Origin of the sequence: Rhodococcus sp. PAE-6 (assembly GCF_025290685.1) — a bacterium.
GTDB classification, from domain to species: Bacteria; Actinomycetota; Actinomycetes; order Mycobacteriales; family Mycobacteriaceae; genus Rhodococcus; species Rhodococcus pyridinivorans.
In genome coordinates, this window is the sequence record NZ_JAOCLZ010000002.1 from 227,664 (window position 1) to 343,006 (window position 115,343).

Genomic DNA, 115,343 nt, shown 5'->3' on the forward strand with positions numbered 1-115,343 from the left:
CGCCGACCGGCAGCGCGGTCTGGTGGCTCTCGGCAAGGAGGTCGGCGCGAGTTGGGGTGACGCGGTCACCGCGCTCGTCGCCGCCTACCTGCGCGGAGTTACCGGCCGCGAGGACCTCACGCTCGGTTTCCCCGTCATGAACCGGCTCGGCAGCGCCGCACTGCGGGTGCCGATCACCGCGGTCAATGTCGTTCCGCTGCGCCTGAATCCGACCGCATCGGCCACGCTCGTCGAGCTCGTCGCGCAGGTGCGCGACGGAGTGGCGCTGTGCCGCAACCACTATCGTTACCGCACCGAGGACATACAGCGCGACCTGCGACTACCGACCGGATCCCGCGGCGTCATCGGCCCGTCGGTCAACGTCAAACCGTTCGGCGACTCGCTCCGGTTCGGCGACATGCGTGCGGCCGTGCACTCGGTCGCCCGAGGACCCCTGCAGGACTTCATGGTCACCGTGCGGCCCCTCGACGGCAGTGCCGGACTCGAAGTGTTCGTCGACGTCGACGCCGACGTCTACAGCGAGGCGGATCTGACGATCCACACCGAGCGGCTGGAGATGCTGTTCGGTTCGGTGGCCGAGCGGGATCTGCACACCCCGCTCGCGCAGGTGTCCGTCCTGACCGCCGACGAGCGACGGACGATCCTCGACGACTGGAGCCGCAGCCCGGACATCCCGTTCGACCCCGGCCTGACCCTCGTCGACCTGCTGCGGGAGAGGATCGAGGCGGCCCCCGACGCACCGGCCGCGGCGGACGCCCATGTGACGCTCACCTACGCACAGTTCGGCGCGCGGGTGCACCGCCTGGCCCGCCACCTCGTCTCGAGCTTCGATCTCGACCGGCCGCACGCGCGGGTGGCCCTCGCGCTGCCCCGCACCGTCGACGCGCTGATCGCGATCCACGCCGTCCTCGAGACCGGCGCCGCCTACGTCCCGCTCGACGTCGATCAGCCCCTCGAACGCCTCGCTCACATCCTCGGCTCCACCGACCCCGTCTGCATCCTCACCACCCGCACGACCGACGACCGGGTCGCCGAGGTGACGGGGGTGCCGAAGCGCGTCGTGCTCGAGGATCTCGACCTCGACGCCGTGTCCGACGCTCCGCTCGACGACTCGGAGCGCGGCCCGCTGACACCCGACTCGATCGCCTACGTGATCCATACGTCCGGCTCCACCGGCAGACCGAAGGGCGTCGTCGTACCCCACCGTGGGCTGGTCAACCTGTTCCACAGCCACCGCGCCCAGGTGTTCACCCGTGCCGCCCGCGAGGCCGGCCGCGAATCCGTCCGCCTCGGACTGGCCTGGTCGCTCGCATTCGACGCGTCGTGGCAGCCGTTGCTGTGGATGCTCGCCGGGCACACCGTCGACATCGTCGACGAGGCGACTCAGCGCGACCCGGCGGCACTCGCACGCCGCGCCCTCGACGAGGGATGGGATTTCGTCGAGTTCTCACCGAGCCGGCTCGAGCAGTTCGTCGACGACGGCCTGTTCCCGGACGGCACCGTGCCCACCCTCGGTTTCGGCGGCGACGCCGTCTCCGAGCGGTTGTGGAGCCGCCTGCGCGAACGCCGGGGTGCGGCCTTCAACTTCTACGGCCCCACCGAGTGCAGCGTAGACGTCCTCGTCGCGGAGGTCGCCGACGCCGAGACACCGGTCGTCGGCCGGCCCGTCGCCAACCTGCGCGTCCACGTCCTCGACGCGGGACTCGCACCCGTGCCGGCCGGAACCGAGGGCGAGCTGTACGTGGCCGGGCCGGGTGTGGTCCGGGGATATCTCGACGCGCCTGCACTCACCGCGAGCAGATTCGTCGCGAATCCGTACTCGGCGGACGCCTCCGGTCCGTACGCCCGCCTGTACCGCACCGGCGATCTCGTCCAGTGGACCGAGGACGGCCGCCTCGCCTACCGCGGCCGGGTCGACAACCAGGTCAAGGTCCGAGGATTCCGCATCGAACTCGGCGAGGTCGACACCGCTCTGCTGCGCATCCCCGGTGTCTCCCGCGCCGCGACCGTGGTGCGCACCGATCCCTCCGATATCGCGCAGCTCGTCGGTTATCTCGTCGGACAAGACGTGCCCGAACCGGTCGAGGCCCGCCGTCTCGTCGCCGAGTTCCTGCCCGGGTACATGGTTCCCGCGGCCCTCGTCGTCCTCGACGAGATGCCGTTGACCTCCAACGGCAAGCTCGACCGCAGGGCGCTGCCCGAACCGGACTTCTCGTCGATGGTCTCGTCCCGCGTCGCGGAGACCGAGACCGAACGGGCACTGTGCCGCATCTACGCCGACATCCTGGGCCTCGACACGGTGGGCGCCGACGACGACTTCTTCGCCCTCGGCGGGCACTCGCTCAGCGCCGCGAAGCTGCTCGCCCGCATCCGCGACGAGCTCGGTGTGGAGCTGCCGATCCGGACGGTCTTCGACCATCCGCAGGTCGTCGCGCTCGCCGCGCGCTGCGGAGATCGACCGACCACCCCTCCGGCAAGGCCGGCACCCGTCCCGCGCGGTGGGACCGATCTTGCCCCCCTGTCCCTCGCACCACTGTCGTATGCCCAGCAGCGCCTGTGGTTCATGTACCGCATGGAAGGGCCCAGCCCCACCTACAACGTCCCCATCACGGTGGACCTGCACGGACCCGTCGAGCCGGATGCATTGCGGCAGGCGGTCTCCGACGTCCTCACACGCCATGAGAGCCTGCGCACCGTCCTCGTCGAACGTGACGGCGTGGGGATGCAGCACGTGCGCGGAGCAGAAGAGGTTGCCGAGATCGCAGTTCCCTTCGCGGTCGAGGCCGTCGACCGCGACGCGCTCACCGGACGCCTGCATTCAGAAGCCCGGCACGCGTTCGATCTCGAACGCGAGATCCCGTTGCGGATCCGGTTGTTCACGATCGCGCCGGACGAGCACGTGATGCTCGTGCTCGCCCACCACATCGCGAGCGACGAACTGTCCACGCCGCTGCTGCTGCGCGATCTCGGCAACTTCTACTCCGCGCACGTACGTGGCGACTCCCACGATCCTGCACCGCTGCCCGTGCAGTACGCCGACTACGCGATCTGGCAACGGGAACTCCTCGGCGACCAGGACGACGAGGACTCGCTCGCCGCACGACAACTCGCGTTCTGGCGCAAGGAGCTCGACGGTCTCCCGGCCGAACTCGACCTCCCCGTCGACCGCCCGCGCCCGACCGTGGCCTCCTACGCGGGTGGCGGTGTCGAGCACCGGATCCCCGCCGACCGCGCAGCGACGATCCGGGAGGCCGCGCGCACGACCGGCACCACGATATTCATGATGGTGCACGCGGCGGTGGCGGTCGCACTGTCGCACAGCGGCGCGGGCGAGGACATCCCGCTCGGATCGCCCACCGCGGGACGGCCCGCACCCGAACTCGAGGACCTCGTCGGCTTCTTCGTCAACATGGTGGTGCTGCGCACCGACCTCTCGGGCGACCCCACGGTGCGGGAGCTGCTCGCCCGGATCAAGGACACCGACGTCGCGGCGTACTCGCACCAGGACGTCCCGTTCGACCGCGTCGTGGAGACCCTCAACCCCGAGCGCAGCGCCGCCCGGCACCCCCTGTTCCAGGTGATGGTGCAGTATCAGAGCCCGCCCGCCATCACGGGATTCGACGAGCTGACGCCGACACCCTCGTTCGTCTCGAACGACACCGCGATGTTCGACCTCACCTTCGATGTCATCGAGGAATCCGGCGGCGGTCTGTGCGTGCGCGTCGAGTACGCCCGCGACCTGTTCGACGAGTCGTCCGCCGAGGCCTTCGCCGCGCGGGTCGAGCGGGCGTTCGCCGCGATATGTGCCGATCCGGACGCGAGGCTCTCGCAGCTCGATCTGCTCACCGGCTCCGAGCGCGAGGTGCTGCGTGCCGGTGATGCCACCGCGCTCCCGGACCCGTCCGGCCCGCACCGTGGCAGCGCCGACGGCTCGGCGACCCGCAGCCTGCCCGCACTGTTCGCCCGCACCGTGGAGCGCTACGGCGACGAGACCGCGCTGGTCACCCCGTCGAGTCGCCTGACCTTCCGCGATCTCGACGCGTGGTCCGACCGGATCGCCCGTCACCTCGTCGCCGACGGGATCGGCCCCGACAACGTCGTGGGACTGAGTCTTCCGCGGGAATCCGTGCTGGTCGCAGCGATCCTCGGCGTGTGGAAGTCGGGAGCGGCCTATCTGGTGCTCGACCCGGAACAGCCGGCGGAGCGGAACGAGTACATGCTCCGCGACGCCGGTGTGGGTGTCGTGCTCGATGCCGACGCGGTCGATTCGATCACCGATCACCGCCCGGATGTGCACCTGCCGGTCGTGCACCCGGACACCACCGCCTATCTCGTCTACACCTCCGGATCCACCGGCACCCCGAAGGGTGTGGTGGTACCGCACCGCGGTGTCGTGAACCTGTGGGAGACGGTGCGCACCCGTACCGTCGGCGATCCCGCGACGCGCCGACGCACCGTGCTGCTGAGCTACACCTTCGCGTTCGACTCGTCCGTCGAGCCTCTCCTCGCGATGCTGGGCGGCCACACCGTGCACGTGCTCGCCGAGGACCTCATGGCCGATGCCGAGGGCATCGTCCGGTACGTCCGGGACCACCGCATCGACGCGCTCGACTGCGGTCCGGTGCTCGCCGGGCGCCTGCTCGCCGAAGGGCTCCTCGACCCCGCCGCGCCGCACCGTCCCGAGTCCATGGTGCTCGGCGGCGAGGCCGTCCCGGGTGACCTGTGGTCGCAGCTCGCCGCGGAAACCGATGTGCGCGTGAGCAACATGTACGGTCCGACGGAATGCACCGTCGACGCGACCGGCGTCGCGCTCACCCCGGGAAGCACCCCGAACATCGGAACCCCGATCCACGGCGGCCGGGCGTACGTCCTCGACGCGCACCTGCGGCAGGTGCCCCCGGGCGTGCCCGGCGAACTGTACGTCGGCGGCCCGCACGTCACCCGCGGCTATCTCGGCCGGAGCGCGCAGACCGCGGGACGGTTCGTGGCCGACCCCTTCGGCACCGACGGCGAGCGCCTGTACCGCACCGGCGATCTGGTGCGCTGGAGGATCTCCCGGACCGACGGCCCGGTGCTCGACTACCTCGGCCGGACCGACGACCAGGTGAAGATCCGCGGCTTCCGCATCGAACTCGGTGAGATCGAGACCGTGCTCGGCGGCCATCCCGCGGTGAGTGCCGCGGCGGTCGTGGTCCGCGAGGACGAACCGGGTCGAAAGCGGCTCGTCGCCTACGCGGCCGGAACGACGGACCCCGACACCCTCCGGATGTACGTCGCCGACCGGCTGCCCGACCACATGGTCCCCGCCGTCACGGTCGTGCTCGACGAGCTCCCGGTCACCCGCAACGGAAAGATCGACCGCAGAGCACTTCCCGAGCCGGTCTTCACGCCGGCCACCGAGAGTCGCCTGCCGGCGGACGAACTCGAACAACGCCTGTGCGAGCTGACGGCGTCGGTGCTCGGACTCGATGCCGTGGGCCCCGACGACGACTTCTTCGCTCTCGGTGGCGATTCGATCGTGTCCATCCAGCTGGTGTCCGCGGCGCGCGCCGCCGGGATCCGGTTCACCGCGCGGCACGTCTTCGAACACCGCGGCCCGGCGGGACTCGCCCGCGTCGCGGAGATCGAGGACGGGCCCGGGACGGTCGACGTCGAGGCGGCACTCGGGGACGTCCCGGCGACTCCGATCGTCCACGACATGCTCGACCGTGGTGGACCGTACGCCCGCTACGCGCAGTCGCGGCTGCTCCTCGCGCCCGCAGGGCTGACGCTCGACCGGCTGACCGACGGCGTCCAGGCCCTGCTCGACACGCACGACGCGTTGCGGGCCGTCTTCGATCCGCAGGCACGGGTGCTCGACGTCCGCGCGGTCGGTTCCGTCGACGCCGCCGATGTCGTGACCCGCGTGGACGTCTCGGACTCGGTCGACCTGCAGGAGGCGATCGTCGCCGCGACCGGGATCGCCTATGCCGAACTCGATCCCGCCGCCGGCGCGCTCGTGCGCGTGATCTTCTTCGACGCCGGTCCCGACGCGCCGGGACGGGTGTTCGTCGCGGTGCACCACCTCGTCGTCGACGGTGTGTCGTGGCGCATCCTGGTGCCCGATCTCGCCGGTGCGGTCGACGGTGTCGCCCCGGTGCGCGCAGGCACGTCGCTGCGCCGCTGGGCGCGGGGACTGCTCGACGGAGTGCCGGCGCGCAGATCCGAACTGTCGTTGTGGCGGCGGATCCTCGCCCCGGCGGGACGCGTGCGTCTGGCGTCCGGTGATCCGGATCCCACGCGGCACACCATGGCAGAAACCGCGAGGGTGCAGGTCGAGGTTCCCTCCGAGCTCACCGACGCGCTGCTCACCACCGTTCCCGAGCGGTTCCACGCCGGTGTCGAGGACGTCCTGCTCACGGCATTGGCGTTGGCCTCCGCGCGGGTGTGCGGCGAAGGGGCGGTCGCGGTCGACCTCGAAGGGCACGGCCGTGAGGAACAGGCCGTTCCGGGGGCGGATCTGTCGCGCACGGTGGGGTGGTTCACCACGCTCTATCCGGTGCGCCTGGACGTCGCGGGACTCGATGTCGCCGACGCGTATGCCGGCGGAGCGAGCGCGGGTGACGCTCTGAAACGCGTGAAGGAACAGCTGCGGGAGATCCCCGACAGTGGAATCGGATTCGGGATGCTGCGGCATCTCGACCCAGTGGGCGGCCCGGAACTCGCGAGCGTCGGCGCTGTGGACATCGGATTCAACTACCTCGGCCGGTTCACGCTGGGCGAGACCGAAGGGCAGGCGTGGGCCGGTGCTCCGGAGGGTTCGGCGCTCGGTGGGGCCACCGAAGCCGACATGCCCGTGGCGCACGCCGTCGAGATCGGTGTGCTCACCGACGATTCCGGTGCCGAGCCGGTGCTGCGCGGGATGTTCGGGTACAGTCCCGATCTCGTTCCTGCGGAGAGAGTGTCGGCGTTGGCCGACGAGTGGATCGCGGCGCTGCGTGCGCTCGCCGGGCACGCGTCGGACGAGGACGCGGGCGGGTTCACACCGTCCGACCTCACGCTCGACGACCTCGACCAGTCGGAGATCGACGATTTCGCGCTCGAATTCGGCTGAGGACGGAGCGCTTGGCGGGGCGGTCTCTTTCGGTTAGCCTAACCAATCATGACCGGGGCAACACGCCCCGGCGGGAGACTCTGGGAGAACAACGATGCGCGTTCTGGAACGCAAGCGCGCGCGGGGCGCCGCGGCGCTCGGCGCGGCAGCCCTGCTGGCCGTCGGACTTGTGGGATGTTCGAGCGACGGCGACAGCAGCAGCGCGGAGAGCGGCACCGACTCCGCCGCGACGCGCACCTTCGAAGCGCAGAACGGCAGCATCGAGATCCCGGCCGACCCCCAGCGGATCGTGTCCTGCGGCTACGCAACCCTCCCGCTCATCCAGGCCGGCGCGAACCTCGCCGCCGTATGCGAGTGGAGCCGCGAGCTCGACAACATGGACGAGGAGACCCTGGCCGCCTACGAGGCGCTGCCGAAGGTCGCTCCCGACGGCGCCGTCTCGGAACTCAACTACGAGGCAGTCACCGCCGCAGATCCCGACCTCATCATCATGGGCGTCCCGGCCCGCGTGCAGGAGCAGGTCGACGTGGCCAAGCTCGAGGCGCTCGCCCCGGTGGTCTTCGTCGGACTCACGGTCCCGGGCGAGTGGCGCGAACTCGGTGAGCAGTACGCCGATGCCGCGAACGTCAGCGACTCCTACGGGGAGTTCAAGGAGGAGTACGAGGCTCGCGCTGCCGAGATCGCCGACAAGTACGCCGACTCGCTCGGGGGCCTGAAGTTCGCCGGCGTCTGCGGTGTGTGCGGTACCGAGCCCGGTGAGTTCTCCCGCGAATACGCCTCGTCGTACACCACCAACCTGTTCGACGACCTCGGACTCGACTTCTACGGGGAGCCGACCGATCCCGAGGGAGTTCACGCCGAGTACCTGTCGGTCGAGCAACTGCCCGAGAACCTCGGCGAGGCCGACGTGATCGTCTACGGTGTCGAGGCCGACGGTTCGTTGCCGCCCGAGCTGGAGGAACTGTTCGCCTCCCCGCTGTGGCAGGATCTTCCCGCCGTGAAGGCCGGCAACCTCGTCGCCGTCAAGCACTCCAGTGCAGCGACCTACGAAACCGCTCTGCTGGCACTCGATTCCATCGATGCCGAGTTGGCGAAACTTCCGGCCAACCAGAACCAGGAGTAGTCGCTGTTGCGGGCCCGCCCCGCACCACCGACCGAACGGCCCCCGACGTCCCGGCGCGGGGGCCGTTCGCCGTCCGTGCCCGAAATGACCGTCCATACCGAAAGCGACAGATGACCCCTTCCACTGCGCTCGAAGACATCGTTCCGCTCTCGCCGCTGCAACAGGGCCTGCTCTACCTGAGTACCGTTGCGGCGCCGACCGGCTCGACATCCGACGACACGGCTGCGGCCGATCCCGACGCCTACACGGTGCAATCGGTGGTGCGACTCTCGGGGGCGGTCGACGAGGAGCGGATGGCGGCCTCCGCGCAGGCGCTGCTCGACCGTCATCCGGCGCTGCGCACGTGCTTCCGTCCCCGTAAGGACGGCCGTACGGCGGGTCTCGTCGTGTCGGGTGTGGAGAATCCCTGGCGCAGCGAGGATCTGTCCGGTCTCGAACGCGCCGAGGCGGAACGTCGGCTCCTGAGGATCGTCGAGGACGACCTGTACGACTGGTTCGACCTGACGCAACCGCCGCTCGTTCGCTGGACCTTCGTGCGGTTCGGCGCCGACGAGGTGCGCCTGCTGCTCACCGCCCACCACATCGTCGTCGACGGCTGGTCGTCCCCGATCCTCGTGCGCGAGCTGCTCGAGATCTACGCCGCCGGGGGATCGGCGTCGGGCCTGCCGTCCGTGCGCCCCTACCGCGACTATCTCGCGTGGCTCGGGCGCCAGGACCACGAGGCCGCCCGGTCGCTGTGGCGGGAGGCGCTCGACGGTGTGAGCGAGCCGTCGCTCGTGGCACCGCCGGGAGCGACCCGCTCGTCGGAACGCTGCGGCGAACTCGAGGTTCCGGTCCCCGACGGGCTCGGCGCGAAGCTCGCGGAGCTCACCCGCGCGAGCGGCGTCACGCTCAACACGGTGCTGCAGACCGCGTGGGCGATGCTCCTGTCCGGTCTGCTCGGCCGCGACGACATCGTCTTCGGCGCGACGGTCTCGGGCCGCCCTCCGGAACTCGTCGGCGTGGAATCGATGATCGGGCTGTTCATCAACACCGTTCCGGTGCGGGTGCGGCTCGATCCCGCCGCGACCGTCACCGAACTGTTGCGACGCGTACAGCTCGAGCAGTCGCGCACCGTCGATCACCAGTACCTGGGCCTGTCCGAGGTGCAGCGCGCCGTCGGGATCGGTGAACTGTTCGACACCCTCACCGTCTTCGAGAGTTATCCCGTCGACCGCGACGCCCTCGAGCGAGCGCAACGCGCCGGGGGAGTGACGATCACCGGCGTCGACGGACGCGACGCCACCAACTATCCGCTGGTCCTCACGGCCGGCATGTCCGATCGGCTCGTCGTCAAGCTCGACCACCGCCCGTCGCTGATCGACGCGGACGAGGCCGCCGCCCTGGGCGCCCGCCTCGTCGCGATCCTCGAGGCCCTGTGTGCCCGGCCCGATGCGCCTGTCGCCGACCTCGACGTCCTGCCGTCCTCGGAACGGGAACGTGTACTGGGCACCTGGTCCACCGCACCCGCCGCACCGTCGAGCGGCACCGTCGCCGACCTGCTCGCGCACCGGTTCACCACCGGCACCGACCGACCCGCAGTGGTGTGCGGTGAGCAGGAATCGTCGTTCGGTGAACTAGGCACGGCCTCGGCGCGACTGGCGAGGCTGCTCGTCGACCGCGGCGTGCGACCCGACGACCGGGTCGGTCTCGCGCTTTCCCGGACCGGCGCCATGGTCGACGCGATCGTTGCCGTCCTCACCGCCGGAGGCGCCTATCTGCCGCTCGACCCGTCCTATCCCGCCGACCGGTTGAAGCACATGATCACCGATGCCGCACCGCGTCTGGTGATCACCACCGACGCTGTGCGCGCGGGTCTCGGTGAGGTGCTCGACGGGGTCGACGTGCTGGTCCTCGACGACCCGGATGTCGAGTCCACACTGTCGGCGCTGTCGTCGGCTCCGCTCACGGACGCGGACCGGCGCGCTCCGCTCCGCCCGGATCATCTGGCCTACGTCGTCTACACCTCCGGCTCCACGGGTCTGCCGAAGGGCGTGGCCGTCACGCACGCCAATCTCGCCGACCTGCACGCCGCACAGGCCGCCGGGCCCATGCACGCCGCCGGTCGTGCGCCGCGCGACGGGCAGTGGCACGTCCTGCTCACCTACCCGTTCGCCTTCGACTCGGCGGTCGCCGCGCTCACCTGGCTCTTCGAAGGCCATGTGCTGCATGTGCTTCCCGACGACAACCGTGCCGACGTCGACCGCATCGTCGACTACGTGCGCACTCACGGCATCGACTACGTCGACACCGTGCCCGTGCTCATGAACCGCCTGCTCGACGCCGGTCTCCTCGAACCGGGTGGGCACGTTCCCGCGATCGTCACCGTGGGCGGCGAAGCGGTGAGCACCGCGCTGTGGCAGCGACTCACCGCGAGCGACGTGGTGGCGACGAACTGCTACGGACCCACCGAATGCACCGTCGATGCGACTTCCGCGCACATCGCGGGGGACACCGTGACGATCGGCGGTCCCACTCCCGGGACGAGCGTGCGGGTCCTGGACCACTGGCTGCGTCCCGTGCCCATCGGAGTGGCCGGTGAACTGTACGTCTCCGGAAACGGTGTCACCCGCGGATATCTCGGCCGCCACGACCTGACCGCAGCACGCTTCGTCGCCGATCCCTACGGGGTCGCGGGTGCCCGCATGTACCGCACGGGTGATGTCGTGCGCTGGACGGACGACGGCACACTCGGATACGTCGGCCGCGACGACGACCAGGTCAAGATCCGCGGATTCCGAGTGGAACCCGGCGAGATCGAGACCGCGCTCACCGCGCATCCGGCCGTGCGGAACGCCGTGGTGGTCGCACACACCGACCACCGGGGGACCACCCGCCTCGTCGGGTACATCGTCGGCGACGGACCCGACACCGCTGAGGTGCGGGCCGCGCTCGCCGACCGGTTGCCCGACTACATGGTCCCGGCGGTGCTCGTCGCTCTTCCCGTCCTTCCGATCACGGCCAACGGCAAGGTCGACCGGACGGCGTTGCCCGAACCGGACTTCTCGTCCCTGGCGGGTGCCGGCGAACCGCGCACCGAGACCGAGCGGACGCTGTGCGCCACCGTCGCCGACGTCCTCGGCCTCGACCGCGTGGGTGTCCACGACGACTTCTTCACCCTCGGGGGCGATTCGATCGTCTCCATCCAACTCGTGTCGCGTCTACGCGCGGCCGGCCTGCGCGTGACCGCCCGTCAGGTCTTCGAACTGCGCACCGCAGCCGCACTCGCCGCAGCGTGCGAGGCACCCGCCGAGGAACCCCGGCGAGCCCGGACGGCGGCGACCGGCCCGGTGCCCGTCACGCCGATCGTGCACGAATCCCTCGCGTCCGGATCGTTCGACTTGCTGCGCCGATTCACCCAGTCCCGGACGCTCGTCGCCCCCGTCGGCCTGCGGGAGACGGATCTGGTCACGGGTGTGCGGGCACTGCTCGCGGCCCACCCCATGCTGCGCTCGCGGTTCACCGTCGGCGACTCGGGACCGTCGGGGCGTACTCGTCGCGGTGCGACATGGATCGTGCCCGAGGACATCCCGGAGGCCGCGACGCTCGTCCGGCGAGTGGATCACTCGACCACGGAACAAATTTCGTGGAACGACCTCATCGCTGAAGCGTCGGCGGAGGCTGTCGACGCACTCGACCCCGAAGCCGGGGTGATGCTCCGCGTGGTTTTCCTCGACCCGGGACCGCAGCAGGCCGGACGGATCGTCGTGGTCGCGCACCACCTCGTCGTCGACGGCGTGTCGTGGCGGATCCTGGTGCCCGACCTCGCCGGTGCCGTCTCCGCGGCCACCCGCGGGGAGACGCCAGCGCCGGAGGACACCGGGACGTCCTTCCGGGAGTGGGCGGAATCGCTCGTCGAAGCGGCCTCGTCCGAGCGGATCACCGGATCGTGGCCGCTCTGGGAATCCGCCCTCGCCGCCGAGAGTTCGCCCGCGGTGGGAAGCCGCGCCCTGGACCCGCAGCGCGACATCGTGTCGACCTCGGCGTCCGTCGAGATCGACGTACCGGTCGACGTCACCGAACGCATCCTCACCGCGGTGCCGTCCGCCCTCGGTATCGGCACCGGCGATGTGCTGCTCGCGGCCCTCGCACTCGCCGTCACCGACGTCTGCGGCGGATCCGCCCTGCGAGTGCATCTCGAGGGTCACGGACGCGAGGAACAGATCGTGCCTGGTGCAGACCTGTCGCGTACCGTCGGATGGTTCACCTCCCTGTACCCCGTGACGGTCGAACTCGGCGGAGACCGTGCACTCGACGGCGGTGCTCCGCTCCGGGCCGTCGCCCACGCGACCGAATCGCTGAAACGCATTCCCGACAACGGAATCTCCTTCGGTCTCCTGCGTTTCCTCGGTGACGACCGCGACCGCTTCGATGGCTACCGGACCCCGGAGGTGATGTTCAACTACCTCGGCCGGATGACCCTCGGCGATACCGCCGACTCCGCGTGGTCGGCCGCACCCGAGGCGGCCGCGCTCGGTGGTTCCGTCGATCCGGCCATGCCCCTCGACCACGTCCTCGACGTCAACGCGATCACGGAGGACGGACCGGACGGACCCGCTCTCTCGGCGGTGTTCACCTACGCCACCGGTGCTCTCGACGCCGATCGGGCCCGCCGGATCGGGCAGCGCTGGCTCGCGGCACTGCACCTTCTCACCGACACGGTCTCCGGCGGTGCCGTGGGCGTCCCCGTGCCGTCGGTGCTCACGGCGTCCGGGTTGTCCGTCGACGAGGTGCTCGCACTGCACGCCGAAAATCCGGACGGCATCGAGGACGTCGTGCCGCTGACACCCCTGCAGCGCGGCATGTACTTCCTGGCCGGACTGGACGAGCCGTCGGGATCGGGCAGTGTCGCCGAGGGTGTCGATGTCTACACGATGCAGACCGACCTCGCCCTCGACGGCCGCGTCGACGCCGGCACGATGCAGCGCTCGGTGCGTGCACTCGTCGACCGGCACGCCGTTCTGCGCACCGGCTATCGACTCGGCGCAGCGGGCGAACCGATCGGCGTCGTCCGTCGTGCCGCCGAGCCGCACTGGGAGGTCGTCGATCTCGGGACCGTCGAGCCCGGCGAACTCGACACGCGGGTGGCGGAACTGCTCGCCGCCGACCGCACCCGCAGATTCGATCTCGCGGCCGCACCCCTGGTGCGCTTCACGCTGGTGGTCGCGGGACCGACGCGTGCGCGACTGCTGTTCACGATGCACCACCTCGTCTCCGACGGTTGGTCCACCCCGCTGCTCGTGCAGGAACTCCTGCAGATCTACGCCGCCGGGGGTTCCGCCGCCGGACTCGCGCCGGTCGTGTCGTTCTCCGACTACCTCGACTGGCTCGGCGAACAGGACGTCGCGGCCGGTGTCGAAGTGTGGCGCGAGTTGCTCGACGGCGTGGACGAACCCACCCTCGTCACACCGTCCGGTACGGCGCTGCGACCGCAGTTTCCCGCCGAACTGACGGTCGCCGTGCCCGACGGGCTGTCGCGGCGGCTCGTCGAAGCGAGCCGCGCACAGGGCGTCACGGTCAACGGACTCGTGCAGACCGCCTGGGGCCTTCTCGTCGGGTCGCTCACCGGCAGAACCGATGTCGTCTTCGGTGCGATCGTCTCCGGGCGCGTCCCCGACGTGCCGGGCGTGGAATCGATGATCGGCCTGTTCATCAACACCGTCCCGGTACGCGTCCGCACGCAGGCGGGGGAGTCGATCACCGATCTCGTCACTCGCACGCACGGCACCCAGAACCGCGTGATGGACCACCAGTACGTCGGTCTCGCCGACATCCAACGTGCCGTCGGGATCGGCGAACTGTTCGATACCCTCCTCGTCTTCGAGAACTACCCCGTCGACCGCGACGCCCTCGGCGCGGCGCAACGGGACGGCGGCGTGCGGGTCGGATCGGTCGGGGGTTCGGACGCCACGAACTTCCCGCTCGTGCTGGTCGCGGGACTGGAGGACGAACTGCACCTCGGCCTCGAGTACCGGACCGATCTGTTCACCGAGGACGACGCCACCGCACTGGGGGAGCGCCTCGTCCGCATCCTCGACCAGCTCGTCGCCGAGAACCCCGGCACCGTGGCGCAACTCGATGTGCTCACGACCGCCGAGCGGGCCGGTCTGCGCAGCGACCGGTCGACGACCCCCGCGGCCCCGTCGAGCGGAGCGGCGACCGTCGCCGATCTCCTGGCGCGGCAGATCGCCCGCACCCCGCACGCACCTGCGGTGGTTGCCGACGGCACGACACTGTCGTTCGCGGAACTGGGCGGGCGCTCCGCGCGACTCGCGCGGCTCCTCGTCGACGCCGGAGTCGGACCGGAGACGGTCGTGGGACTCGCGCTGCCGCGGTCCGAGCACATGGTCGTCGCGATCGCGGCGGCGATCTCGTCGGGTGGCGTGTACGTGCCGATGGACCCGTCCTATCCGCAGGATCGACTGGCGCACATGGTGTCCGACTCTCGACCACAGGTGATCGTCACGGTCGCCTCGGTTCTCGACGGTATCGTCCCCATCGCAGGCGACACGAGGATCGTGGTGCTCGACGACCCCGACCTGCAACTCGGCGAATTCTCCACCGCCCCACTGACGGATGCCGACCGCCGCGGTGCGCTGCGCCCGCACAACGGCGTGTACGTCATCTACACCTCCGGTTCGACCGGACTGCCGAAGGGTGTCGCGGTCACGCACGCGAACCTGCTCAACCTGTTCGAGAGCCACCGCGCGGATCTCTACGTCCCGACCGTAGCGGCGTCCGGACGCGATTCCGTCGGCGTCGGGCACGCGTGGTCGTTCGGTTTCGACGCCTCGTGGCAGCCGACCCTGTGGCTGCTCGACGGACACACGGTGCACGTCTTCGACGAGGACACCATGCGTGATCCCGAACGGATGGTCGCATACACGCTCGAGCACGAACTCGACTTCCTCGAGGTCACCCCGTCCTTCCTCGACCGCATGCTCGCTGCCGGACTGTACGAGAGCGGACACCGCCCCGCCTCCGTCGGATTCGGTGGCGAGGCAGTCAATCCGGCGTCGTGGCAGCGACTGCGGGAGCTGACCGACGGGCGCGCCTTCAACCTCTACGGACCGACCGAATGCACCGTGGACTCTCTCATCGGGGCCGTCACCGACGCCGACACACCGTGCCTCGGCCGGGCCGTGCACGGCGCCGGCGCGTACGTCCTCGACGCGATGCTCCGGCCCGTCCCGATGGGTGTGGTCGGCGAACTGTACGTCTCCGGTGCCGGTGTCGCCCGCGGATATCTCGGCCGACCCGACCTCACGACGGTGCGGTTCGTGCCGAATCCTTTCGCCGACGACGGCACCCGTATGTACCGCACCGGCGACCTCGTCCGGCGGGTGCGTGGTGCCGATGGCCGGCCCGTGCTCGAATTCCTCGGCCGCGGCGACGATCAGGTCAAGATCCGCGGCTTCCGGGTCGAACTCGGTGAGGTGGAGGCCGCGCTGACCGCGGTGCGCGGGGTGCGGGACGCGGTCGTGGACGCGCACACCGACAGTCGCGGCGTGACACGCCTGGTCGGCTACGTGACCCCCGACGGCGACGTCGATCCGGCGGTGGTCCGTGCCGCGGTCGCCGAGCGCCTGCCCGACTACATGGTGCCCGCCGTGGTGCTGGTGCTCGACACCTTCCCCGTCACCGCCAACGGCAAGGTGGACCGCAAGGCCCTGCCCGAACCGGACTTCTCGTCGCTGGTCGGGGCGCGTGCGCCGCGCACCGGCACCGAGCGGGTCCTCGCCGATCTCGTCGCGGATGTGCTCGGGCTCGACCGGGTGGGGATCGACGACGACTTCTTCTCGCTCGGTGGCGATTCGATCGTCTCGATCCAGCTCGTGTCGAAGGTCCGGGCCGCCGGGCTGTGGATCACCACCCGCCAGGTGATCGAACTGCGCACCGTGGAAGCGCTCGCGGCCGCCGTGGACGACGACACGGGAGACACCCACCCTGTTGCCGTCGGCGAGGCGACGGGGGAGGTGACCGTCACGCCGATCGTGTGGGACACCCTCGAGCAGTGGACGGGCCTGTCCCGGTTCTCACAGGCACGCCTGCTCGTCGCGCCGGTCGGACTCACGCTCGGCGTTCTGCGGACCGCGGTCGAGGCGCTCGTGGCCGCCCACCCGATGCTGCGTTCGACCTTCCGCATCGACGACGAGGGACGGCCGTCGTGGACGGTCCCCGAGACCGTTCCCGACCTCACCGCAGCCGTGCGGCGCGTCGACGCCACGGGCCGGGACTGGGACGAGTTGTTCGACGAGGAGCGTGAGAACGCGTACGCCGCACTCGATCCCGAGAACGGGACGATGGTGCAGATCGTGTGGTTCGACTTCGGGCCGCAGCAGGCCGGACGCGTCCTGATCGTCGTGAACCACCTCGTGGTGGACGGCGTGTCGTGGCGGATCCTCGTCCCCGACCTCGCCGACGCCGTCGAACAGGCCGAACGCGGGGAGACGGTGACCCTGTCGTCGAGCGGCACATCCTTCCGGGTGTGGGCGGACGAACTCGCGAAGGCGGCACGCTCGGAGCGGATCACCGCGTCGTGGTCGGCCTGGCAGCGTGCCGTCGACGCCGACGAACCGATGCTCGGTTCGCGCCCGCTCGACCCGGCACGCGACACCGTCCTCTCGACCCGGTCGACCCGCGTGCAACTGCCCGTCGACGTCACCGAGCGGGTCCTGGCCGCGAACGTCGTCGACGACATCCTGCTCTCGGCCCTCGCCGTCGCGGTGGCGTCGGTCCGGGGTGGCGACCAGGTCCGCATCGACCTCGAGGGACACGGCCGGGAGGAGCAGGTGGTCCCCGGTGCCGACCTGTCGCGCACGGTCGGCTGGTTCACGTCGATGTATCCGGTGACGGTGGATCTGGCGGAGGTCGACGTGGCGTCCGCGTCCCGGGACACCGACGCCGCGGGCGCGGTGCTGCGTGCGGTGGCCCGCGCGTCGCGGGAACGACCCGACAACGGCATCGGCTTCGGCCTGCTGCGTCGACTGAACCCGGACTTCGGCGACCGCTTCGCCCGGTACGTGCCGCCGGCCGTCGTCTTCAACTACCTCGGTCGGCTCACGCTCGGCGAGGCGTCGGGCAGCCCGTGGTCGGGTGCACCGGGCGCCGCTGCGATCGGGGGTTCGGTGGATCCGGACATGCCGCTCGACCACGTCCTGCAGGTGGACGCGATCACCGAGGACACCCCGGACGGCGCGGTTCTGGAATGCGAGTTCGCCGCCGCAGCGGACGTGATCGACGCGGACACGCTCGCCGAGATCGCGCGGATCTGGCAGGAGACGGTGCAGGTCGTCGTCGCCGCGAAAGAACTCACCGGCACCGCTTACCAGGGCACAGCGCCTGCACACATCGAAACAAGGAGAACACCATGCTCGATCGCACTACCGTCCTCGCCGACACCGCCCGGATCCTGGACATCGACGTCGACGAACTCGACCCCTCGGTGAGCCTCGTCGACCAGGGACTCGACTCCGTCCGGCTGATGGCCCTCGTGGAACAGTGGCGTAGCGCCGGCGTCGAGGTCGACTTCGTGGACCTCGCCTCCGCCCCCGACCTCGAGCAGTGGATCGCGCTGCTCACCCGCGGATGAGCGGGTGATCGTGGCCGTCTTCGAGAAGCTCCTCATCGACCTCGACCCGCTGCGGACCAGCCGCGAGTTCCGGTACCTGTTCACCGCACGCGTCGTGTCGCTGTTCGGTCTCGGTTTCCTCATCGTGGCCGTGCCCGTGCAGGTGTACCAGCTCACCGGCTCGACGGCGCAGGTCGCCGCCGTCTCCGCGGTGATCGGTGTGACCACCTTCGGGGCCACCTTCGCGGGCGGGGTGCTCGCCGATCGGTACGACCGGCGGAACGTCATCGCCCTCGCCCGCGGCACCGCGGGCGTCGCCTTCGCGCTGCTGGCGATCAACGCGTTCCTGCCCGAACCGCAGATGTGGGCGATCTACGTGCTCGCCGTCGTCGACGGCATCGCGGGCGGGATCTCGTCGACCGCGCTCATGGCGGTCACCCCCAGCCTGATCCCGCGCGACAAGCTCGCCGCGGCCGGCGCGCTCATGGCGCTGACCGCCGACCTCGGATCCATGATCGGCCCGGCGCTCGGCGGTGTCGTCATCGCCGCCGGTGGTGTGGGTGTGGCCTACGCGCTCGCGGCGTTCACCACGGCGATCACCACCTTCTGCATCACCCGCCTGCCGTCGCTGCCGCCGACGCACGTGGCGGAGGAATCACCGCTGAAGTCGGTGGTGTCGGGTTTCCGGTACGCGGCACACAACCGCGTGGTGGGGCAGGTGCTGATCGTCGGATTCCTCGCGATGCTGCTGTCCGGCTGGGCCGTGCTGATCCCGGAGTTCGCCGACGAGGTGCTCGGCGTCGGACCGTCGGTGGTCGGCCTGCTCTACACCGCACCCGCCGTCGGAGCCGTGGTCGGCTCGCTGACCAGCGGCTGGACCGGCTCGATCCGCCGGTACGGGCTGGTGGTGTACCTGCTCATGGCGGTCTCCGCCGCCGGTCTGGTGGGTGCCGGCGCGACCGGCGTCCTCGCCGTCGTGCTGCTCGGTCTGGCCGCGCACGGTTTCGGCGACTCGCTCGCGGACGTCGTGCGGTACGCGACCGTCCAGCGCAACACCTCCGACGAGTACCGCGGACGGATCGCGGCCGTGTGGGGCGCGCAGGTGACGGCCGGTACCTCCGTCGGCGCGGTCGCGGCGGGCGTCGTGGCCTCGCTGGTGCCGATCTCGATGGCCCTGACCATCTACGGCGTGGCCGGTGTGGTGATCATCGCGATCATGTTCGTTGCGACCCCGACGCTACGGCGGTTCGAGGACACGGGCGATCTCGAAGCTGTGGGCTGACCTGCGGGTCGACGAGCGGGGCCGGGGTGATCCCCGGCCCCGCCTTCGCGTCGATCAGCGCTTTCGCGTCATACCCGTCCGTCGCGCGCCCAGGCCTCCACGGCCGAATACCCTTCGCTGACGCCCTGGGTGTAAGCGACGAGCGCGCCGTACAACCGGGATCCCTCGGTGGCGAGCTCGATGGTGCCCACCCAGTCGGCAGCGCGTGCCATGACGTGCGCGCAGATGTCCTGCCGGTCGCGTGTCGCGGACGACACGATCCGGAACGCCTCGTCGGCGATCCGGAAGGTCTCGGCGACACCGCGCCAGAAAAACTCCGCGTCCATGGCAGAGCGCAGCGACTCGTAATCCGTCGTGTCCTGCATCGCCGTAGCGTGTGCCAGTCGCTGCAGAGCATGCTCCGCAGCTCCGACGGGGAAGTACGTCACGTCGTCGATGGTGTCCTTGCCGCCGCTTGTCGTTCTCACCGCAGAGATGGTGCCCGATCTCGAGCGAATACGAAACAGCTCGTAGGTAACGGTATAGGCACGCGGCGTGTCGCCTACCCGGCCGCCGCCGGACGGTTCGGGATCAGGCACACGCACGACACCAGCAGGACGGCGCAGACCAGAACGGCGACGAACACCGGCGCCACCGAGTCCGCCAACTGCGCCGCACCGGGAGTTCCGGTGACGGTCTCGTCCGCCGCTGCGCCCCCGAGGGCTGCATTGGCCAGCGCACCGAACACCGCCACGCCCACCGCGCTGCCGATCGCACGTGCGAAGGCGTTCGCGCCCGTGACGACGCCCCGCTCGGACCAGTCGACGCTGGACTGCGCCGCGATCAGCGCGGGACTGGCGATCAACCCCATCCCGAGTCCCACGAGCACGCAGCAGAGCGCCACCTCCCCGGGAGCCGAATCCACCCCGACCTGCGTCAACAGCGCCGCGCCGCACAACAGCGGCACCGCACCCACCAGACCGGTGTTGCGAAAACCGATCCGCAGATAGAGCCGGCCCGACTGCGCCGCCGCGATCGGCCAGCCGATCGTCATCGTCGCCAGCGTGAAGCCCGCGACGAGCGCCGTGGTCCCCAGCGCGCCCTGCACGAACGACGGAACGTACGAGGTCAGGCCCAGCACGACCGCGCCCACCAGGCACGACACCGCGCTGGTGGTGACCAGCACACGTCGCGTGAACAGCCGGATCGGCAGAATCGGCTCGGCGGCGCGGGACTCGATCCACACGAACACCGCGATCAGGGCTGCACCGGCGGCGAAGATGCCGATCCCGGTCGCCGACGTCCACGCCCATGACTGCCCGCCCTCGAGCAGGCCGAGGATCAGCAGGGCGGCGCCTACCGCGAGTGTCGCCGCGCCGGCCCAGTCCACGCGCGGTCGCGGTCCCGACGGCGTGTCCTCGCGGAAGTTGCGGACGAGCACCCACGCCGCGAGGGCACACAACGGCAGGTTGATCCAGAAGATCCACCGCCACGACAGGAAGTCTGCGAAGACACCGCCCACGGCCGGGCCGATCACCGCCGACATGCCCCACACACTGGCGAGATAGCCCTGCGCCTTGGCGCGCTCGGCGACCGTGTAGATGTCCCCGGCGATCGTCTGTGCCATCGGCAGCACCGCACCGGCGCCGAGTCCCTGCACCGCGCGGAACGCGATCAGCGCCGGCATGCTCCACGCCACCGCGCACAGCACCGAACCCGCCGCGAACACCCCGATCCCGAACAACAACAGCGGAGTGCGGCCGAAGACGTCGGAGAGTTTGCCGTAGACCGGGACGAGCACCGCCTGCGTGAGCAGATAGGCGGAGAACAACCACGGGAACTGCGTGAAGCCGCCCAGGTCCGCGACGATCGTCGGGATCGCGGTCGCCAGGATGGTGCTCTCGAGCGCCACGAGGGAGGTGGCGAGCATCAGAGCGATGAGGATCGGGCCCCGCTCGGACCCGAACCCGACGTCCACTCGCGACGATGCGGCCATGCCACTCCTGTTCCCACTCATACGTTCGTTGTTCCACCCGGCGGTGAACGAGTGGGATATCCGCCACGGGGTGCGGTACGCCCACTCGATGAGCACTAGGGTGTCAGCGTGCGTCCTTCACTCGAGTCCTACCAACACCTCGCCGGCGGCAAGGTGCGTGATCTGTACGTGATCGACGACGAGCACCTGCTCCTCGTCGCCAGTGACCGGATCTCGGCCTACGATCACGTGCTCGAGACCCCGATCCCCGACAAGGGACGGGTCCTCACTGCGATGAGCGTGTTCTTCTTCAAGCTGCTCGACGCCACCAACAACCACCTCGCGGGAGAACCCGACGACGAGCGTATCCCCGAGGAGGTCCTCGGCCGCGCACTCGTGGTCAAGCGCCTCGAGATGGTGCCCGTCGAGTGCGTCGCCCGAGGCTTCCTCACTGGCTCCGGCCTGCTCGACTACCAAGCCACGGGCTCCGTCTGCGGTGTCACCCTGCCCCAGGGGCTCGTCGAGGCCAGCAGACTGCCCGAACCGATCTTCACCCCGGCCAGCAAGGCTGCGCTCGGCGACCACGACGAGAACATCTCCTTCGACGACGTCGTCGAGAAGGTCGGTCTGAACCTGGCGATGAAGCTGCGTCAGGACACGCTCGATATCTACGACCGCGCCGCCATGTACGCGTCCGACCGCGGCATCCTGCTCGCCGACACCAAGTTGGAGTTCGGTCTCGACAAGGCCGGCAATCTGGTGCTCGCCGACGAGGTCCTCACCCCGGATTCGTCCCGCTACTGGGACGCGAACGAGTACGAGGAGGGCAAGGTTCAGCCCAGCTTCGACAAGCAGATCGTCCGGAACTGGCTCACCGGACCCGAATCGGGCTGGGACCGCGCCTCCGACACCCCGCCCCCGCCGCTGCCGCAGCACGTCGTCGACAAGACGCGAGCTCGCTACATCGAGGCGTACGAACGTATTTCGGGACTGTCCTTCGACGATTGGATCGGCTGACCGCATATGACCTCCTCGAAGATCACTCCGCCGGTCGCGAAGAAGGTGCCGCTCGAGCGCACCCATCACGGGCACACCTTCGTCGACGACTACGAATGGCTGCGCGACAAGAACGACCCCGAGGTCGTCGCGTACCTGGAAGCGGAGAACTCGTACACCGAGGCGCAGACGGAACATCTCGCTCCGCTGCGTGAGGCGATCTTCGAGGAGATCAGGTCGCGCACCCAGGAGACCGACATGTCGGTCCCCACCCGGATGGGTGACTGGTGGTACTACGCCCGCACCGTCGAGGGCAAGCAGTACGCGATCCAGTGCCGGTGCCCGATCGCCGACGCCGACGACTGGACACCGCCCGACGTCACGCCTGGTGTGGAACTCCCCGGCGAGCAGGTGCTCCTCGACGGCAACGTCGAGTCGGAAGGGCACGAGTTCTTCTCGCTCGGGGCGTTCTCGATCAGCCACGACGGCACGCTGCTCGCGTACTCGACCGACGTCGTGGGCGACGAGCGCTACACCCTGCGCATCAAGGACCTCACCACCGGTGAGATGCGGGCGGACGAGATCCCCGGCACCGCACCGGGAGCGACGTGGGCGCTCGACCACAGCCACGTCTTCTACCAGACGGTCGACGAGTCGTGGCGACCCGACACCGTCTGGCGGCACAAGCTCGGCACCTCCGTCGACGAGGACGTGAAGGTCTTCCACGAACCCGACGAGCGGTACTGGGTGTCGATCGGTTCGACCCGCAGCGAGAAGTACCTCATGATCTGGGTCGGCTCGAAGATCACCACCGAGGGATGGGTGCTCGAATCCGAGAACCCCACAGGCGAATTCCGTGTGATCCTGCCGCGCCGCGAAGGTGTCGAGTACGGTGCCGAGCACGCCGTGATCGCCGGTGAGGACCGCTTCCTGATCCTGCACAACGACGTCGACCCCGAGACGGGGAAGAAGGCCGAGAACTTCGTCCTCGCCGAGGCTCCCGTCGACGACCCGTCCGCGCTGCGCACCCTGATCGAGCACCGGCACGACGTGCGCCTCGAGGACGTCGACGCGTTCGAGGGACACCTCGTGCTCGGCTACCGCCGCGAAGCCCTCACCCGACTCGCGGTGTGGCCGTTGACCGACGAGGGTTACGGCAAGCTCACCGAACTCGAGTTCGACGAGGAACTCTTCGCCGTCGGACCGGGCGCGAACCCCGAATGGACCCAGCCCACACTGCGTCTGGGCTACACGTCGTTCATCACCCCGAGCCGGGTCTACGACTACACCGTGAGCACCGGTGAGCTGAAGCTGCTCAAGTCGCAGCCGGTGCTCGGCGAGTTCGACCCGACGCTCTACGAGCAGCGCCGCGAGTGGGCGCCCGCCGAGGACGGCACGAAGATCCCGCTGTCGATCGTCGCGCGCAAGGGCACCCCCGAGAACGCGCCCACGCTGCTGTACGGCTACGGCTCGTACGAAGCGAGCATCGACCCGGCCTTCTCCGTCGCACGCCTGTCGCTGCTCGACCGGGGCATGGTCTTCGCGGTCGCGCACGTGCGCGGCGGCGGCGAGATGGGCCGGCACTGGTACGAGAACGGCAAGTCGCTGACGAAGAAGAACACCTTCACCGACTTCGTGGCGTGCGCGCGGCACCTGATCGACGCCGGCGTCACGAGCCCGGAGAAGCTGGTCGCCGACGGCGGCAGTGCCGGTGGCCTGCTCATGGGTGCGGTCGCGAACATCGCACCCGAGCTGTTCGCGGGCATCCTCGCGAACGTCCCGTTCGTCGACCCGCTCACGTCGATCCTCGATCCGTCCTTGCCGCTCACGGTGATCGAATGGGACGAGTGGGGCAACCCGCTCGAGAACCCGGAGGTGTACGAGTACATGCGCTCGTACAGCCCCTACGAGAACGTCGAGGCCAAGGATTACCCGGCGATCCTCGCGATCACCAGCATCAACGACACGCGCGTGCTCTACGTCGAACCCGCCAAGTGGGTCGCCAAGCTGCGCGCGACGAAGACCGGCGATGCGCCGTTGCTGCTCAAGACGGAGATGAGCGCGGGACACGGCGGTGTGTCGGGCCGGTACGAGAAGTGGCGCGAGGTCGCGTTCGAGTTCGCGTGGGTGCTCGAGACGTCGGGCGCCTGCCGCGCGGAGACCTCTGCGGGCTGAGCTCGGTATCCGCTCGCGTTCTCGCTATTCGCCGCAGCAATTGCCGACGCGAATGACGAACTGTGTAGCCGATAGCAGACCGCTCACCTGCGCAGTTCGTACCGGACCTGAGGCCGGCCGGCGCGGCCGTACTCGGTGATGCGGGTCGCGGCTCCGTCGTCGGCGAGCCGTTCGAGGTAACGCCACGCCGTCACGCGTGAGACCCCCACGGCCGATCCGACTTCCGCAGCGGTTCGCGGCCCGTCGGCGTGATGAAGGAAATCGGTGATCTTCGACAGCGTGTCGGGGGAGATGCCCTTGGGTGTGGACGGACGGGAACTGCTCGTGCGCAGAGCCGACATGGCGCGATCGATATCGTGCTGGCCCGCCGCGGTCTCGGCGTCGCGCAACGCCGAGCGGTAGGCCACGTACTGTTCGAGCTTGTCCTGCAGTGCCGCGAAGGTGAACGGCTTGAGCAGATACAGCACCACACCCCGCGCGACCGCCGTCCGCACGACCTCCAGATCGCGGTTCGACGTGACGGCGATGATGTCGGGACTCGGACGACCGGCGCTCAGGCGTGCAGCCACTTCGAGGCCGCTCGTGTCGGGGAGCCCGATGTCGAGCAGCACCAGATCCACCGGTGTGCCCACCCGCGCAGCCGACGCGACCGCCCGCACGGCGTCGCTACCCGTGTGCGCAACACCTACCACCTCGAATCCGTCCACCCTCCCGACGTATTCGCGGTGGGCCTCGGCGATGAGCGGTTCGTCCTCGACGACGAGCACCCGGATCACGACCGGCTCTCCAAGGGGATCACGGCGACGATCATCGAACCCAGCGACGGTTCGGTGCGCAGAGTTCCCCCGTGACGCGCCACGACCTGGGCGACGAGTGCGAGTCCGAGGCCGCGCTGCTCGGACTTGGTGGAGTAGCCGCGCTGCATGGCCTGGGCCAGCACCTCCGGCGACATCCCCGGCCCGCTGTCGGCGACCTCGACGATCATCGATGAATCCTCCTGGCGCACGGTCACCTCCACCCACGGATCGTCCGACGCATGGGAGGCGTCGATGGCATTGTCGATGAGATTCCCGACGAGAGTGACGATATCGCGCGCCGGGATCGGAACCGGACCGAGTTCCGTGTCGTCGGTGACGGTCAGTTCCACCCCTCGTTCGGCGGCCTCGTCGATCTTGCCGAGCAGCAGTGCCGACAGCGCCGGTTCGTGGACGGCGCCGGTCAGCCTGTCGATCAGGTGCTGGGACACCGCCAGTTCCTGGGTCGCGAAGGCGACCGCCTCCTCCGGCCGGCCGAGTTCGACCATCGTGATGATGGTGTGCAGGCGGTTCGCCGACTCGTGTGCCTGCGCCCGCAGCGACTCGGCGAACCCGCGGACCGAGTCGAGTTCGCCCAGGACACCGCGTAGTTCGGTGTGGTCGCGGAGAGTGACGACGGTGCCGATGCGTCGCCGGTTCCACAGCACCGCATCGCTGTTCACCACCAGGACCCGGTCGCGGGTCAGGTGCACCTCGTCGCGTGCCTCGTCCGCGACGGCGAGTTCGCGCACCGTCGCGGGCAGAGCGTCGAGCTCCACCGCGCCGACGGGTTCCAACCCGAGCAGCCGGCGGGCCTCGTCATTGACGATGTCGACGCGAGGGGAACCGTCGGCGGTGCCGAACACCAGCAGCCCCTCACCGATCGAGTGCAGGACGGCGTCGTGGTGTTCGTACATGCGCCGCAGCTGGTCGGGATCGAGCCCGAGGGTCTGACGGCGCAGGCGCCGCGCGATCAGGTATCCGCCCGCCGCGGTGACCACGAGCCCGGCCGCCACCAGGCCGACGATGCCCGGAAGGCTCCGCACGAAGTTCTCGGCGATCCTCTCCCGTGTCACCCCGACCGACACGAATCCGACGAGCGTGCCGTCGTCGTAGACCGGCGCGATGGTGCGGATCGACGATCCGAGGCTGCCCGTGTACGTCTCGGTGAACGGCGTGCCCGAACGGGCCTCATCGGTGTGGCCCGTGTACGGCAACCCGATCTGCTCCGGCACCGGATGTGTCACGCGGATGCCCTCGGGGTCCACGACGACGACGAAGTCCACCCCTGTCGCCTCGCGGATCTGCTCGGCGCGGGGCTGGAGCGCTGCGGTCGGATCGGGGGAGAGCAACCCGTCCGCGACCTCCGGGAAGAGCGCGGCTGTCACTGCGATATCCGTCACGGTGCGGCGCGTGGCCTCGTCGGCGTCGCGGCGTTCGTCGACGACGATGAGCGCACCCGCCACGATCGCTATCACCGTGAACACCACCAGCTGGAGGATGAGCAGCTGGCCCGCCACGCTCATCGGCGGTCTCGCCTGGCGACGGTTCACCGTTCACCTCCCGTGAACACTATGTACACAAACTTCTCCCGCGGCGACCCGGCCACCACCATGTCCTTATGTGGACGTGATGCCGGTCACCACCCGGGCGCGGAGCGGCCCCTACCAGGGTCCCGTAGTACCCGACCGAACCACGGTCGATTCCCGAGTCCTCGCCGGTGCGTCACCGCATCCCGTTATCCGTGAACATCGCGCGACGAGCCCGCGCATGATCGAAGGGCACTCCATGAGCACCACAACCGTGCGGGGCGAGAAACGCCGCGACCGTACCCACTGGCTGTACATCGGCGTCATCATCGCCGTCGTCGCCGGTATCGCCGTCGGATGGCTGGCCCCCGAGACGGGCAAGTCGCTCGGTGTCCTCGGCACCATGTTCGTCGACCTGATCAAGATGATGATCAGCCCGGTGATCTTCTGCACCATCGTGCTCGGCATCGGGTCGGTCCGGGCAGCGGCGAGCGTCGGCCGGATCGGTGGACTCGCGCTGATCTACTTCGTGGGCATGTCGACCGTGGCCCTCGCGATCGGCCTGGGTGTGGGCAACCTGCTCGACCCGGGTTCGGGGCTCACCCTCGATCCGGCCAACGCCGGCTCGGGTGCCGAACTCGCCGAGAAGGCGCATGCCGCCGGCGGCACCGTCGACTTCATCGCGTCGATCATCCCCACCTCCCTGTTGTCCGCACTGACCGAGGGCAGCGTCCTGCAGACCCTGTTCGTGGCGCTGCTCGTCGGCTTCGCCATCCAGGGCATCGGCAAGTCGGGTGAACCGATCCTGCGGGGCATCGGCCACCTGCAGAAGCTGGTCTTCCGCATCCTGACGATGATCCTGTGGCTCGCCCCGATCGGTGCCTTCGGTGCCATCGCCAACGTCGTCGGCCAGACCGGTCTGAGCGCGGTCCTGCAGCTCGGTGTTCTGATGATCGCCTTCTACCTCACGTGCGTCGTGTTCGTCTTCGGTGTTCTCGGATCGTTGCTGCGAGCGGTCTCCGGTGTCTCGGTGTTCAAGCTCGCGAAGTACCTCGCCCGCGAGTACCTCCTCATCTTTGCGACGTCGTCGTCGGAGTCCGCGCTGCCGCGTCTGATCGCCAAGATGGAGCACCTCGGTGTCCAGCGCACCACCGTCGGCGTGGTCGTGCCCACCGGTTACTCGTTCAACCTGGACGGCACCGCGATCTACCTGACGATGGCCGCCCTGTTCGTGTCCGACGCGATGGGCAGTCCCCTGAACATGGGTGAGCAGATCTCGCTCCTGCTGTTCATGATCGTCGCCTCGAAGGGTGCGGCCGGGGTCACCGGTGCCGGTCTGGCGACGCTGGCCGGCGGTCTGCAGAGCCACCGCCCCGACCTGCTCGACGGTGTCGGCCTGATCGTCGGTGTCGACCGGTTCATGTCCGAGGCGCGTGCCGTCACCAACTTCTCCGGCAACGCCATCGCGACCCTGCTCATCGGCACGTGGACCAAGTCGGTGGACCGTGACCGCGTCGACGAGGTGCTCAGCGGACGGTTGCCGTTCGACGAGAGCATGATGATCGACGATCACGAGCCCGCTCCCGAGCGCGAACCGGCGAAGCTGGAGAAGGTGTCCGTCTGATCCGGCATCCGCTACGACAATGGCTGTCCGCTACGGAAATTTTCCGTAGCGGACAGCTATTTCTGTAGCGACTACGCGCCGGCGGCGTTATCACGACATCCGCCGGCTCGAGGACCTCGACGAGGAGAAGGTCCGGAAGTGGGTGAGACAGGCCGCCGCGCTGCCGGGGGAGAAGATGTAGCACGCCGATGTTCGGGGGAGTGATCGGGCACACGATAGTTTGGATGCATGACCACGCCTCTCCAGGACATCCCGATCAACACCCTCTCGGGTGAACCCACGAATCTCGGCTCGTACGAGGGCCACGCGGTACTCGTCGTGAACGTCGCGTCCAAGTGCGGCCTGACCCCGCAGTACACGGCACTCGAGAAGCTCGCGCAGGAATACCGCGACCGCGGACTGTTCGTCGTGGGCGTGCCGTGCAATCAGTTCATGGGTCAGGAGCCCGGAACGCCGGAGGAGATCCAGGAGTTCTGCTCCGCCACCTACGGCGTGACCTTCCCGCTGCTCGAGAAGATCGAGGTCAACGGCGAGAACCGGCATCCGCTCTACGCCGAGCTCACCAAGCACCCGGATGCCTCCGGCGAGGCCGGCGACATCCAGTGGAACTTCGAGAAGTTCCTCATCGCTCCCGACGGCACGGTCGCCGCGCGCTTCCGTCCCCGCACGGAACCGGATGCGCCCGAGATCCTCGACGCCCTCGAAGAGATCCTGCCGGCCTGACATGTTCGGCACAGAAGCGCGGGACGCGCTGTACGACATCATCCGCATGCGTCGCGACGTCCGTGCAGAATTCAGCGGGGAACGGCTCGACGAGGACACGCTGATGCGCATCCTGCGGGCCGCCCATCACGCACCCAGTGTCGGCAACACCCAGCCCTGGGACTTCGTCGTCGTACAGGACGAACAGCGGCTGAAGGAGTTCGCCGAGCACGTCGCCGGTTGCCGGCAGGCGTTCGCCGACTCGCTCCCCGAGGACCGGAAGAGCACCTTCGACCCCATCAAGATCGAAGGCATCGTCGAATCGGGGACCGGCGTCGTCGTCACCTACGACCCCGAACGCGGCGGCAAGCACATCCTCGGCCGTCACACCATCGACGAATCCGGCCTGTTCTCGGCCGTGCTGGCGATCCAGAACCTGTGGCTCGCCGCGACCGCCGAGGGTCTCGGCGTGGGATGGGTGTCGTTCTACGAGGAGGACTTCCTCGCCGACTTCGTCGGAGTGAGCGCACCCGTGCGTCCCATCGCGTGGCTGTGTGTCGGCCCGGTCACGCGGCTCCAGGAGATACCCGACCTCGAACGGTTCGGCTGGCGCAAGGGGCGCCGGCTCGAGGAGGCCGTGCACCGCGACAGGTTCGCGGCGCCGGGTGACCGGGAAGCCTGATCCGACGGGTGGCGACCGGTTCGTGAGTGCGCGAGCCGGCCGCCACCCGCTGTTTCACAGATCGGTCGCCACCTGCCTGTTTTCAGAGTTCGGTCGCGACCTTCCAGGCACTGTGGATGGCGCCCTCGATGTAGTCGACCCGACCCGCGTCCCCGACGACGCGGACATCGATGTCCGAGCCGGCCAGTTCGTCGGCGAGCGGTGCTGCCGCCGACACATCGGACGCGACCACGACCATGCGGGCGCGTACCGATTTCGTCTCGCCATCCACGGTGAACTCCACCGTCTTCGGGGTGATGCGCTGAACCGTCGCACCACGATGCACCTCGAGGCCGACCTCGCGCGCGTGCTTGACGGCGGTCCACCGGCGCGGCATCGCCATCGGCACCCCGAGCTGCTTCCCCTCGGCGAGCAGCGTCACCCGGCTTCCCCGCTCGGCCATGAACTCCGCGAGTTCGAGCCCGACGAGCGACCCGCCGATCACGACGACGTCCTTCGCCATCGGCAGGAAACGCAGGAACCGCCGGCTCAGATCACGGATCCTCCGAGGGCTCGTGGTGATACCGGCGAGCCTGCCCACCCGGCCCATCACCCGCAGCACCGGGGACTGATCGGAGACGTCGCCCGCACCCGTCATGAGCGCACGCATGCTGTCGCCGGTGTGCACGTGCGGCAAGTCCCCGCCCGGCACGGTGGGACGTTCCCGCACGGCGCCCGTCGCGACGACCACCACGTCCGGCTCCAGGGCGCGGATCGATGCGGAGGTGGCCTCGGCGCCGAGCCGCACGTCGATGCCGAGGCGGGTGACCTCGGCCGTCAGCCATTTCAGCAGCCGCTCGTTGTCGGGGGTGGTGAGGGTCGAGAACCACAGGGTCCCGCCCAGCCGGTCGGTCTTGTCCAGGACGGTGACGCGGTGCCCGCGCTCGGTGGCGACCCGCGCAGTCTCGAGGCCGCCCGGCCCGGCACCCACCACGACGACGTGCTTCGGCGCCGCAGTGCGGACGAACGGCACGAGTGTCTCGTTGCCCAGCGCCGGATTGACCGCACAGATGGGCGTGGCATCCCAGAAGTTCTCCTGCACACACACATAGCAGTTGATGCACGGGCGGATCTGCTCGCTGCGGCCCTGCTTGAGCTTGGCGACGAGCGCGGGATCGGCCAGCAACTGACGTCCCATCGCGACGAAGTCGGTGACGCCCTCGGCGATCATTCGCTCGCCGACCTCCGGCAGCATGCGGCCGACGGTGATGACGGGGATCGACACCGCACGCTTGATGACCGCCGCGTTGTGGGTGTAGTAGCCGACCTTGTCCGGCAACGGGCCGTCGGTGAAATTCGCGAACGCGTTCAGCGCGGTGCCAGTGACGTGGAGGGCATCTGCACCGGCCTGCTCGAACAGCACTGCGGCAGCAGCGGATTCCTCGACGGTCAGGCCGTCCGTCTCACCGTATTCCTGCCCTGCCAGCCGCACGATGACGGCGAGGCGGTCGCCGACCTCGGCCTTGACCGCGCGGATCACCTCGCAGGTCAGCCGGGCCCGGTTCTCCAGCGACCCGCCGTATCCGTCGGTGCGCTGGTTCGTGTAGCGGCTGAGGAAGGCGCCGAGCACGTAGTTGTGGGCGGCGTGGATCTCGACGGCGTCCGCTCCGGCGGCGGCGACCCGGCCCGCGGCCTCGGCGAACATCCGGATCAACCATTCGATGTCGCTCTCGGAGGCCTCGTTGTAGGTGGCCTGCGCGCCACCCTGGATCGATGCCATGCGCTGCAGTTCCGCGGGCGTGCAGTCGGCCATGGCGCTCATGTCGCTCGGCGGCTTCGGGATGCTCGGCACGAGCTGCGTCCGGCCCTGCAGGGTGTCGATACGGGCGACCTTGCCGTGGTGCACCATCTGCACGCACAGTTTGCTGCCGGCCTCGTGGACGGCGTCGGTCAGTGCGCGGAGGCCGGGGATGAACCGGTCCTCGGACAGGCCGGGTTCCTTCGTGCTGGTGCATCCCGCCGGATAGGCGACCGCGCAGCATCCGGTGACGATCAGCCCGGTGCCTCCGGCCGCGCGGGCGACGAAATGATCGATGTCGCCCTGCTCGATCTCCCCGTCCTCGCAGAGGTTCATGTCCATGGCGGGCATCACCACGCGGTTGTCCAGGGTGATCGGCCCGATGGTGCCGGGGGAGAGAAGGCGCGTATAGGTCTGGTTCGGGACTGCCACGCCCGGACGGTATGCCCGGCTCCGTGTGGCCGTCGACACTGTCCCGATGAACGGGATGCGGATCGCCGGCCCGAGTCTTCATCCGGACTTCCCGGTCGGGCAGGACGCCGTTCACCCGAGTGCAGCAGGCTCGGGGGCATGAGCGGACGGATGATCGTGTCGGTGTCGGGGATCCGGGACGTCACGCGCGACCTCGTGGACGCCTTCGCCCGTGAGACGGACGCGCGTGGGGTGCCGTTGTCGCTGTTCGTCGCACCCCGCCTGAAAGACCACTACCGCCTCGTGCGGGATCCGGCGACGCAGGAGTGGCTGCTCGAGCGACGCGAGGGCGGCGACGCGATCGTGCTGCACGGTTACGACCAGGCGGCGACGAAGCGACGTCGCGCCGAGTTCGCGACGCTGCCCGAGCACGAAGCACGGTTGCGCCTGCTCGCCGCCGACCGTGTGCTCGAGGAGACCGGACTGCGCACCCGGCTGTTCGCACCACCGCGATGGCGCGCGTCGCCGGGCGCAGTGACAGCACTTCCGCAGGTCGGTTTCCGGATGATGGCGGACAACGCGGGGATCCACGATCTGGTGGCGGGCACCGTGACGAAGACGCGGCTGTACGCGCTCGGTGACGGTGCGGGGTCGGACGTGTGGCGCTGCCGCGCGATGGTGATGGGCGCGTCGCGGACGGCGCGGCGCGGGGAGCTGCTGCGTCTGGCGATCGCCGCTCCCCGGCTCGCCGAGTCCGGACCCCGGCAGGCGATCCTCGACGCCGTCGACCTCGCGCTGCACCACGGTGCCGAACCGACCGTCCACGCCTGGCGGCCGCGTCCGTCGAACAGCCGCGTGGCGTGATCCCGCCTGGCCCGCCGGTGCTCCCGGTCGCCGCATCCGCTCGGTAATGTTGGCGGCCATGGATGCTGACGTGATCGTGGTGGGGGCGGGACTCGCGGGGCTCGTGGCGGTCGGTGAACTGATCGACGCCGGTCGCAACGTTCTGCTGGTCGATCAGGAGAACTCGAACAACATTGGTGGGCAGGCCTTCTGGTCGTTCGGTGGGTTGTTCTTCGTCGACAGTCCCGAACAGCGACGACTCGGGATCAAGGATTCCTACGAACTCGCCTTGCAGGACTGGATGGGGACCGCCGGCTTCGACCGCGAGATCGAGGACCGCTGGCCGCGGCGCTGGGCCCAGGCCTATGTCGAGTTCGCCGCGGGGGAGAAGCACGCCTGGCTCAAGCAGCGCGGGCTGAAGATCTTCCCGATGGTCAACTGGGCCGAACGCGGCGGATACGACGCTGCAGGGCACGGCAACTCGGTCCCGCGATTCCACATCACCTGGGGTACCGGTCCGGGCCTCGTCGAGATCTTCGAGCGCAAGCTCCGCGAAGGCGTCGAACGCGGTCTCGTCACGCTGAAGCACCGCCACCGGGTCGACGAACTCGTCGTCACCGACGGCGCCGCCACCGGTGTGCGCGGAGCGATCCTCGAGCCCGCCGACGCGGCGCGCGGCGTGGCGTCCTCCCGCACCGTCGTCGGGGAGTTCGAGTTCTCCGCCGGAGCCGTCATCGTCACCTCCGGCGGTATCGGCGGCAACTACGACCTCGTGAAGAAGAACTGGCCGAAGCGGATGGGGGAGCCGCCGAAGCACATGCTCAGCGGTGTGCCCGCGCACGTCGACGGCCGGATGCTCGAGATCACCGAGAAGGCCGGCGGGAACATCGTCAACCGCGACCGCATGTGGCACTACACCGAGGGCATCACCAACTACGACCCGGTGTGGCCCGATCACGGCATCCGCATCCTGCCCGGCCCGTCCTCGCTGTGGCTCGACGCCACCGGCAAGCGGTTGCCGGTGCCGTTGTTCCCCGGCTTCGACACGCTCGGCACCCTCGAGTACATCGTGAGCACCGGCTACGACCACACTTGGTTCGTGCTCGACCAGAAGATCATCGAGAAGGAATTCGGGCTCTCCGGCTCCGAGCAGAATCCCGACCTCACCGGGCGCAGCCTCCGCCTGCTGCTGCAGCGGGTCAGGTCGGGTGCTCCCGGACCGGTCGAGGCCTTCAAGGAGCGCGGTGTCGACTTCGTCGTCCGCGACACGCTCGCCGATCTCGTGGCGGGCATGAACGAACTCACCCCCGAGGCGCCGCTCGACTACGAGCAGGTGCGTTCGGTGGTCGAGGCCCGCGACCGCGAGATGGACAACAAGTACACCAAAGACCTGCAGGTCGCGGCGGTGCGCTCGGCGCGGGCCTACGCACCCGACCGCGTCGTCCGCATCGCGGCGCCGCACCGGATCCTCGACCCCAAGGCCGGACCGCTCATCGCGGTCAAGCTGCACCTGCTCACCCGCAAGACGCTCGGCGGGCTCGAGACCGACCTGTCGTCGCGCGTGCTGCGGTCGGACGGGTCGGTCTTCGACGGCCTCTTCGCCGCCGGTGAGGTCGCCGGCTTCGGTGGTGGCGGCGTCCACGGCTACCGGTCGCTCGAGGGCACCTTCCTCGGCGGATGCATCTTCTCGGGCCGGGCGGCGGGTCGCGCCGCCGCCCGCTGAACCTCCCGTCGGCGTCGACTGGGACAGCAGAGCGCGAAACGGTCGTAGGAGCGCGAAACATCCCGCGCCGACGACCGTTTCGCGCTCCGCAGCGTCAGACCTCGACGCCGTCTTCGTGCGGCAGCACGCGGAATTCGGTGCCCTCCGGCGCCATCTCGCTGTACCGGCCGTAGAAGATGCCGCGACCGTTGTCGTTGACGATGCCCTGGTGGATCGGCACGGCGACCCGCGGGTTCACCGCGCGCAGGTAGTCGATCGCCTCCCAGATCTTGAGCCACGGCGCGGTCGACGGCAGGGCCAGCACGTCGACGCGCTCGTGCGGGATGTACAGCGAGTCGCCGGGGTGCAGCAGCCGCGACGGATTCTCGTCGTCGCCCACGAGGAAGGCCGTGTTGTCGATGACGGGCATGTCGGGGTGGATCACCGCGTGCCGTCCGCCGGTGCCGCGTACGGTCAGCGAACCCACCGAGAAGGCGTCGCCGGGACGCACCGCGGTCCAGTCGTCGTCGAGCAGGTTCGCCGACTGCGGGTCGGAGAACAACTGCGCTCCGGGGTTGGCCTCGAGGAGCGCGGGCAACCGGGTGGTATCGGCGTGGTCGGGATGCTGGTGGGTCACGAGGATCGCGTCGAGTCCGGTGATGCCCTCGAACCCGTGGGAGAAATTTCCGGGGTCGAAAAGGAGCTTCGCGCCGAGGTGTTCGACGAGGATGCAGGAATGGCCGAAATGGGTCAGTTGCATGTCGTCGAGTATGCCGTCGGGAGGAGCCCGATGACCGACTACGGACAGGAACTCCGCTTCGGCAGCTTCGTCACGCCGTCCGCTGCCGATCCGGCGGGCGTCGTCGACCTCGCCGTGGTGTCGGAGAGCGCCTGGACCGCATCGCAGCCCCGGCGAAGCGGTCGACGCACTGATCGAGGCGATCGAGGTGATCCGTGCTCTGTGGTCGGACGAGAAGGGCGCGGCCGGGATCGACGGCACGTACTACCGGCTGACCGGCGCGAAGCGGGGCCCGTTCCCCGCGCACGCTCTCGGCATCTGGCTCGGCGCCTACGGCAAGCGGATGCTCGACGTCACCGGCCGCTTCGCCGGCGGATGGCTGCCGAGTTCGTTCGCCGCCGGGCCCGAGAAGCTGGGGGAGATGAGCGCCCGCGTCGACGAGGGTGCGCACCGTGCCGGGCGTGATCCCGCCGCGATCCGCCGGCTCTACAACATCTCCGGCACCTTCGCGGAGACCGCGGACGGGTCGCGGTCCGACCTCGAACGTTTCGCCGGTGAGGTCGCGCCCCGCGTGCGCGAACTCGTTGCTGCCGAGCGGCGTTGAACGGGGGTGACGGGTCTCGCACGAGCGGGACCTCGGCCGATGCCCTTCCCGGTGGCCACGGCCGGTAAACTGCTGGATGTCCGGTGTCCGTCCCCGGGCGCCAGCACTACTACCGAGGAGCAGCACGTGGCGCGTGTCGTCGTCGAAGTCATGCCCAAAGCCGAGATTCTCGACCCCCAGGGTCAGGCCATCACCGGGGCGCTGTCGCGGCTGGGCTTCGCGGGCGTGACCGACGTCCGTCAGGGTAAGCGTTTCGAGCTCGAGGTCGACGGCAGCGTCGGCGACGAGGAGCTCGAGAAGATCGCCGAGTCGTTGCTCGCCAACACGGTGATCGAGGACTGGGCCATCCGGCGGATCGACGGTGACGCATGAGCGCACGCATCGGAGTCATCACCTTCCCGGGCACGCTCGACGACGTCGACGCCTCCCGCGCGGTGAAGCTCGCCGGTGGTGAGGCCGTGAGCCTGTGGCACGGGGACGCCGATCTCAAGGGGGTCGACGCGGTGATCGTGCCCGGCGGCTTCTCCTACGGCGACTACCTGCGCTGCGGTGCCATCGCACGGTTCGCACCGGTGATGGGCAAGGTCGTCGAGGCCGCGCAGAAGGGCATGCCCGTCCTCGGCATCTGCAACGGCTTCCAGGTGCTGTGCGAGGCGGGTCTGCTGCCCGGCGCGCTCACCCGCAACGCCGGTCTGCACTTCGTCTGCCGCGACGAGTGGCTGAAGGTCGAGTCGAACACCACCGCGTGGACCTCGCGCTACGAGGCCGGCGCCGAGATCCTCATCCCGCTCAAGTCGGGTGAGGGCCGCTACCAGGCATCGGAGAAGGTGCTCGACGAGCTCGAGGGTGAAGGTCGCGTGGTGTTCCGCTTCGCGGGCGACAACCCGAACGGTTCGCAGCGCGGCATCGCCGGCATCTCGTCGGCGAACGGCCGGGTCGTCGGTCTCATGCCGCACCCCGAGCACGCCACCGAGGCGCTCACCGGCCCCAGCGATGACGGACTCGGCATGTTCTACAGCGTGCTGGACGCGGTCGTCAACGCGTGACCGCCTGACCGGAATTTTCCGGCGAAGCCCCCATCGACCCTCCCGGGTCGTGGGGGCGTCGCTCGTTCCGGCGGGCTCGAGGAATCCTTCGAACCGAAGTTCCGGAACAGGAGAGACGGAACGAGGGACCCCGCCACCGTCCCGATCGGCTGCGGAATCCCTCGTCCCTACAACCCGGAGCTCGACCCCCCGATCAAGTCCCGGGCGCGATGTCGTCGTCATCCCCCATGCGCGACATCGCGGATCAGTCTGCCGGAGCCGAATCGTCCTGTCCTGAGTAGGACTACCCAAATCGGACCTGTCCGTCGACGGGCGTTGCGTGTCGGTCCCCGGCGGTACCGTCGCGCCATGACAGCGACCATTGCGATGATCACCTTCGACACGACCGATCCGGCTCCGATCGCGAGATGGTGGGCCGAGCGTACGGGCGGCCGCATCGAGCAGGAGAACGACGGCTGGTTCTTCATCGTCGCCCTGCCACAGGGCATCAGGCTGGGCTTCCAGAAGGTGTCCGATCCGACACCCGGGAAGAACCGCGTGCACCTCGATCTCGCCGCCCCCGACCTCGACGCCGAGGTCGAGCGCTTCGTGCAGGCCGGCGCGAAGGAGGTCCACCGTGAGGACATGGGCGACGACTTCCGCTGGGTGACGCTCGCCGACCCCGAGGGCAACCTGTTCTGCGTCGCCGAGGGGCACTGACACTCGGTACGAGGAGAGCGGGCCGGCGCTTTCGGTCGGCGCTCCCGCTGTCCGTGATGCGAAGATGCAGTCATGTCTTCCACGCGTGCCGATGCTCGGGGTCTCTGTAATTTCGTCGACCTGTCGCCGTCGCCGTTCCACGTCTGCGCCACCGTCGCCGCGGCGCTGACCGAGGCGGGCTTCGTCGAACTGCACGAGCAGCAGGCCTGGCCCGCCGAACCGGGACGCTTCTTCCTGATACGCGGCGGGTCGCTGATCGCATGGAGCACCGAGGGTGTCGCCGACGATCCGGCCGCACCCTTCCGCATCGTCGGCGGGCACACCGACAGCCCCAACCTGCGCGTCAAGCAGCATCCCGACCTCACATCGGCGGGCTGGCGGATGGTGGGACTCGAACCGTACGGCGGTGCGTGGCTCAACTCGTGGCTCGACCGCGACCTCGGCATCTCCGGCCGCTTCACCGTGCGCGCGGCGGAGACGACCGAGGACGTCCTCGTCCGAGTCGACGCGCCGGTCCTGCGTGTCCCGCAGCTCGCCATCCACCTGTCCGAGGACCGCAAGGGCGTCCAGCTCGACCCGCAGCGCCACGTCAACGGCGTCTGGGGAGTCGGCACCGAACCGCGCTCGTTCATCGCGTGGGTCGCCGAGCAGCACGGAATCGACCCGGGCGCGGTGCTCGGCTGGGAACTGATGACCCACGACCTCGCACCGAGCGCGGTCGTCGGGCCGGGCCGCGACCTGGTCAGCGCACCGCGTCTCGACAACCAGGGCACCTGCTACGCCGGACTGCACGCCCTTCTCGCCGCCGTGGCACACGTCGCAGCGCACGGTGGCCCGATGCCGCTCCTCGCCCTGTTCGACCACGAGGAGGTCGGCAGCATGTCCGACCGCGGCGCCTTCTCGGAACTGCTCGACACCGTCCTCGAACGGATCGTCCTGCTCCGGGGTGGCGGCCGGGAGGAGTTCCTCCGCGCCCGCGCCGGCTCGATCGTCGCGTCCGGCGACATGGCGCACGCCACGCACCCCAACTACCCCGAGCGGCACGAACCCGCCCACCGCATCGCGGTCAACGGCGGACCGGTCCTGAAGGTGAACCAGAACCTGCGCTACGCGAGCGACGCGACCGGCGCCGGAGCCTTCGCGCTGGCCTGCGAGCAGGCGGGGGTCCCGCTGCAGCGGTACGTGCACCGCGCCGACCTGCCGTGCGGCTCGACGATCGGCCCGATCACCGCGTCGAGGACCGGCATCACGACCGTCGACGTCGGCGCCCCGCAGCTCGCCATGCACTCGGCGCGCGAGTTCATGGGCGCGGACGACGTGGCCAGCTATGCGCAGGCGCTGACCGCTTTCCTGACCCCGGCATCGTGACCGCGTTCGCCCGCCCCGAAGCACCCGCCGGTGACACACTGAAGACGGTCGTGTCCGGTCGGAGAGAACGGGGGAATGCAGTGGACGTCCCGTCCTACCCCGATCATCTGCTGTCCCTCGACGAGTGGGCGGCCCTGCCCGAATCCGACGGGCACCATGTGGAGGTGTGCGAGGGCGTGCTCCTCGCCGCGCCTGCGCCGGGGGCGGCGCACGATCATGCCGCGGTGACCCTGGCGTTGCTCCTCGACGAGAAGCTGCCCGACGAATGGTGCGCGCTCGGAGGCGTCGAGGTGCTGGTCGCGGAGAAGCCGCTGACGGTGCGGTGCCCCGACGTGATCGTCGTGGGACGCTCCCTCGTCGACGCCGATCCCGATCGGGCGCCGATCTCCGAGGTGAAGCTGGTCGTGGAGGTCACCGTCGACGGCACGGCCCGCACCGACCGCGTCACGAAGTTCTCCGAATACGCGGAGGCCGGCGTCCCGCAGTACTGGATCGTCGATCTCGGCGGACCGCCGGTGATCGCGACCTTCACGCTCGTCGACGGGTGGTACCGATTCGACGGGGAGCACTCGGGCACCGTCACCCTCGATGCGCTGGGCACCGAGGTGGCCGTCACACCGTCGGGGCTCGTGCCCGCACCGGTGAACCCCGTCGCGCCTGCACAACGATAGACTGATCCGCGGCAGTTCCCGCCCGGCCTGCCGTTTTCGATCCCAGAGTGAAGGGACCCGACGCCCAGTGTCACCGCACGTGGATACCGTCTCCCACGCCGCCGAAACCCCCGACGCCGCTCAGCCCTATCGGGAGCTGGGTCTGAAGGAAGACGAGTACACCCGGATCAAGGAGATCCTGGGCCGTCGCCCCACCGACGCCGAACTCGCCATGTACTCGGTGATGTGGTCCGAACACTGCTCGTACAAGTCGTCGAAGGTGCACCTGCGCTATTTCGGCGAGACCACCACCGACGAGATGCGTGAGTCGATGCTCGCGGGCATCGGTGAGAACGCCGGCGTCGTCGACATCGGCGACGGCTGGGCCGTCACCTTCAAGGTCGAGTCGCACAACCACCCGTCCTACATCGAGCCGTACCAGGGCGCCGCGACCGGCGTGGGCGGCATCGTCCGCGACATCATGGCCATGGGCGCCCGCCCGATCGCCGTGATGGACCAGCTCCGCTTCGGCGCCGCCGATCACCCCGACACCCGTCGCGTCGTCGACGGTGTCGTGCGCGGTGTCGGCGGCTACGGCAACTCCCTGGGCCTGCCCAACGTCGGTGGCGAGACCGTCTTCGACGCCTCCTACCAAGGCAACCCGCTCGTGAACGCGCTGTGCGCGGGTGCGATGCGCGTGGAGGACCTGCACCTCGCCCACGCTTCCGGCACGGGCAACAAGGTCATCCTGTTCGGTGCCCGCACCGGCCTCGACGGCATCGGCGGCGTGTCCGTCCTCGCCTCCGAGACCTTCGACGACAGCGCCGGCGGCCGCCCCAAGAAGCTCCCGAGCGTGCAGGTGGGCGACCCCTTCACCGAGAAGGTGCTCATCGAGTGCTGCCTCGACCTCTACCGCGAGAAGCTCGTCGTCGGCATCCAGGACCTCGGCGGTGCCGGTCTGTCCTGCGCGACCTCCGAGCTCGCCGCCGCCGGCGACGGTGGCATGCACATCAACCTCGAGCGTGTCCCGACGCGCGCGAAGGGCATGACCCCGGCCGAGGTGCTGTCCTCGGAGTCGCAGGAACGCATGTGCGCGGTCGTCACGCCCGACAACGTCGACGCCTTCATGGACGTCTGCAAGAAGTGGGACGTCCTGGCCACCGTCATCGGTGAGGTCACCGACGGCGACCGCCTCGTCATCGATTGGCACGGCGAGACCGTCGTCGACGTGCCGCCGCGCACGGTCGCGCACGAGGGCCCGGTCTACGAGCGCCCCGTCGAGCGCCCGGCCTCGCAGGACGAGCTGATCGCGAACACCACCGCCGGCCTGAAGCGTCCGGAGACCGCCGACGAGCTGCGCGAGACGCTGCTGAAGATGCTCGCGTCGCCGGCGCTGTGCAGCCGCAAGTGGATCACCGAGCAGTACGACCGCTACGTGCGCGGCAACACGGTGCTCGCCGAGAACGCCGACGCCGGTGTGGTCCGTATCGACGAGGAGACCGGCCGCGGCATCGCGCTCGCGACCGACGCTTCGGGCCGCTACACGCAGCTCGATCCGTACACGGGCGCCCAGCTCGCCCTCGCCGAGGCCTACCGCAACGTCGCCGTCACCGGTTCGACGCCGAAGGCCGTCTCGAACTGCCTGAACTTCGGTTCGCCCGAGGACCCCGGCGTGATGTGGCAGTTCCAGCAGGCCGTGCGCGGCCTCGCGGACGGCTGCGCGAAGCTCGGCATCCCCGTCACCGGTGGCAACGTCAGCTTCTACAACCAGACCGGCGCCACCGCGATCCTGCCGACCCCGGTCGTCGCGGTGCTCGGTGTGATCGACGATGTGCACCGTCGCATCCCCACCGGCGTCGGCCTCGAGCCGGGCGAGACGCTGATCCTGCTCGGCGAGACCCGCGACGAGTTCGACGGCTCCATCTGGGCGCAGGTCGAACACGACCACCTCGGTGGTGTCCCGCCGAAGGTCGATCTCGACCGTGAGCGGCTGCTGTCGGAGATCCTCACCGCCGGTTCGCGCGACGGCCTGATCTCCGCCGCACACGACCTGTCCGAGGGTGGTCTCGCGCAGGCCGTCGTCGAGGCCGCACTCGCAGGCGAGACCGGCTGCCGCGTGCTGCTCCCCGAGGGCGCCGATCCGTTCGTGACGTTGTTCTCCGAATCGGCCGGCCGCGTGCTCGTGGCCGTGCCGCGCACCGAGGAATCGCGCTTCACGGGCATGTGCACCGCACGCAACATGCCGTGGGTGCGCATCGGCGTCGTCGACGAGGGATCCGACTCCGTCGAGATCCAGGGCCTGTTCTCGATCCCCATGACCGAGCTGCGCGAGGTGTGGGAAGGGACCCTGCCTGCCCTGTTCGGGTAACCGTGCCGGCCACCCAGGTCGATCGACTGGCGGCGTTCGAGGCCCGGCAGGGCCGGATCATCGCCGCGGTCACCGACTTCGGTGAGCGCCACCCCCTCACCGCGCGGGTGTGGGGGTGGCTCGGCCTGGACTTCACGGGCGTCGCCTTCGCCGCGCTGTTCTTCTGCTGGTCGCTGACGCCGTCGCTGCTTCCGCGCGACTGGCTCTTCCAGGGCCTGATCGGCGGCATCAACGCCACGATCGGGTACGGCGTCGGATGCGTCGTCGGCTGGCCCGTGGCCCGCTTCCTGCTCCCCGCGTGGCGATGGTGGCCGCCGCCGTTGCCTGTGCTGCGTGCCATCAAGGTCGCGGTTCCGGTCGCGGCCGTTCTCGCGTCGCTCGTCGCGCTCGTGCTCTCCGCCGGCGAGCAACGCCAGCTCGCCGCCCTGATGGGTGTCGAGGGCACCACGACCTCGGGATATCTGCGCACCATCGTGCTGAGCGTCGCGGTCGCTGCCGCCCTCATCGCTCTGTGGCGCGGCTTGCGCGACATCGTCCGCTGGGTGTCGATGCTGCTCATGCGCCGCACCCGGATGCCGCTCGGTCTCGCCCGCACGCTCGGCGTTCTCGTCGTCGTGCTGGCGACCTTCATGCTCATCGACGGCGTGCTCGTCCGAGGCTCCTACGCGATCGTCAATCAGGCGTTCGGCCTGGAGGACGACACCACTCGTCCCGGGGCGATCCAACCGGTCGACCCCGCAAAGTCCGGCAGTCCCGAGTCCCTCGCGGCCTGGGAGACGCTCGGATTCGAGGGTCGCAACTTCGTCTCGCGAGGACTCGACGCCGAGGAACTGACCGCCGTCAACGGCAGTCCCGCACCGGAACCGATCCGCGTGTACGTCGGTCTCGACACCGCACCCACCCCGGAAGAACGCATCGACCTCGTCCTCGCGGAACTCGAGCGGACCGGTGCCTTCGACCGCTCGACGCTCGTCCTGATCCCCACCACCGGCACCGGCTGGGTCAATCCCACCGCGGCCCGCGCGATGGAGCTCGTGCACAACGGCGACCTGGCGATGGTGGCCTGGCAGTACTCCTACCTCCCGAGCTGGATCTCCTTCCTCGCCGACCGTGAGAAGGCTGCGGCCGCAGGCAAGATGCTGATCGAGCGGGTACACGAACGCTGGTCGCAGCTGCCCGAGGACGACCGCCCCGATCTGTTCCTCTACGGCGAGAGCCTCGGCACGCAGTCGGGGGAGGGTGCCTTCGACAGCCTTGCCGAGATCCGCGCCCAGATGGACGGGGTGTTGTGGGTGGGCCCGCCCAACTCCAACCGTCTGTGGCGGCAGCTCGTCGAGCGCCGCGATCCCGGCACGACCGAGGTGCAACCGGTGTACGCGGACGGTCTCGTCGTGCGCTTCGCAGACAGCCGGGAGGCGATCCACGAGCCCGACACACCGTGGCTGTCGCCGCGCGTGCTCTACATCCAGCACGCCTCGGATCCCGTCGTCTGGTGGTCGCCGGACCTGTTGTTCTCCCGCCCCGACTGGCTGTCGGAGCCGCCCGGACGCGACCGGCTGCCGCAGATGCGGTGGTTCCCCTTCGTCACCTTCTGGCAGGTCTCCGCAGACCTCACCAACGCTGCCGGCGTCCCCGACGGACACGGCCACAACTACGGGTCGGCGGTGCTCGAGGGATGGATCGAGATCACCCAGCCCGAGGGCTGGACCGAGAACGACACCGAGCGGGTGCGCATCGCCCTCGAGGCGTTCGCGGAGGACGACGGGCCCGAGAAATGACATCGCGAGTCGCTGCAGTGACCGGCACCGCCGTGAGCTGCACCGCTGCGGGATGTGCCGCCGCGCTGGTCGCGTGGAACAACCTCGTCCTCCCGGCGATGGATCTCGGTCCGCGCGGCCGGGCCGCAGCGAACGCCGGATTCGGAGTCGCGCTCGCCGCGGCGACCCGCGCGGCCGGGGTCTCCGCAACCGAGCTCGGCTGGCGCGGGGCAGGGAAGGGCCTGCGGTGGGGGACCGCGTCGGTGGTCCTGCCCGTCGCGGCCTACACGGTGATGCTCGCCGTCCCACCCGTACGACGGCGGATGGCCGCCGGAGCGCGACGCGCCGACCACACCGAGTGGGTCTTCGTGCACATCCCCTTCGGGACGGTCCTGGCCGAGGAGCTGCTGTTCCGATCGGTTCTGTACGCACTGACCCGCCGCGAGTCACGGAGGTGGCACCGGGTGCTGACCTCGGTAGCCTTCGGGCTCTGGCACGTCGCCCCCGCCCGGCACGCCGGGGACTCGGTGCCCGGAACCGTCGCGCTCACCGCCCTGAGCGGGGTGGTGTTCGACGAACTGCGACGACGGACCGGCAGCGTCGTCGCGCCGATGCTCCTGCACCTGGCGATCAACGCCGGCGGGGCCGTCGCCGTGGGCATCGCGACGAGGCTGCGTACTTCCGAGCGCGACGCGCGTCGCTAGGGTGTGCTGCCATGGCACCCCGGAGACCCGTCGATCCCGCCGAACTGCGCGCAGCTCTCGAACGGGTGGGTCCGTGGATGAGGGGGGAGAGCGACGAGAAACCGCCGCGCTCCGATCTCGCCGCCGCTGTGCGGCTCAGTGCCCGCAGCCTCGAGCAGATAGCCCCTGGGTCGAGTGTGGAGGTTAGGGTGCCGCCTTTCGTGGCCGTCCAGTGCATCGAAGGCCCGCGTCACACGCGGGGGACACCACCGAACGTCGTCGAGACCGATCCGCGGACGTGGCTGCGTCTGGTGGTCGGCAGCATCGATTTCGCCGGGGCCGTGGACTCGGGTGCGGTGGAGGCGTCGGGTGGGCGCGCAGCGGAGATCGGACGGCTGCTCCCGATCGCCCGACTCTGACGTTTGCCGGGGTTCACGCCGGGCGTCCGGGAAGAAGCACCCCGCGCTGCCCGTAGAATGGGGGGAGCCCCGCTTGTCCAGCCTCAGGGAGCACGTCCGTGACCAGTGCCGATCTGTCGGTCCACACACGTAATCTTCTCGCCTCCACCGAACCCGAGAACGAACCCCGCGAAGAGTGCGGAGTGTTCGGAGTGTGGGCTCCCGGCGAGGACGTGTCGAAGCTCACTTACTACGGTCTTTATGCGCTGCAGCACCGAGGGCAGGAAGCTGCGGGCATCGCCGTGGCCGACGGTTCGCAGGTGCTCGTGTTCAAGGATCTCGGTCTCGTCAGCCAGGTCTTCGACGAGCAGACGCTCGCCGCGATGACCGGCCACATCGCCATCGGCCACTGCCGTTATTCCACAACCGGGTCGACGACCTGGGAGAACGCGCAGCCGATCTTCCGCACCACCGCCGCCGGCTCGGGCGTCGCGCTCGGCCACAACGGCAACCTCGTCAACACCGCCGAACTCGCCGAACGCGGACGTCGTCTCGGCGTGCTCGATCCCACACGGCCCGGTGCGGCGAACTCCGACTCCGACACCGTCGGTGCGTTGCTCGCTCACGGCGCGAAGGACAGCACGATCGAAGAGGCCGCGATGAAGCTGCTCCCGCAGCTGCGCGGCGCGTTCTGCCTGACCTTCATGGACGAGCACACCCTCTACGCGGCCCGCGACCCCTGGGGTATCCGCCCGCTGTGCCTCGGACGCCTCGACCGCGGCTGGGTCGTCGCCAGCGAGACCGCCGCCCTCGACATCGTCGGTGCCTCCTTCGTTCGCGACATCGAGCCCGGCGAACTGCTCGCGATCGACGCGGACGGTGTGCGCTCGTCGCGCTTCGCGAACCCCGAACCCAAGGGCTGCGTCTTCGAGTACGTCTACCTCGCGCGCCCCGACTCGACCATCGCCGGTCGCTCCGTCCACGCGACCCGCGTGGAGATCGGCCGCCGGCTCGCGAAGGAACACCCGATCGACGGCGATCTGGTCATCCCGGTACCCGAGTCGGGCACCCCGGCCGCCGTCGGTTACGCGCAGGGCTCGGGGATCCCGTACGGCCAGGGCCTGATGAAGAACGCCTACGTCGGCCGCACCTTCATCCAGCCCAGCCAGACCATCCGCCAGCTCGGTATCCGGCTCAAGCTCAACCCGTTGCGCGAGGTGATCCGCGGTAAGCGCCTCGTCGTCGTCGACGACTCGATCGTGCGTGGCAACACCCAGCGCGCCCTGATCCGCATGCTGCGCGAGGCCGGTGCTCTCGAGATCCACGTGCGCATCGCCTCGCCGCCGGTCAAGTGGCCCTGCTTCTACGGCATCGACTTCGCGTCGCCGGCCGAGCTGATCGCCAATGGTGCAGGTACCCGCGACACCGTCGAGGAGGGGCACGACTACGACGAGATGGTCGAGATGGTGCGCAGGTCGATCGGTGCCGACTCGCTCGGCTACATCTCGATCGACGGCATGATCGGCGCCACCGAGCAGCCCGCATCCCGTTTGTGCGCTGCATGTTTCGACGGCCACTACCCGATCGCCCTCCCCAGCGAACACCAGGCGGGCAAGGACGTCCTCGCCGGCGTCGTCGACACCGATTCGGCCACCCCGACCGTGTTGGACAACGACAACGCGGACGTTCTCAGTCGGCCGTAGAAGCTGGTCGGGTACCGTAAGTGCCGCGGTCGGCACGGTTCGGCGTGCGTTTCGCATGCCCGGACGCAGGTGTGCCTGCCCGCATGTAGCCAGATATTTCACGACAAGACACAACTCGAGGCTGGAGCCGACAACTCATGACCGAGGACGCAACCCCCGGAGCTTCCTACGCCGCGGCGGGCGTGGACATCGAGGCCGGTGACCGAGCCGTCGAACTGTTCGCCCCGCACGCGAAGAGGGCCACCCGCCCGGAGGTCATGGGCGGCCTGGGTGGGTTCGCCGGTCTGTTCGCGCTCAAGGACGGATACAAGGAGCCGCTGCTCGCGGCGTCCACCGACGGTGTCGGCACCAAGCTCGCGGTGGCGCAGGCACTCGACAAGCACGACACGGTCGGTCTCGACCTCGTCGCCATGGTCGTCGACGACCTTGTGGTCTGCGGCGCCGAGCCGCTCTTCCTGCAGGACTACATCGCCGTCGGCCGCGTGGTGCCCGAGCGGGTCGCGGAGATCGTCGCCGGCATCGCCGAGGGCTGCGTCCAGGCCGGCTGCGCGCTGCTCGGTGGCGAGACCGCCGAGCACCCGGGCGTCATGGCCGCCGACGACTACGACCTGTCCGCGACCGGCGTGGGTGTCGTCGAGGCCCAGAAGCTGCTCGGACCCGACCGCGTGCGCCCCGGCGACGTCGTCATCGCGATGGGCGCCTCGGGTCTGCACTCGAACGGCTACTCGCTCGCCCGCAAGGTGCTGCTCGACATCGGCAAGATGAGCCTGACGGCGCACGTCGACGAGTTCGGTCGCACCCTCGGCGAGGAGCTGCTCGAGCCCACCCGTATCTACGCCAAGGACTGCCTCGCGCTCGCCGCCGAGACCGAGGTGCGTACCTTCTGCCACGTCACCGGTGGTGGTCTCGCCGCGAACCTCGCGCGCGTGATGCCCAAGGGGCTCGTCGCAGAGCTCGACCGCACCACCTGGAGCCCGGCTCCGGTCTTCGGCCTCATCGCGCAGCGCGGACGGGTCGAGCGGGTCGAGATGGAGAAGACCTTCAACATGGGCGTCGGCATGGTGGCCATCGTGGCCCCCGAGGACGTCGACCGGGCTCTGGCGGTGCTCACCGCCCGGCACATCGACTGCTGGACGCTCGGCACGGTCCGCAAGGCGCAGGACGGCGCCGACGAGCGCGCGGTGCTGCTCGGAGACCACCCGCGCTTCTGACGGGCGCGCGTCGCCCGACGCGAACACGACGAAAGGCCGGTTCCCCCAGGATGAATGGGGGAACCGGCCTTTCGGCTACTGCCGTGTTGTGAACTCGGAAGTCACAGGCTCGAAGGCTGCGGACGGTGACGAGCGCCGTCCGGCCTCGCGTCGAACGCCGACCACACCACCGACGGAGGGGGAGCCGAAAGTCGGCCTCCCCCTCCGTCGGAGAGTGATATCAGGTCAGCGACGCCAGTCGTCGTCGTAGTCGTCGTCCCAACCGGAACGTTGCTCGGCGAAGACTTCGTCCCGCTGCGAGTTGGTTGCTCCGCCAGACAGCTCTCGCTGGAGGCTCTCGAAGTCGGTGGACGGCGAGCTGTACTTGAGTTGCCGTGCAACCTTGGTCTGCTTTGCCTTAGCCCGGCCGCGGCCCATGGCCAACCCCCTCGCGCTTTGACGGGGCGGCCTGGGGAAAAGTGGCGGCCCCGGTGTGTTGAGTATTTTCCTGACGCCCACTTTAGCGTGGAAACTTCGGTTGCGCCTCCACACACCCGGCTGGGCCGGTGTCCGTTACGCCTCATAACGACCCGACCTGCATGAATGCTGTTGAAATGTGATAGAGATGCCCTTCAGAACACCCCCGGGACGGCCCGGACGGTGCCGACTCGCACGCCACCACCGAAGACCGGTGCCGACGAGAGCACCGCCAGCCGTTCGGAATCGAAGGTCGCGGCGTTCGCGGCGGCACCCGCTCCGAGGCGGTGGAGCAGGGCCGCGGTGAGCGGGAGGCGTGCCCGCTCGTGCCCGTCGTCGATCTTGAAGGCGAAAGATGTGCCGTCCGGCAGCGCGCCGGCGTGGATCCCGTCGGCGCCCGCCTTGCACAGCAGACCGCCCACCGCGCGCATGAGCTTCAGATCGTCCTTGCCGGTGCCGGAGATCAGGAACGGATGCTCGCGCACCGCGTCGGCGACGGCGCGCTCGGGCGTGCCGACCTCCGCCGTCGCGAGCCGCGAGTAGGCGCGGGCGAGATTGAACAGGGGGACGGGCACGATCGGCAGACCACAGCCGTCGATTCCGAGATCGGTGTCCTCGATGTCGCCGGTCAGTTCGAGGATCGTCTCGGTCACCAGCTGCTGCAGCGGGTGGCCGGCGTCGGTGTAGCCGTCGGTGTCCCAGCCGTTCGCCGCGCACGCCGCGAGCATCGCCGCGTGCTTGCCCGAGCAGTTCATGTAGATCGACCGCGGCGTGCGTCCGGCGGCGAGCACCTCGGCGCGGGTGAGTTCGTTGCCGGGCAGATCCGTCGGGCAGCGCAGGTCCTTCTCGGTGAAACCGGCACCGGACAGGATCCGCTCGACGGCCTCCACGTGGTCGGCCTCACCTTCGTGCGACGCCGTGGCGATCGCGAGTTCGGCGGAGTCGCGGGGGACGAAGCCGGCGCGCAGCAGCGCGACCGCCTGCATCGGCTTGTTCGACGACCGCGGATAGATCGGCGTGTGCACCTCGCCCAGCGAGACGAGGACCTCGCCGTCCGGGTCCAGAACGATCAGCGAGCCGCGGTGGATGCACTCCCGGAAGCCCGAGCGCACCACCTCGACCAGTTCGACGCTCAACGACTCTCTCCCTTCCGTGCCCGCCCCTCCTGTGGTCGTCCGGCGAGGCGGCGGGCCTTGTCGGCGACGCTGGGAGCGATGTCGGCCTGCTGCTCGAGCATCGCGGCGACCCGCTCGTGGCCCTGCCCGGTGAACAGATCGCGCACCGTGGCCGCGTGGGAGGGGACGTGCTCGACGACGATGCGGTCGCCCGCGGCCACCGGTCCCTCGGAGATCACCTTCAGGTACGCGCCGCAATCGCCGCGAGCGACGAACCGGGTGGCCCAGTCGCCCTCCTCCGAACGGATCGCGAAGGTGCGGCAAGGGGTACGGGGGCCGGTCACCTCGAGGAGCAGACCGCCGTCGCCGACGCGCCACCGCTCGCCGATGACGGCGTCGGTGGGGGAGAACCCGGCGACGTGCAGATTCTCGCCGAACCAGCCGATGGGCAGTTCCCGGTCGAGTTCGGTGCCCCAGCGGCGCGACTCGTCCTGAGAGAAGGCGTAGACGGCCTTGTGGACGCCGCCGTGGTTGGCGGTGTCGCACTGGCGGTCGCCGGTCAAGCCGAGCTCGCCGACGTGCACCGGCCCGTCGACGGGACGCTTGTCGATCGCGGTGACGGGATTACGCCGCAGTCCGGTCTCGTGCAGCGTGTGCACGACGCAGACCGCTGCGACGGTCCCCGAGGTCGCCGGCCGCGTGCCGGCCGTCTCGGCGGTCACCGGCCGCGCAATCGGTCGACCGCCGCCCTTCCTGCCTGGATGCCGTCGTCGGGAGGGATGGAGTCGGGGTCGATGGACGCCGCGCACGGTCCTGCGACGAGGGCCGTGTCGGGCGTGATGGTGCGCTTGACGAGCGCAAGCGCGATCGGCCCGAGTTCGTGATGGTCGACGATCGTGCCGATGCGTCCGACCGCGCGACCTCCGGCGGTGATGTCGTCGCCCGTCTCGGGTCGTCCGTCGGCCGAGCCGTCGAGATGGAGAAGGACGAGATGTCGCGGGGGCTTGCCGAGGTTGTGGACCCGCGCGACGGTCTCCTGACCGCGGTAGCAGCCCTTGTCGAGGTGGACGGCGCCGTACTGCTCGGGTCCGCCGACCCAGCGGGCCTCGTGGGGGATGGTGCGCTCGTCGGTATCGACACCGATCCGGGGACGGACCGCTTCGACGCGCAGGGCCTCGAACGCCCAGCTGCCGGCCGGACGCGCGCCGGCGTCCCGCAGGGCGGTGAAGATCGCGGTGAGCGACTCGCGTGGCACCAGGAGGTCGAAGGAGTGCTCGGTGGGCCACGGCATGCGGCGGACGAAGCCACCGGCGGGCAGGGCGACGGCGGCATAGTGTTCGGCCGGCAGCGCGTCGATCCCGAGCACGGCGAGCACGGCGGGGCTGCCGGCATCCGGCCCGAGGAGGCTCAGGACCGCGAGTTCGTTGCCGTCGCGGGGTTCTGCCTTCGCCCAGAACACCATCTTCTTCAGGAAGGCCAGCAGGTCGGGTCCGCGGTCGGCTTCGGTGTCGATCCACGTCACGCCGTCGAGGTCGGTCTGCACGAAGTGGTGTTCGACGCGGCCGTTCGCGTCGAGGCTCAGGTTCTCGGCGGAGGTGCCGTTCGGGAGCGACGCGATGTGCTGGCTGGAAATGGTGTGCAGCCAGCTCAGGCGTTCGTCGCCCGGAACAGCGAGGACGAAGCGGGTGGAACGGTCGACCACGGCGGCGGACGTGGCGGCGGCACGTTGCTCGCCGAGCGGGTCGCCGTAATGCCAGGGAAGTCCGGCATCGGGCCCGCCGGAAGGCGAGGCGACTGCGCCGGGAAGTGCGAGAAGGGCGCTTTCGGACACGATCGGAGACTCGGTCACGACACCAGTCTATGGGGAACCGGCCGACAGGTCTGCCAGTGGCTAGGCTGAGCGCCATGGCTGAGCGGGTGCTGGTGACGCTGGACGGCGAGGTGAGGGATGCGGACGCACCCCTTCTGCACGCCGACGATTTCGGTGTTCTTCGTGGCGACGGGGTGTTCGAGACGTTGCTCGTGCGAGGCGGCCGGGCGCGTGCGCTCGAACTGCATCTCGCCCGGCTCGCGGCGTCCGCGGCCGCCGCACAGTTGCCCGAACCCGATCGCGACGACTGGCGGCTCGCCGTCGACGTGGCACTCGAACAGTGGGGCGCCGAGCAGGAGGGCGTGCTGCGCCTGGTCTACACGCGTGGTCGTGAGGGCGCCGACACGCCGACGGCCTTCCTGCTCGTGACGCCGGTGGCCGAGCGTGTCGGCATCGCACGGCGCGACGGCGTGTCCGTGGTGACCCTCGAACGGGGTTTTTCGACCGATCTGGCGCAGAAGGCGCCGTGGCAGCTCCTCGGTGCCAAGACGTTGTCGTACGCGACGAACATGGCGGCACTGCGTCACGCCGAGTCGGTCGGCGCCGACGACGTGATCTTCGTCAGTGCCGAGGGCTACGTGCTCGAGGGTCCGCGGTCGACGGTGCTCGTCGCGCGTGGCCGGACATTGCTCACTCCGCCGCCGGAGCAGGGGATCCTCCCCGGCACCACGCAGCAGGCACTGTTCGACCTGGCGGGGGAGCGGGACTTCACGGTCCGGTACGAGCCGCTGCGCCCGGCGGATCTCGTCGTCGCCGACGGTCTCTGGCTGATCTCCAGCGTGGCGCTCGCGGTGCGGGTGCACACCCTCAACGGGCACGCGCTGGTCTCGCGGGTCCAGGAGGGCGAGATCGAAGGCCTCGTCGACGAGGCGGTCGACGCCGCTTCGTGAGCGAATCGGTCGATACAGCTTCCTGAGTGGCGGCGGGTGTGCCCCCGCGGGTGATCCGTATCCGATGTGACGTGAGTCCGATGTGTCGGGCGACACGAACCTGTCCCACTTCGCGCAATCGCTACTACATTCGGTAGTAGCAAGGCCGGAGCAGTACTACCGGCGTGTCTTCGCGAACGAGAACCGCAGCGTCGGCCCCGCTCTGGATCTCCGTATCGACCGGGCCTCACTCGGAGTGGCAATGGACGTCTTGGATCTGTCCCGGTGGCAGTTCGGGATCACGACGGTGTATCACTTCATCCTCGTGCCGTTGACGATCGGCCTCGCGCCGCTCGTCGCGATCATGCAGACGATGTGGGTGGTCACCGGCAAGGATCACTGGTACCGCCTCACGAAGTTCTTCGGGAAGATGTTCCTGATCAACTTCGCGCTCGGTGTCGCGACCGGCATCGTGCAGGAATTCCAATTCGGCATGAACTGGAGCGAGTACTCCCGCTTCGTCGGCGACGTCTTCGGCGCACCCCTCGCCCTCGAAGGTCTCGTCGCCTTCTTCATGGAGTCGACCTTCCTCGGCCTGTGGATCTTCGGCTGGACGCGCCTGCCGAAACTCGTGCACCTCGCGACCATCTGGCTCGTCGCGATCGGCGTGAACGCCTCCGCCTTCTTCATCATCGCGGCGAACTCGTTCATGCAGCATCCCGTCGGGGCCACCTACAACCCCGAGACCGGCCGCGCCGAGCTGACGAGCATCTGGGAACTGCTCACCAACAACACCGCGCTCGCAGCCTTCCCCCACGCGGTCGCCGGCGGATTCCTCACCGCCGCAACCTTCGTCGCCGGCATCGGTGGCTGGTGGATGGTCCGCAACATGCGACGCGCCGCCGAGATCCGCACCTCGGAACCCGAGGAGGCCCAGCGCCTCGAGAACGACGCCCGCGGACTGTTCCGCCCCGCGACCCGCCTCGGCCTGATGGTCATGATCATCTCGGGCATCGGGTTGTTCGTCACCGGTGACGTCCAGGCCAAGCTCATGTTCGAGCAGCAACCGATGAAGATGGCCTCGGCCGAGTCGCTGTGCCACACCGAGACCGACCCCAACTTCTCGATCCTCACGATCGGCACGCACAACGACTGCGACGGCGTGATCCACGTCCTCGACGTGCCCTACGTGCTGTCCTTCCTCGCGCAGGGCGAGTTCAGCGGCGTGACCCTCCAGGGCGTCGAGGACCTGCAGGCGCAGTACGAACAGCAATTCGGCCCCGGCAACTACAAGCCCAACCTGTTCGTCACCTACTGGTCGTTCCGCGCGATGATCGGCCTCGCCGCCGGTTCCGCGGCCCTGGCCCTGGCCGGGCTGTGGGTCACCCGCGGCGGCCGGGTGCCCGACCAGAGGTGGTTCTCGACGCTGTCGCTCGTCGCGATCCCCACGCCCTTCCTCGCCAACAGTGCGGGCTGGATCTTCACCGAGATGGGCCGGCAGCCCTGGGTGGTGCATCCGAATCCCACGGGCGTGGACAGGATCCGGCTCACCGTCGACCAGGGTGTCTCCGATCATGCGGCAGGAACGGTGCTCACCTCGCTGATCGCCTTCACCCTCGTCTACGCAGCGCTCGGCGTGGTGTGGTTCTGGCTCATCCGCAAGTACGCGATGGAAGGCCCGCAGGAGCACGACGCGCAACCGCCGGGCTCCGACGACGACACCGACGACACGCAGCCGAAACAGCTGTCCTTCGCGTACTAGGAGTGGGCGGACATGGGGCTTCAGGAAATCTGGTTCATTCTCATCGCAGTATTGTTCACCGGCTACTTCGTCCTCGAGGGGTTCGACTTCGGTGTGGGCATGCACTTCCCGGTGCTCGGCCGCGGTAGGACCGTCGAGGCGGACACCCGGCGCCGGGTGCTGCTCAACACGATCGGTCCGGTCTGGGACGGCAACGAGGTCTGGCTCATCACCGCGGGTGGTGCGCTGTTCGCGGCGTTCCCCGAGTGGTACGCGACCCTCTTCTCCGGCTTCTATCTCCCGCTGCTGCTGATCCTGCTCGCCCTGATCGTGCGGGTGTGCGCCATCGAGTGGCGCGGCAAGGTCGACGATCCGACCTGGCGTCGCCGCTGCGACTGGGGGATCATCTTCGGCTCGTGGGTGCCCGCCGTGCTGTGGGGTGTGGCGTTCGCGAACATCGTGCGCGGCGTGGCGATCGACGCCGACAAGCAGTACGTCGGCGGATTCTTCGACCTGCTGAACCCGTACGCCCTGCTCGGCGGTGCGACGACGGCGCTGGTCTTCGCGCTGCACGGCGCGGTGTTCATCGCGCTCAAGACCGAGGGACAGGTCCGGACGGATGCCGTGGCGATGTCGCGGAAGCTGGCCGTGCCCGCCGTCCTCGTGGCCGGTGCGTTCGTGGTGTGGACCCAACTCGCCTACGGCAAGGGCTGGACGATCGCGCTCGTCGCCGTGGCGGCGATCTCCCTGCTCGCGGTGGTCGCGCTGACCATCGTCGCGCGTGAGGGCTGGGCGTTCGTGTTCACCACCGTCGCGATCGCCGCGACCTCGGTGTTGCTGTTCGCGTCGCTGTTCCCGAACGTCATGCCGTCGACCCTCGACCCGTCCTGGTCGCTGACGATCGAGAACGCGTCGTCGAGCCCGTACACACTGAAAGTCATGACGTGGGCCGCAGCGTTCATGACCCCGGTCGTCCTCGCCTACCAGGGCTGGACGTACTGGGTGTTCCGTCAGCGTCTGTCGACCGACCACATCCCGCACTCGATCGGTCTGAAGATCGGCTCGAAGTGAGCATGACGCAGTCCGCAGCCCCCGCCGACGCGCCCGCGCGTCGGCGGGGGCCGGTGGACCCGCGGTTGTGGCGCTACTCGGCCGCAGCCCGCGGATATCTCGTCCTGACCGTGGTCACCTCGGTGGTCGATGTCGTGATGGTCGTCGTCACCGCACTCATGATCGGACGGGTCCTCGCGGGCGTCATCACCACCGACGCCCGGTCCGTCGGCGACTGGACGACCGAACTGGCGATCCTCGCCGTGGCGATCGTCGTGCGGGTCGCGGTGACGTGGCTGCAGTCGCGGTACGCGCACCGGTCCGCGACCCGCGTGGTCGCCGAACTCGAACACGAGGTCCTCGATTCCGCGGCGAATCTGCCCCCGCGCGAACTCGACCCGCGACGCGACGAGATCGCGGTGGTTCTCACCCGCGGACTCGACGGGCTGAAGGAATATCTCACCGGCTATCTGCCGGCGCTGCTGCTGGCCGTGATCCTCACCCCGGTGACGATCGTCGTGATCGCCCTGCACGACCTCACCTCGGCGGTCATCGTCGTGATCACGCTGCCGCTCATCCCGATCTTCATGATCCTCATCGGCCTGCTCACCAAAGGCAAGGCCGACCGCACCCTGCGCGCGATGACGACACTGTCGTCACAACTGCTCGACCTCCTCGCGGGTCTTCCCACACTGCGCGCCCTCGGTCGTGAGAAGGGGCCCGCCGATCGCGTGCGCGAACTCGGCGACGAGCATCGCGCGACTACGATGTCGGCCCTGCGCGTGGCCTTCCTGTCCGGCACGGTCCTCGAATTCCTCGCGACGCTGTCCGTCGCCCTCGTCGCCGTGAGCATCGGTATGCGCCTCGTCTACGGATCCATGCCCCTCGAAGCCGGCATCATCGCGTTGATCCTCGCGCCGGAGGCCTACCTCCCGCTGCGCACCGTCGGCAGCAAGTTCCACGCCGCCGAGGACGGGATGGCGGCGGCCGACAAGGCATTCGCCGTGCTCGACTCGGTGCCGGACGCCGCCTCCTCTCGCCGCGCCTCCTCGCGTCGCACCTCCACGGACACGATCGGCACCGACCGGGTCGCGAACTGCGAGATCGTCTTCGACGGCGTCTCCGTGCCCGGCCGCGACGGTTGCGCCCCGCACCGGCTCGACGCGATCTGCCGTCCCGGCCGGATCACCGCGTTCACCGGCGCCAACGGGGCCGGCAAGTCCACCGCCCTGCTGGCGCTGCTCGGGCTCGCCGAGCCGAGCGAGGGGACCGTCACCGTCGACGGACGTCCCGTCGCGGGCGACGAGAACTGGTGGTCGCAGATGGCGTGGCTTCCGCAGCGGCCGGTGCTGCTGCCCGGCACGCTCGCCGACAATCTGCGACTCACCGGTGTCGACCCGGAGGCCACCGAACTCGACGACGTCTGCGCCGCCACCGGCTTCGACAGCGTGCTCGCCGAACTCCCGGACGGCTGGCGGACCGTCGTGGGGGCCGGCGGCACGGGCCTGTCGCTCGGCCAACGTCAGCGACTGGCGCTCACCCGCACCCTCGCCTCCCCGCGCCCGGTCCTGCTGCTCGACGAACCCACGGCCCACCTCGACGAGGACACCGAGGCCACCGTCCTGTCCACGCTGCGCGGGCTCGCCGCGGCCGGCCGCACCGTGGTGGTCGTGGCGCATCGCCCCACCCTGCTCGCCATCGCGGACGAGGTCGTCACCGTCCACGCAGCACCGACGGAGGTGTCCCGGTGAAGGATCTGCGCCGGGCGATGGCCCTGCTCGAGCTCGAGCCGCGCCGAGTGCTGCTCGCCGTCCTCGCCGGTGTCGCGACCCTCGGCAGTGCCCTGCTGCTCGCCGGTCTCTCGGCGTGGCTGATCGTGCGGGCATGGGAGATGCCGCCCGTCCTGGACCTGACCGTCGCGGTCGTCGCGGTGCGGGCGCTGGGAATCTCCCGCGGGTTGTTCCGCTACTTCGAACGACTCGCAACGCACGAGACCGCGCTGCGCGGCACCACCTCGGCCCGCGCGAATCTCTACCGGCGACTCGCGGACGGCGACCCGGCCGCCGCCCTGGGCGTGGGACGCGGCGACCTGCTCGCGCGCACCGGTGCCGACGTCGACGCTCTCGGCGACGTCGTGGTGCGCGCACTCGTGCCCATCGCCGTCGCGGCCGTGCTCTCCCTCGCGGCGGTCGTGACCCTCACCGTCATCGCTCCCGCTGCCGGCGCGGTCCTCGCCGCGGCGCTGCTCGTTGCCGGACTGTTCGCACCGTGGCTGTCCGCCCGCGCCGCGGCCCGTGCGGACGCCGATGCGAACGCCGCACGGACCCGGTTCACCGAGGACGCGGTCACGGTGCTGGACCACGCGGCGGAACTGCGGGTCGCGGGACGGCTCGACACGCTCACCCGGCGGGCCCGCGCCGCGAACGTCGCCTCCATCCGTGCCACCGACCGTTCCGCGGTCCCCGCGGCGTTCGCCGACGCGGCCGCACCCCTCGCGGTCGGCGCGAGTGTGCTCGGTGCGCTCCTCGTCGGTATCGCCGTCTTCGGCTCCGGTCCGGCGGCCATGAGCCCGACGACACTCGGCATCCTCGTCCTGCTGCCGCTGTCGGCGTTCGAGGCCACCGCCGTCCTCCCGGCAGCCGCGCAGACCCTCAACCGCGCACGCCTGGCGGCCGGTCGCGTCACGGAGATGCTCGACCGCGCCGACAGGACGGTGCCGCACGGCATCGAACCGGCCGACGGACCCGGCCGGCTACGTGCGGTGGGTCTGCGAGGCGGATGGCCCGGCGGACCGTCCACGGAACCGGTCGACCTCGACCTGAGGCCGGGCTGTCGCGTCGCGATCGTGGGCGGCAGCGGCAGCGGCAAGACCACCGTGCTCATGACGCTCGCGGGTCTGCTCGCCCCACGCGGAGGCGCAGTGACGCTCGACGGTGTCGACCTCGCGGACATCGATCCCGCGGCCCTGCGCCGCAAGATCGGCTTCTTCGCGGAGGACGCCCACCTGTTCGACACGTCGATCCTCGAGAACCTGCGTGTCGCGCGGGGCGACGTGGACGAGGACGAGGCACTGGCCGCCCTCGGCGCCGTGGGGCTGGGGGAGTGGGTGGACGGACTCCCGCAGGGAGTCCACACCGTCCTGGGGGCCGGAGCCCGCACGGTCTCCGGTGGGCAGCGCCGTCGCCTCCTGCTGGCCCGGGCTCTGCTGTCGCCCGCACGGATCCTGCTGCTCGACGAACCCACGGAACATCTCGACGACGAGAGCGCCGACCTGATGCAGCGACTCCTCCTGGACCGCGACGCACGCTTGGTCGGCCCCGAGCGCACCGTCGTGGTGGTCACCCACCGCCTGCCCGCGGATACCGCCGCCGACCTGGTCGTTCGCGTCGAGAAAAATGCGTTGCCCGCCTCGTGAACGAAGCGTAGTTTCGCTGGTACACGAGGAAGGAGGTGGTCTGGAAGTGATTGATATTCGGACGCGTGAGGTGGCTACCCGCTAGCTGCTCGAGACGACGGAATTCACCGACCGCGCGCGGCTGGCGAATCCCAGGTAGTCACCCGGCCCCCGAGCTCCCGGTCCGTCCGATCGGGACCGCCGGTCCACGGAGCGATCCGTGCGGCGGTGCGGCTCGGGGGCTGTTCGCATTCGTGCAAAATCGGCGTTTCGGGTGTACAAGTTCGTCCGTTCTGGGTACACCGGTTTGGTGCCGATACTTCAAAAAGCTCACGATTCGTTAAGATTGCGCACGTCACCGGGGGTTTTCTTCTCTTCTGCGCTCATCGCGCTGCTCTTCGTCGTCGTGACGATCGCGTTCACCGACGGCGTCGATTCCATCTTCAGTACCGCGTCCAACTGGATCATGACGAACCTCGGATGGTTCTACATCCTGGGCGTCACGACCTTCCTGCTCTTCCTCGTCGGAATCGCCTTCACCCATTACGGCCGGGTCCGGCTCGGCGGCGACGACGAACGGCCCGAGCACTCGACCCTGGCGTGGTTCGCCATGTTGTTCGCCGCCGGTATCGGCACGATCCTCATGTTCTGGGGCGTCGCCGAGCCGATCTCCCACTTCGCGAACCCGCCCATGCAAGATGTCGAGCCGCAGTCCGTGGAGGCCGCGGAAGAAGCCATGGGCTTCGCGCTCTACCACTTCGGACTGCACACCTGGACGATCTTCGCCCTGCCCGGCCTGGGCTTCGGTTACTTCATCTACAAGCGGCACCTGCCGCCGCGCGTCAGCTCGATCTTCGCGCCCCTGCTCGGAGGTCGCATCTACGGCCCGATCGGCAAGACCATCGACGTCGTCGCGATCATCGGCACCATCTTCGGTGTCGCGACCTCGGTCGGCCTGGGCACCCTGCAGATCAACGCCGGTCTCGCGCAGCTGTTCGACATCCAGGAATCCGGGATCGTCCAGATCGCCCTCATCGCGATCGTGACGGTGATGGCCGGCATCTCGGTCGCTCTCGGTCTCGACAAGGGCATCAAGCGCCTGTCGAACATCAACATCGGCATGGCCGTGATGTTGCTGGTCTTCGTGCTCGTCACCGGACCGAGCCTGTTCCTGCTCAAGGGCATGATCGAGTCGGCCGGTATCTACGCCGAGGCCCTGCCGCGCCTGGCGTTCTGGAACGACACCTTCGCCGACTCCGGCTGGCAGAACACCTGGACGGTCTTCTACTGGGCGTGGACCATCACGTGGTCGCCCTTCGTCGGCATCTTCATCGCGCGCATCTCGCGAGGCCGCACCATCCGCGAGTTCGTCGGCGGTGTCCTCGGTCTGCCCGTGCTGTTCTCGGTGATCTGGTTCAGCATCTTCGGGATGGGCTCGTTCCACATCGAACTCGAGGGCAACGGTGGTCTCGTCGAGCGGGTCGTGGGCGACGGGGACATCCCGGGTGCGTTGTTCGAATTCCTCGGCAACTTCCCCCTCACCGGCCTGGTGTCCGGCATCGCGATCATCCTGGTGGTGATCTTCTTCGTCACCTCGGTGGACTCGACCGCGATGGTGCTCGACATGATGGCGGCCGGTCACGAGGGGAAGGCGCCCATCCATCAGCGCTTGTTCTGGGCGGTGCTCATGGGCCTGGTCGCAGCGACCATGCTCGTCGCGACCGGTAAGGACGGGCTCGACGCCCTGCAACAGGTCATCACCGTGGTGGGTCTGCCGTTCTTCGTGATGGGCTTCATCATGATGTACAGCCTGGTGCGCGGTATCCGCGAGGACCTGGGCGAGCGGCCGGAGCCGATCACCCGTCAGTGGCCCGAGGTGCGGTCGGCCGAGGAACTCGAGGCTGCTCAGGAACTACCCGCACCCGAGGTCGTCATCCACACGCGGGCCATCCCGGACGAGTGCGAGGACGGCGAGAACGCAGCCGAGGATGCCGAGGACGCCGGGATCCACCGGGTCCATGCCGGCGAACCCGATGCGCTCCGTGTACGAGGCGACGGTGAACATGCCGACAAGAAGAGTGCCACCGGCACGACGGTCGTCGAGGAGAACTGAGAAAAACGGTCCGGGTCTGTTCCCTCACAGGGGAACAGACCCGGACCGTTCGAGTCTCGGAAGAAAGAGGCCTGGTCAGCCGATGTGGCGTGACAGGCGGGCGGACATCCGGGGCTTCAGTTCGCCGTCGGCGGTGACGCGCTCCTCGACGTAGGCGAGGTCGCCGCCGTCGACGATGCCGTAGAGGCGCTTGGCGCCACCGACGACCTCACCGGACTTGGTGCGGATCACGACGTCGGTCGCGAGCTCCCACGAGGACTGGGTGAGTGCGGTGCCGTAGTACAGCTCGACGACGCCGGAGCTGTGCGTCAGCAGCAGTTCGAGCGTCTCGGGATCGTCGCTGTCGGGCGCGCCCGTTCCGGACACGCGCCAGAAGCCGCTCTCGCGCCGATCCTCGCCCACGTATTCACCCGAGTCGTCGAGACGCCACGTGCGCGACTCCCACACCAGATACGCGCCGCCGTTGTGCGCGACGGTGATCTGCTGACCGAACGGATAGTCGCCGGTCTCGGGATCGTTGGCTTCACCCTCGCCGCGCCACACACCGACCAAGGGAAGGACGGCGAGCAGGGCAGGGCTCAGGTCGGGGCCGAGCCGCAGGTTCGCGGTGTCCTCGGCGCCCGGCAGCCCGGCCAGGACGGGAAGGTTCAGCTCGGCGGTGGCGCGAGCGCGCTCGGCGGCCCGGGCGATCGCCTCGTCGCCGCTACGCCGCTGGGCGTCCGATCCGTCGTTCGTCACGATCCGTCGGAGACCACGCGGTAGATGGTGTACAGCGCGAACCAGGTGATGAGGAGCGCCGCGGCGACCAGCAGGATTTCGAAGAAGATGACCACGCGGTCATTCTAGACAACCCCTTTTCCGGTACGACGAAGGGCTCCGCTCCTGGTGGAGCAGAGCCCTTCGTCGGGGTGTTCCGGCCGGATTACTTGGCGACCGTCACGTCCACGTTGTGCACGCCGGGAGCGGTGGGGCTCACGGTGGAGGTGCCGTTGCCGGAGCTCGACAGGGCGCGGATCTTCCAGTCGCCGGGGGCGGCGAAAAAACGGAAGTCGCCGGTCGCCGAGGCGACGACCTCGGCGGTGAACTCGTCGGTGCCGTCGAGCAGGCGCACGAACGCACCGCCCACGGGCTCGCCGTCGGCGTTCAGGACACGGCCGGTGATGACCGTCTCCTTCTCGGTGTCCACGCCGGCGGGCAGGGTCTGGGTCTGGACAGGGGCGCCGCACATGATCAGTTGACCTCCAGTTCGATGGGTGCACCGACGAGCGAGCCGTACTCGACCCAGCTGCCGTCGTAGTTCTTGACGTTCTTCTTGCCGAGGATCTCCTGGAGCACGAACCAGGTGTGGCTCGAGCGCTCACCGATACGGCAGTAGGCGATGGTCTCCTTGCTGTCGTCGAAGCCCTTCTCGGCGTACAGCTTCTCGAGGTCCTCGTCGGACTTGAAGGTGCCGTCCTCGTTGGCGGTGGTGCTCCACGGGATGTTGATGGCGCCGGGGACGTGGCCGCGCTGCTGCGCCTGCTCCTGCGGCAGGTGCGCCGGGGCGAGGATCTTGCCGGAGAACTCGTCGGGCGAACGCACGTCGACGATGTTCTTGGTGCCGATCGAGTCGATGACCTCGTCGCGGAAGGCGCGGATGGAGTAGTCGGGCTCGGCGGCCTTGTACTCGGTGGCCGGGCGGGTGACCTCGTCCTTCGACAGCGGACGGCCGTCGAGCTCCCACTTCTTGCGGCCGCCGTCGATGAGCTTGACGTCCTGGTGGCCGTAGAGCTTGAAGTACCAGTAGGCGTAGGCGGCGAACCAGTTGTTGTTGCCGCCGTAGAGCACGACCGTGTCGTCGTTGGCGATGCCCTTGCGTGAGAGGAGCTCGGAGAACTGCTCACGGTTCAGGAAGTCGCGACGGACGGCGTCCTGCAGGTCCTTGCGCCAGTCGAGCTTGACGGCACCTTCGACGTGGCCGCCGTCGTAGGCGGAGGTGTCCTCGTCGACCTCGACGAAGACGGTCTTCGGCGCAGTGAGGTTCTGCTCTGCCCAGTCGGCGGAGACCAGGACGTCGGAGCGAGCCATGGGTGTTCCTTTCGGTGAGGGAATCCGGGAGGTTTCCGTGACCGGAACCCGTGCGAGGGTCCGTGCCAGGGTGAGGTGTGGGATGTCGAGTTCGGTGACCGCCGGTCAGGCGGGCACGCGACGCATTCGAGCGACCAGCGGGTGGATCCGGCAGCCGAGACACACGCCGAAGGCGGCGTTGAGCAGCGCCGCGAACAGCGCGAAGCCTGCGGCCACCGAGCCCACGACGATGGCGCCGGCGAAGAACGCGACCGTTCCGACGAGGGCGAAGACGAATCCGACGAGCTGCGCGAACCGCAGCGGCTCCACCGGCTCGGTCTCGATCGGAGCACCGAGGCGGGGAGCGACGAGCCTCGCGAACAGCGCACCGTACGGGCTGCGTCGCGGGCCGAGTGCCGCTCCGAGAGCGAACACGATCGTCTGCAGGGCCAGGATCACGGCCGCTGCGACGGGAGAGAAGGTGGCGACGACCAGGGCGAGGACGAGGACGCCGGTGGTGATCCACGCCGCGAAACGCGGGCCACGGACGTCGACCTGCCTACCGGACGTGCGGGGAGTGGATACGGGCATGGGGAATCTCCTGCTGGATTCTGATTCGCTGGGCGGAGGGTATTCATACGACCGCGGGGCGACGCATCGGTTCGGCGGCATCGGTGCCGCAAGGATCGGGGCCAGCCCGTCGATGCGTTCAGCAGGGACAACAACAGCCACCGAGGCGGCACAGATCGACTGCGCGGCGTCGGGTGAGCATCAGCTCGTGGCGGTTCTGCACGCGAGGGAGTTTAACGCACGTCCCCTCGGGGGTGGACCCCCGGGATCACAACGACGACAGGGCTGTGCGCAGGTCGTCGACGGACGGAACGCCGGACGCTCGGAACCGTTCGCGCCCCTCGCCGTCGAAGACGAAGGTAGTGGGCAGCGACAGCACCCCGAGTTTCCGTGCCAGGACCGGATTTTCGTCGAGATCCAGCTCGACCTCGCGTGCCCGACCGGGATCGCGGTCGAGAACCTGCACGACGACCCGTCGCACGGCCGCGCACGGTCCGCACCACGGCGCGGAGAAATGCAGGACCACCGGTACGCCGTCACCGACACCCGCTGTGGCCAGCGCGGGATGGAGTTCGTGGGTGCCCGCCGAGGCGCCGGCGCCGGTGGTGCGGAGCTTGCCGGAACGGGTGCGCAGGGCCGTTCCCACCGCCAGTGTGGCGACTATCACGGCCACGAGGACGATCACTGCGGTCATGCGGGCGTCTGCACTTCCTGCAGATCGATGACGACGTCGCGGGCCTCGCCCTCGATGACGATCCGGGAGCCCCGCGCCTCGACGAAGGTGGGCCGCACGCCGAACGGCAGATTCTGCGGCTCGATCGTCGTCGTGAACAGTCCGAGCACCGCCGGCTTCAGGACGTCGGGAACCGAGAAGTCGGCGCGTCCCTCGGGGCCGAAGTAGAGATCCGACGCGACGATGTGGACGCGGTCGCCGTCGAGCACCAGATCGGCCTGGACACTCACCGTCGCCTCCACCGGTCCGACCGGCACCGTCCCCGTGAGGACGACCCCGCCGGCGGTGGTCGGACCGGACCCGCCGGATCCGCCCGTCCCGTCGGACTTGCTCGCCGGGGGAGCGGAAACCTGCAGGTCGGGGATGCCGTAGAGCTGTCCGAGCTCGGTGGCGTCAAGCATGACGCGGCCGTACAGCAGGTCGACGGGCACCGACCGGATCGACCCGTCGAGCAGCTCACCGGCCTCGGCGTGCGCACCGATCAGATTGGCCTCGACCGTGATGTCCCCGAGCAGATCGGTGTGGACGTTGTCGGCCACGATCTCGACGTTCTCGTAGTGACCGTCGCGGGCCTGGAGGAGGAAGGGGAAGCCGTGGATGGTCACCGCCGGATCGGACTCGAGAACGCCACCCTCCCGCAGCGCACGCGAGACGCGGTATTCCGACCACGCCGCCGCGCCGAAGTCGGCGAGGACTGCGAGTCCGAGCAGGACTACGAGACCGAAGATCAGTTTGCGCACGCCCACCATTGTGTCGGACGCGCCGTCGGTCGGACCGCGCCAGTCCGCTCCGAGGCCGTCCACGGAATTCTCGTGCTTACATAGCGGTAACAATCGGGGCGTTAGTCTGTTGCACGACGTTTACGACCCCTATCCGCGCTGGTCGCGCGAAGAACTGGAGGCCCGGTGGAGCTGCTCCTGCTGACCTCCGACCCGAATCCGGATGCGGTCCTGCCGTCCTTGGCGCTGCTCCCGCATTCGGTCAGGCCGGCTCCTACAGAGGTATCGTCGCTGCTCGAGGCGGGTTCGGCGGATATCGCCATCGTCGATGCCCGCTCCGATCTCGCGGCCGCGCGAGGACTGTGCCGACTGCTCGGCAGCACCGGGTCGGCATTGCCCGTCGTCGCCGTGCTCACCGAAGGCGGACTCGTGGCCGTCAACCCCGAATGGGGACTCGACGACATCCTGCTGTCCAGCACCGGACCGGCCGAGCTCGACGCGCGCCTGCGCCTGCTCATGGGCCGCTCGGGTGTCGCGGTGGGACCGGAGAACACCGGCAAGATCACTCTCGGGGAACTCACGATCGACGAGGGCACCTACACCGCCCGCCTGCGCGGACGTCCCCTCGACCTCACCTACAAGGAGTTCGAACTCCTCAAGTACCTCGCCCAGCACGCGGGTCGGGTGTTCACCCGCGCCCAGCTGCTGCAGGAGGTCTGGGGTTACGACTTCTTCGGTGGTACCCGCACCGTCGACGTCCACGTCCGACGTCTGCGAGCGAAACTCGGCCCCGAGCACGAAGCGCTGATCGGAACGGTCCGCAACGTCGGCTACAAGGCGGTGCGTCCCTCCAACCGCGTGGGCAAGGGTGGCAATGCCACTCCCGATGTCGACGACGACGATGTGGACGACACGCTTCTCGACGACCCCCGTGCGGAGGAATCCGGCGCGGGTGACTCGGGCGCAGGGGAGTCCGGGGCACAATTCGTTCCGTGAGCACCGATACGGAATTCGTCGACCACCCGTCCACCGACCACGCCGAAGCCGTACGCGCCGTGGTGTCGCGGGCGACGCAGACCGACGGCACCGCGCCGATCTCCGAACAGGCGGTGCACTCCCTCGGACGGGAGGGCGCGGCCCGGCATCTCGTCGCGTTCGGAGAGGACGGTGAGGTCGCGGGCTACGCGAACGTCGTGCCTGCTCAGGACGGTCATCCGGCGATGGCAGAGGTGGTCGTCGACCCGCCGCAGCGCGGGCACGGACTCGGCCGCGAACTCGTCGAGCGTGCACTCACCGAGGGCGGCGACGGCACCCGCGTGTGGGCACACGGCGACCTGCCCGCCGCGCAGGCGGTGGCGCGCCGTCTCGGTCTGACCGGTGTCCGCGAACTCCTGCAGTTGCGTCGATCCCTCGAGCAGGACGATCTTCCCGCCCTCGAGGTGCCCGACTCGGTGCTGCTGCGCACCTACGGCGGCCCGCAGGACGACCCCGAACTGCTCCGCGTCAACGCGGCGGCCTTCGAGTGGCATCCCGAGCAGGGGCGTTGGACGGCCGCCGACGTGGAGGAACGCCGACGCGAGTCGTGGTTCGATCCCGAAGGCCTGTTCCTCGCGTTCGATCCCGCCGAGCCCGACAAGCTGCTCGGATTCCACTGGACCAAGGTGCACCCGGCCACGGCGTCCGACCCGCAGCTGGGCGAGGTCTACGTCGTGGGTATCGACTCGTCCGCGCAGGGCAGAGGGCTCGGTCGCCTGCTCACCCTCGCGGGTCTGCACTATCTGCGCGATCGGGGTCTGCCCGGTGTCCTGCTCTACGTCGAGGGCGACAACACCGCGGCGTTGAACACCTACGGCAAACTCGGCTTCGAGCGGTTCCACGTGGACGTCGCCTACGCCCGGGCGTGACCCTCTCCGATCGGGTGGACGAACGGCGTGAAGGGTGGACTCTGCCACCCGACACGCCGATCGCGGTCAGGATTCGAGTGATGGTCGCAACACCATCGCCAGGTGTATCCGGCGTGTTCATCCGGCGTTAACCTTCGGTAGTCCGAGTGTCCACCGTCTCCTCCTAACTTCACTAGCGGGTCGAGTGCCGCAGACCCGGCGCCGGCGTCGCCCGCGCCTCGATGCCGCCGCCGCTCGGCGCCGCGGTCGTGTGAAGTTACTTCCGGAGGAGAACAGGTGAACCTCAAGCGCAATGGCGCCCTGCTCGGTGTTGTGGCCGCTGGAGCCCTCACGCTCGCCGCGTGCGGTACCGACAACAATGCCGGGTCGGTCGACGTCGATGCGTCCGCGTCCGCTGCAGCCTGCGACGGCAAGTCCAACCTCTCGGGTGCCGGCTCGTCGGCCCAGAAGAACGCGATGGACCAGTTCGTCTCCACCTACATCGCGGTGTGCTCCGAGAAGGGCACGAACGTCAACGTCGCGTACAACCCCACCGGTTCCGGTGACGGCCGCACGCAGTTCATCGCGAACCAGATCGATTTCGCCGGCTCGGACTCGGCCATCAAGGACGAGCAGGCGGCACAGGCCGCCGAGCGTTGCGCCGGCAATCCCGCATGGAACCTGCCGCTGGTCTTCGGCCCGGTCGCACTGGCCTACAACGTCGAGGGTGTCGACGAGCTCGTGCTGAACGCCGAGACGGCCGCGAAGATCTTCAACGGCTCGATCACCACGTGGAACGATCCGGCCATCGCCGCTCTCAACGAGGGCGCTGAGCTGCCCGACGCGAACATCACCCCGATCGTGCGCTCGGACTCGTCGGGCACCACCGACAACTTCCAGCAGTACCTCGAGACCGCGTCGAACGGCGCATGGACCTCCGGTGCCGGTTCGGACTTCACCGGCGGTGTCGGTGAGGGCGCGAAGGGTTCTGCGGGTGTCGCACAGGCCGTCTCCGGCTCGCCGAACTCCATCACCTACGTCGAGAAGTCCTTCGCCGACCAGAACGGTTTGAGCATCGCGCAGATCGACAACGGCTCCGGCCCCGTCGAACTGACCGAGGAGACCGCCGGCAAGGCCATCGAGGGCGCCGAGTTCGTCCCGGCCTCCGAGGGCGACCTCACGCTCGACCTGTCGTCGATCTTCGGCAGCTCCGAAGAGGGTGCCTACCCGCTGGTGTTGGCCACCTACGAGATCGTGTGCTCGGCCGGCTACGACGCCGACACCGCCGCGGCCGTCAAGTCGTTCCTGATCTCCGCCGCCAACGAGGGCCAGGAAGGCCTGTCCGAGCAGGGCTACGTCCCGCTGCCCGACGCCTTCAAGACCCGCCTCACCGAGTCGATCGACGCCATCGCCGCCGGATGACCCGCCGATCCCTCGGTCCGGTGAGTAACCGAGGGATCATCGACCCGCCCGTTCCTGAGGAATACGCTGAGAAGGATTGCGAGCGCACATGAGTGACGCGCACAACACGTCGGTCTCTATCGCGACCGACGAACCGACCCGCTCAGGAACGGGCGGTGCAACCGGCATCACGGAGGACACGATCAGCACCCCACCCCCATCCCCGGACAGGGCACGCAAGACAGTCGTGCGGCCGGGAGACAGAATCTTCGGCTCGCTCGCCTCCGGCTCCGCCGTCCTGATCTCCGTGATCATCGGCGCGATCGCAGTCTTCCTCGTCTGGCGTGCCGTCCCGGCGCTGCAGCGCAACCAGGTCAACTTCCTCACCAGCCGTGAGTGGATCACGCAGGACATCACCGACATGGCGTTCGGTGTCCTCGACCTGTTCCAGGTGACGGTGCTCGTCTCCTTCTTCGCGCTGTTCCTCGCCATGCCGGTCGCGCTGGGCATCGCGATCTTCCTCACCTCGTACTGCCCCGACCGGCTCCGGAAACCGCTGGCGTATGTCATCGACCTGCTCGCCGCGGTCCCGTCGATCGTCTACGGCCTGTGGGGCATGCTCGTCCTCGCCCCGTTCCTGCGCCCCGTCGCGGAATGGCTCAATACCACCCTCGCCTGGTTCCCGCTCTTCGCCACCGGCAGCGGGTCCATCGTGGGCGGCGGAACGATCTTCACCGCCGGCATCGTCCTCGCCGTGATGATCCTGCCGACCATCGCCGCGGTGAGCCGCGAGGTGTTCGTGCAGACCCCGACGGCCCACATCGAGGGCGCGCTCGCACTCGGCGCGACCCGCTGGGAGGTCGTGCGGACCACCGTCATCCCGTTCGGCAAGTCCGGCTACATCAGCGGTTCGATGCTCGGTCTCGGCCGCGCGCTCGGCGAGACGATGGCGCTGTACCTCATCCTGCGCACCACCTCGCAGGCGTTCTCCTGGTCGCTGTTCGACGGCGGCGCGACCATCGCGTCCAAGATTGCGCTGGGATACGCCGAATTCAACAACGACATCCAGGCGGGCGCCTACATCGCCGCCGGTCTCGTGCTCTTCGTGCTCACCTTCGTGGTCAACGCCGCCGCGCGCATGATCGTCGCAGGAAAGAAGGACTGATCCATGTCGACCACCGCGCTCTCCTCGCCGGTCAAGCCCCCGGCCTTCCAGCGGGTCAGCGGGCGTCGCCGCATCAAGGACACCGCAGCCACCGTGCTCGTCACGCTGTCGGTCGTCGTCGCGCTGATTCCACTGGCCTGGGTGCTGTTCACCGTAGTCGCCAAGGGCCTGCCGGCCCTGACCTCGCCGACCTGGTTCACGCACTCGCTGAGCGGACTGACGTCCTCGTCGATGGGCGGCGGCATCTACCACGCTCTCGTCGGCACCCTCCTGCAGGGACTCGTCTGCGCGATCATCTCCATCCCGCTCGGCGTCTTCGTTGCGATCTACCTCGTCGAGTACGCCGGCCGGTCGCGGCTCGGCCGGATCACGACGTTCATGGTCGACATCCTCAGCGGTGTCCCATCGATCGTCGCGGCACTGTTCATCTACGCACTGTGGGTGTCGACCTTCGGGATGCCCAAGTCGGGCTTCGCGGTGTCGCTCGCGCTCGTTCTGCTCATGGTGCCGGTGGTCGTGCGCAGCACCGAGGAGATGCTGCGCATCGTCCCGCAGGACCTGCGCGAAGCGTCCTACGCCCTCGGTGTCCCCAAGTGGAAGACCATCGCGCGCATCGTGCTGCCCACCTCGCTCGCCGGCATCATCACCGGCATCATGCTCGCCCTGGCCCGCGTCATGGGCGAGACGGCGCCGCTGCTGATCCTCGTCGGCTACGCGCCCTTCATCAATCTCGACCTGTTCGGCGGTGAGCAAGGCACCCTCCCGGGCGTCATGGTCGCCGAGATGAACAACCCGACCGACGCCGGTTCGCAGCGCATCTGGGGCGCCGCGCTCACCCTGATCCTGGTCATCGCGGTCCTCAACATCGCGGCCAAGTTGATCAGCCGGTACTCGCAGGTCGGCAAGAAGTAACCCACAGACCTCTTCTCACATCGATACACCAGTAGGGAGCCGGTAATGGCTAAGCGTCTGGATCTCAAGGACGTCAACATCTACTACGGCAAGTTCCACGCCGTGGCCGACGTGACGCTGTCCGTGCCGCCGCGGAACGTCACCGCCTTCATCGGCCCGTCCGGTTGCGGCAAGTCCACCGTGCTCCGGTCGATCAACCGCATGCACGAGGTGACGCCCGGCGCCCGTGTCGAGGGATCCATCCTCCTCGACGGCGAGGACATCTACGATCAGAACGTCGACCCGGTCGGTGTGCGCAAGACGATCGGCATGGTCTTCCAGCGTCCCAACCCGTTCCCCACGATGTCGATCCGCGACAACGTCGTCGCCGGCCTCAAGCTGCAGGGTGTGCGCGACCGGAAGACCCTCGACGAGATCGCCGAGAAGTCGCTGCGCGGCGCCAACCTGTGGAACGAGGTCAAGGACCGTCTCGACAAGCCGGGCGGTGGCCTGTCCGGTGGTCAGCAGCAGCGTCTGTGCATCGCCCGCGCCATCGCGGTCCAGCCCGACGTGCTGCTCATGGACGAGCCGTGCTCGGCCCTCGACCCCATCTCGACGCTGGCCATCGAGGACCTGATCGGTGAGCTGAAGAAGGACTTCACCATCGTCATCGTCACGCACAACATGCAGCAGGCCGCGCGCGTGAGCGACCAGACGGCCTTCTTCAACCTCGAGGCGACCGGCCGCCCGGGTGGTCTGGTGGAAATCGACGACACCGAGAAGATCTTCTCGAACCCGAGCAAGAAGGCCACCGAGGACTACATCTCCGGCCGCTTCGGCTGAGCCGCCACTACCTACACGAGACCCCGACCGGATTCGTCCGGTCGGGGTCTCGTCGTTCGTGTGCTTATTGCACTCGACAGTCGTGGGCTCAGGGGTTCTGCGCTCGGTGGTGCTCCGGGTAGACGGTCAGACTGTCCACCTTCTCCACGAGCTGACGGATCTCCTCCTCGGTGGGGAGCTTGCCGGTCACGAGGAAGATGACGCGGCGGCCCACCTCGACGGCGTGATCGGCGAACCGCTCGTAGAAGCGGCCGAGCAGGGCGACGTCGACGGCGGCTGCGACGCCGTGCGCCCATTCGCGGTCCATGAGCACGGTGAACAGGTGTCGGTGCAGATCGTCCATCGCCTCGTCCTCGTGGTGGAGGCGGGCGGCCCGGGCGGGATCACGGGTCTCGAGAATCTCCCGTGTGGCGGCACCGAGGGCGACCGCGATCCGTCCCATCTCGGCGAAGTAGCCCTTCACCTCGTCGGGGAGCACGTGCTTGGGATGACGTCGGCGGGTCGCCTTCGCGATGTGCAGTGCGAGCGCACCCATGCGGTCGATGTCGGCCACGATCTGGATGCCGCTGACGACGGCACGCAGATCGCCGGCGACCGGACCCTGCAGGGCGAGCAGCTGGAACGCCTTCTCCTCGCAGATCGTGACGAGTTCGGTGATCTTCTCGTGCTCGTCGATCACCTGCTCGGCGAGAGCGAGATCGGCTTCGAGAAGAGCTCTGGTGGACCGCTCCATCGCGGTCCCGGCGAGCCCGGCCATCTCCCCGAGGAGATCGCCGAGTTCGCCCATCTGTTCGTTGTAGACGACGCGCATAGTGGCACAGCCTACGACCTCGAGCGGTCCGAACGGCGAGCATCGGATGAACCAGAGGTGAACGTCGACGGCCGAACAGTGGTGTCTACGTGCACAGATCGTCGGCGGCGTTGGTGATCGCGAGATCGGCGGGGAGCTCGACCGACGACTCCGACCGGGTCCGGATCTGCATCGGGGCGAGCGGCGTGCCCGCGGGGGTGGGAGCGACGACGGTGCCGTCGAAGCTGGTACCCAGGACGATCTCCACGATGCTGCCCAGCTGGGCCGAGGGCGGAGCCTCCTGCAGCACCGCACCGGGGAAGGCCGAGGCCACCGTCGCAGCGTCGGTCTCCTGTCCTTCGCTGAAGCGGATCACGGTCTGCTTGCTCGTCCCGGAGGCATAGTTACCGATCGAGTAGACCGGAAAGCCGTAGGCGGCGACCTCCTCGGCGGTGCCGGCCGCCAGCCCGGACAGACCCGACGCGTTCGAGACCTGCACCGACACCGTCGACGGATCGACAGCGAGCTGGGCGGGCAGCGGTTCGGCCGGGGGAGCGGCCGCGACCTCCGTCGGGTCCTCCCCCCGCTTCTCACCCGGCAGAGGGAGATCGTCGATGATCGCGGTGAAGATCGCCTTGATGTCGTCCGTGCGCGGGATCTCGTTGCCCCAGTCGTTGGTACCGGCCGTGGGGATGGTCAGGAAGGACACCGCACCCGCCTCGACGTTCTGCATCGAACGCCCGAGTTTGACGAGCGACTCGGCGTTGACGTTCTCGACGAAGGTCGCGCGGGTGAAGGCGCTGATGAAGCCGTTGAGCTTCACGGGATCGAACAGCACCTTGTTCGACAACGTCGAGCGCAGCAGCGACGACAGGAACTTCTGCTGCCGGCTGATCCGGCCGTAGTCGCTGTTGCCCTCCTGGTCGATCTTGCGGGCGCGGACGTAGTCGAGTGCCCGCTTGCCGTCGAGCGTGTGGGTGCCGGGAGTCTCGATCAGGGGACCGAGTTCGTTGTCGTACAACGGTATGGAGGTGCACACCTCGACGCCGCCGATCTCGTCGACCATCGATTCGAAGCCGGCGAAGTCGATGCCCACGAAATGGCCGATCCTCAATCCGGACATCTTCTGGATCACCTTGACCAGGCACTTCGGTCCGCCGAGGGCGTAGGTCGCGTTGAGCTTGTCGCCTTCGGCGGCCGGATAGAGCTCGGAATCGTATTCGCCGGTCGTACTGTCCCATCCGCGACAGACCGGTCGATCGACGTCCAGATCGCGGGGGAACGACACCGCGACCACGCGGCTGCGATCGGCGGGGATGTTGACGAGGATGACGGTGTCGGCACGAGCGCCCTCGGCGTCGTCGACCGTCCCGGCGCCGATCTCACCGCTCGCGCCGGCGCGGGTGTCGGTGCCGATGATCAGATAGGTCTCGTCGCCGGTCTGACCGACCGGGTCGACGATGTCCTCCGACTCGGTGTCCAGCGCGGCGATCTGGGAGAAGCCGGCCTCCGTGGACCGGACGTATCCCCACACCGCAGCGTTACAGAGGAACGCGAGGACCGAGACGAACGCCACCGCCGCTCTCGCCGCGAACCTCAGACGCTTCCGCTTGCGCTGTTTGCTCTGCGCGAGCCGGCCGAGAGTCGCGTTGCCCACCGTGCGGGGCCGAGCGGAGCCGTGCGCCTTCTCGTCCGTCGTCCGGTCGTCGTTCTCGTCCTCGGCGGGCGACGCAGCGCCCTCGGGGGACACCGCATCGATCTTGACGGTCGGCTGTTCGTCCGCGATCGGCGGTTGCTGTCGAGGAGGCGTCTGCGGCGGTCTGACGGTCTGCGGCGACCCGGCGGGAGGCACCGGGCGCGAGTCCGCGGGAGGCACCGGGCGCGAGTCCGCGGGAGGCACCGGGCGCGAGTCCGCGGGAGGCACTGCTCGAGGGGGCTGCGCCGAGGCCGGGGGAGTCGGTACCGGGGGCGGAACGGACGGGAGGCCCGCCATCCGATCGGGAGCCTGGATGTGCGGCGGGACGGGCTTCTCCGGCGGCCGGGGCCGGGACGGTCCCGGGGGCACCCGGGGAGCACCGGGCTGCACCGGGGGGGCGACCGTGGTCGGCGGTCCCGAAGAAGCCGGCGGCACCGGAGGGCTGGGAGGTCCCGACGGAGTCGGCGGCGCAGCCGGAGGCGGCGTCCTGCGCGGGAGTTCCGTTCGACCGGCATCGTCCTCGGTCGCGACGTGCCGGGCGGATTCCGGGTCGCGGGGACGGGCCGGGGGCAACGACGAGGTGGACGTGTGCGGCGGATCGGCCGGGGGCGGATCGGTGGGCGGATCCGGCCGGGGGGACGGATCGGATCGTCGTCCCATCTTGTCGAGCAGTTCGGCGACCGTGAGCTGCTCCGGATCGTCCGAGTCCGCGGCCCGGCGGTTGCGTGCACTCTCGTGGCGACGCGAATCGGGATCGGTGTCGTCGGAGCGGTGCACCCCACCCGAGCGGCTGCGGCGGGACGAGCGGGATTCGCGGTAGCTGCTGTCGGCGATCGGCCGTTCCCAGGGAGCGCGAGGATCCGGGGATCCTGTCTCGTGCTCCTCGTCCACCGATACCTGCTCTTTCCGCGGTCGCACCGCCTCGGATCCGTCGTCGTCCACGTGATCGCTCACCGGCGACCGTCGCGAGGACTCCGCAATGATACTGATCGTCTGTTTCATGTGACGGTGACGCGGCTGTGTCGCACGACATCCACCGGTCGATCCGTCTATCGTCCGGGACTACATGCCGGGACGGGTTACCCGCCCGAGTGCATCATGTCGGCGCCCTCGGGCACGCAGGTGTCCTCGGGATCGTCGAGCCAGCCGTCGGGCAGAGCGACGCTGCTCGGGGAGCCCTGACGTCCCCGCGGGCCTTCGGCATCGGCGGGGAAGGGTACGTCGTGGTCGAGTTTGCCCAGCAGGTCGTCGAGTTCGGCGAGCGTCGACACGCGGGCGAGGCCGTTGCGGATCTCCGAACCCGCAGGGAAACCACGCAGATACCAGGCGATGTGCTTGCGCATGTCGCGCAGACCGCGATCCTCGCCGTGGTGATCGGCGAGCAGTTCGGCGTGCCGCCGCATGATCTGCGTCACCTCACCGAGATTCGGCGGGGTGGGGATCGGGCGACCGCCGAGCGCGGCGCTCAGTTCGGCGAACAACCACGGACGTCCGAGGCAACCGCGACCGACGACGACGCCGTCGCAACCGGTCTGCGCCATCATCTTCTCGGCGTCGGAGGCGTCGAAGATGTCGCCGTTGCCGAGCACGGGCACGTCGGTGACGTGCTCCTTCAGCCGCGCGATTTCGTCCCAGTCGGCCGCTCCGGAGTACCGCTGCGCAGCGGTCCGGGCGTGGAGGGCAACGGCCGCGGCACCCTCGGCGGCCGCGATGCGACCGGCGTCGAGATGTGTGTGGTGCTCGTCGTCGATCCCGATGCGGAACTTGACCGTGACCGGGATGTCGGTGCCCTCGGTCGCGCGGACGGCGGCCGCGACGATCTGCCCGAACAACCGGCGCTTGTAAGGGAGGGCCGACCCTCCGCCCTTGCGGGTCACCTTCGGGACCGGGCATCCGAAGTTCATGTCGATGTGGTCGGCGAGGTTCTCGTCGACGATCATCTTCGCCGCCGCGTAGGTCGTGCCGGGATCGACGGTGTAGAGCTGCAGCGACCGCGGCGTCTCGGTGGGGCCGAAGGTCGTCATGTGCATGGTGACCGGGTGCCGCTCGACGAGGGCGCGGGCGGTGACCATCTCGCAGACGTACAGGCCCGACGTGCTGCCGGCCCGTTCGAGTTCGAGTTCGCGGCACAGCGTGCGGAATGCGACATTCGTCACTCCCGCCATCGGCGCCAGCACGACCGGGCTGTTCAGTTCGAGCGGGCCGATACGGAGGGAAGACATGGGTACCTCTGGAAAACGTTGTGTGACAAAGAAATAGCGTGCCCGTCAGTGATGGGCCGCGGAAACGACTGTGCCCGGCACCGAAAACGGCACCGGGCACAGGATAACCTCCGCCGGACTCGGGCGGCTGTGTGCATCCGGACTCGGGCGGCTGTGTGCATCCGGACTCAGGCGTGCGCGCCCACCTTCTCGCGCTTGGCAGCCTCGCGGGCGAGGGAGCGATCGCGCATCTCCTCGAACCGCCCCGCCTGACGTTCCAGTTCGTCGAGGAAGTTGCCGAGCTTGTCGAGATCCTGCTGCGCCTCGCTGCCGAGATCTCGCTCGAAGATCCTCCACTTGCGCAGCACCGGCATCACGACGTCGTCGAGGTGCTGACGCAGGTCGTAGATGCCGTGCTTGGCCATCAACACACCGTTGCGACGGAAGTTCGGCATGCCGGCACCCGGCATCTGGAAGTTCTCGAGCACCTCGACGATCGCGGCGAGCGTCTGGGCCGGAGCGATGTCGATCGCCGCGTCGCAGATGTTCCGGTAGAAGATCATGTGCAGGTTCTCGTCGGCGGCGATGCGCTGGAGCATCTTGTCGGCGATCGAGTCGTCGCAGGCACGACCGGTGTTGCGGTGCGACACGCGGGTCGCGAGCTCCTGGAAGGTCACGTAGGCGACGGAGTGGAGCATGCCAGTCGAGTTGGGGGACGCGAAGCCGTTCGTCATGTGCTCCATGCGGGCGTTCTCGAGTGCGACGGGATCGACACCGCGCGTGACGACCAGGTAGTCGCGCATGACGATGCCGTGGCGGTTCTCCTCCGCGGTCCACCGGCCGACCCAGGTGCCCCAGGCGCCGTCGCGCGAGAAGCTCTCGGCGATCTCCCGGTGGTAGGAGGGCAGGTTGTCCTCGGTGAGGAGGTTGGTGATCATGGCAGCCTTGGCGACCTCGTCGAGCTTCGACTGCTCGGGTTCCCAGTCGACACCGCCCATCGCGGCGAAGTTCCGGCCCTCGTCCCACGGCACGTAGTCGTGAGGGTGCCAGTCCTTCGCCATCGAGAGATGCCGGTTGAGGTTCGCCTCGGCCACAGGCTCCAGCTCTCGCAGCAGCTCCAGTTGAGTCAGGACTCGCGTCATACTCTTCTACCCCTCACATCGTGTCCGTGTATTCCGCCGGCCTACGGAGGAGGGGAGCCCGGCCGTTCGTCGCCGCGGCACGCGGTGCACCGGTGGCCCCCCACATTCGCCCGGATCACGGTACAGGTCCGAGCGGCTCGAGGACAGTACCGTCCCGCTCGTGCCGTATCACACGGACGAGCGGAACGTGCGGTTCCGGAGGGTTTCAGCGCTTGCCTCCACCGAGAAGTCCCCCGAGGAGACCGCCGAGTCCACCACCCGAACTGCCGCCGAGCACGCTGCCGAGGACGTCGCCGATCCCACCGCCGGAGCCGACCGATCCACCACCGGCGTTCTTCAGCAGACCCCCGAGGAGATCGGCGAGACCTCCGCCCTGCGGAGCGCTCGCGGTGTTCGTTCCCGCACCGCCACCGATCTGCTTGGCGAGATAGGACAGCACGATGGGGGCGATGATCGGCAGGACCTTGGCGATCAGATCGTTCCCACCGGCGCCGTTCACGGAACCGAGGGTCGAGATCACCTGATCCTTCTTGTCGCCGAAGACATTGGAGACGATCCTGTCGCCGTCCTCGGTGTCGATCCCGTCGACGTCGACCTGACCCTCGGCCAGGTTCGACTCGGAGTGCTTGCCCAGCGCGGAGAGCAGCGAGGCCGCCCCGGTCGGATTCTGGGCGTTGGCGTCGAGACCACCGACGAGGGTGGGGAGTGCGGCGCGGACGGCCGTCTCCGCCGTCGCGTTGTCGACACCGAGTCGCTGCGCCACCTGGTCGACGGGAATGCGGGACATCAGATCGTCGAGACTTGCCATCGTTCCTGCCTTGGCTCGTGGGTGCCCCGAAGTGGCCACCCGGTGCCGAGAGGGTATCGGGACGAAGCCCGTTGCAGCGGGAGGCGTCAGTCGAGCGAGGCGGCGCTCGTCGGCGAACGGCGCAACGCGATCAGGCAACACAGCAGTGCGACGAGCGTGCCGCTGAGCAGGAGCACCGTCCCGTTCTGATTGGTCAGGGTCGTACTGCGATTGAGTTCGACGTACTCGCCGTGGGTCTGGAACAGACGCGTCCAGAACACCGCGGCCGTCGCGACACCGATCAGCGTCCCGGCCCAGCCGACGGCCACCGAGTCGAACAGTGCGGCAGCGAGGAGCAGGATCGCGGCCACGACCAGCGGTACCGCGAGGGACTCGTACAGCGGTAGACCCGGGACCGCGACACCGGCGAGATCGCCCTCGGGGAAACCGTCGCGCAGCGCCGACAGGGGAATCTCGGTGGGTCGTATTCCGCCGACCACCGGCAACACCGACCCGATTCCCAGAGCGACGGCGGCCAGGAACAGGCCCAGGTCCACGAAACTGCGCATGTTCCTCCCCGGACGATGAACATTCGATTACCCCTGCGGCTCACCGTATACAAAGACGGGCAACCGCACCGGGTGAAATTCGCAGTGCGAAGAGACCTGCCCGAATGCACTGCTCCGAACGCGGTGGTCCGTAGGGTGAGATGCGCACGGCAGGTGCACATGGACCGATCGGCCAGGAAGGTTCGAAATGACGGACATGAATGTCGACGAGACCGGTTCGCGGAAAGGCTTGCCGCCGTGGGCGAAGAAGACCATCGCCGTGGTCGTGGCGCTGATCGTGCTCGTCATCGCCTACTACACCCTGGCGGCGTTCGTTCCTCGCTGGTGGGCGCAGCGGATCGCAAACCTCGCCGAGGGCGGCTTCGCGCGCGGAGTGCTGTGGGGTCTGCTCTTCGGCATCCTGTGCACGGCGATCCCCATCGCGCTGCTCGCGTGGATCTGGCAGGTCCGCAACTGGCGGTACAGCCGCGGGCTGCAGATCACCTTCGGCGTGCTCGCGCTGGTGGTCGCCCTGCCGAACCTCATGACCCTGGCGGTCGTGCTGGGTACGGGGAACGGTGCGCACGCGGGGGAGCGGATCCTCGACGTGGACGCGCCCGGCTTCCGCGGCGCCACGCTGATCGGCGCGATCGTCGGAGCTCTGTTCGCGGTGATCTTCGTCGTCGCGCTCACCCGCTACCGCAAGCGCGGACGTGATCTGAAGCAGGCCCGCACGGATCTCGAGCAGCGCCGGATCGAGCAGGAGCGCCTCGAGGCGCGCCGTGAGGCGGAGAAGGAACTCGGCCGGAACACCGACGACGTCCCGCCCGGCTCCCACCGTCTCTGACGAAGGACCCGGACTCCGACGAAGGACCGTGGGACGTTCCGGAACGACGAACGCCGGCGTCGTGTACGACGCCGGCGTTGCCGGTGCCCCCAGTAGGGCTCGAACCTACGACCTGCGGATTAAAAGTCCGTAGCTCTACCAACTGAGCTATAGGGGCATGGGCGCACAGTGTAACCACACCGCAGTGATCACACCGCATGGTCCGGTGACCACATCACAGGGTGAGCCACGCTGCGCGATCGATGATATCGGACATCCGGCGGTGCGGACGCCACCCGTGACGAATGGAAAGAGGCTCGGGTGCCCACCCCCTGCTCCGCACCCGAGCCGGACAAAGCGTACCACTCGGTGTGTTCTGTGGAAACCCGGGTGTCGGGGGTGGAGTTTCACATTTCACCCGGTGGAACACGGCCTGGAAGCGGGGTTGTGAGGGGGCAGACTAGAGTTGTCTCGTGGGGGAACACAGGAACGTGGAAGGCCGAATTTCCCCATGCCTCGTCAACAGGAGCGTGCGCGTCGTACGCGGGCTGCGATCGTCCGATCGGCAGCCACCGAATTCGCGCGGCGAGGTTTCGCCGCAGCATCGATCAACGCCATCCTCGAGCAGTCGAACGCCACCAAGGGTGCGATGTACTTTCACTTCGCGTCCAAGGAGGATCTGGCCCGGGCGGTGCTCGACGAAGGACTCGAGCACTACCGTGCCATCGTCGGCAGGTGGATGGACGTCCCCGATCTCGACCCCTTCGAGCGGCTGCACGGTCTCGTCGGTGATCTCGGTGCGGCTCTGCACGACGACGTGGTCATCGCCGCGGAGTTCCGTCTGGTCACCGAACCCGAGTTCGCGGAGGAGGTCAGGCTGCGCGGCAGCGTCCTGTGGGGGCGGGCCGGCTACCAGCTGGCGCGCGAAGCGCAGGAGAAGGGCCTGTTCCGGCCCGATGTCGACCTCCAGCGTTTCGTCGAGGCCATCGCGTCGTCACTCGCCGGTCAACGCTATCTCGCCGACCTCACGTCGCCGGAGACCGACGTCCGCGCCCGTTTCGAGGCCTGCGTGGAGGTGCCGCTCGAGGCGATGGCATCGGAGCAGTGGCTCGCGCAGTGGCGGGAGAAGGGCTGGCCGAGCAGACCCAACAACGACGAATCAGCCACTTGACCTGCTGATTTGTGATTCGCGAATGCCGTGGCATAAGCTGTCCAAGCTCCCAACGGAACGCCAAACCCGTTGAGGGTGCGGTTCGGAGAAATCCGATCGGGCCCCCTTCGTCTAGCGGCCTAGGACGCCGCCCTTTCAAGGCGGTAGCGCGGGTTCGAATCCCGTAGGGGGTACGCTTCGACCTCGTCGAAGTGTGCAGTATCTTGGTGTGAGAAGTGAATATATATGGCCCTGTGGCGCAGTTGGTTAGCGCGCCGCCCTGTCACGGCGGAGGTCGCGGGTTCGAGTCCCGTCAGGGTCGCTCCAGAGTTTCGATCGGCATTCGGTTCGGGTGCCGTCCGGCCAGGTAGCTCAGTTGGTACGAGCGTCCGCCTGAAAAGCGGAAGGTCGCCGGTTCGATCCCGGCCCTGGCCACCACGGTTGTCCGGCGAACAACCATCAATTTCATATCTTCGACCCACCGGTTGCGGTGGGTCGAGCTGTGGGAACTCCGGTTCCTCATGGCCCTGTGGCGCAGTTGGTTAGCGCGCCGCCCTGTCACGGCGGAGGTCGCGGGTTCGAGTCCCGTCAGGGTCGCTCCAGGCGAAGCCCCGGCATCACATCGATACCGGGGCTTCGTCGTCGTCACCTGTTCGCGGTCCGGTGTCTGCGTCGTGGTCCCACTCGTATCGCCGATCCGCACCGGGTGCGGTCCGGCTCGCTATCGTGAGGACACAAAACATGTTCTAGTGTGTGCCCTACACAACTAGTGGACATCTGTCCGAGCGACCTGGCCCTCCGAGCGAACCCCGAGGTGGAATGTGCGCGTAGCTCTGTTGTCGTACCGGAGCAAGCCGCATTGTGGGGGTCAGGGGGTCTACGTCCGCCATCTCAGTCGCGAACTCGTCGCCCAGGGACACACCGTCGAGGTGTTCTCCGGGCAGCCGTACCCCGAGCTCGACCCCGGCGTGACGCTCACGAAGGTGCCCAGTCTCGATCTCTACCGCGACGACGATCCGTTCCGCACCCCGAAGCTGGGTGAGTACCGCGACTGGATCGACGTCCTCGAGGTCGCCACCATGTGGACCGCCGGTTTCCCCGAACCACGCACCTTCGGTCTGCGCGCCGCACGACTGCTGCGCGACCGCCTCGGCGACTTCGACGTCGTGCACGACAACCAGTCGCTCGCATCCGGCTTGCTGCGCATCGCCGAGGACCTTCCTCTCGTCGCGACGATCCACCATCCGATCACCCGCGACCGCGAACTCGATCTCGCCTCCGCGACCACCCTCAGCCGTAAGGTCACGCTCCGGCGCTGGTACGGATTCCTGCGCATGCAGGAGAAGGTGGCCCAGCAGATTCCCACGCTGCTCACGGTGTCGGAGAACTCGGCCGACGACATCCGCACCGCCTTCGGGATCGAATCCGAACGCATCCACACGATCCCGCTCGGCGTGAACACGGAGGTGTTCGCGCCGCGGAAGGACGAGCGAGTTCCCGGTCGGATCGTCTGCGTCGCGAGCGCCGACGCCCCGCTCAAGGGTGTTCCCACCCTGCTCGAGGCGGTCGCGAAGCTGCGCACCGAACGCGAGATCGAACTGGTCCTCGTCTCGAAGCTCGCCCCGGGCGGCGCCACCGAGAAGCTCATCGACGAACTCGCGATCGGCGACGTCGTGCGCACCGTCTCCGGGATCGACGACACCGAACTCGCCGACCTGCTCGCCTCCGCCGAGATCGCGGCGGTGCCGTCGCTGTACGAGGGATTCTCGCTGCCGGCCATCGAGGCGATGTCGTGCGGAACACCGCTCGTCGCGAGCCGCGCCGGGGCCATCCCCGAGGTCGTCGGGGACGCCGGTCGGCTGGTGCCTCCGGGCGACGCCGAACAGCTTGCAGCAGGGCTCGCGGGCCTGTTCGACGACCCGGCCGAGCGTCGGCGTCTCGGCACGAAGGGCCGCGAGCGTGTGCTCGAACGCTACAGCTGGGCGGCTGTGGCCGCGCAGACCGCCGCGATCTACGACAAGGCGATCGCCGCGCATCGAGAGGGGAAGAACGGATGCTGACCGTCGACTTCGACCGCCTGGGCGTCGTACCGGGGATACGCGCTCTCGACATCGGGGCCGGCGCGGGGCGCCACTCCTTCGAGCTGTACCGCCGCGGCGCGGATGTCGTCGCCTTCGACCAGAACGCCGACGACATGAAGGCCGTCGCCGACATGTTCGTCGCGATGGAACTCGAAGGCGAGGTCCCCGAGGGTGCGCTGGCCCGGGCCGAGGTCGGCGACGCGCTCGCGCTGCCGTACGACGACGCGACCTTCGATCTCGTGCTCATCTCCGAGGTGCTCGAGCACGTGCCGGAGGACGAGCGGGCCATCGCCGAACTCGTCCGGGTCCTCAAACCCGGTGGTGTCGCGGCCGTGACCGTGCCGCGCTGGCTGCCGGAAAAGATCTGCTGGGCCCTGTCGGACGCCTACCACGAGGTGGAGGGCGGGCACATCCGCATCTACAAGGCCGACGAACTCGCCGCGAAACTCGCCTCAGCCGGTCTGACGGTCTCGGGCACCGACCACGCCCACGCACTGCACGCACCGTACTGGTGGCTCAAGTGCGCCGTCGGCGTCGACAACGACGACAATCCGCTGACGAAGGCGTACCACCGGCTGCTGGTCTGGGATCTTATGAAGGCCCCGTGGATCACTCGCACGGCCGAGAAGATCCTCGATCCCGTCATCGGGAAGAGTGTCGTGTTCTACCTCGAGAAGCCGGGAAACGCCGGTGCGGCGCGGTGAATCCGCGCGCGTGACGGTGCCGTCGGTGCCGGGTGTGCTGTCGCCGGAACAGAGCCTGGCGACGGGCCGGGCCATCGCGCGGATGCAGGAGCCCTCGGGCGCCGTCCCGTGGTTCCCCGGTGGGCACATCGACCCGTGGGATCACATCGAATCCGCGATGGCGTTGACCGTCATCGGTTTACGCGAAGAGGCGGACGCCGCCTTCGAGTGGTCGCGGCGGACGCAGCGCGCCGACGGGTCGTGGCCCATCCAGTTCCGGGGCGACATCGTCGAGAACCACGACACCGACAGCAATTTCACGGCCTACATCGCCGTTGGCGTATGGCACCACCATCTCGTGACGGGTGATCGCGGGTTCGTCGAGCACATGTGGCCGACGGTGCGGGCAGCGCTCGACCTCGTGGTCGACATGCAGTTGCCGGGCGGCCAGATCTCCTGGGCGCGAGGCGACGGCGGGATGTTCGACGAAGCGCTGCTCACAGGCTGTTCGAGTATCCACCAGAGTCTGTGGTGCGGTCTGCGGATCGCCGATCTGATCGGTGAGGCGCAACCCGAATGGGAGGTCGCGCTGATCCGTCTCGGCCACGCTCTGCGTCGGCATCCCGAGGCGTTCACGCCCAAGCCCGAGTACTCGATGGACTGGTACTACCCGATCCTCGGGGGAGCGGTGCGCGGCACCGATGCGCACGAACGGATCCGCGAACGCTGGTCGGATTTCGTCGTCGACGGTCTCGGGATCCGGTGCGTCGACCATCGTCCGTGGGTCACCGGAGCCGAGACGTGCGAACTGGTCCTGGCGCTCGACGCACTCGGCCACGCCGGGCGTGCCCGCGAATTGTTCGCGGCCATGCAGCATCTGCGCGACCCGGACGGTTCGTACTGGACCGGTCTGGTCTACGCCGACGGCAAGCGCTGGCCGGTGGAGGTCAGTTCCTGGACCAGCGCAGCGGTGATCCTCGCCGCCGACGCGCTCTCGCGCACGACGGGAGGAAACGCGATCTTCCGGGATGCGGCGGCACCCGCCGACCAGGTGGGCGCCGACCGCTGCACCGAGCGTTGCCCGGTGCTCGTCCGGTAGTTCAGCTGCCGGGCCGTGATCCGACCGTGCCGGCGGTGCGTTGGAGAACCCGCAGCGAGGACGTCACCGACTTCTCGACGAACTCCCCGCTCTCCAGTGCGAGACAGTAGATCTCGTACGGAGGCCGGCCGCCGTCCTTCGGGTCGGGGAAGACGTCGTGGATGATCAGGGCGCCGCCGATGCGCACCCATCTCGCCCAGCCGTCGTAGTCCGCCCGGGCCGCCTCGCTGCTGTGTCCGCCGTCGATGAACACGAACGAGGCGGGGGTGCGCCAGAACGACGCCACCACAGGAGAATTGCCGACCACCGCGACGACGTGCGATTCGAGGTCGCCGTCGGCGAGAGTGTGCCGCAGTGCGCCGACCGTGTCGAGGCGGCCGGTGTGCGGGTCGACCAGCGACGGATCGTGGTAATCCCAGCCGGGCTGATGCTCCTCCGAACCGTGGTGGTGGTCGACGGTGACGATGGTGCCGCCGGTCGCCTTGGCCGCAGCGCCGAGATACACGGTCGAGCGGCCGCAGTAGGTGCCGATCTCGACGCCGACGCCGTCACCGAGATACTGCACCGCAGCCTCGTGCAGTGCGGTTCCCTCGTCCTGGGGCATGAAACCCGGTGTCGCCTCAGCGAGTTCGATCGCCTCACGGGGCAGGGTGGTGCGGGACATCGGATGGATCTCCGTTCTTCTCGCGTGATGCGGTGTATCCCGAGCACCCTACCGACCGGTCGCGCCGTCCGATGCTCTCGGACACGGCAGCATCGCGAAGCGGTAGTCGTCCCAGCACTGCTGCAGGCCGTAACACTCGACACCGTGGCACAGCAACGCGCGATGACAGGTCGAGACCAGGGCCTGCTCGTGCTCGCGCCGGACCGCCGGCGCCGGGCTCGTCCCGACGAAACACGCGAGGTCGCGGGCGGGAAGCCCCACCGTCAGGGTCTGCCAGTCCACCGGGACGACACCGCTCTCGCCACGGGGTGGGAACAGGAGGTTGTCGAGCCGGTAGTCGCCGTGCAGCAGCGCGAACCGGTCGGATCGCGCGAGCACCCACCCCTCGGTGAGCTCGGCGCAGGCCCACAGCGTGTCGCGGTCGTCGGCGCCGATCAGCTCGCCGCGACCGTCGACGAAGGGCTCGATGGCCGGGCCGTGCAACTCGGCGAGGATCCGTGCCTGCTCGGCGTCCGTCGTGGTGAGCCAGTCCGATTCGTGGAGGTCGGGTGCGCACCAGCGGGGACCGTGCAGTCCGGCGAGATTGCGGACGGCGTCGTGCGCCTCGTCGACGATGCACCCGGCGAGCTGGTCGCCGGGCAGTGCCGGGGCGGCGTCCTCGAGGAGGAGGGTGAACTCCCCGTCCTCACCGACGGTGACGTGATAGCAGCTGGGGGTGAGCACCGCGACGGACGGCTCGATGTCGCTGTAGAAGCGTGCCTCCCCGCCATAGGCGCCGGCGAGCATCCTCCGTGTCCCGGGATCGGGTGACGGCAGCTTCGCGACGAGTGAGTAACAGATCGGTCATGGTGCGCTCCGGCCGGGGTTGGCTCTACGCCTTCCTCGTGAGCGACCTGGCGTCCGTGACCGGCGGAATCTTCGCCGGCTCCGGATGCTTTGTCGGTCGGTTCGATAAGCCGGCACCGACGCTGCCGGCGTGGCGGGACCACAACACGTCGCCGTCCCGGACGCTCGACAAATTCGCCCACCTCGTGGAAGGCGCGAGTCGTGCGGGAGCGCCGGATCAGGTCAATCCTCGACGAGCCACTTCCAGCCCTTGGTACGCACCACCATCAGCAGTCCGACGGCGAGCAGGAGTGCATGCCCCGCGAGATGCAGCGGCGCGGGCAGGTCGACGTAGTTGAGCGCGAACCAACTCTTCGAGTCGCTGAAGAGATTGTTGATCAGGCCGCCTCCGCCCTGGACGATGAACAGGACACCGACGAGCGTCGCGATCGATTCCACGAATGCCTCCACATTTTTTACGATACATTTGTATTGATCCGATTCCCACGCTACGGTAGGGAAACAAATAAATCAATACAAATCAACTGAAATGAGGGTGATGCCGTGACGGTTCGCGGGCTCGGGGCGACGCACGACGAGAGGCGGTGGGAGATCCTCGACGCGGTCTTCACCGTCGTCGACACCGAAGGTGCCCAGCAGGTGACGATCAGGCGCGTCGCGGCGGTGGCGGGCGTGTCGGTGGGGCGGGTCCAGCACTACTTCCCGACCAAGGACGACCTGTTGACGGGAGCGTTCACTGCAGTCAACGAACTGGGAACCGAGCGCGTGCGGCGACGGACCTCGGAGAACGGTCTCGAGGGGGAGGGTCCCGCATCGATCCTCGACGCCGTGTTGACCGAACTGATCCCGGAGACGGCCGACGACTGCCGGCTCGTGCGCGTCGCGCAGGCGTTCGAGACGTATGCGTACACACGATCCGAGCTGAAGGACCGCGTCGTGCGCGGATACGACGAACTCGTATCGCTCCTGGCGCAGCTGATCGGCGGATGTCTTGACACCCACGGCGGCAAGCAGGCAGACGCGGCACGGTTCCGGTCCCGGGCCTACGAACTGCTCGGTCTGGCAACCGGTCTCGCCGCACTGGTCGTCGTGGACGCTCTCGCGCCGCGAGCGGCCCGCGACATTCTGACGCACCGCCTCACCGAACTGCTCGACACGTCGCCCGAGGCGGACGGGTGACTTCGTCGTGTGAGGGCAGGGCTCAGAGGACCCGCAGCCCGAGACGTCGCCGCGTGCGCAGATCGAAAAGGTAGGCCTTCCACAGCAACGGCCACACCTACAGCGTGACGCGGTGCAGGCGCCGGACCGCCACGAGATAGCTGTCGAAGCGTCGCTGGTCGTCGGCGGTCCAGGGATAGTGCATGAGGTCGCGGAACTCCGGCGGCAGTGCACCGCGGGTGATCAGTTCGAACGACCGGCCGAGCACCCGGTGGATCCCGCGGCCCAGTCGTCCGAAACGCTTCTCGAGAAACGCGAGATCGCAGACTCCGGTGAGGTACTCGCGCACCTGCTCGTTCATGGAGATGTCGGCGACACCGGCCTTCCACAGTTCCTCGTACTCCTCGCGGGTCGTGGGCCACGACCCGGCCGGACGTTCAGCGTCGTCGCGAGGGTCGCGCCGTCGCGAAGGGCGCGCGGGCGTACTGCTCCTCGGTGAGCAGGCCGTACAGGAACTCGTGCTGGTCGATGAAGTACTCGAGCAGGCAGACCGCGACCCACAACTGCAGGGCGGGGGAGTTGGCGCTGTAACGGACCTCCGCGCCGGGTGACGACGTGATCCGCGCGTGGATCTTCCGCACCGACTTGCGGACGAAATCGCGGTCGGCCTCGGTGCCGAACACCGCGACCGCCAGATAGGTGCCGGTCGTGAGGGCCCGCTTGACTGGATGGAGATCGGCACGGCCGGTGTCGACCGTGCTGTCGACGACCCCCTGGCCGACGCCGAGGAGACACGCCTGAAACAGGCGTCCATGCTGCTCGACCTCGACCCGCCGGAGCACACCCGCCTCGGGCAACGCGTGAGCCGTGGCTTCACCCCGCGCATGGTGAAGACGCTCGAGGAGCGCATCCGGCGGACGTGCGAACGCACCGTCGACGCCGCGATCGAGGCCGCACGCGACGGCACGGTGATCGACTTCATCCCGGCGATCTCGGCACTCCTGCCGCTGGAGGTGATCGCAGCGCTGCTGGGCGCACCGGCCGAGGACGTCGGCAAGCTCTACGACTGGTCGAACCGCATGATCGGCTGGGACGACCCCGAATGCGGCACCACTCAGGAGGACGACGAACTCGCCGCCGCCGAGATCTTCCTGTACGCCAACGAGATCGCCGCGCGACGACATCGCACGCCCACCTGTCCGGCGTCGATCGGCGACCAGCAGGTCGAACGGGGCGACAATGTGATCGTCTACTACCCGAGCGCGAACCGCGACGAGGAGGTCTTCGACGACGCGCACATCTTCGACATCGGGCGCGAGCACGATCCGCACGTCGCCTTCGGCGGGACGGGCGTGCACTTCTGTCTCGGGGGGACATCTGGCGCGGTTCGAACTGCGGATCATGTTCGAGACCCTCATTGCCCGTATCGACGGGGTCGAACCGGCCGGCGAACCGCGGCGGTTGCGATCGAACTTCATCAACGGCATGAAGTCCATGCCCTTCCGTATCCACCGACGAGAGCGCTGAATTCGCCGAATGAACGCGCTGCGGGCATTGCCGACCCCCTCCAACCGTAGTAATGTCCAGACATGTGTCCAGAAACGTGAATCTCGAATCGACCCGTCGTCGCTTGACCGAGAAACAGGCCGACACGGTTGCGAGGCTCACGCAGGCCGCGGTCGAGGTGCTCCGCGAGGAGGGATTCACGGGGTTGACGGTGCGTATGGTCGCCGCCCGCGCCGGTGTCGCCCCAGCCACCGCCTACACCTACTTCTCGTCCAAGGAACACCTCGTCGCGGAGGTGTTCTGGCGTCGCTTGGCCAACGCTCCCACGGCCGACGCCGAGAGCGCGAGCCGTGCCGATCGGGTGGTCGCGGTGCTGCGGGGAATCGCGCTGTTGCTGGCCGACGAACCCGAACTCGCGGCCGCGGTCACCAGTGCATTGCTCGGTCACGACCCCGACGTCGAACACCTGCGTGCGCGCATCGGACTCGACATCCGTCACCGGGTCTCGGCAGCCCTCGGCGCCGACTCCGATCCCGACGAACTCGAAGCACTCGAACTGCTCTACGCCGGCGCGCTCGTCCGGGCCGGCATGGGCTACGGCACCTACGAGAAACTCGCCGACAGGCTGGAGACATCCGCCCGACTTCTATTGGAGTGATCCACGATCCAGGCATCCCCGGGCTCCGCGTCGCACGCAGGGCCCGCTTCGCCCGATCCACCGACGCTCGGCGCCGTGATCTTCAGCTCCGCCTGTGTGGGTATGCCCGACTACACCGATCCCGCCGGACCGTTGATGGTCGTCACCGGCCCGCTGCCGTTCCCTGTCGATGTGGGAACGACCACGATGATCGGTCTGGGGATCGTCGACGGCCGAGGAGTCCGGCACTACGACGCCGGTCGCGTGCACGGCCAGCCCGGCCTGTATGTGGTGGACGGCGCGAAGATCCCGGGATCGACCGGGGCGTGCAATCCGTCGATGACGATCGCGGCACTCGCCGGGTACGGCGCCGATCGGATCGTCTCACGCGACCTGGATCGCGTGTTCTGACCTGACGGGTGGTTCCGGTGGCTCGGCCGCGGGAACCACCCGTTCGGTCTCAGCCCTTCGCGGCCGACAGACCGGCGCGGCGACCGAAGAAGCTTCCGTCCCCCAGCGACGTGCCGCTCGCATAACCCCACGCGCACACGCCCGACGTGCAGCGACCGGCGGCGAACAGGCCGGGGATCGGATCGCCGGACACGTGCAGCACTTCCGAGTTCACCGAGGTGCGCAGACCGCCGAGCGTGAAACCTGCTGTGCAGTTACGGAGATCGAGCGCGGCGATCGGGCTGCCGATGGGCTTGACCCACTCGCTCTTCTTGCCCAGCACCGGATCGCTGCCGTTCTCCGCGTGCCTGTTGTAGACCTCGACGGTCGCCTGCAACGTCCCGGCAGGCAGTTCCATGTCGGATTCGAGTTCGGCGACGGTCTCCGCGACCCACTTCGGACGGAACCGGAAGAAGGGCGTCGAACTCGTTGCCGCACAACCCTCCTCGTACGCCTGTTCGTCGATGATCAGATAGGCCTGGTTGTCGTTCTTCAGCAGCGTGAGCTGACCGATACGGCCCGGATAGGTGTCCTCGGGGACGTACCGCTGACCGCGGCCGTTGACGAGGATGCCGCGGGCCATCAACTGCGGGTCGCCGAAGAAGGCGACCTCGGTGGCGTCCATGTGCGCGAGATCGGCGCCGAGCGCCTGCGCCATGCGGATCGCACGGCCGTCGTGCTCCTCGATCGCCGCACCCGGGCGACCGCTGAGCTGCGGCGCGTACGACTCGACCATCTCCTGGTTGTACGCGAAACTGCCGGTCGCGAGGACGACGCCGCGGCGGGCCCGGATGTGGACGTCCTTGCCGTACTGCTTGGCCGTCAGGCCCACGACGCGTCCGTCGCCGTCGACGATCAACCGCTGCACCCGCACGTCGTATTCGGCACGCACACCGAGGCTTTCGGCGACCTGGGAGAGCGGCTGCATGAGCATGTACCCGCCACCCTTCTCGCCGGTCCGCTTGTCGGTCATCTGCGGGACGTGGCCGCGCGGGGCGGGCGTCGCGATCTCGTTGAAGGGCGCGGAGTTCTCGCCGCCGGAGTACATCAGGCCGTCGTCACCGGGGATCTCCCACCCGGGTTCGCCCCAGAAGCTCTCCTTGAACACCACGCCGTTGTCCACGAGCCACTCGTAGTGTTCGACGCTGCCCTCGCAGTACTCGATGATCTTCGCTTCGTCGGCGCCCGGCCCGAGCGCGGCGAGCATGAACGCCTTCATGTTCTCGGGCGTGTCGTCGAATCCGAGGGCCTTCTGCAGCGGGGTGCCGCCGCCGAGGTAGACGATGCCGCCCGACAGTGAGGCCGCGCCGCCCCAACCGCTGGTCCGCTCGAGCACGAGCACGTCGGCACCCGCGCGGGCGGCCTCGATCGACGCCGAGACACCGGCGATGCCGTAACCGGCGACGACGACGTCGGCTTCGTGGTCCCAGGTGGAGACGCTGCCGGCGGGAAGGGGGTGGAGATCGGTGCTCATCGGGGTCCGTTCGGGGTCGGTGATCAGTGGTCGAGTTTCGAGGCGAGTCGGCCGATGTATGCGACGACGTCGTCCTGGGCGCGGTCGGGCAGACCGAAGATCACCTCGGTGACCCCGGCGTCCTCCCAGATCTTCAGTTGTTCGGCGTCGTGACGGCCTGCCAGAGCGAGGATCTCGGGAGTTCCGGCACGACCGGCGTCGGCCCAGGCCTTGTGGAGACGGGCGACGTTGTCGACGACGTTGTTCTCCGTGGGGGTGGTGATCCAGCCGTCGGCGTGGCGGACGATCCAGTCGAAGTTGCGGTCGGTGGAACCGGCGCCGAGGAAGATCGGGGGCCGTGGTTGCTGCACGGGTTTCGGCCACGCCCAGCTCGGCCCGAATGCGACGAAGTCTCCCTCGTAGGAGGCCTCTTCCTCGGTCCACAGCGCCTGCATCGCTTCGAGATACTGGCGCATGGCGGTGCGCTTCTTCTTCGGCGGTACGCCGTGGTCGGCGAGTTCTTCTGCGTTCCAACCGAATCCGACACCGAAGTTCACCCGGCCGCCGGAGAGGTGATCGAGGCTCGCGATGGTCTTGGCGAGCGTGATGGGGTCGTGCTCGAGGGGCAGTGCGACGGAGGTGCCCAGTTTGATCGTCGACGTCACCGCGGCTGCGAGCCCCAGCGCCACCCACGGATCGAGGGTGCGCATGTAACGGTCGTCGGGAAGGGTCTCGTTGCCCGTTCCCGGATGCGCGGATTCGCGGCGGATCGGGATGTGGGTGTGTTCGGGCACGTAGAAACTGTCGAAACCGCGACTCTCCGCGGTCGAGGCAGCGACTTCGGGCCGGATTCCCCGGTCGCTCGTGAACAGGGTGATTCCGTGGCGCACAACAGCCCCTCTCCAGACGGTGACGGAGAAAATGTAACGCGTTCTACATCCGGAGGGAAGAGATTTCCGGACACCTGTCCGGTTGCGGCCGGTCGGCCGTACGAAAAGGCAGTCGTCCCACGCTGAACTATCCTCGAAACGGGCATGAACGGAAGGTGGCGTGATGACGGAGCAGTCGACGACGGAGACCGCGGGCGAGGAGTCGGCGTCGACGCAGACCTCGCGGCCGGCCCTCGGGTCCACCCGGTCGCCCGGTGCGGGCCTGCGACCGGCACAGCGGGCGCGGTACATGCGGATCATCGCCTCCGCCGAGGAGCTCGCCTCCGAGGGTGGATACGACGCCGTGCAGATGCGGGCGGTCGCAGACCGATCCGGTGTCGCTCTCGGCACGGTCTACCGCTACTTCCCCTCGAAGAACCACCTGCTCGTCGTGGCGCTCGTACTCGAATTCGAGACCGCCGCCGAAGCCGTGACCACCGTGGAGATCCCTGGCGACAGTGCCGCCGAGCGCCTGATGGGCGTCCTGCGCGGAGTGATGCCGCGTCTGTCCGAGAACCCGCTGCGCTACGACGCGCTCATCCGGGCGGCGATGTTCGCCGACGCGTCCTCGGCGCCCGAACTCGACCGTCTCGGTGAGGTGCTCACCCGACTGTTCGCGCAGGCGGCAGGCATCGACATCGTCACCGAAGAGGTGCTCAACGCCGTGCGGATCATCGCCGACGTGTGGATGTCGGCGCTGGTCGCCTGGGTGGCGGGCCGGCAGTCGGTCGACGATGTGCTCGCGCACATGGACACCGCTGTCACGCTCGTGTTCGACCGGCTGAACCGACTGCAGCGGGCGAGCTGACGCCCACCCGCTGCAGTTCTGGGCTCCGCTCGGGAGCTCTGGTTCGATCAGGCCGGCACGTCCACGATGCCGATCGTGGGCAGGAAGAAGCACTGCGTGTCGCCGTTGCGCACGTTGCCGAAGACGGCCGAGAGCACGGTGCCCGACCCCGTCTCGACCGGCGCGACCCGCACGCCACCCAGCGGCAGGGTGTCGGCGATGAAGGTCGTGATGGCCTGCTCGACGATGCCGCGGGCCTGGACGGGAAGGCCGGCCGGAATGGCTCCCGCCGCGGTCTCCTCCGGCGTGCCCATCGGGACGAAGCCACCCTGGAAGGTGTTGACGTTGAACCACGCGAGCTGGATGCCCGAGGTGTCGGCGTCCTCCTCGAGGCCGACGGGGACGAACGCGAAGAGCGTCTCACCGGGCGAGACGACGTTCAGGGTGCCCGGCAGCGGCGACAGGCTGCGGTTCGGCCAGGGCCCGGGCAGAGCACCCGCAACGGCGGGCACGGTGCCCAGCGGCAGGTCGCCGTCGGCCGTGCAGAACGGTGCGCCGGTGGGGTAGAGGAACGGTTCGACGCCGAGGCGACGCAGGAACTCCATGCCGTCCTCGTAGGCGCCGAGCGGTGTCGCTTCGGCCGCGTCGACAGCGCTTCCGCGTGCGTTCGCGATCGCTTCGGCGGCAGCGAGAGTCGTGGGATCGACGCCGGGCAGCGCGCGGAGAGCCTCGAGCGAGCTCACGAGCGGGCTCGTGGCGGGCGCTTCCGCCGGTGCTGCCGGGTCCGTGGGTGCGGGTTCGGCGCCGGCGATGGTGGGAAGCGCCAGACCTGCGGCGACGGTCAGGGCTGCGGCGGCCGAGATGCGACGCATCCGATTGCGGTGTCTGCGGCTCATATGGGGTTCTCCTCCTGTGGGTCGTGACACCCGGACGGGCTCTACCTAACTCTAAACTAGAGGTTTAGAGTACGACGGCTCCAGGAGACCACAAGGGCGGCGCTCCGGCCAGAGCGCCGCCCCGTGGTGTTACCGAACCGACACCCATGTGAGTCGGTGGTGCGGATGATCAGTCCGGATCGTCCGGATGCTTACGCAGATGCAGGATGCTCAGCAGGAGACCGCCCCACAGCGTGACGAGGGCGAGAATCATCATGGCGACGGCCGCTGTGCTCATCGGGTACCTCCTGTGGACGAGTCGGGTCCGGGTAAGGGAGCACCGGACGAAGCAGGCGCCTGGGCGGATGCGGGCGGACGGTTCTCGTCCAGCTCGTATTCCTCGTCGATTCCCCTGCGCCAGGGGATGAACGTCAGGAGGACGGCGAGGATGATCACGCCGGCCTGCACGCTCCAGCCGAAGGCCGTGACCAGGCTGTCGGGAAGACCGCCGTAGCCGTCGCGGACACGGTCGCGGATCTCGCTGAACAGCATGTAGCCGAGGACGAGCGGGGTGATGATGCCCGTGAACACCATCCAGCCCGTGCCGACCTTGAACGACGACACCGAGTTGAGGTGGTCGCGGAGTTCGGGCAGACGACGATAGATCCACGCGACCACCACGAGCGCCACGAAGGCGACACCCACGATGCCGAACTGGTTCGCGAAGCGGTCCACCACGTCGAGAGTGTTCAGGCCGGTGGTGGTGGGGAAGAGCAGCAGCGACACGATTGCCGACACACCACCGATGGCGAGTACCGCCGGCACCCGGCCGAGGCCCGTCTTGTCCTGGAAGGCCGAGACGGTCACCTGGATGATGCTGATCATCGACGTGAACCCGGCGAAGACCAGCGAACCGAAGAACAGCACACCGAAGAGCGGGCCGCCGGGCATCTCCGAGACGATCGTCGGGAAAGCGATGAAGGCGAGGCCGATACCGCCCGCGACCACCTCACCGACCTCGACACCCTGCGCCTGGGCCATGAAGCCGAGAGCGGAGAAGACGCCGATGCCGGCGAGCACCTCGAAGCTCGAGTTCGAGAACCCGACCACGAGACCCGAACCGGTGAGGTTCGTCTTGCGCTTCAGGTACGACGCGTAGGTCACCATGATGCCGAAGGCGACGGACAGCGAGAAGAAGATCTGCGCGTACGCCGCGATCCACACCCCGGTGTCGGTCAGCGCCGACCAGTTCGGGGTGAAGAACGCATCGAGACCGGCGGTCGCGCCGTCGAGGGTCAGCGACCGGACGACGAGCGCACCGAACAGCAGGACCAGCAACGGCACGAAGAACCGATTGGCGTTGCCGATACCGCGCTGGACGCCGAGAGCGAGCACCGCGAGCGTCGCGATCCAGACCAGCAGCAGCGTCCACGCGACGCCCGGCACGAAGCTCAGGCCGAAGGTCGCATCGGTGTCCTGGTTCAGGAACGAACTCATGAAGAAGCCTTCGGGGTCGTCGCCCCAGGCCTCGGTGATCGAGAAGAAGGTGTACCGCGCGGCCCAGGCCACGATCACCGCGTAGTACACGCCGATGACGAAGCACACCAGCACCTGCCACCAGCCGATGAATTCGGCGCCGCGGCGCAGTCTGCGGAAGGCCAGCGGCGGCGATCCGCGGAACTTGTGCCCGATCGCGTAGTCGACCAGGAGAAGGGGGATACCCGCGGTCAGCAGCGCGACCAGATACGGGATCAGGAATGCGCCACCACCGTTCTCGTAAGCGATGTACGGGAAGCGCCAGATGTTGCCGAGTCCGACCGCCGAGCCGATCGCGGCCATGATGAACACCGACCGGCCCGACCAGACTTCCCGTTTACGTGTGACCTCGTGCTGTGCCACGAACCTCGTCCCTCCATTCATCCGGATGGAGGACAACGCTAGCGCCCCGACCGGCGCGCGGGCGATCTTTTCGGGCCGGCGCCTTCAGCCGTCGTCCCAGAGCCGCAGGTCCGGGGGAGTTTCGTCCTCGTCCCCCTCCTCGCCGACGTTCCGGTAGCGGAATGCGAAGACGATCCAGCCGACCGCGGCGACGAGCACGAAACTGATCAACCGGTAGACGACCACCGCCGACAGGGCCTGCGCGCCGGTCATGCCGGAGGCGGTGAGCGCCGGCACGAGCACGGCGTCCATGACACCCAGACCGGCGGGGAGCAGCGGGATGGCACGGCTGGTGGCGGTTCCGGCCGCGTAGGCGACCGCGATACCGGCCAGGCTCGGCGCGCCACCGACCGCGTATGCGGCGAACGCCAGGCACGCACCGTCGCATACCCAGTTGCTCAGCGACCAGCCGAACGCGCGGGCCGCATGAGGACGATCGAGTTGCACCGCGCTCAGCTGGCCGACGATCCTCCGCCACGCCCGCGCACCCGCCTGCTCCGGCTTCTTCCGCAACCGGTTCAGGCTCCGCAGGGCGATCAGGCCGATCGATTCGAACGAACCAGGATTGCCGGCCGCGTACTGGATGAGCACGACCAGCAGCAGCAGACCGCCGAGCGAGAAGATCAGCGAGAACGGGTTGTTGCTGGCGCCGACGAGCAGAGCGCCGACGATGCCGAGCAGTGCGAGTCCGGCGGCCTGGAGGAGCCCGGCCATTACCAGCTGCCAGGTCGCCACCACCGGGGGTGCGCCCCAGCGCCGCATCTGTCGGTAGGTGAAGGTCGTCCCGACCACCGGTCCGCCCGGCAGGGTCACGCTCATGGAGTTCGCCGCGAGGGCCACCGAAAGCGATTGCCATTGCGAGACCTTCACACCCGCCGCGGACAGTAGCGCCCGCTGCACCCGTGCGAAGGTCGACATCTCCGCCATCGAGGCGAACACCGCTGCCGCGACCCAGCCCCAGTGAAGATGCCCGAGGCCGCGGACGCTGTCGGACAGTTCCGGCCACACGAGCACGATCTCGACGGTGAGCACCACGACGAGCAGAGCACCGACGATCCACTTGAGATACCGGCGTCGCTTCGGGGTGAGCGGCCCGCTCTCACCGTGCGGGCTCTCGTCGGCTCCGTCGTCCGGCTCCTCGGGTGTCACGGTCTCGTTCGTCATCTAGTCGGTGGGCCAGCTCGACAGCGTGCGGCGGTAGAGGTCCTCGACTTCGGCTATGTGCTCACCGAGGTTCTCCCGCGACCAGCCGCTCACGTCGATCGGTTCGAGCACCGCCACATCGACGGTGCCCGACCGCAGCAGGGTCGAGTGCTTCCACAGGATCTCGCCGGCGTTGCGGATCACGACCGGCACGATCGGGACACCGGCCTGCATCGCGATGTGGAAGGCGCCCTTCTTGAACCTGCCGATCGCCGGGGTCAGCGAGCGTGTGCCCTCGGGGGCGATGACGATCGACGTCCCCTCGCGGAGGGTGTCGACGACGGGTCCGAGCGCCGCAACCGCCCGCTCGGTGTTCGTGCGGTCGACAAAGGTGGCGCCGACGAACCGCAGAAGCGGCCCGAACAACGGGTCGTTGGCCATCTCCTTCTTCGTCACGCCCGTAAAGTCCTGCCTCAGGACCTTGGCCAGCACCACCGGGTCGAGCTGACTCTGGTGGTTGAAGATGAACACCGCCGGCCGGGCGGCCCACGCATTCGCTTCCCCGACGATGCGTACGTTCACTCCGGCGAGGGCCAGGGAGACCTCGGTGCCGATGCTGATGATCGAGTCCAGCGCGGTCTTGCGGCTGCGGTTGATCAGACCGAGACCGAGACCCGTCCACACCGAGCCGAACATCCCGCCGTAGGCGGCGGCGGTGCGGACGAGTTCGCGGGCGCCCGGCGTACCGCGCGGCCGGAACCGCATGATCGGCCAGTCGCGTTCGATGGCGAATCGGGTGAGAGTGCGATCGGGGTTCGTGGCCGTGGGGTTGCCGGCGACGGCCAGGAACTCCACGTCCTCACCACCGTTGGAATAGGTGTAGCTGGCCTCGGCGTCGATGCCGTGTGTCTCGACGAAATTGCGTGCCGCCTCCGCTTTGCCGCTGCGCCACAACGATTTCCCGTCGACCCGTCCGGTGAGCACACCGTTCTCGACCTCGAGTGGGGTGAACAGGATGTGCTCGACGCCCAGCGCGTCCCCGGCGGCCTGGATCTGGTAGCGGGACGCCGACGAGGCGATCACCACCGTGTGGCCCGCGTTCTGGTGCGCGCCGATGAGTTGCCACGCCTCCGGATAAAGGTGTCCGGCGATCGTCGTCATGAACAGCCGGTGGCCGATCTCGTAGAGCTCGTCCTCGGTGTGACCGCGCCACGCCTTGAAGGCGATCGCGACGAAGCGTTCGAAGTCCTCCTCGGTCTCCGTCCCGCGGATCCCGTTGATCATCGTCGCGGCCAGTTCGGATGCGGAGACCTTCCCGGCGAGCACCCGGTCGCGGAAGAAGTGGACACCGGAGAAGCCGTGCACGATGGTGCCGTCGAAATCGAAGAAGGCCGCCACCTCGGGTCCCTGCGGACCCGTACGCACCCGTTCGAGGGCCTGCTCGAGGTTCACCGTTCCACCTTTCTGTTCGACACGTCGAGCGACTCGGCCAGCGCGACCCGCTGGGCCAACTCGGACAGCTCCGCTGCGAATGCCTTCCTGCGCTCGCGGACGGTCTCGGGATCCTCGTCGTGGTCGAGCAATCCTCGATTGCGCGCCAGGTCGAGCGCGGACGCGAACAACTCCGACGACACCGATTCCGGCCCGTACAGGCGGCGCTGCAGCAGCATCTGCCGGCCCACCGCCACACACTCCGACAGGAAGGCGGCGCGGTCGACCTCGAGCTCCGGATCCCGGACGGCGAGGCGCTCGGCGACGACGAGCTGCGCGTCGAAGAACGACCGCAGCGTGCGGTGCGACATGAAGAAGCCGGTCTCGACGAGACCGGTCAGCGCTTCGTCCTTCGTCGGCAGCGTGTCGCCCCAGGACGGGACGAGCCAGGCGAGCTCGTCGCGCATCTGGGTCTCGTAGGTGTCTCGGTCGGGGAAGAAGAACTCGAACTTCAGCAGGTCGCGCAGGTTCTTCGCCTCCTCCCACGCCACCCGGACAGGATCGTCACCGAGATTGGCGTGCGCGTAGAGGATGGCCAGCTCCATGATCGACCGGTTGACGAACCAGTGCACGCCGCTGTTGCGGTAGAACGCCGCGACGAGATGCTGACCCGGCTGGATCGAGTAGACCGGTTCCTCCCCGCCGGCGTAGGTGGTGACCACCCCCGCGTGGGTGAGCGACGAGAGCACGTCCTCGAGCCCACCTTCGACGTCGAGGATGTGGAGCCCGCCCTGCGGGACACCGCGGCGATCGAGATAACGGCGGACAGGTGCGATCACGGCCCGCACCTCCTCGAGCGTCAGCGAGCGGTCGCGCACACCGAGCAGGGCCAGGGTGACCAGGCAGTTCACCGTCACCGGAGTGTTGCAGTTGATGCCGACCGCGACTTCGAAGGCGACCTTCTGCAGCGCCTTGCGGCGCAGCACCCGTATCTCCTCGGAATCCGTCGGCGCCGCGGACGGGTCGGCTGCCGGCGCCGGTGCGGTCAGGTCCGGATCCCCACCGGCGACCAGCAGTTCGCGCATCGACACGGGATCGCCGAACCGCACGTACACGTTCCCGGCCCGCTTGCGCTGATTGCGGGCGTAGCGCACCAGCCATCCCAGGCCTTCGGTTTTCTTCGTCGCGCCGGTCTGTTCGGCGGCGACCGCCGCGACCTCGGCGAGTCCCTCGTAGGTGATCGAGACCGGCACCAGCATCGCGTCCTCGACGCGTCCGCCGCGGATCGCGTTGGCGACGTAGCTGAGCAATCCGTAGCGCGGGGCCCGGAGCTTGCCGGTGCGGGTCCGGCCGCCCTCGAAGTACCACTCGAGGTTGAACCGCTTGCTCAGCAGGAACGCGAAGTACTCCTCGAGCGCGGCCTTGTAGACGTCGTCGTCTGCGAAACTGCGCCGGATGAACACCGTGCCGGTGCGGCGGGCGACGGGACCGATCGGCCAGAAGGTGAGGTTGGCCCCGCCCATGATGTGGTTGCCGGGAAAATCGTTCGCCGCCAGGATGTCGCCCAGCACGAAGGCATCGGCGTAGGACCGGTGCGAGGGGAGGAAGACCAGGGCGTACCGGCGGTTGGACTCGCGCAGTGCGCGCAGACCGGCCTCGTCGGCGTGCACGGTCCATGCCGACGCGTGCAACGGCCGCATCGCCTGCGTGAACAGGTCGGTGACCAATCGTGACTGCACGGCCACGAGTTCGTCGAGGGAACTGCGCGCCCGCGACTCGACCTCGGCGCGCGAGAGGCCGTGCTCGGCGGCGATCTCGTCGAGACGGCGCCGGAAGATCGGCGAGTCCATGATCTGGGCGGCGACGAGCCGCGGGACCTTGTAGCGGTCGCCGATCACCGCTCGCTCCGCGCGTTCGAGCGCGACGACGGCGCGACGGGTCACGTACCGCGCTAGTGCCCCGTCGTCACCGTCACCGCCCTCCGCCCTGAGCGCGTCCCGCAGTTCGGACAGGCGGGCCGGTTTCGCGACGACGATCCGGTAGCGGTCGGCACCCTTGCGCACGAGCCATTTCTGCAGCAGCAGATTCGGATTGCGTGGGTTCGTGAGGGCGAGGACGTCGGCGAACCGGATACGCCGCGCACCGTCGCGCTCTTCCGGGAGCCACACGACCCGCAAGGGCAGGATCAGCGGATCGTCGGTGCGGGTCACGAGCTCCTCGGTGAGCACCCGTGAGTCGAGGTCGAGCGACTCGGGGCGGGTCGGCGTGCGGTACTCGGCGGGAAGCTCGTCCGAGCGCAGCCAATCCTCGATCATCGTTCGTTCGAGAGCCGTCGTGTACGCGAGGACCGCCACCGTGGGTCCGTCGTCCGCCCGCACGGTGTCGTCTCCTCGTACCCGGCTCGGTTGATCGTTTCTCATCTCACCCCGTCCAGAAGTCACCTCGGTGTGAAAGCTACCTGTCGCGGCCGGTTCGTTCGGGCGATCCGGAGGAGAACACACACACTGTGCGGATGCACCGGTGGGCTGTGCGGATGCACCGGTGGGCGCTGTGCAGATGCACCGTTGGAGTGTCTGAACGACAATATGGTGGACGAGAGGACTCGGTGGGAGCCGCCGACGACAGGGAGGGCGCAGTGACCACAGGTGCCGGACCGGAGGGTGTCGGCTACGCGGGGGTGAGGGAGACGCATTCGTCGGTGGTCTTCTTCGTCGGCGAGCGCGTGCACAAGCTGAAGAAGCCGCTCGACCTGGGCTTCCTCGACAACCGCACGCGTGAGGCCCGTGAACGGATCTGCCACCGGGAGGTGGAGCTCAACCGGCGTCTCGCACCGGACGTCTATCTGGGCGTCGCGGACGTCCACGGCCCGGACGGACAGTTGTGCGAGCACCTCGTCGAAATGGTGCGGCTGCCCGACGACCGGCGCCTGGCCGCCGCGGTCCGCCGAGGTGAGGACGTGTCGGTGGTGATCGACGAGGTGGCACAGCAGGTCGCCGCACTGCACGCCTCCTCGCCGCACGGTCCCGAGATCGACCGGTGTGCCTCCGCGGATTTCGTCGCCGAGCTGTGGGATCTCAGTCTCGACCATCTCGGCCGGCTGGAGGTAGGGGCGGATCGTGCCGGGGCGTTGACGCGGATCCGGGAGTCCGTGCACCGTTACCTCGCCGGCCGGGCGGTGCTGTTCGACGAACGCATCGCGGCGGGCCGGGCCGTGGACGGACACGGCGACCTGCTCGCCGACGACATCTTCTGTCTCGACGACGGTCCGCGCATCATCGACTGCCTCGAGTTCGACGACGAGTTGCGCTACGGCGACGCAGTACTCGATCTCGCCTTCCTCGCAATGGATCTCGAACGTCTCGGTGCCGAACCCGCAGCACGGCGGTTGCTCGAGCAATATGGTGAGGTCTCGGGCGATCACCCGCCCTCCTCTCTCGTGCACCACTACATCGCCTATCGAGCGTTGGTGCGCGCGAAGGTGACCGCCCTACGCTACGAGCAGGGTGATGCAGCGGCGCGGGAAACGGCGACCGGTTTCGTCGAGTTGCTCGAGGGACATCTCGACCGGGGACGCGTGCGCATGGTGCTCGTCGGTGGTGTCTCCGCGACCGGCAAGACGACACTGTCGCGCACGGTCGGTGCGTATCTCGGAGCGGACGTAGTGCGCAGCGACATCGTCCGCAAGGAGTTGGCGGGTCTGCAACCCACCGACCGCACCGGCGACGGTACGGATGCCGGTCTGTACGCACCGACGCATTCGGAGGCGACCTACCGCGAACTGCTGCGCCGTGCCGAGACCGCTCTGGCCCGGGGACGATCCGTCGTGCTGGACGCGACCTGGTTGTCGTCCGGGCGGCGCGACGCGGCCCGCAACGTTGCGGACGGTGCTTCCGTGGATGTGATCGAGATCGAGTGCCGTGCAGACAAGGGAATCCTGTTGCAACGGATGGCATCCCGAGCCGAGCGCGGCGACGATGCCTCCGATGCGACCCCTGCCGTGCTCGAACAGCAACTCCGCCGGCGGGATCCGTGGCCGGAGGCAGCGGCGATCGATACGGGTGTCGAGACCGTCGACGCGGCGCGACTGGAGAGCATGCTCGGTCCAGCGCCCTGGTGATCGCGCCCCGAGAACAGTGAACGGGGATCGCTTCGTCGAAGCGATCCCCGTCGGACCGGAACGATCGGTTCTAGACCTTGCGGGCGATGAGCACCGAGCACGGAGCCTTGTGCAGCAGGTTCTGGCTCGTGGATCCGAGCAGGGCGGCGCGGAACTGGCCACGTCCGTGGCTTCCGACTGCGACGAGTTGGGCGTCGTCGAGGTGCGCGAGCAGGACCTTCGAGGCCGGGCCCCGATCGATCACACGCTCGACGGTGACCTCGGGGTGGCGATCACTCCAGCCGGCCAGCGTCTCGGCGAGAACCGCGGTCTCCGAGGTCTCCACGGCATCCCAATCGACCAGCGCGGCCGTGGCGCCGACACCGAGTGCGGCGTCACCGAGCCAGGAGTGCACTGCCCGCAGCGGAACCCCGAGGGTCGACGCGAGATAGAACGCGTGAGTGACTGCGGCAGAGGACAATTCGCTACCGTCCACACCGACGACGATCGGCCGGGAATCGGGCAGCGGAGAATCGGTGTTGCCGCGCCACACGACCACCGGGCAGGGCGCATGGTTCGCGACGCGCAGAACGGTGGAGCCGAGGAGGAAGTTCTCCAGCGCACCCGCGCCGGTGGCGCCCATGACGACCAGGCGTGCGTCCTCGGCGGCCTCGAGCAGCGACTTGGCTGCGGGACCGGGACCGATGAAGCTGCTGATCTCGAGCTCGGGGTGATCTGCGCGGACTCGCTCGGCGGCGTCGGCGAGGAGCTTCTTGCCGTCCTCCTCGAGCTGCTGGATCATCTGCGACTGCACGAGCACTGCGGCCTCGCTGTAGAAGATGCCCTCCGGGGGCATCGAGTGCACGAGGTGGAGGGGTGCTCCGATGCGCGACGCGACGGCACCGGCCCACCGCGCTGCCGCTACAGCCGTTTCGGAGCCGTCGACGCCTGCGACGACTGCCTTGCGGGTGCTCGGTGTGCTCATGGATGTCTCCTTCTCGTTGCGACGCGCGGCTTCCCGCGCGCAGGTCGGCCCGAGGCCACGTTACCGCCACGACGCGGCCGTGACCCGGTGTCGACGATCTTCATGATCCCCGATCGGGGAGGCCCCGACCAGAGCCTTCCGGCCTCGATCAGGTCCACAATCGGCGAGCGGCGCGGTATGCCTTCCGCCATCCGCTGTCCAGATGTGCGGCCTGCGCGTCGCCGATCTCGGTCTCGATCCGGAACAGGATCCCGAGCCCGAAACTGGTCTCGGCGGTGTGGCCCTGCTCGGAGAGCATGTCCAGGAGGTGTTCCCGCGCCACGACGGAGTCCTGGAATTCACCGAGCAGATCCTGGAAGTCGTCGAACCGGTCGAGGATCCGCCCGGAACGCTTCGGATGCAGCGGCGCGATCACCTCGATGGCATACCGCATCCGTTTGGCGCCCTTGCGTGCCCGGTGCATCAGCGCGTCGCGCTCCGCCGGGTTCTCGGCGTCGCCGACCCTGTCGACGCGGCGCGAGACCTTTTTCGACAGCGCTGCGACCGCGCGCAACAGTTCCTTCCGTGCCACTTTCGGCCGTGCCCCCGCCGCTTCTGTGGCGGGCGCTATGTCGGTGATCGCCGCGTCGAGGCGGGTGAGCAGCCCGACGTACCGGTCCGAGTCCAGTGTGTCGACTGCTTCGAGGCGGGCGGCCTCCGACCGTGCCGAGAAGTACTCGTCGATACGGGCTCTCGTCGCTTCCCGGTGCGATTCGACCGGGATGTCGGCCACGCGATCCGTGAGCCGTTCCCATTGGACCTCGAGATCACGTGACGGGCTGAGACGTCTTCCGAGCCAACGGAGTTCGTCGACGAGATCGGGATCCACGACGATCTCGTCGGAATAGGTCTGCAGTGCGCTGCGCAGACGCCGCGCGGCCTTGCGCATGCTGTGCACCGCGTCGCGTGCGTCGCGGCGGACGGCGATGTCGGACAACCCCAGGGTGTGCAGTTCGCTCGAGAGATAGTCGCGTACCGGGATCAGGCCCTTCGCGATCGGCGGGCGGGCGGGGAGCAGGTCGCCGAGCACGCGGTGGAGCTTCGACGGGCTCTCCGAACGGGTGATCCCGACGGCCGCGAAGCGTTCCTCGAGTGCTGTGAGGAATCGGCCGATCGTCTCGTCGCCGAGGGTGGAATTCCACTCGACCTCGATCTCCTTCCAGCGGATCTCGGATCCGTCGGCGCTGCGCACGGCGTCGACGTCGTCGACCACCACCTCCGCGACGAAGCCGCCGTCGGACGACCGGAGCCGGTGCCGATGTCGTCGGGTCACGAGCAGAGCGGCCAGGCTCAACGGGGCGCCACGGCGGATGCCGCGCAACAGGGATCCGAGGTCTGCGGGAACGTCCTCGGCCGAGTCGTCGCCGAGGGGGAAGTGCAGTTCGGTGCGGGTGTCGACACCGGAGGGCAGTTTGAGATGCCATCCCGCGTCGTCGCCGCCCTCGCGCCTGCGGAGCGTGATCTTCGAGCGCAGCAGGCACAGGTCGGCGGTGTCGTAGTACTGGGCCGACAATTCGAACCGGTCGACGTCGATCGCATCGACGGACGGCAGTCCCGTCAGGTCCGGAAGCGGCCGGTCGCCGGTGGCGGAGTACTTGCGTTCCGCCTCCTCCGCGACGGTCGCCGACGATGTGCTGGGCATCCATCTGCTCCTCTCGGTGCGCGTTGCCTCCACCTTGCCACGCGGTCCGATATGAGGGGATTCGTCCGACTGTGATCTGCCGATACCGGGCAAAGAGCACTTCGGCCCTGGTCAAGGCCCGGTTTCGGGGTGATCATGGTTCGACGCGGGTCCGGAGGTAGTGATGAAGGTTCTTGTTTCGGTGGCCAGTCGGCACGGTTCGACCGCGGAGATCGCGACTGCGCTGGCCGCGTCGATGCGCCACCACGGCGCGCAGGTCGACGTGAACGCGCCCGAGCACGTCGACGAGGTCGACGCGTACGACGTCGTGGTGCTCGGCAGCGCCGTCTACCGCAGTCGCTGGCTGCGCAGCGCGCGGGAGTTCTCCGACCGGCACGCGGCCGAACTGCGCGAACGCGACGTCTACCTGTTCTCGTCAGGTCCCGTCGCCTCGGGCGGGAGGTCGGTGAACACGTGCTACGACGCGTGCGCCGTCGCCGAACGCATCGAGGCCGTCGAACATCGCACCTTCCCGGGGAAGCTGGATCCGGCGGTGCTCGGCACCGGCGAACGGATGGTCGTCAGGATGGTCGGCGCCCCTTCCGGTGACTTCCGGGACTGGGACGCGATCGGTTCCTGGGGTGCGCGCATCGTGGCGCGCACGACCGCGCGGGAGCGCGACCTCGACGGCATCGGTTCGGCTCCCGCGCGACGTGGGGCGCGCCGCTAGGCGGATATTCCACCCGGGTGATCGGCCCGAGTCCCGAGCCGGGCGATCAGCCCGAGCTGCCCTGGTAGTGCGTGCTCAGTTCGGCTGCGCGGTCCCAGATCGACCAGTCGACCGGGCGTTCCTCCAATTGGGCCTCGACCACCTCGAACCCGGCGTGCCAGGCGGCGCCGTGTGCGAGGGCGTCCTCCTCGTCGTCGGTGGTGTGGGTGAGGGTGAGCCAGCACCCGCCGGAGCCGTCCGGAGTGAGTTCCCAGTGCAGAACGTCGGTGTCCCAGAGGTATTCCAGGATCCGTGCGGGCCGCACCGTGAGGACACTGCCCATGCTGGTGTGCCCTTCGGGCAGGCCGAAACGGCGGGTCTGTTCCTGCGTCGAGCGGAATTCGAGTGTGGCGCCGGGTGTGAGCGCGAACTCGACGTCGGCAGGGAACCAGGCGCGGAGATGTTGCGGATCGGTCAGGACCCGCCACACCTTCTCCGGCGGGTGGGGGAACGAGCGTTCGAACCGCAGGGCCACCCGCCCGTCATAGGTACGCGAGATGCTGCCGATTTCCATGGAAACCTCCAAGACGAGAACTCGCCGGTCAGCGGGGTCCTGGTGTGCTGTTACTCCATGCTGCCAGGTTTCGTCGGCTTACGAAGCGGGTCGGCCGACCTGTGATCGGATCGTGGAACGACAAGGATCTGGCCAGAAGCTGCAGCGGATTCGAATAATCCTGTGGCTCGAGCTCGTACACCTCCGGATAGAGGTTGTCGCCGAGAATGGGGATTCCGAGCGAGTTCATGTGTACCCGGAGTTGATGCGTCCGGCCGGTCTCGGGACGCAGACGGTAACGCGCACGGTCGTCGGCCGTGTCCACCAATTCGATCGAGGTCACGGCGTTGACGGGACCGTCGACCTCGCGGGCCTGCAGCACGCCGCGCTCCTTGACGATGCGGCTGCGGACCTCGCGAGGGAAGTCGAGGCGCGGCGCGGCCGGGGCGATCGCCTCGTACTCCTTCTCGACGAGACGCCGGTCGAACAGCATCTGGTACGCGCGTCGCGCCTCGCGCCGGACGGTGAACACCAGGACGCCCGCCGTGAGCCGATCGAGCCGATGAACGGGGGACAGTTCGGGCAGGTCCAGATCCTTGCGCAACCGGACCACGGCGGTCTCCGTCACCCAGGAACCACGCGGGGTGGTCGCCAGGAAGTGCGGCTTGTCCACGACGAGTAGGTTCTCGTCACGATGGAGGACGTCGATCTCGAAGGGAACGCGCGGTTCGGCGGGCGGATCACGGTAGAGATACACGAATTCGCGTGGGACGTACGGGGTCGAAAATGTGACCGCTGTGCCGTCCTGTACGACCACTTCGCCGGATTCGATCTTCTCCGCGATGCGCGCCGCATCGTTCGGGAAGCGTGTGAGCAGGAACTCCGCTATGGTCTCCCAGCTGGGATTTTCCGGCAGTCGCAGGCGGGTGGGGTTCAGGCCGTCGCGAACGGGGAGGGGAGCTTCGGGCACGGGTCGTGAGGTTAGCGGTGCGCCCGGAATGCGAGCGCCGAAGGCCCGACGATAACGCTGCCGGACTTTCCACGATAACGATTGTGTGCAAGCCTGCTTAAGGTTTCTGCACCGTCGATACCCTGGGACGGAAGTGAAGAATGTTACTGGAGTGCAAGGGGAGCATGTTGTGACGATGTCGGCGAAAACCGGAACACGTCGGCGGGGGGGACGCGCTCTCGTGCGGCTGCTGGTGGCGACACTGGTCCTTCCGTTGGCGCTCGCGTTCAGTGGGCTCGGCGCCGGCACGGCTGCGGCCGATCCGTACGAACGCTTCCACGAGGACATGGTCGCCGCCCCGGGTGGGGTCGGGGCGATCAAGGTACGCATCTGGCGGGCGAACAACGGCAGCAACAAGGCCGTCTATCTGCTCGACGGTCTGCGCGCCACCGACGATGTGAGCGGCTGGGAACACGAGACAAACGCGGCGTGGCTCGCCGATCACGGCGTCAACGTGATCATGCCGGTGGGCGGACAGTCGAGCTTCTACGCCGACTGGTACGCGCCGAGCAATTTCAACGGCCAGCCCTACACCTACAAGTGGGAGTCCTTCCTCACCCAGAACCTCCCCGACCATCTCGCGAACGTCTACGGCATCGACCGCAACAACAACGCGGTGGTCGGCCTGTCGATGGGCGGTAACGCGGCGCTGATCCTGGCCGCCTACCACCGCGACCAGTTCAAGTTCGCCGGCTCCCTCTCGGGTTACCTCAACCTCTCGGCCCCCGGTATGCGCGAGGCCATCCGTCTCGCCATGCTCGACGCCGGCGGATACAACGCCGACGCGATGTGGGGACCGCCCTGGGACTCGGCGTGGCTGCGTCACGACCCGTTCGTCGCGGCGCCGCAGATGCGCGGACTGCCGATGTGGGTCTCCGCGGCGAGCGGTCTGCCCGGCCAGTACGACCGGCCGAACTCGCTCGTGGGCAGCTTCAACACGACCAACGCCATGGGTCTCGAAGCGCTCGCCCGCACGCAGAACCGCGCCTTCCAGGTGCGCCTGCTGACCCTGGGTATCGATACCGCACACTTCTCGTTCCCGATCGTCGGTACCCATTCGTGGGGTTACTGGCAGGACGAGCTGTGGGCGATGCTCCCGATGCTCAAGTCCTCGATTGGCGCCTGACGCCACCACATCGCTGGTCGGCCGCACCGTCGTCGTGACGGGGGCCACCAGCGGTGTGGGCGAAGCGACGGCCCGCGCCCTCGGGGCTGCCGGCGCCACCGTCGTCCTCGCCGGTCGCAACGTCGACCGGGGCAAGCGCATCGCCGACGAGATCGGCCCCCGGGCCGAGATGATGTCGCTCGATCTCGCCGACCTCTCGGCGATCCGTGCCTTCGCGGACGCCTTCGCCGATCGCCGGATCGATGTCCTGGTCAACAACGCCGGGGTCATGGCGGTGCCGCTGGGTCGCACCGCCGACGGGTTCGAGATGCAGATCGGAACGAACCATCTCGGACACTTCGCCCTGACCGGACTGCTGTTGCCGCGTATCACCGGCCGCATCGTCACGGTGTCGAGCGCCGCCCACCTGATAGGCCGGATCGATCTCGACGACCTCAACTGGGAGCGCCGCCCGTACAACCGCGCCGCGGGGTACGCACAGTCGAAGCTCGCGAACCTGTTGTTCGCGCTCGAGCTCGAACGACGCCTCGCCGCGGTCCGCTCACCGCTGCGCGCCGTCGCGGCCCATCCGGGCTACGCGGCGACCGAGGTGGGCAGTCACACGGGGACGTGGTTCGACCGGTTGTTCGGTTTCGGCAAGACGATCCTGCAGCGCACCCCGGACCAGGGGGCCGAATCGGTCGTGCTCGCCGCCTCCGATCCGGGTATCGCGGGCGGCTACATCGGTCCGCGTCTCCTGCTCTACGGAGCGCCCGGTGTCGCCGGCGTGGGGCGTCGCGCCCGCGACCGCGAGACCTCGACGCGGCTGTGGGAGTTGTCGGAGAAACTCACAGGAGTCCACTTCGAGATCGGCTGATACGCGTCGTCGCCCGCACCCCGTGACCGCACCCCGACGGGCGCCCTGTGGTCACGGGGTGCGGCGCATCGGCACGTGGTCGATCCCGGCCTCGAGGTAGTTCGCTCCGGTGCGCACGAACCCGATTCGCGCGTACCAGTGCTCCAGATACGCCTGCGCCGAGATGTCGACGACTCCCGGACAGGTCCCGAGCGCCGCCTCGATCAGCTCCGCGGCGAGGCCGCGCCCGCGTGCGTGCCGGGCGGTGGCGACACGGCCGATGTGGGCGATGTCCCCGTCGTCGTGGAGCACGCGCAGCGTCGCAAGGACCTCGTCGCCCTCCCGCGTCCAGAACAGTTCGGTGGTCGGGTCGAGATCGCGGCCGTCGAGTTCCGGTTCGCTGGTGATGCCCTGCTCGAAGACGAACACGTCGGTCCGCAGAGCCATGATCCGGTACAGGCTCTCGGGGTCGGTCTTCCTCAGCGGTGCATGGTGGATGGACGGCACGTCCCGATCGTAGGGGGCTTCACCGGCTGTGAGGACACGGGAGGGGCTTCACCCGCCCGTCGTGAACCCGTCGAGCAGTCCCGCATAGCGCTTCGGTGGGGGAGCCGCGAACTCTCCTCGCTTGCCGGTCGCCAGCCCCATCGTGACCAGCGACTGCACGGTCAGCGTCGCGGCCGCGACACCGTCCACCACCGGCACTCCGATCTCCGCGGAGATGTGCGCGCACAGGTCGGCCATCCCGGCGCAGCCGAGCACGATGGCGTCGGAACCGTCCTCGTACAGGGCGTCGAGGCACGCCTCGGTGACGATCTTGCGTGCGTCGGGATCGCTGTCGAGGGCGAGCACCGGCAGGTCGCACGCGTGCACGCCCCGGCACGCGTCGCGCATGCCGTAGCGGTGCGCGAGGTCCCACGCGCGTCCGGTCGTGCGGGCCAGCGTCGTGACGACGGAGAATCCGCGCCCCAGGACCGCGGCGGTGTGCATGGCGGCCTCGGCGATGCCGACGACGGGCCCGCCGGCGAGCTCGCGCGCCGCGTCCAGCCCGGGATCGCCGAAACACGCGATGACGTAGCCGTCGACGCCGTCGCGTTCACCCTTCTCGATCTCGGTGAGGATGCCCGGCACGGCGAGCGCGTCGTCGTAGTGGCTCTCGATCGACGGAGGTCCCATCGTGGGGCTGACCGCCTCGACGCGTGTGCCCGGACCTGCGACGGCCCGGGCACACGCCTCGATCGTGGCGGTCATCGACCACGTGGTGTTCGGGTTGACGACCTTGATGAACATGGAGGATCAGACTGCTTCCTGTGCGACCCGGTCGGGGAGACGGACTGCGAGGCGGGTGCGGGTCGCGAGCAGGTGGTAGACGACGAAACCGAGACCGCAGCCGATGAACCAGCTGTACTGGGCGGCGGTTCCCATGCCGGGCGCATCGTTGAACAGCACGGGGATCATCGCTACCACGGCGCCGACGACGGTTGCGATCACCGCAGCCGGGTTGTAGCCCTTGCGGTAGAAGTACGCACCCTTCTCCGACATCGTGAACAGGTCGTCGACGATCACCTTCTGCTTGCGCACGAGGTAGTAGTCGGCGATGAGGATGCCGAACAGTGGACCGATGAACGCGCCCAGGGTTTCGAGGGTGTAGTGGATGACCTCGGGGTTGTTGTACAGATTCCACGGGGTGATGAGCACCGAGCCCACCGCGGCGATCATGCCGCCGGCGCGCCAGCTGATCTTCTGCGGGCTGACGTTCGAGAAGTCGAAGGCCGGGGCGATGAAGTTCGCGACGATGTTGATGCCGATCGTGGCGATGGCGAAGGTCAGTGCGCCGAGCACGATCGCGAAGGTCGAATCGATGCGGGCGACGGTCTCGACGGGGTCGGTGATCAATTCGCCGTAGACGGGCAGCGTGAGCGACGCGGTGATCACGACGAGCAACGAGAAGACCAGGAAGTTCACGGGCAGACCGAGGAAGTTGCCCTTCTTGACGGCGGCGTAGGACTTCCCGTACCGGGAGAAGTCGCCGAAGTTGAGCATCGGGCCGGAGAAGTACGAGACCACCAGGGCGATCGCGCCGAGCATGACCGGCACCGACGACCATCCGGTGTGCGTGACCTCGCCGAGGGTCAGATCGATTGCGCTCCAACCGGCCTGGGAGATCAGATAACCGCACAGCAGGAACATCACGACGTAGACGGCCGGGCCGCAGAAGTCGATGAACCGCCGGATCGACTCCATGCCGCGCCAGAACACGCAGGCCTGCAGCACCCAGAGCGTCAGGAAGCTGACCCATCCGAGTGCGGACAGGCCGGCGAACCCGTAGTCCTCGACCACCGCATAGGGCGCGAGCGAGGGGAACAGCTTGATCAGCACCACGTCGAGTGCCGCCGAGGCGAGGAAGGTCTGGATCCCGTACCACGCCACAGCGATCAGACCACGGATGATCGCGGGGATGTTCGCGCCGAGGACGCCGAAGACGCTGCGGCAGATCACCGGATAGGGCACACCCGTGACCTGGCTGGGCTTGGCGACGAGATTACAGAAGAAGTAGACGATCGTGATGCCCACGAGCAGGGCCACGAGGACCTGCCAGCTGGCCAGACCGAGAGCGAACAGGCTGCCGGCGGTGACGTACCCGCCCACGCTGTGGACGTCGGACATCCAGAACGCGAAGATGTTGTACGAACCCCACCGCTGGTTCTTCAACGGGGCGAGGTCGTCGTTGGTCAACCGCGGGTCGTATCCGGTCGCGGGCGGCGGGGGTGCGGTGGGGACGCTACCGGCGCTCGGTGTCAGCACTTCGGTCATGCCTGCTCCTGTGCGAGGGGGAGCCGCCCGTGCCCCGGTGCGAGGCCGGTGGGCGGAGTCGAATCGATCGACGGAACATCAACGGCGATGGTGAATTCCGATGCGCAGACCGTAACGGGGCGATATTGCCGGAGAGTTACCCGAACTGTATATCTTCCGCGGGAAGCAGGCCGGATTCGGCGGTGAGGCCGGAGATGGCGACGTCGAGATGCCGGTTGTGGTGTTCGGACGCCGTGAGCAACGCGTCGGTGTCGCGCGCCAGGAAAGCGGTGAGCATCGCCTCGTGCTCGCGATGGAGTTCGGCGCGCTCGGAATCGCTCACGTGCACCATCGGCTGAACGGGTTCGGTGATGTTCCAGGCATATTCGAGCATGTGCAACAGGCGGTGCATGCGGGACGGCCTGGTGAGGGCCATGTGGAAGACGCGGCTCTCGCGGTGATAGCCACGCGAGTCGCCTTCCTGCACAGCGCGTTCGAGAAGACGGTGCGACTCCTCGACGCGCCGGTCGTCCTCCTCGGTGGCGTTGCGCACGGCCGCCGCGAGCGACGCCGATTCGAGAGTCTCACGGACGAGATACATTTCGCGCAGCTCCGCGATCGTCAGCTGGGCGACGATGTATCCGTGGTTCTGCCGGTGGGTCACGAGACCTTCGCCGATGAGGGTCTTGAGTGCTTCCCGGACCGGGATGCGGCTCACCCCGAACAACTCCGCGACCTCCCCTACGGGGATCGGTGTGCCCGGGGGTGCGGCTCCCGAGAGGAAGGCGCGGCGCAGCTCCTCGAGGATCACGTCCTGCGGGCGACCCGGTACGTCGACGCGGAGCTCGTCCAGCAACGCGGATCTACGGTGTGGTGCCACGACCGGGTCCTCCTTCGTCACCGGAATGCGAGTGCTCGACTCCGCGAAGGTAGACCCGTCGTGTTACGTCCTCGTCTCCGCCGTGTGACCGGGATGCACACCTCATACCCCGCCGCGCGGAGGGAAGGTCGGCAGCGTCGGCCTCGGCCGCGGCGTGGTGGGCGTACCCGTGGTGGTGGGGCGAGGAGTCCCGGTGCTCGGCGCGTCGCTCTCCTCGGTGTCCCGGCGCGGGCGGTCCTCGTCCGGCTCGGTCCCGCGACCCGGCCCGCCACGCCTGGTGAAGCCACCGGCGGTCGACGTCGCCGTGGTGGTGGAAGCGGCGGTGGATTCCGCAGCGGGCTCGGCGGTCGCTGCCGAGGTGGTGGTCACCACCGGTGCCTCGACCTCGGGTTCCCCCGTCGTCGTCTCCGCGGGCTCGGTGGTCGTGGTCTCGGTCGTCGCTGCGGTCGTGCTCGTCGCGACCGGCGACCCCATGTCGAGCGTCGGCTCGGTCGCAGGACGCAGGACCTGCCGCTCGACGGGCTCGGCCTGCGGGAGCACGAACAACGCACCGACGCCCAGCATCGCGAACACCGCCACCGATGCCGCGATGACGGGAACGGTGCGCTTCGCCCGGCGATCGCGACGGGGGAAGCCCTCCCGGTCCAGCGGTTCGAGCCGGCGCCCGAGATCGAGCAGTTCCGCCTCCGAGGGCTGCACCGCGAGCAGCCGTCCACGCAGGTGCGCGGGCAACGGGGTGAAGGGGAGAAGCGAGAACGCTCCGAGCGCATTCGGCACGCGGGGCACCGCGCGGTCGACGAAGTCCTGCGCATGGGCGAGGACACGTCCGTCGCCGGCGGAACCGAGCATCGCCTCGATCTCGTGGGACGAGAAGTGATGCCGGACCGTGAGGTCGACGACCTCGCGGGCGGTGCCGTCGAGCAGGTGGACCGCCTCACGGACGTCGAGGACGTCGGAAGCGGCCTGGTAGGTGGGGTCGGCCGCGGGGAGATATTCGAGGGCGGAGCCGGTGCGCTCGAGCACGAGGATGCATTCGGCACGGACCACGGCGTAGAGCCAGGCCCGCAGGAGACTCTCGTCGCGCAGCGACCGGATCCGCGCGGTCGCCGTCCAGACCGCGTCGTATACCACGTCCGAGGCCGACGACACGGCGACGAAGCCGCACGCGTACGCGTACAGGCCGGGGGCGAAACGGTCGAAGGCCGCTGCCGTGGCGTCCGGCTCCCCGTTCCGCAACGCTGCGGCGAGTTCGCGGTCCGGACGTCCGGGGTGGTGCCCCATCGATGGAACCTCCCTGTCGTGCATGCGCCCCCGCGCGCCTGCGGTCGTGAGTTCCGGGGAAGTCTACGAGCAGGTGCGCCCCACGGCGAGGATGCGATCCATCGGGACCGTCGACGCCGGAAACGGGAGTGTCGCCACGCGGCGCGCGTCCGTAGGGTGGCGGGCATGGGGTGGACCACGAACGATATTCCGGATCTGTCGGGACGCACGATGATCGTGACGGGGGCCAACAGCGGACTCGGTGCAGAGACCGCCCGGGCGCTGGCGCACGCCGGTGCCGAGGTGGTGCTCGCGTGCCGCGATGTCGCCAAGGGTGAGTCGGTCGCGGCCGATCTCGGCGACCGCGCCACCGTGCGCCGTCTGGACCTGGCGGATCTCTCGTCGATCCGTGCGTTCGCCGACGAGGTGCGTGCCGAGCACGAGCGTATCGACGTCCTGGTCAACAACGCCGGCGTCATGGCGGTACCGCTGCGGCGGACGGCCGACGGTTTCGAGATGCAGATCGGGACCAATCACTTCGGCCACTTCGCGCTCACCGGGTTGCTGCTCGACCGCATCACCGACCGGGTGGTGACGGTCAGCAGCACGATGCACCGCATCGGCAGCATCGATCTCGACGACATCGATTGGGAACGTCGCCGCTACGAACGGTGGCTCGCCTACGGGCAGTCGAAGCTCGCGAACCTGTTGTTCGCGTACGAACTGCAGCGGCGCCTGACCGCAGCCGGATCGAGCGTGAGTTCGCTTGCCGCGCATCCGGGTTATTCGTCGACGAATCTGCAGTACCGCAGCGAGTCCTGGCACGGGAAGATCGTCGAACTCGTCACCCCGATCATCGGGCAGTCCCCGCAGCAGGGTGCGCTCCCGACGCTCTACGCGGCGACCTCACCGAATGCGGAGCCGGGTGGCTACTACGGGCCGGATTCCTTCTTCGAGATGCGCGGCCGGCCGAAGCGGGTGCAGTCCACCTCGCGGTCACGCGACGAGATCCTGGCGCGGAGGTTGTGGGAACTGTCGGAGCGGGTGTGCTCCGTCGAGTACTCGATGCCCTAGATCTTTCGATACCGTAGATCCTGCAGGGCTGCAGTTCTCAGGTCAGGGTGAACGAGACCGGCGGCAGATCGTCGCGCCGGCACAGTCCGGTCTGATCCACGAGGTCGAGGGTGCGCAGATAGCGACGGACCAGATCGCCTGCCGAGAGCCCCGCATCCGATGCGGTGCGCAGGGCGGCGGCGAGTCCGTCCCCGCGTGCCCAGCGGTGGATCGCGGCGACGGCGATCGGATCCGGATCCGGCCCCACTTCGAGGCCGAGACGTTCTTCGCGTCCGGCGAGTTCGCTCCACAGCCGTGAGGTGGCGCGCAGCGCCTCGTCGATCGCCGGGGTGGTGCGTCCCGGGACTCCGACGGTGCGGCGTCGGGTCTCGCCCAGAGCGCTCGAGGCGACGGCGGCGAGTTCGGCCGGCGTCAGTCCCGACCACGCGCCCGTCCGCACGCATTCGGCGACGAGAAGGTCGTTCGCGCAGTAGATCCGGCCCAGGCGACGACCGTCGTCGGTGACGTAGGCCGACCCGCCCATCGGGTCGCGGAGCAGATAACCCCGCTCCTCGAGCAGATCCAGCGTGCGATCGAAGGTCTCGACGAGGCGGCCGGTGACCGTGTCGATCTGCGACCGCATCCGTTCGGTGTCGCCGTGCACCGCGGCGCGTCGCGCCGAGAGGGCGAGGAGGCGCTCCCTGTCGCCGCGTCGATGCGCGGGATGCGACCGCACCGCCCGTGCCAGCGACGTCACGAGCTCGGCCGAACCGGAGCGTCGTGCCTCGGCGAGCCGGTCGCACAGGTGCCGGTACTCGGTGAAGCCCTCGACGTCCCCGAGTTCGGTGTCGAGATCGCGCAGCGCCGTCGTGTTGGCGCGGACGGCGTCGGTGAGCGCTGCGACGGATCGTTCGGCCTGGAACTGGGCGAACGAACGTCGCAGGAAGTCCCGTGAGCCGGGGATGCCGCGACCGGCGACCAGGTTGACCGCGGTGTTGTAGCCGACGCGCAGCGAACTGTGGAGCGGGTACGAGCGTGCGCCGGCGAGACCGGCGACGGTCGCGGGGGCGGCCTCGGGACTCCACAGCACGACCGCGTGGCCTTCGACATCGATGCCGCGCCGACCGGCACGACCGGTGAGCTGGGTGTACTCGCCGGGGGAGAGGCGCACCGGTCCGTCGG

Annotated in this window: 96 protein-coding genes, 5 tRNA genes and 3 pseudogenes (2 of these 104 cut by a window edge); 56 read left to right on the top strand and 48 right to left on the bottom strand. The window is 68.7% G+C overall.

Features of this window, described 5'->3' with window-relative positions; translation table 11 throughout:
• The 5 genes from NVV99_RS05630 to entS all read left to right on the top strand — a co-directional run.
• A protein-coding gene (locus tag NVV99_RS05630) for a non-ribosomal peptide synthetase (RefSeq protein WP_024102992.1) crosses the window boundary here: on the top strand, positions 1 to 7,093 show its 3' portion. 701 nt of this gene lie to the left of the window's left edge; 7,093 of the gene's 7,794 nt are visible here — the last part of the coding sequence; the start codon falls outside the window, past its left edge; the stop codon is at positions 7,091 to 7,093.
• Between the two features lie 94 nt (positions 7,094 to 7,187).
• On the top strand, positions 7,188 to 8,216 hold the full coding sequence (locus NVV99_RS05635; protein ID WP_024102993.1) for an ABC transporter substrate-binding protein: 1,029 nt from the start codon (positions 7,188 to 7,190) through the stop codon (positions 8,214 to 8,216).
• 110 nt (positions 8,217 to 8,326) lie between these two features.
• Positions 8,327 to 17,704: a non-ribosomal peptide synthetase gene (locus NVV99_RS05640; protein WP_024102994.1), complete on the top strand. Its 9,378-nt coding sequence runs from the start codon at positions 8,327 to 8,329 to the stop codon at positions 17,702 to 17,704.
• Positions 17,626 to 17,847 (top strand): phosphopantetheine-binding protein, encoded by a 222-nt coding sequence (locus NVV99_RS05645; protein WP_006551840.1) that lies wholly within the window; start codon positions 17,626 to 17,628, stop codon positions 17,845 to 17,847. Before NVV99_RS05640 ends, NVV99_RS05645 begins: the two co-directional genes overlap by 79 nt.
• A 10-nt stretch (positions 17,848 to 17,857) precedes the next feature.
• Positions 17,858 to 19,108 (top strand): enterobactin transporter EntS, encoded by a 1,251-nt coding sequence (entS, locus tag NVV99_RS05650; protein WP_024102995.1) that lies wholly within the window; start codon positions 17,858 to 17,860, stop codon positions 19,106 to 19,108.
• 68 nt (positions 19,109 to 19,176) lie between these two features.
• Here entS and NVV99_RS05655 read toward each other — a convergent pair whose 3' ends face one another.
• Complete coding sequence (locus NVV99_RS05655) at positions 19,177 to 19,575, bottom strand: hypothetical protein (protein WP_024102996.1); 399 nt, start codon at positions 19,573 to 19,575, stop codon at positions 19,177 to 19,179.
• A gap of 74 nt (positions 19,576 to 19,649) precedes the next feature.
• Positions 19,650 to 21,083, bottom strand: a complete 1,434-nt coding sequence (locus NVV99_RS05660) for an MDR family MFS transporter (protein ID WP_024102997.1) — start codon at positions 21,081 to 21,083, stop codon at positions 19,650 to 19,652.
• A gap of 108 nt (positions 21,084 to 21,191) precedes the next feature.
• Between NVV99_RS05660 and NVV99_RS05665 the strand changes: the two genes are divergently transcribed.
• On the top strand, positions 21,192 to 22,079 hold the full coding sequence (locus tag NVV99_RS05665) for a phosphoribosylaminoimidazolesuccinocarboxamide synthase (protein WP_006551836.1): 888 nt from the start codon (positions 21,192 to 21,194) through the stop codon (positions 22,077 to 22,079).
• Between the two features lie 6 nt (positions 22,080 to 22,085).
• Positions 22,086 to 24,233, top strand: coding sequence for a S9 family peptidase (locus NVV99_RS05670; RefSeq protein ID WP_024102998.1), 2,148 nt, complete (start codon positions 22,086 to 22,088; stop codon positions 24,231 to 24,233).
• Between the two features lie 83 nt (positions 24,234 to 24,316).
• Here NVV99_RS05670 and NVV99_RS05675 read toward each other — a convergent pair whose 3' ends face one another.
• The gene (locus tag NVV99_RS05675; RefSeq protein WP_006551834.1) at positions 24,317 to 25,009 is read right to left on the bottom strand and encodes a response regulator; all 693 of its coding nucleotides are present in this window, start codon (positions 25,007 to 25,009) and stop codon (positions 24,317 to 24,319) included.
• Positions 25,006 to 26,553, bottom strand: a complete 1,548-nt coding sequence (locus tag NVV99_RS05680; protein WP_024102999.1) for a sensor histidine kinase — start codon at positions 26,551 to 26,553, stop codon at positions 25,006 to 25,008. The genes NVV99_RS05675 and NVV99_RS05680 overlap by 4 nt, the downstream gene beginning before the upstream one ends.
• Before the next feature lie 262 nt (positions 26,554 to 26,815).
• Here NVV99_RS05680 and NVV99_RS05685 point away from each other — a divergent pair, with 262 nt between their 5' ends.
• The 3 genes from NVV99_RS05685 to bluB all read left to right on the top strand — a co-directional run bounded on the left by NVV99_RS05685 (position 26,816) and on the right by bluB (position 29,564).
• A complete protein-coding gene (locus tag NVV99_RS05685) occupies positions 26,816 to 28,180 on the top strand; it encodes a cation:dicarboxylase symporter family transporter (RefSeq protein ID WP_041803973.1) in 1,365 nt (454 codons plus the stop codon).
• A gap of 228 nt (positions 28,181 to 28,408) precedes the next feature.
• Positions 28,409 to 28,903 carry a glutathione peroxidase gene (locus NVV99_RS05690; RefSeq protein ID WP_019290035.1) on the top strand — a complete coding sequence of 165 codons (495 nt, stop codon included), beginning with the start codon at positions 28,409 to 28,411 and terminating at the stop codon, positions 28,901 to 28,903.
• Between the two features lies 1 nt (position 28,904).
• Positions 28,905 to 29,564 carry a 5,6-dimethylbenzimidazole synthase gene (gene bluB / locus NVV99_RS05695; RefSeq protein ID WP_024103001.1) on the top strand — a complete coding sequence of 220 codons (660 nt, stop codon included), beginning with the start codon at positions 28,905 to 28,907 and terminating at the stop codon, positions 29,562 to 29,564.
• A gap of 82 nt (positions 29,565 to 29,646) precedes the next feature.
• Here bluB and NVV99_RS05700 read toward each other — a convergent pair whose 3' ends face one another.
• Positions 29,647 to 31,773 carry an FAD-dependent oxidoreductase gene (locus NVV99_RS05700; protein WP_024103002.1) on the bottom strand — a complete coding sequence of 709 codons (2,127 nt, stop codon included), beginning with the start codon at positions 31,771 to 31,773 and terminating at the stop codon, positions 29,647 to 29,649.
• 138 nt (positions 31,774 to 31,911) lie between these two features.
• On the opposite strand from NVV99_RS05700, the gene NVV99_RS05705 reads away from it, so the two are divergent.
• Positions 31,912 to 32,616 carry a DUF2334 domain-containing protein gene (locus tag NVV99_RS05705; protein WP_024103003.1) on the top strand — a complete coding sequence of 235 codons (705 nt, stop codon included), beginning with the start codon at positions 31,912 to 31,914 and terminating at the stop codon, positions 32,614 to 32,616.
• A 58-nt stretch (positions 32,617 to 32,674) separates the two neighbouring features.
• Complete coding sequence (locus tag NVV99_RS05710) at positions 32,675 to 34,318, top strand: FAD-binding dehydrogenase (protein ID WP_024103004.1); 1,644 nt, start codon at positions 32,675 to 32,677, stop codon at positions 34,316 to 34,318.
• Positions 34,319 to 34,412: 94 nt separating this feature from the next.
• Here the strand turns inward: NVV99_RS05710 and NVV99_RS05715 are convergent, their stop codons facing one another.
• A complete protein-coding gene (locus NVV99_RS05715) occupies positions 34,413 to 35,057 on the bottom strand; it encodes an MBL fold metallo-hydrolase (RefSeq protein ID WP_024103005.1) in 645 nt (214 codons plus the stop codon).
• 187 nt (positions 35,058 to 35,244) lie between these two features.
• On the opposite strand from NVV99_RS05715, the gene NVV99_RS05720 reads away from it, so the two are divergent.
• From NVV99_RS05720 to purM, 12 genes are all read left to right on the top strand, one after another.
• Positions 35,245 to 35,640: an LLM class flavin-dependent oxidoreductase gene (locus NVV99_RS05720; protein ID WP_006551825.1), complete on the top strand. Its 396-nt coding sequence runs from the start codon at positions 35,245 to 35,247 to the stop codon at positions 35,638 to 35,640.
• A 126-nt stretch (positions 35,641 to 35,766) separates the two neighbouring features.
• Positions 35,767 to 36,012 (top strand): phosphoribosylformylglycinamidine synthase subunit PurS, encoded by a 246-nt coding sequence (gene purS, locus NVV99_RS05725; protein WP_006551824.1) that lies wholly within the window; start codon positions 35,767 to 35,769, stop codon positions 36,010 to 36,012.
• Complete coding sequence (gene purQ, locus NVV99_RS05730; protein WP_006551823.1) at positions 36,009 to 36,686, top strand: phosphoribosylformylglycinamidine synthase subunit PurQ; 678 nt, start codon at positions 36,009 to 36,011, stop codon at positions 36,684 to 36,686. Before purS ends, purQ begins: the two co-directional genes overlap by 4 nt.
• Before the next feature lie 348 nt (positions 36,687 to 37,034).
• Positions 37,035 to 37,385, top strand: a complete 351-nt coding sequence (locus NVV99_RS05735; RefSeq protein ID WP_024103006.1) for a VOC family protein — start codon at positions 37,035 to 37,037, stop codon at positions 37,383 to 37,385.
• Positions 37,386 to 37,457: 72 nt separating this feature from the next.
• The gene (locus NVV99_RS05740; RefSeq protein ID WP_024103007.1) at positions 37,458 to 38,753 is read left to right on the top strand and encodes a M18 family aminopeptidase; all 1,296 of its coding nucleotides are present in this window, start codon (positions 37,458 to 37,460) and stop codon (positions 38,751 to 38,753) included.
• On the top strand, positions 38,750 to 39,424 hold the full coding sequence (locus NVV99_RS05745; RefSeq protein ID WP_231911980.1) for a Uma2 family endonuclease: 675 nt from the start codon (positions 38,750 to 38,752) through the stop codon (positions 39,422 to 39,424). Before NVV99_RS05740 ends, NVV99_RS05745 begins: the two co-directional genes overlap by 4 nt.
• A 67-nt stretch (positions 39,425 to 39,491) precedes the next feature.
• Positions 39,492 to 41,771 carry a phosphoribosylformylglycinamidine synthase subunit PurL gene (gene purL / locus NVV99_RS05750; RefSeq protein WP_024103009.1) on the top strand — a complete coding sequence of 760 codons (2,280 nt, stop codon included), beginning with the start codon at positions 39,492 to 39,494 and terminating at the stop codon, positions 41,769 to 41,771.
• Between the two features lie 2 nt (positions 41,772 to 41,773).
• Positions 41,774 to 43,549 (top strand): alpha/beta-hydrolase family protein, encoded by a 1,776-nt coding sequence (locus NVV99_RS05755; RefSeq protein ID WP_006551818.1) that lies wholly within the window; start codon positions 41,774 to 41,776, stop codon positions 43,547 to 43,549.
• Positions 43,546 to 44,232: a CPBP family intramembrane glutamic endopeptidase gene (locus NVV99_RS05760; RefSeq protein ID WP_064255954.1), complete on the top strand. Its 687-nt coding sequence runs from the start codon at positions 43,546 to 43,548 to the stop codon at positions 44,230 to 44,232. The genes NVV99_RS05755 and NVV99_RS05760 overlap by 4 nt, the downstream gene beginning before the upstream one ends.
• Positions 44,233 to 44,243: 11 nt before the next feature.
• Positions 44,244 to 44,630, top strand: a complete 387-nt coding sequence (locus NVV99_RS05765) for a sterol carrier family protein (RefSeq protein WP_024103011.1) — start codon at positions 44,244 to 44,246, stop codon at positions 44,628 to 44,630.
• 98 nt (positions 44,631 to 44,728) lie between these two features.
• The gene (purF, locus tag NVV99_RS05770) at positions 44,729 to 46,312 is read left to right on the top strand and encodes an amidophosphoribosyltransferase (RefSeq protein WP_006551815.1); all 1,584 of its coding nucleotides are present in this window, start codon (positions 44,729 to 44,731) and stop codon (positions 46,310 to 46,312) included.
• A gap of 137 nt (positions 46,313 to 46,449) precedes the next feature.
• Positions 46,450 to 47,523 carry a phosphoribosylformylglycinamidine cyclo-ligase gene (gene purM, locus NVV99_RS05775; protein ID WP_006551814.1) on the top strand — a complete coding sequence of 358 codons (1,074 nt, stop codon included), beginning with the start codon at positions 46,450 to 46,452 and terminating at the stop codon, positions 47,521 to 47,523.
• Positions 47,524 to 47,748: 225 nt separating this feature from the next.
• Here purM and NVV99_RS05780 read toward each other — a convergent pair whose 3' ends face one another.
• From NVV99_RS05780 to NVV99_RS05795, 4 genes are all read right to left on the bottom strand, one after another.
• The gene (locus NVV99_RS05780; protein WP_006551813.1) at positions 47,749 to 47,940 is read right to left on the bottom strand and encodes a DUF3073 domain-containing protein; all 192 of its coding nucleotides are present in this window, start codon (positions 47,938 to 47,940) and stop codon (positions 47,749 to 47,751) included.
• A 194-nt stretch (positions 47,941 to 48,134) separates the two neighbouring features.
• A complete protein-coding gene (locus NVV99_RS05785; protein ID WP_006551812.1) occupies positions 48,135 to 49,115 on the bottom strand; it encodes an asparaginase in 981 nt (326 codons plus the stop codon).
• On the bottom strand, positions 49,112 to 49,816 hold the full coding sequence (locus NVV99_RS05790; protein ID WP_024103012.1) for an MOSC domain-containing protein: 705 nt from the start codon (positions 49,814 to 49,816) through the stop codon (positions 49,112 to 49,114). Before NVV99_RS05790 ends, NVV99_RS05785 begins: the two co-directional genes overlap by 4 nt.
• The gene (locus NVV99_RS05795; protein ID WP_019290027.1) at positions 49,813 to 50,943 is read right to left on the bottom strand and encodes a folate-binding protein YgfZ; all 1,131 of its coding nucleotides are present in this window, start codon (positions 50,941 to 50,943) and stop codon (positions 49,813 to 49,815) included. The genes NVV99_RS05790 and NVV99_RS05795 overlap by 4 nt, the downstream gene beginning before the upstream one ends.
• A gap of 56 nt (positions 50,944 to 50,999) precedes the next feature.
• Here NVV99_RS05795 and NVV99_RS05800 point away from each other — a divergent pair, with 56 nt between their 5' ends.
• The 5 genes from NVV99_RS05800 to cydC all read left to right on the top strand — a co-directional run bounded on the left by NVV99_RS05800 (position 51,000) and on the right by cydC (position 58,039).
• A complete protein-coding gene (locus tag NVV99_RS05800) occupies positions 51,000 to 51,854 on the top strand; it encodes an aminodeoxychorismate lyase (protein ID WP_024103013.1) in 855 nt (284 codons plus the stop codon).
• Between the two features lie 241 nt (positions 51,855 to 52,095).
• Positions 52,096 to 53,595: a cytochrome ubiquinol oxidase subunit I gene (locus tag NVV99_RS05805; protein WP_024103014.1), complete on the top strand. Its 1,500-nt coding sequence runs from the start codon at positions 52,096 to 52,098 to the stop codon at positions 53,593 to 53,595.
• A gap of 12 nt (positions 53,596 to 53,607) precedes the next feature.
• On the top strand, positions 53,608 to 54,645 hold the full coding sequence (gene cydB / locus NVV99_RS05810; RefSeq protein WP_006551807.1) for a cytochrome d ubiquinol oxidase subunit II: 1,038 nt from the start codon (positions 53,608 to 53,610) through the stop codon (positions 54,643 to 54,645).
• A gap of 2 nt (positions 54,646 to 54,647) precedes the next feature.
• Positions 54,648 to 56,375: a thiol reductant ABC exporter subunit CydD gene (gene cydD / locus NVV99_RS05815; protein ID WP_019290026.1), complete on the top strand. Its 1,728-nt coding sequence runs from the start codon at positions 54,648 to 54,650 to the stop codon at positions 56,373 to 56,375.
• Between the two features lie 17 nt (positions 56,376 to 56,392).
• On the top strand, positions 56,393 to 58,039 hold the full coding sequence (gene cydC, locus NVV99_RS05820) for a thiol reductant ABC exporter subunit CydC (RefSeq protein ID WP_197539146.1): 1,647 nt from the start codon (positions 56,393 to 56,395) through the stop codon (positions 58,037 to 58,039).
• A gap of 309 nt (positions 58,040 to 58,348) precedes the next feature.
• Here cydC and NVV99_RS05825 read toward each other — a convergent pair whose 3' ends face one another.
• Positions 58,349 to 58,486 (bottom strand): hypothetical protein, encoded by a 138-nt coding sequence (locus NVV99_RS05825; protein WP_228045205.1) that lies wholly within the window; start codon positions 58,484 to 58,486, stop codon positions 58,349 to 58,351.
• Here NVV99_RS05825 and NVV99_RS05830 point away from each other — a divergent pair.
• A complete protein-coding gene (locus tag NVV99_RS05830) occupies positions 58,425 to 60,131 on the top strand; it encodes a BCCT family transporter (RefSeq protein ID WP_228045097.1) in 1,707 nt (568 codons plus the stop codon). The two genes, NVV99_RS05825 and NVV99_RS05830, sit on opposite strands and share 62 nt — an antisense overlap.
• Before the next feature lie 75 nt (positions 60,132 to 60,206).
• Here NVV99_RS05830 and NVV99_RS05835 read toward each other — a convergent pair whose 3' ends face one another.
• The 7 genes from NVV99_RS05835 to NVV99_RS05860 all read right to left on the bottom strand — a co-directional run bounded on the left by NVV99_RS05835 (position 60,207) and on the right by NVV99_RS05860 (position 64,220).
• Positions 60,207 to 60,869, bottom strand: a complete 663-nt coding sequence (locus tag NVV99_RS05835) for an FABP family protein (RefSeq protein WP_006551803.1) — start codon at positions 60,867 to 60,869, stop codon at positions 60,207 to 60,209.
• 184 nt (positions 60,870 to 61,053) lie between these two features.
• Entirely contained in the window at positions 61,054 to 61,359 is a 306-nt protein-coding gene (locus NVV99_RS05840) for a DUF1416 domain-containing protein (RefSeq protein WP_006551801.1), read from the bottom strand.
• A 2-nt stretch (positions 61,360 to 61,361) separates the two neighbouring features.
• On the bottom strand, positions 61,362 to 62,198 hold the full coding sequence (locus tag NVV99_RS05845; protein ID WP_006551800.1) for a sulfurtransferase: 837 nt from the start codon (positions 62,196 to 62,198) through the stop codon (positions 61,362 to 61,364).
• Between the two features lie 105 nt (positions 62,199 to 62,303).
• The gene (locus NVV99_RS05850; RefSeq protein ID WP_006551799.1) at positions 62,304 to 62,768 is read right to left on the bottom strand and encodes a DUF4395 domain-containing protein; all 465 of its coding nucleotides are present in this window, start codon (positions 62,766 to 62,768) and stop codon (positions 62,304 to 62,306) included.
• 118 nt (positions 62,769 to 62,886) lie between these two features.
• Positions 62,887 to 62,970, bottom strand: coding sequence for a putative leader peptide (locus NVV99_RS27245; RefSeq protein ID WP_363887211.1), 84 nt, complete (start codon positions 62,968 to 62,970; stop codon positions 62,887 to 62,889).
• Positions 62,971 to 63,015: 45 nt separating this feature from the next.
• Positions 63,016 to 63,441 (bottom strand): co-chaperone YbbN, encoded by a 426-nt coding sequence (locus NVV99_RS05855; protein WP_024103017.1) that lies wholly within the window; start codon positions 63,439 to 63,441, stop codon positions 63,016 to 63,018.
• Complete coding sequence (locus NVV99_RS05860) at positions 63,438 to 64,220, bottom strand: LmeA family phospholipid-binding protein (RefSeq protein WP_024103018.1); 783 nt, start codon at positions 64,218 to 64,220, stop codon at positions 63,438 to 63,440. The genes NVV99_RS05855 and NVV99_RS05860 overlap by 4 nt, the downstream gene beginning before the upstream one ends.
• Positions 64,221 to 64,385: 165 nt before the next feature.
• Here NVV99_RS05860 and NVV99_RS05865 point away from each other — a divergent pair, with 165 nt between their 5' ends.
• The 6 genes from NVV99_RS05865 (at position 64,386) to pstB (ending at position 70,382) form a co-directional block, all read left to right on the top strand.
• Entirely contained in the window at positions 64,386 to 65,195 is an 810-nt protein-coding gene (locus NVV99_RS05865) for a response regulator transcription factor (protein ID WP_024103019.1), read from the top strand.
• The gene (mshD, locus tag NVV99_RS05870; RefSeq protein ID WP_024103020.1) at positions 65,192 to 66,103 is read left to right on the top strand and encodes a mycothiol synthase; all 912 of its coding nucleotides are present in this window, start codon (positions 65,192 to 65,194) and stop codon (positions 66,101 to 66,103) included. The genes NVV99_RS05865 and mshD overlap by 4 nt, the downstream gene beginning before the upstream one ends.
• Positions 66,104 to 66,379: 276 nt before the next feature.
• A complete protein-coding gene (gene pstS, locus NVV99_RS05875; RefSeq protein ID WP_006551794.1) occupies positions 66,380 to 67,504 on the top strand; it encodes a phosphate ABC transporter substrate-binding protein PstS in 1,125 nt (374 codons plus the stop codon).
• Positions 67,505 to 67,592: 88 nt separating this feature from the next.
• On the top strand, positions 67,593 to 68,648 hold the full coding sequence (gene pstC, locus NVV99_RS05880; protein ID WP_024103021.1) for a phosphate ABC transporter permease subunit PstC: 1,056 nt from the start codon (positions 67,593 to 67,595) through the stop codon (positions 68,646 to 68,648).
• Positions 68,649 to 68,651: 3 nt separating this feature from the next.
• Complete coding sequence (pstA, locus tag NVV99_RS05885; protein WP_260782765.1) at positions 68,652 to 69,560, top strand: phosphate ABC transporter permease PstA; 909 nt, start codon at positions 68,652 to 68,654, stop codon at positions 69,558 to 69,560.
• A gap of 45 nt (positions 69,561 to 69,605) precedes the next feature.
• A complete protein-coding gene (gene pstB / locus NVV99_RS05890) occupies positions 69,606 to 70,382 on the top strand; it encodes a phosphate ABC transporter ATP-binding protein PstB (RefSeq protein WP_006551791.1) in 777 nt (258 codons plus the stop codon).
• An 88-nt stretch (positions 70,383 to 70,470) separates the two neighbouring features.
• Here pstB and phoU read toward each other — a convergent pair whose 3' ends face one another.
• The 6 genes from phoU to NVV99_RS05920 form a co-directional block, all read right to left on the bottom strand.
• Positions 70,471 to 71,193, bottom strand: coding sequence for a phosphate signaling complex protein PhoU (phoU, locus tag NVV99_RS05895; RefSeq protein ID WP_006551790.1), 723 nt, complete (start codon positions 71,191 to 71,193; stop codon positions 70,471 to 70,473).
• Between the two features lie 85 nt (positions 71,194 to 71,278).
• Positions 71,279 to 73,096 carry an LCP family protein gene (locus NVV99_RS05900; RefSeq protein ID WP_041803548.1) on the bottom strand — a complete coding sequence of 606 codons (1,818 nt, stop codon included), beginning with the start codon at positions 73,094 to 73,096 and terminating at the stop codon, positions 71,279 to 71,281.
• Between the two features lie 851 nt (positions 73,097 to 73,947).
• Complete coding sequence (gene dusB, locus NVV99_RS05905) at positions 73,948 to 75,090, bottom strand: tRNA dihydrouridine synthase DusB (RefSeq protein WP_024103024.1); 1,143 nt, start codon at positions 75,088 to 75,090, stop codon at positions 73,948 to 73,950.
• Between the two features lie 167 nt (positions 75,091 to 75,257).
• A complete protein-coding gene (locus tag NVV99_RS05910) occupies positions 75,258 to 76,211 on the bottom strand; it encodes an acyl-ACP desaturase (RefSeq protein ID WP_024103025.1) in 954 nt (317 codons plus the stop codon).
• A gap of 205 nt (positions 76,212 to 76,416) precedes the next feature.
• The gene (locus NVV99_RS05915) at positions 76,417 to 77,019 is read right to left on the bottom strand and encodes a DUF937 domain-containing protein (protein ID WP_019290016.1); all 603 of its coding nucleotides are present in this window, start codon (positions 77,017 to 77,019) and stop codon (positions 76,417 to 76,419) included.
• A gap of 86 nt (positions 77,020 to 77,105) precedes the next feature.
• Complete coding sequence (locus NVV99_RS05920; protein ID WP_006551784.1) at positions 77,106 to 77,567, bottom strand: hypothetical protein; 462 nt, start codon at positions 77,565 to 77,567, stop codon at positions 77,106 to 77,108.
• Positions 77,568 to 77,754: 187 nt separating this feature from the next.
• Here NVV99_RS05920 and NVV99_RS05925 point away from each other — a divergent pair, with 187 nt between their 5' ends.
• Entirely contained in the window at positions 77,755 to 78,393 is a 639-nt protein-coding gene (locus tag NVV99_RS05925) for a hypothetical protein (protein ID WP_024103026.1), read from the top strand.
• An 84-nt stretch (positions 78,394 to 78,477) separates the two neighbouring features.
• Here NVV99_RS05925 and NVV99_RS05930 read toward each other — a convergent pair.
• A tRNA-Lys gene (locus NVV99_RS05930) sits at positions 78,478 to 78,550 on the bottom strand.
• A gap of 333 nt (positions 78,551 to 78,883) precedes the next feature.
• Between NVV99_RS05930 and NVV99_RS05935 the strand changes: the two genes are divergently transcribed.
• The 8 genes from NVV99_RS05935 (at position 78,884) to NVV99_RS05970 (ending at position 83,385) form a co-directional block, all read left to right on the top strand.
• The gene (locus NVV99_RS05935) at positions 78,884 to 79,543 is read left to right on the top strand and encodes a TetR/AcrR family transcriptional regulator (protein WP_006551782.1); all 660 of its coding nucleotides are present in this window, start codon (positions 78,884 to 78,886) and stop codon (positions 79,541 to 79,543) included.
• A gap of 100 nt (positions 79,544 to 79,643) precedes the next feature.
• Positions 79,644 to 79,716, top strand: a tRNA-Glu gene (locus NVV99_RS05940).
• Between the two features lie 54 nt (positions 79,717 to 79,770).
• A tRNA-Asp gene (locus NVV99_RS05945) sits at positions 79,771 to 79,844 on the top strand.
• Positions 79,845 to 79,883: 39 nt separating this feature from the next.
• Positions 79,884 to 79,960, top strand: a tRNA-Phe gene (locus tag NVV99_RS05950).
• Positions 79,961 to 80,045: 85 nt separating this feature from the next.
• Positions 80,046 to 80,119: transfer RNA gene (locus tag NVV99_RS05955), tRNA-Asp, on the top strand.
• A gap of 224 nt (positions 80,120 to 80,343) precedes the next feature.
• Positions 80,344 to 81,582 (top strand): glycosyltransferase family 4 protein, encoded by a 1,239-nt coding sequence (locus NVV99_RS05960; RefSeq protein ID WP_024103027.1) that lies wholly within the window; start codon positions 80,344 to 80,346, stop codon positions 81,580 to 81,582.
• A complete protein-coding gene (locus tag NVV99_RS05965; RefSeq protein WP_024103028.1) occupies positions 81,576 to 82,307 on the top strand; it encodes a class I SAM-dependent methyltransferase in 732 nt (243 codons plus the stop codon). The genes NVV99_RS05960 and NVV99_RS05965 overlap by 7 nt, the downstream gene beginning before the upstream one ends.
• The gene (locus tag NVV99_RS05970; protein WP_041803549.1) at positions 82,294 to 83,385 is read left to right on the top strand and encodes a prenyltransferase; all 1,092 of its coding nucleotides are present in this window, start codon (positions 82,294 to 82,296) and stop codon (positions 83,383 to 83,385) included. Before NVV99_RS05965 ends, NVV99_RS05970 begins: the two co-directional genes overlap by 14 nt.
• 1 nt (position 83,386) lies before the next feature.
• Here the strand turns inward: NVV99_RS05970 and NVV99_RS05975 are convergent, their stop codons facing one another.
• Positions 83,387 to 84,049 (bottom strand): class I SAM-dependent methyltransferase, encoded by a 663-nt coding sequence (locus NVV99_RS05975; RefSeq protein WP_006551778.1) that lies wholly within the window; start codon positions 84,047 to 84,049, stop codon positions 83,387 to 83,389.
• Positions 84,050 to 84,097: 48 nt separating this feature from the next.
• Positions 84,098 to 84,835, bottom strand: coding sequence for a phosphotransferase family protein (locus tag NVV99_RS05980; protein ID WP_024103030.1), 738 nt, complete (start codon positions 84,833 to 84,835; stop codon positions 84,098 to 84,100).
• 83 nt (positions 84,836 to 84,918) lie between these two features.
• Here NVV99_RS05980 and NVV99_RS05985 point away from each other — a divergent pair.
• Positions 84,919 to 85,083: pseudogene (locus tag NVV99_RS05985) on the top strand (short-chain dehydrogenase); the annotation flags it as partial.
• 34 nt (positions 85,084 to 85,117) lie between these two features.
• Here NVV99_RS05985 and NVV99_RS05990 read toward each other — a convergent pair.
• Positions 85,118 to 85,345 (bottom strand): hypothetical protein, encoded by a 228-nt coding sequence (locus NVV99_RS05990; protein WP_197481815.1) that lies wholly within the window; start codon positions 85,343 to 85,345, stop codon positions 85,118 to 85,120.
• Positions 85,346 to 85,438: 93 nt separating this feature from the next.
• Here NVV99_RS05990 and NVV99_RS05995 point away from each other — a divergent pair, with 93 nt between their 5' ends.
• On the top strand, positions 85,439 to 86,074 hold the full coding sequence (locus NVV99_RS05995) for a TetR/AcrR family transcriptional regulator (RefSeq protein WP_024103032.1): 636 nt from the start codon (positions 85,439 to 85,441) through the stop codon (positions 86,072 to 86,074).
• A 97-nt stretch (positions 86,075 to 86,171) separates the two neighbouring features.
• Here NVV99_RS05995 and NVV99_RS06000 read toward each other — a convergent pair whose 3' ends face one another.
• A complete protein-coding gene (locus NVV99_RS06000) occupies positions 86,172 to 86,444 on the bottom strand; it encodes an oxygenase MpaB family protein (RefSeq protein WP_252174248.1) in 273 nt (90 codons plus the stop codon).
• Between the two features lie 46 nt (positions 86,445 to 86,490).
• A complete protein-coding gene (locus NVV99_RS06005; protein ID WP_260782766.1) occupies positions 86,491 to 86,895 on the bottom strand; it encodes an oxygenase MpaB family protein in 405 nt (134 codons plus the stop codon).
• Between NVV99_RS06005 and NVV99_RS06010 the strand changes: the two are divergent.
• The 3 genes and pseudogenes from NVV99_RS06010 to NVV99_RS06020 form a co-directional block, all read left to right on the top strand.
• A pseudogene (locus tag NVV99_RS06010) lies at positions 86,839 to 87,580 on the top strand (cytochrome P450); the annotation flags it as partial. The gene NVV99_RS06005 and the pseudogene NVV99_RS06010 overlap by 57 nt on opposite strands.
• Positions 87,581 to 87,656: 76 nt before the next feature.
• A complete protein-coding gene (locus tag NVV99_RS06015) occupies positions 87,657 to 88,217 on the top strand; it encodes a TetR/AcrR family transcriptional regulator (RefSeq protein WP_024103033.1) in 561 nt (186 codons plus the stop codon).
• Between the two features lie 237 nt (positions 88,218 to 88,454).
• Positions 88,455 to 88,607: pseudogene (locus NVV99_RS06020) on the top strand (GMC oxidoreductase); the annotation flags it as partial.
• 49 nt (positions 88,608 to 88,656) lie between these two features.
• Here NVV99_RS06020 and NVV99_RS06025 read toward each other — a convergent pair.
• On the bottom strand, positions 88,657 to 90,120 hold the full coding sequence (locus NVV99_RS06025) for an FAD-dependent oxidoreductase (RefSeq protein WP_024103035.1): 1,464 nt from the start codon (positions 90,118 to 90,120) through the stop codon (positions 88,657 to 88,659).
• Positions 90,121 to 90,143: 23 nt separating this feature from the next.
• A complete protein-coding gene (locus NVV99_RS06030) occupies positions 90,144 to 90,989 on the bottom strand; it encodes an LLM class F420-dependent oxidoreductase (protein WP_024103036.1) in 846 nt (281 codons plus the stop codon).
• A gap of 163 nt (positions 90,990 to 91,152) precedes the next feature.
• Here NVV99_RS06030 and NVV99_RS06035 point away from each other — a divergent pair, with 163 nt between their 5' ends.
• Positions 91,153 to 91,836: a TetR family transcriptional regulator gene (locus NVV99_RS06035; protein ID WP_006551749.1), complete on the top strand. Its 684-nt coding sequence runs from the start codon at positions 91,153 to 91,155 to the stop codon at positions 91,834 to 91,836.
• Between the two features lie 47 nt (positions 91,837 to 91,883).
• On the opposite strand, the gene NVV99_RS06040 is transcribed toward NVV99_RS06035, so the two are convergent.
• From NVV99_RS06040 to NVV99_RS06065, 6 genes are all read right to left on the bottom strand, one after another.
• Positions 91,884 to 92,711: a hypothetical protein gene (locus NVV99_RS06040; protein ID WP_037217111.1), complete on the bottom strand. Its 828-nt coding sequence runs from the start codon at positions 92,709 to 92,711 to the stop codon at positions 91,884 to 91,886.
• Between the two features lie 169 nt (positions 92,712 to 92,880).
• Positions 92,881 to 92,988, bottom strand: a complete 108-nt coding sequence (locus NVV99_RS06045; protein WP_006551747.1) for a methionine/alanine import family NSS transporter small subunit — start codon at positions 92,986 to 92,988, stop codon at positions 92,881 to 92,883.
• On the bottom strand, positions 92,985 to 94,589 hold the full coding sequence (locus NVV99_RS06050) for a sodium-dependent transporter (RefSeq protein WP_019289992.1): 1,605 nt from the start codon (positions 94,587 to 94,589) through the stop codon (positions 92,985 to 92,987). The genes NVV99_RS06045 and NVV99_RS06050 overlap by 4 nt, the downstream gene beginning before the upstream one ends.
• 84 nt (positions 94,590 to 94,673) lie before the next feature.
• Positions 94,674 to 95,792 (bottom strand): YbhN family protein, encoded by a 1,119-nt coding sequence (locus NVV99_RS06055; RefSeq protein WP_024103037.1) that lies wholly within the window; start codon positions 95,790 to 95,792, stop codon positions 94,674 to 94,676.
• On the bottom strand, positions 95,793 to 97,223 hold the full coding sequence (locus NVV99_RS06060) for an HAD-IB family hydrolase (protein ID WP_024103038.1): 1,431 nt from the start codon (positions 97,221 to 97,223) through the stop codon (positions 95,793 to 95,795).
• On the bottom strand, positions 97,220 to 99,622 hold the full coding sequence (locus tag NVV99_RS06065) for a glycerol-3-phosphate 1-O-acyltransferase (RefSeq protein WP_051424882.1): 2,403 nt from the start codon (positions 99,620 to 99,622) through the stop codon (positions 97,220 to 97,222). The genes NVV99_RS06060 and NVV99_RS06065 overlap by 4 nt, the downstream gene beginning before the upstream one ends.
• A gap of 215 nt (positions 99,623 to 99,837) precedes the next feature.
• Between NVV99_RS06065 and NVV99_RS06070 the strand changes: the two genes are divergently transcribed.
• A complete protein-coding gene (locus tag NVV99_RS06070) occupies positions 99,838 to 101,319 on the top strand; it encodes a bifunctional aminoglycoside phosphotransferase/ATP-binding protein (protein WP_242411683.1) in 1,482 nt (493 codons plus the stop codon).
• A gap of 70 nt (positions 101,320 to 101,389) precedes the next feature.
• On the opposite strand, the gene NVV99_RS06075 is transcribed toward NVV99_RS06070, so the two are convergent.
• Both NVV99_RS06075 and NVV99_RS06080 read right to left on the bottom strand, forming a co-directional pair.
• On the bottom strand, positions 101,390 to 102,283 hold the full coding sequence (locus NVV99_RS06075) for a universal stress protein (protein WP_024103041.1): 894 nt from the start codon (positions 102,281 to 102,283) through the stop codon (positions 101,390 to 101,392).
• A 148-nt stretch (positions 102,284 to 102,431) separates the two neighbouring features.
• Positions 102,432 to 103,964: a CYTH and CHAD domain-containing protein gene (locus NVV99_RS06080; RefSeq protein ID WP_024103042.1), complete on the bottom strand. Its 1,533-nt coding sequence runs from the start codon at positions 103,962 to 103,964 to the stop codon at positions 102,432 to 102,434.
• A 163-nt stretch (positions 103,965 to 104,127) separates the two neighbouring features.
• Between NVV99_RS06080 and NVV99_RS06085 the strand changes: the two genes are divergently transcribed.
• Complete coding sequence (locus NVV99_RS06085) at positions 104,128 to 104,673, top strand: flavodoxin domain-containing protein (RefSeq protein ID WP_024103043.1); 546 nt, start codon at positions 104,128 to 104,130, stop codon at positions 104,671 to 104,673.
• A 46-nt stretch (positions 104,674 to 104,719) separates the two neighbouring features.
• Here the strand turns inward: NVV99_RS06085 and NVV99_RS06090 are convergent, their stop codons facing one another.
• Together NVV99_RS06090 and NVV99_RS06095 are read right to left on the bottom strand one after the other, a co-directional pair.
• On the bottom strand, positions 104,720 to 105,226 hold the full coding sequence (locus NVV99_RS06090; protein WP_006551738.1) for an SRPBCC family protein: 507 nt from the start codon (positions 105,224 to 105,226) through the stop codon (positions 104,720 to 104,722).
• Between the two features lie 28 nt (positions 105,227 to 105,254).
• Positions 105,255 to 106,175, bottom strand: a complete 921-nt coding sequence (locus NVV99_RS06095; RefSeq protein ID WP_024103044.1) for a pseudouridine synthase — start codon at positions 106,173 to 106,175, stop codon at positions 105,255 to 105,257.
• 175 nt (positions 106,176 to 106,350) lie between these two features.
• On the opposite strand from NVV99_RS06095, the gene NVV99_RS06100 reads away from it, so the two are divergent.
• Positions 106,351 to 107,340: an alpha/beta hydrolase family protein gene (locus NVV99_RS06100; protein ID WP_051424951.1), complete on the top strand. Its 990-nt coding sequence runs from the start codon at positions 106,351 to 106,353 to the stop codon at positions 107,338 to 107,340.
• Positions 107,330 to 108,196 carry an oxidoreductase gene (locus NVV99_RS06105; RefSeq protein WP_019289986.1) on the top strand — a complete coding sequence of 289 codons (867 nt, stop codon included), beginning with the start codon at positions 107,330 to 107,332 and terminating at the stop codon, positions 108,194 to 108,196. Before NVV99_RS06100 ends, NVV99_RS06105 begins: the two co-directional genes overlap by 11 nt.
• Before the next feature lie 51 nt (positions 108,197 to 108,247).
• Here NVV99_RS06105 and NVV99_RS06110 read toward each other — a convergent pair whose 3' ends face one another.
• The 5 genes from NVV99_RS06110 to NVV99_RS06130 form a co-directional block, all read right to left on the bottom strand.
• Positions 108,248 to 108,682: a GNAT family N-acetyltransferase gene (locus NVV99_RS06110; protein ID WP_024103046.1), complete on the bottom strand. Its 435-nt coding sequence runs from the start codon at positions 108,680 to 108,682 to the stop codon at positions 108,248 to 108,250.
• A gap of 48 nt (positions 108,683 to 108,730) precedes the next feature.
• The gene (locus NVV99_RS06115) at positions 108,731 to 109,465 is read right to left on the bottom strand and encodes an aspartate/glutamate racemase family protein (protein WP_024103047.1); all 735 of its coding nucleotides are present in this window, start codon (positions 109,463 to 109,465) and stop codon (positions 108,731 to 108,733) included.
• A gap of 6 nt (positions 109,466 to 109,471) precedes the next feature.
• Positions 109,472 to 110,989 carry an NCS1 family nucleobase:cation symporter-1 gene (locus NVV99_RS06120; RefSeq protein WP_019289983.1) on the bottom strand — a complete coding sequence of 506 codons (1,518 nt, stop codon included), beginning with the start codon at positions 110,987 to 110,989 and terminating at the stop codon, positions 109,472 to 109,474.
• 136 nt (positions 110,990 to 111,125) lie between these two features.
• The gene (locus NVV99_RS06125) at positions 111,126 to 111,848 is read right to left on the bottom strand and encodes a GntR family transcriptional regulator (protein ID WP_024103048.1); all 723 of its coding nucleotides are present in this window, start codon (positions 111,846 to 111,848) and stop codon (positions 111,126 to 111,128) included.
• 102 nt (positions 111,849 to 111,950) lie between these two features.
• Positions 111,951 to 113,129 carry an RNA polymerase sigma factor gene (locus tag NVV99_RS06130; protein WP_024103049.1) on the bottom strand — a complete coding sequence of 393 codons (1,179 nt, stop codon included), beginning with the start codon at positions 113,127 to 113,129 and terminating at the stop codon, positions 111,951 to 111,953.
• Positions 113,130 to 113,294: 165 nt separating this feature from the next.
• On the opposite strand from NVV99_RS06130, the gene NVV99_RS06135 reads away from it, so the two are divergent.
• Entirely contained in the window at positions 113,295 to 114,182 is an 888-nt protein-coding gene (locus tag NVV99_RS06135) for an oxidoreductase (RefSeq protein ID WP_024103050.1), read from the top strand.
• Positions 114,183 to 114,219: 37 nt separating this feature from the next.
• Here the strand turns inward: NVV99_RS06135 and NVV99_RS06140 are convergent, their stop codons facing one another.
• Positions 114,220 to 115,343, bottom strand: the end of a protein-coding gene (locus NVV99_RS06140; RefSeq protein WP_024103051.1) for an RNA helicase. It continues 1,177 nt past the right edge of the window; 1,124 of the gene's 2,301 nt are visible here — the last part of the coding sequence; the start codon falls outside the window, past its right edge; the stop codon is at positions 114,220 to 114,222.

What these genes read in the sequence shown, in the direction of transcription:
- cydC (WP_197539146.1), top strand. Translation starts at nt 56,393, where the DNA reads ATGGCCCTGCTCGAGCTCGAGCCGCGCCGAGTGCTGCTCGCCGTCCTC.
- NVV99_RS06130 (WP_024103049.1), bottom strand. Translation starts at nt 113,129, where the DNA reads ATGGGGCACCACCCCGGACGTCCGGACCGCGAACTCGCCGCAGCGTTG.
- pstB (WP_006551791.1), top strand. Translation starts at nt 69,606, where the DNA reads ATGGCTAAGCGTCTGGATCTCAAGGACGTCAACATCTACTACGGCAAG.
- NVV99_RS05780 (WP_006551813.1), bottom strand. Translation starts at nt 47,940, where the DNA reads ATGGGCCGCGGCCGGGCTAAGGCAAAGCAGACCAAGGTTGCACGGCAA.
- NVV99_RS06100 (WP_051424951.1), top strand. Translation starts at nt 106,351, where the DNA reads ATGTCGGCGAAAACCGGAACACGTCGGCGGGGGGGACGCGCTCTCGTG.
- NVV99_RS05825 (WP_228045205.1), bottom strand. Translation starts at nt 58,486, where the DNA reads ATGATCCAGTTGGACGCGGTACTGAAGATGGAATCGACGCCGTCGGTG.
- NVV99_RS05735 (WP_024103006.1), top strand. Translation starts at nt 37,035, where the DNA reads ATGACAGCGACCATTGCGATGATCACCTTCGACACGACCGATCCGGCT.
- cydB (WP_006551807.1), top strand. Translation starts at nt 53,608, where the DNA reads ATGGGGCTTCAGGAAATCTGGTTCATTCTCATCGCAGTATTGTTCACC.
- NVV99_RS05765 (WP_024103011.1), top strand. Translation starts at nt 44,244, where the DNA reads ATGGCACCCCGGAGACCCGTCGATCCCGCCGAACTGCGCGCAGCTCTC.
- NVV99_RS05660 (WP_024102997.1), bottom strand. Translation starts at nt 21,083, where the DNA reads ATGGCCGCATCGTCGCGAGTGGACGTCGGGTTCGGGTCCGAGCGGGGC.
- NVV99_RS05915 (WP_019290016.1), bottom strand. Translation starts at nt 77,019, where the DNA reads ATGGCAAGTCTCGACGATCTGATGTCCCGCATTCCCGTCGACCAGGTG.
- purM (WP_006551814.1), top strand. Translation starts at nt 46,450, where the DNA reads ATGACCGAGGACGCAACCCCCGGAGCTTCCTACGCCGCGGCGGGCGTG.
- NVV99_RS05670 (WP_024102998.1), top strand. Translation starts at nt 22,086, where the DNA reads ATGACCTCCTCGAAGATCACTCCGCCGGTCGCGAAGAAGGTGCCGCTC.
- NVV99_RS05705 (WP_024103003.1), top strand. Translation starts at nt 31,912, where the DNA reads ATGAGCGGACGGATGATCGTGTCGGTGTCGGGGATCCGGGACGTCACG.
- NVV99_RS05740 (WP_024103007.1), top strand. Translation starts at nt 37,458, where the DNA reads ATGTCTTCCACGCGTGCCGATGCTCGGGGTCTCTGTAATTTCGTCGAC.
- NVV99_RS06045 (WP_006551747.1), bottom strand. Translation starts at nt 92,988, where the DNA reads ATGAGCACAGCGGCCGTCGCCATGATGATTCTCGCCCTCGTCACGCTG.
- NVV99_RS06025 (WP_024103035.1), bottom strand. Translation starts at nt 90,120, where the DNA reads ATGAGCACCGATCTCCACCCCCTTCCCGCCGGCAGCGTCTCCACCTGG.
- NVV99_RS06080 (WP_024103042.1), bottom strand. Translation starts at nt 103,964, where the DNA reads ATGCCCAGCACATCGTCGGCGACCGTCGCGGAGGAGGCGGAACGCAAG.
- NVV99_RS05920 (WP_006551784.1), bottom strand. Translation starts at nt 77,567, where the DNA reads ATGCGCAGTTTCGTGGACCTGGGCCTGTTCCTGGCCGCCGTCGCTCTG.
- NVV99_RS06085 (WP_024103043.1), top strand. Translation starts at nt 104,128, where the DNA reads ATGAAGGTTCTTGTTTCGGTGGCCAGTCGGCACGGTTCGACCGCGGAG.
- NVV99_RS06120 (WP_019289983.1), bottom strand. Translation starts at nt 110,989, where the DNA reads ATGACCGAAGTGCTGACACCGAGCGCCGGTAGCGTCCCCACCGCACCC.
- purQ (WP_006551823.1), top strand. Translation starts at nt 36,009, where the DNA reads ATGAGCGCACGCATCGGAGTCATCACCTTCCCGGGCACGCTCGACGAC.
- NVV99_RS05760 (WP_064255954.1), top strand. Translation starts at nt 43,546, where the DNA reads ATGACATCGCGAGTCGCTGCAGTGACCGGCACCGCCGTGAGCTGCACC.
- NVV99_RS06040 (WP_037217111.1), bottom strand. Translation starts at nt 92,711, where the DNA reads ATGAGCCGCAGACACCGCAATCGGATGCGTCGCATCTCGGCCGCCGCA.
- NVV99_RS06135 (WP_024103050.1), top strand. Translation starts at nt 113,295, where the DNA reads ATGGGGTGGACCACGAACGATATTCCGGATCTGTCGGGACGCACGATG.
- NVV99_RS06075 (WP_024103041.1), bottom strand. Translation starts at nt 102,283, where the DNA reads ATGAGCACACCGAGCACCCGCAAGGCAGTCGTCGCAGGCGTCGACGGC.
- NVV99_RS05910 (WP_024103025.1), bottom strand. Translation starts at nt 76,211, where the DNA reads ATGACGCGAGTCCTGACTCAACTGGAGCTGCTGCGAGAGCTGGAGCCT.
- NVV99_RS05710 (WP_024103004.1), top strand. Translation starts at nt 32,675, where the DNA reads ATGGATGCTGACGTGATCGTGGTGGGGGCGGGACTCGCGGGGCTCGTG.
- phoU (WP_006551790.1), bottom strand. Translation starts at nt 71,193, where the DNA reads ATGCGCGTCGTCTACAACGAACAGATGGGCGAACTCGGCGATCTCCTC.
- NVV99_RS05685 (WP_041803973.1), top strand. Translation starts at nt 26,816, where the DNA reads ATGAGCACCACAACCGTGCGGGGCGAGAAACGCCGCGACCGTACCCAC.
- NVV99_RS05965 (WP_024103028.1), top strand. Translation starts at nt 81,576, where the DNA reads ATGCTGACCGTCGACTTCGACCGCCTGGGCGTCGTACCGGGGATACGC.
- NVV99_RS05845 (WP_006551800.1), bottom strand. Translation starts at nt 62,198, where the DNA reads ATGGCTCGCTCCGACGTCCTGGTCTCCGCCGACTGGGCAGAGCAGAAC.
- NVV99_RS05715 (WP_024103005.1), bottom strand. Translation starts at nt 35,057, where the DNA reads ATGCAACTGACCCATTTCGGCCATTCCTGCATCCTCGTCGAACACCTC.
- cydD (WP_019290026.1), top strand. Translation starts at nt 54,648, where the DNA reads ATGACGCAGTCCGCAGCCCCCGCCGACGCGCCCGCGCGTCGGCGGGGG.
- NVV99_RS05635 (WP_024102993.1), top strand. Translation starts at nt 7,188, where the DNA reads ATGCGCGTTCTGGAACGCAAGCGCGCGCGGGGCGCCGCGGCGCTCGGC.
- NVV99_RS05925 (WP_024103026.1), top strand. Translation starts at nt 77,755, where the DNA reads ATGACGGACATGAATGTCGACGAGACCGGTTCGCGGAAAGGCTTGCCG.
- NVV99_RS05645 (WP_006551840.1), top strand. Translation starts at nt 17,626, where the DNA reads ATGCTCGATCGCACTACCGTCCTCGCCGACACCGCCCGGATCCTGGAC.
- NVV99_RS05855 (WP_024103017.1), bottom strand. Translation starts at nt 63,441, where the DNA reads ATGACCGCAGTGATCGTCCTCGTGGCCGTGATAGTCGCCACACTGGCG.
- NVV99_RS05980 (WP_024103030.1), bottom strand. Translation starts at nt 84,835, where the DNA reads ATGCTCGCCGGCGCCTATGGCGGGGAGGCACGCTTCTACAGCGACATC.
- NVV99_RS05805 (WP_024103014.1), top strand. Translation starts at nt 52,096, where the DNA reads ATGGACGTCTTGGATCTGTCCCGGTGGCAGTTCGGGATCACGACGGTG.
- NVV99_RS06115 (WP_024103047.1), bottom strand. Translation starts at nt 109,465, where the DNA reads ATGTTCATCAAGGTCGTCAACCCGAACACCACGTGGTCGATGACCGCC.
- NVV99_RS06055 (WP_024103037.1), bottom strand. Translation starts at nt 95,792, where the DNA reads ATGACGAACGAGACCGTGACACCCGAGGAGCCGGACGACGGAGCCGAC.
- pstC (WP_024103021.1), top strand. Translation starts at nt 67,593, where the DNA reads ATGAGTGACGCGCACAACACGTCGGTCTCTATCGCGACCGACGAACCG.
- NVV99_RS05975 (WP_006551778.1), bottom strand. Translation starts at nt 84,049, where the DNA reads ATGTCCCGCACCACCCTGCCCCGTGAGGCGATCGAACTCGCTGAGGCG.
- pstA (WP_260782765.1), top strand. Translation starts at nt 68,652, where the DNA reads ATGTCGACCACCGCGCTCTCCTCGCCGGTCAAGCCCCCGGCCTTCCAG.
- bluB (WP_024103001.1), top strand. Translation starts at nt 28,905, where the DNA reads ATGTTCGGCACAGAAGCGCGGGACGCGCTGTACGACATCATCCGCATG.
- NVV99_RS05680 (WP_024102999.1), bottom strand. Translation starts at nt 26,553, where the DNA reads ATGAGCGTGGCGGGCCAGCTGCTCATCCTCCAGCTGGTGGTGTTCACG.
- NVV99_RS06065 (WP_051424882.1), bottom strand. Translation starts at nt 99,622, where the DNA reads ATGAGAAACGATCAACCGAGCCGGGTACGAGGAGACGACACCGTGCGG.
- NVV99_RS05800 (WP_024103013.1), top strand. Translation starts at nt 51,000, where the DNA reads ATGGCTGAGCGGGTGCTGGTGACGCTGGACGGCGAGGTGAGGGATGCG.
- NVV99_RS05935 (WP_006551782.1), top strand. Translation starts at nt 78,884, where the DNA reads ATGCCTCGTCAACAGGAGCGTGCGCGTCGTACGCGGGCTGCGATCGTC.
- NVV99_RS06090 (WP_006551738.1), bottom strand. Translation starts at nt 105,226, where the DNA reads ATGGAAATCGGCAGCATCTCGCGTACCTATGACGGGCGGGTGGCCCTG.
- NVV99_RS05690 (WP_019290035.1), top strand. Translation starts at nt 28,409, where the DNA reads ATGACCACGCCTCTCCAGGACATCCCGATCAACACCCTCTCGGGTGAA.
- NVV99_RS05640 (WP_024102994.1), top strand. Translation starts at nt 8,327, where the DNA reads ATGACCCCTTCCACTGCGCTCGAAGACATCGTTCCGCTCTCGCCGCTG.
- NVV99_RS06035 (WP_006551749.1), top strand. Translation starts at nt 91,153, where the DNA reads ATGACGGAGCAGTCGACGACGGAGACCGCGGGCGAGGAGTCGGCGTCG.
- NVV99_RS05850 (WP_006551799.1), bottom strand. Translation starts at nt 62,768, where the DNA reads ATGCCCGTATCCACTCCCCGCACGTCCGGTAGGCAGGTCGACGTCCGT.
- dusB (WP_024103024.1), bottom strand. Translation starts at nt 75,090, where the DNA reads ATGTCTTCCCTCCGTATCGGCCCGCTCGAACTGAACAGCCCGGTCGTG.
- NVV99_RS05840 (WP_006551801.1), bottom strand. Translation starts at nt 61,359, where the DNA reads ATGTGCGGCGCCCCTGTCCAGACCCAGACCCTGCCCGCCGGCGTGGAC.